Genomic DNA, 115,343 nt, shown 5'->3' with positions numbered 1-115,343 from the left:
CGCTGGTTGCGACAAGTATCCTGCTGGCAATAATCGCGGCGCCACTGCCCGCTTCTACATCATACTGATAGATCTTATTCTGCGGTGTCGAGTAAACGCTGACATAGAACTTGCTGTTGTCAGGTGAAAAAGAGCAGCCATAAGCGCCATCGGAAAGGAAGCCTCCTCCCGCGGGAAAGACATCGATAACAGGGTTGCTGACGATACCCGTGGTACCATCAAAATCGAATAGTTCTACCGAGTTTTGAGGTGAATAGGTAGCCATACCAAGCCGCCTGCCATTGGCTGAGAACTTCATGTAGCCGATGCTCTCGGAGGTCTGAGCGGAGGCGCCCAGGGCCGGTACCGAACCTGATCTACTTTTTACAGGCGGATCAAAACCTGCGCTGGTCAGCTTAAAGGCATAGAAGCTATCGCAGTTCCAGCGATGCCCAAGCACCCAGTAGCCTGTACCGTCGCAATTGCCTGTTACAGCAATCTTCTCGGTGGAAGAATCCATTAAGATATTGTTGACCGAAACGAGATCACCGTTGCCTCCGTTCAGGCTAAGGTCAACCACACTATAGCACATGGCCGCGGTGAGCGAGTAAAAGCCGGCTTCGGCGGGTGTGGTTACGATATAGTAAATAGAGCTACTTCCGGGTACCGGTACGATCACACCACTCTGCGTGCTGGAGGGGTCTCCGTTCAAGGGCGTAGTGAGGCTGCCGGGCATAGGCGTATTGGTACGGTCCCAAACCGTGATCCCATCGGTATAGAACAAAGGCTGCCCGGTAGCGGGATCGGCAATGCTGGCACAACCTTCAGCAGTGGTCAACATACCGGTAAGCGGCGTAGGCGGTGTTGTATTAAAATCAAGCCCGGCCCTTTGGCCAAAATACCAGATGTTTCCCTGTTTTTGAGCAAAGGCGTGTTGTAAAAGGCAGCAAATGCCCAGGATGAGTAGTATTCTTTTCATGGTTATGGTTTAGGATAGGGCCCATAAATATAGGGGAAATTTTGCTATTTTTATTTAGAAAGCGGGCTTGAATAATGAAAGCAAGAACCTGTTCAACAGTTTAAAGTCCGGAGATCTCCGGGATAAGAGACGGCCATCCGGCGACGTATGGCAGGGTACGGCATCAAAAAAGACCGTCCGGGTTTGTCCGGACGGCCTTTTACAGAAATATTTTATACAACTGGTATTACAGCGAAGAGCGCTTTAATCTCCGCTGAACACAGAACGGATGTATTCGGCGTTCAGGCGGCGGATGTTCTGCACAGAGATGCCCTTGGGACATTCCGCCTCACAAGCCTGCGTATTGGTACAGCTACCAAAGCCTTCTTTATCCATTTGGTCCACCATATTTACCACGCGGGTCTTGCGTTCTACCTCACCCTGCGGCAATAAGGCCAGGTGCGCTACTTTGGCGGAAAGGAACAGCATAGCCGAAGAATTCTTACAGGCAGCCACACAGGCGCCACAGCCGATGCAGGCCGCAGCAGCAAAAGATTCATCTGCTTTATGTTTGTCGATGGGCAGGTTATTGGCATCCTGGGCATTGCCGGTATCAACCGAGATATAACCACCGGATTGGATAATACGATCGAATGCACGACGGTCGACCATCAGGTCTTTGATCACGGGGAAAGCCTTGGCGCGCCAGGGTTCCACTACGATAGTATCCCCATCCTTGTAAGCGCGCATATGCAGCTGGCAGGTCGTAGTCTGTTGCCAGGGGCCGTGCGGCTGGCCGTTGATGTGCATAGAGCAGGCGCCGCAGATACCTTCGCGGCAATCGTGATCGAAAGTGATCGGCTCCTTGCCCTCGTTGATCAGCTGCTCGTTCAACACATCAAACATCTCTAGGAAAGACATTTCGGAGGAAATATCCTTCACCTGGTACGTTTCAAAACCACCTTGAGCCTGTGCATTCTGCTGACGCCATACTTTAAGGGTCAGGTTCATATTGTAATGTTCCATCGCTGAAAATTAAATTGATCTTATTATAACAACGGCCACAGCCGCAGGTTTTCCTTTTGCTTATTTTTCCTCCTCGCTGAACGTGACATAGGATTTGATCCCCATACCGATAATCGGCAGCTTGATAAACCGGTCGTGCAGCGACGCGATACGCATATACATCGCCGCTCCAAACATCTTTCCACACACGGTAAATTTACCTGGTCCCAGGTCTTTCACCTTTTCAAGACTCACAATAAAGTTGTGGTTGACCACAATATTCTTATCAGTGAGGTTCACCCGGATCACATGACCCACCTGCTCTTTTTTCAACCGGATGTAGATCGGCTCCGTCAGTATATTCTTAAACTCGTCATTTAGCTCTTCATATATGTTCAGCCGGTACAGGATCTCAGCATGTGTACAGCTACCCACATTGACCTGTATGCTGTCGATAAAGGTCTTCCGCTTTTTCACTTTCATCAGCGTGCCGATCTCCGTCAAGGTATCTACTTTCACCACAACACCCTTTTTCTTCTTTTCATAGATGAACGGAAAAGGGAGACCATCCTTTTCTTTTCCCGCACAAGCCACATCGTTACCCAACTCGGCGACGGTCAGCTTTGCCGGTCGTACCACAACTTCAGAGAGCTCATTCGCCTTCTTCTTAAGATAAAGCTTATTACCGTTGCTCTTTAATTCAGCTTCCAGGACGGAGACTTTTACGGAATAATCTTCGTAACCGATTAATGTAATCAACACCGCCTTGTCGGTATTACCACTAGCATCAATGCGGAAATAGCCCTGATCATCTGAATTGGTGCCCAATTCCGTTCCCGGCAGACCAATATTGGCATAAGCCACTGGTTGTTTATCCTCGCTATCCAGCAACTGACCCTCCAGCTGCTGTGCCATCATGTTGCTCAGGGGCAGCAAGAGCAGGGTCAAAAGCAGCACTATCCGGGATCTGATCATTTGGGCGGTTTGATCCTATTTATAAGAACGTTGTGTCGGGTGCATGATCTCGTAGTCCAAAGCTTCTTTATGCAGCTCCCATTGGTTGTTGCCTTTGAATTCCCAGGCAGCTACATACATGAATTGCTCATCGTTACGCTTGGCTTCGCCGTCTTCGGTCTGCGACTCCTCACGGAAGTGACCGCCGCAGCTTTCTTCCCTTTCGAGGGCATCCATACACATCAGCTCGCCCAGCTCCATGAAGTCAGCCACACGATTGGCTTTATCCAGCTCGGTATTCATGCTGTCGGCGCTTCCCGGTATCCTTACATTCTTCCAGAACTCTTCGCGCAGGGCCCTGATCTCGGTAATGGCTTCTTTCAGTCCCGTTGCGTTACGGGCCATACCACATTTGTCCCACATGATCTTACCCAAGCGCTTGTGCATGCTCTCTACCGACTCGGTACCTTTAATGCTCATCAGCTTTTCGATACGGTCGGCGACTTCTTTTTCAGCCTTCACGAATTCGGGGTGATCGGTAGGTATAGCCTTCGTCCTGATCTCATCGGCCAGGTAGTTGCCTATGGTGTAAGGGATAACGAAATAGCCATCGGCCAGTCCCTGCATCAGGGCCGAAGCACCGAGGCGGTTGGCGCCGTGATCGCTGAAATTGGCCTCGCCCAGGGCATACAGGCCAGGAACGCTGGTCATCAACTCGTAGTCGACCCATATGCCGCCCATGGTATAGTGTACCGCAGGATAAATACGCATCGGGGTCTCATAGGGATTCTCACCGGTGATCTTTTCGTACATGTCGAAAAGGTTACCGTATTTTTCTTTGACCACTTCCTTACCCAGCTTGATCACCAGGTCCATCGGCGGATTATGATTGCCTTGTTTGTTGCATTCGATCTTGCCATAGCGCTCGATCGCAGCTGCATAGTCGAGGTATACGGCCTGACGGCTGGAACCTACGCCATAGCCGGCATCGCAGCGCTCTTTGGCTGCACGGCTGGCCACGTCGCGGGGTACCAGGTTACCGAATGCGGGATACCTTCTCTCGAGGTAATAGTCTCTTTCTTCTTCGGGAATATCGGTTGCCTTGCGGGTATCGTTCTGCTTCTTGGGCACCCAGATACGGCCATCATTACGCAGCGATTCCGACATCAGGGTGAGCTTGCTCTGGTGATCGCCCGATACCGGTATACAGGTGGGGTGAATTTGTGTAAAGCAGGGATTTCCGAAATAAGCGCCTTTCTTATGCGCTTTCCAGGCGGCAGTCACATTGCTACCCATAGCGTTTGTAGACAGGTAGAATACGTTGCCGTAGCCACCGCTGCACAGCAGGACGGCATGACCGAAATGGCGCTCCAGCTTACCGGATACCAGGTCGCGGGCGATAACGCCGCGGGCCTTGCCCTCTATCACAACCACATCAAGCATTTCGTGACGGTCGTACATCGTTACATTGCCCAGGGCGATCTGGCGCTCCAGGGCCTGGTAAGCGCCTATGAGCAATTGCTGGCCGGTCTGGCCTGCGGCGTAAAAGGTACGTTGTACCTGCGTACCGCCGAAAGAGCGGTTGCTGAGCAGGCCACCGTACTCACGGGCGAAAGGCACACCCTGCGCCACGCATTGGTCGATAATGTTGGCGCTTACTTCGGCCAGGCGGTAGACGTTGGCCTCACGGGCACGATAGTCGCCACCTTTGATCGTATCGTAAAAAAGACGGAACGTAGAGTCGCCGTCGTTCTGGTAGTTTTTAGCTGCGTTAATACCACCCTGTGCCGCGATAGAGTGCGCACGGCGGGCCGAATCCTGGAAGCAGAATGCTTTCACCTTGTAGCCCATCTCCCCCAGCGAAGCAGCCGCTGAGGCGCCGGCCAGGCCGGTACCGATCACGATCACCTCGATGCTGCGCTTATTGGCAGGGTTCACGAGCTTGCAGGTATTCTTATAGTTGATCCATTTTTGGGCCATTTCGCCCGCAGGTATTTTTGAATTAAGTGGCATTGTTGCTACGGTATATTTTTTAATTCAGAACTATAATGCTATTCGGGGACGGAAACCCTTGCTCCGTCGACTATTTGTGGCTTAAGCCAGCCAACCCAGGTAGAAGGACAGCGGCATGAGGATAAAGATGAGCGGAACAATAATAGCAAACGCCATACCCATACCATTAATAATGCTTTTATATTTCCGGGTGCTGAGGCCTACGGTCTGGAAAGCGCTCCAGAAGCCGTGCATCAGGTGGAAGGACAGCGATACACAGCCCAGGATATAGACGATCACGACCCAGGCTTGGCTGAATACGAGCTTCATTTTGGCATAAGCATCGATCTCACCGTTGCCCATAAATTGCGAAGCGCGGTTGGGTATCCAGAAATGATACCAGTGCAGGACAAAGAACAGGAGGATGAGGGTACCCAGTAGGCCCATAGAGCGGCTATACCATTTGCTGCTCTTGTTACCAGGCGTCTTAGCGTAACCGACCGGGCGCTTGGCGCGGTTCTCGAAGGTCAGCAGCAAGCCCTGGATAATGTGGGCAAAGATACCCACTGTGAGGCCGATCTCCATAATGCGGATGACCGGATTGGTGCCCATAAAGTGGGCGGCCTCGGTAAATTTCACACCACCATCGTTGAAAAAGATCAACGCATTGACATAACAATGCACCACCAAAAAGGAAATGAGGAACAGACCGGTAAAGCCCATAACAAGTTTTTTACCGATCGACGAAGTAAAAGCGTGTTTCCAATTCATAATGTAAGTGGAGAAAAATTGAATTGTAATTTTTTTGTCATTTTTTCGGGTGCAAAGTTAATACCCAAAAACAAGAAATACTAACTATTTTTTTAAATCGTATATCACTAATTGTGGGAAAAACGGCAGCTGGCGGCGACTTCCACGCGCTTAGTCGGCAACCGGTGGCGACGCTCCGTAATTGCTATTATACTGACTGCTGTTATAAAAATGATTGCCTGAGTTGCTCCTGCTAATTGTCAGTTTTCTGAACTGCGCTTCAATCTGCCGGTCGATCGCCGGCGCCGTCGCCGCCAGCTTCTTATCCGACAGTTGCATCAGGTATGCATAACCTTCAACAGGCTTACCCTTAGACTGTCGCACACTGCTGATCGCCAGCTTCCAGTCGTCGGAACGTTTTTGCTTATATTTATAAAAATAGCTGGTGATCGCTTTCTCTTTTTGTACTATGGGTGCGTGATCCAGCGGTTGCAGGCTGTCCAGCATACTGCCGTAGGAAGCATATAGCAGGCCAGCTGCCACGGCTTCGGGACGACGGTACTTTTGCGGGAAGAATTGTTCCTGCCCGGCCGCTTTGAGCTGTGACCACAGATAGTTGCGATAGCCTTTTTCTTCTGCCAGGGCGGTCCATATACTATCGGCAACAGGCTGTCCCTGCCGGAGCAAGGCCAGGGCGGTATTGAGCCTTATCTGCCGGTTGCCCAGCTGTAGTAGCTTATCGAAGAATTTGGGCAGATTGGGATTTTTGCGATAAAAGGGCGCCAGCAGCTTCACATAGGTGAGCATATCCGTAGCGCCATAGGCGTCCGACCGGCCTTCTGTACCATATACCCGCTCCCGGCTATAAGTCTCGGCTACATCATCGTCTCCCTTGCCCTGCATACTCTCGGAGGAATACTGCAGTTTTTTCAGCGCGATCTTGGCATCGAAGTAAATGTTACCGGCAAAGTCGTCATAGTCGGAGGGCTGTACATAGCCGCTGTCGAGCAACGACACCAGCAGCTCTCTTACCGGCGCCTTAAAATCCTCAACTGCTGTAAGACTCATGATCCCGGGAAAAAGCCTCGCGGCCAGCTTCAGGCTATCACTATAAACGCCAAATAGTCCCGCATACTCATAAGATTCGTCAAAGGCCGGTGGATCCTGCAGTATCAGGTTCCTGAATGAATCGGTTGCCGCCGGCGTAGCCAGGGCGGCCAGGGCCTTCAGCACGCTGTTCTGGAAAAGTGTCGTATCACCCGCTGCCAGGTAAATCTGCTTCAGTTGGGTGGTAATTGCCGGCTTTATGGTGCTGTCGCCAATCGCACCTATTTCTGCGATGATGCCGGTCTTCATATCATAATAATCCTTTTCCCGGTGATTGAGCTTTGCCAGAGCCGCCAGCAGCTGCGGATAGCCCTCCTTGCCGAAGTATACCGAAGACAACGCTGCCCTGGCCTTTTTACTGCGTAAGGTATCGCTGCTGTAATAGTCTTGAAAATACTGCTCCTGTTTGCCATGATACAGGCTACCCGGCGTACCATTGCTGCCCAAGGCCAGCGTACCGTAGAAGCTATCGAGAAAGCTGCTTAGGGGAAGCGTGCTGTCCCGCATAGTCGTTGCGGTCACCATATCCATATCCTTCTGGAGGATCAGCTTGCGGATGAGCCGGGTACTTCCGGTATCGGCCCATTCGAGCAACCAGGCCTGCACACCCTGGCCCCGGCTAAGTTGCTGCTTATGGCGTAACATAAGGCTGCTGTCGGGGGAAAACTGGTTGTTCCAGAAAGCAGCGCTGTCCTTAATATAGAAATACGATGGGAACTCATAATGATTGACCACGATCACTTCTCCCGTCTCCTCTGAAACAAAATTGGCGTAATGATTCTCAGGCTCATTGTTATAGGTCACTTCTTTCCTGAGCAAAGGCTCCTTCTGCTTTACGTAGGACATCATGTCGGCAATATCGGGATCGATTACAGGCCTTACGCAACTGTTTACAGAAAAGCGAAGAGTGGTATCGCTAAAAACCTGTGGCCCGGGATAACGGAAGGGAACAAAGCGGAAAGAATTGAAAAAAGCCCCGGCTTTACTACTCTTATGCTGACTCCGGTGCACCAGCAAGTAGTATTGTGGTCCGAACAGCACCACCCTGGCTTCTATATAATCGCCGTCCTTGGCCCTGAAAGCCAGGTCTCTCACGGCGCGTCCGCCATGCTTGGCCATCCGGCCCGCTTTCGGGCCTTCTTCCCATTGATCGCTGCTGCCGAAGCTCTCGGCCATCAGCATAAGATCGAAGGTATCGGGCTCGATGAAATCGAAGCTATAAATGCTCTTCCGGATGACGCCGTATTTTTCCCCGGTAGCGGGGTCTGTCGCTTCATATTTCCATTCGGGAAGACGATCGCTGCCATCGGCGTTGAAAAAGGTGCGGGGCGTTTCCGGCATATCGACGCTAAAGCCGCCTGAGGCCGGCGTAAAGGTCTGCCATCCGCCGGCGGCCGTTCTCAGGCTGATCGAACCGAAGAACTCCCCGGCTTCCTTGCCATCCACATAATTGCCTTTGCCGCCCATTTTGAAAACGAAAAGTTCGGAAGGGGTGATCATCAGCTGGTAGTGCTGCAGGTCGCCTTTGCGGGTACGGTTAATAATATCAATACCGGGATAACCACTATTGGTAATGGACTTGCTCGACAATATGGTGCCCGGTACATTCTCATACAGCAGGCTGTCGACCATTTTCAGCATACGCTGCGGACTATAGCTATTGAAAAGCATATTGGTCTTGATGCGTGTCACCAGGTAATAGGAGCCGTTGCCCATATCGGCGTAATGCTTCAACGACATATTGCCCCTGCTTTCGATATCATTCAGCCTTCCCGGTACCGATACGCTGTACATGCTGTCGGCGGCATATTGCCGTACAAATTGTACCGGCACCGTAAGCGAATCGATATAACGCTTTTGTGAAGCGTCTCTGTCCAGCATAGGCAGCGGCCTCAGGGTATAGCCTTTTTTCCGCAAGAGCTCAATTACGCCTCTCCTACCCGGCAGATGCGCTGCACCCACGCCTACAAAAAGACTTTTTTGCTTCATAATGCTGTCCATGGAAGCGGCCTGCATCTCGTTGCGACGGTACAGGAACTTCTCAGTAAAACTCTGCGTGTATTCGGTAACCTTGTTCAGTGAATCAAGCATATCGAGATCGCCCCTACGATAGGCATCCTGCAGGCTTTGCCCCAGTTCATAAGCGTCGGCGTCCTCATTGCTCCTCTGTGGTTTCGTCTCGGCTGCGGCATCTATCATAGCCTCCATCAGCATACGCTGTGAGCCCATGAAGGTCTCCACGCCCGCAGTTTGCTTTCCCAGCTTCTTCCCGGTCTGATAAATGTAGAGGTCCAGGTAGGTATCTTCCTGGAAATTGTCCATACGGCTCTCATTACGGTACAGCAGTGCATCGTTAATGGCCGGTTCAAACCTGAGGGAGGCCAACAGGGGCTCCAGGAAATTGTCTTCGGTAAAGGACTGTTCCTTCAGGTAATCGGTATAGTAAGTAGCGTTGTAGTATTTGTACAGTTCTCCCTGCTTGTTCATCCGGGGCATCTCGCTTTGCCATTGCTCGGGGTTGAGCTCTATAGCTACCACATCGGCGCTGCGGATAGCAGCATAAAAGCTATCGCTCAGGTGAAACACCATTTTATTGCTGATATGCATCGTACCGAAAAGGTAAGATGGCTTTTTGAGCCCGTTGCCGGTAATTTCCCAAAGCAGGCTTTTATAAGACTGCGCCGGCACTGTAAAAGCGGAACAACAAAAAAGTAACCCTGCACAAATCCTACGAACAAACAAAGAGGTGAAACGCATAGATGATAAAGCTGCAAGCAGCAAGGAGTTTATGCGAAATTAACACATAAATATTCATTTTGCGGATGAGGCGGGCCGTTAAAACGTCATTTTCGCCAACTTATGCCATTCTATTCACTTTTAATATTTCCTTATCATCTTCTGCGGCTGGTACCCTGTTACTTTACAGAAGCATTACGCTTTCGCAATTATGAACTGTGCTAAGATCGCCCTGTAACTGCCCGCTCCGGAGACCCCCTTTCTGAACCTTTTCTCTTTGTAACCAAACACTATTTTCTATGTTAGCCAAACATCTACAACAGTATTGCCTGCCCGCATCCCTCCTTTTCTGCAGCTTATTGCCCACCACACATGCCCAGCAGCCCGTGCTGCAATATACCTCCGCCATTACCGGGCTGACCACGCCCATGGACATCGTAAATGCCGGCGATGGCAGTAACCGACTGTTCGTGGTCCAGCGCGGCGGTACGATACGGGTGCATAATGCTGCATTGGGTTATGTCCGCGATTTCCTTACGGTGACCGGCATCGGTACCGCAGGAGAAGGCGGCCTGCTCAGCCTGGCCTTTCACCCTTCTTACGCGACCAACGGCTACCTGTTTGTGTACTATACCCTGCCCAATCTTGACCTGCAGCTGGCCCGGTACCAGGTGAGCGCCAATGCCGACAGCGTTGATGCCGCTTCCAAACAAGTCGTGTTGACCATTCCCCACCCTACTAATAGCAACCACAATGGCGGCCGCCTGCTCTTCGGGACCGACGGCTACCTTTACCTGGGTACGGGCGATGGCGGCGGTGGCGGCGATGTGCCCAATAATGCTCAGAACGGCAATGTGCTATTGGGAAAAATGCTACGGTTGAATGTTACCACCACGGCTACCGCTCCGTTCTACACCATTCCGCCGGGTAATCCGTATACGAGTGATCCCAATATAAGCGACGAAATATGGAACCTGGGACTGCGTAACCCTTTCCGGTGGAGCTTTGACCGCGGCACCGGCGATATGTGGATCGCCGATGTAGGCCAGGATGCTTATGAGGAAGTTGATTTTCTGCCGGCAGCATCGACCGGCGGCCACAACCTGGGCTGGCGCTGCTACGAAGGCAATACCGCTTACAAGACGGCTGGCTGCCAGGCTGCGACAGCCTATACCGCACCTATCTTTGTCTACGGGCACAATAGCGTTACAGGCGGCTCCTCGATCACCGGCGGTCATGTATACCGTGGCACCGAATATCCCGCCCTGGCCGGCACTTATATTTGCGCCGACTATGTATCGGGCAATCAATGGACCATAAGGCCCAATGGCAGCGGCGGCTGGAGCACCTACCAACAGGACGCCTCTGCTTTCCCTGGCGGCATTGTCGCCTTCGGTGAGGCAGAGGACGGGACGCTGTATGCCGTCTCCCTCAACAACAATACGATCTATAAAGTCGTTCTGTCGGCCGTGCTGCCGCTGAGCCTGCGCTCCTTTACAGGCACCTACCGCAACAATACGGCCAGGCTTAGCTGGGAAACCGCCATGGAGCAGTCGCTGGACCGATTTGAAATCGAATATAGCCAGGACGGACAGCAGTACCGCTTCACAGCAACAGTAGCCGCCCACAATATGCCCTCAACTTATGGTTTCGATCATTTTGTACCGGCCGAAGGCAAATTGTTTTACCGGCTGAAAATGATTGACCAGGACGGCCGTTACCGGTACTCCGATATCCTTACCTTAAACGCTTCAGGCACCTCGGCAGCCCTTGTCTATCCTACGCTGATCAAGGACGGCTGGCTGTACCTCTCGCTGCCACAGGACATGAGCCATATGCGCCTTACAGCAATGAACGGCGTTACCGTATGGCAACAAAACCTGGCCGGCCTGCAGGGACCACAACGCTTTTCCCTTGGTGCATTGGCCCGCGGCATGTACATCGTACACCTGCAAGGAGCCGGCAACACGACACAGCAAAAGATCATCCTGGAATAGCTACCAGAAGAAATAGCGCTGTATACCCACCTGGAACACCGGATACAGGCGCGCGTAAGAGATACCCATGGAACTGAAGGTAGCGGAAAGGTCGATACGGAGATTGGATTTGAGAATGACCTGCACCCCGGGACTTACATCGACGTAATAGCCTTTCTGTAAGGCGGTAGGATAACGCGAGGGATCGAGGAAATATTCATTGGCCTGGCCGGCGAATATATCTACTTTGGCTGTCTGGAATGCCTTGCCGTGAAACTCCAGGTAAAGATTAACATTCACCTGGTCGTAATTGGCATATTTCCGGGGCAGCAGCAGGTAGCCGAAGGACAGGCTGTAGGTGAGCGCCTTGCCGTATTGTACCCTTACCGGCACATCGGGCAGGGACTCTATAGGATCGGGAGAACCGCCTTCGTATACCGCAGGAAGAATGCCACCGGCGGTGAGCGAAACGGCAAACCGGCCCTTGAGATAAGTGGTGATGAGGCCGACGCCCAGGCCTTTGTTATCGCCCATTTCAAGATCCGGCTCGGTTTCATGGTGGGTCGTATTCACATAGGTGCCTTCGCCATAGGCAGCCATACGGAAGTGCCTGCGCTCTGCGTCCAGCGAGAGAAAGCGGTATTTGGCATAAAGATGCACGCCGTTGAATTTATAAGGATAATGCGCACCTCTTTCCGGTGTATTGTGGAAAGGAAACTCGATGGGCATCTTTCTGCCGTGGTGATTGGAAGCAATGCCGGTAAGGTATACCGATAAACGTGGTGTAAGGCCATACATGAGCCGCAGAGAGCTCATCATGCGCAACTGACCGACCTCGTTGTACGCTTCGGAGTAAAGACGGACGCCCAGGGCGCCTTTGGGGATATTGCTGGCCGGCTCGCTGAGCGGGAATAATTCCTGCGCCCGCCCGGTAAGAGCACACAACACCAGCGATATGGTCAGGAAGGATTTCACGGCAGCAACAAAGATTTCAGCACAAAGGTAGCAAAAGCCGGCTGCACCACAGCTACCGGCTGCTATTGGGGTTTAGGGGCATTGGCGACGGTATAATATACCTGCTTTCCCCGGCAGGAGCCAGCCTCCGGCAATCGATGGCCTTTCTGCGCACCTTTGCCGCCGTAGTCCTTTCCCACAAACTGCAATCGTAATACTTTGCCCGCAACCAGGGTCTCAGGCCCCGATACGTAGTAGGCATCGCCATTGAGCTGGAAGCAGCCCTTGCCCGACAACTGTACCATAGCTGGATCGAGGTCCGCCTCCAGGTATCGTAAAGAGAAGCCTGCATCTTTCACGGCCCGGGCGATCGCATTGATGCGCACCGGCTGCTTGTCGCGAAAGCGGATAAGGCCCTCGGTACGTCCCAGGTCCATGGTAACATCGGCTACAAAGGGTAACTTCCGCAACTGCATTTCCACGCTGCGGCTGCACTGCGAGCAGGTAAGCCCGTTCACACCCAGGCTCACTTGTGTAAACTGTGCCCGGGCCGCCGGCGCCGTACCAATTAATAACAAACAAGAAACAAAGATTTTAAAACCCCGGCTCGTCATAATTAAGTAAAGTTAACTAATTTACAGGCTGGCATCATCATCCTGCGCGGCTTTACCATCTGCCTAACATTTCTCCCCTGCTTACCACAGGGTGTTTGCTATGAAACGAAGAAACTACCTGCGTATCGGTGCTATAGTGGTCCTGCTTGTACTGATCCTTATCTTTCAATATACGCTGAGCAACAGCGAATCTTTTCTTGGCTTTTATATACGGGATATTTTCCTGCCCTTGCAAAAAGGCCGCAGCAATCTGCTTAACGGCATTTCGGTGAGCCTGGGCGATATCCTGTACCTGCTGCTTGCATTGTTGCTGCTACTGGTACTGATACGGACGCTTTATTTTTTGTTCACCTTCCGGAAGAATAAGGGCGATCTGCTCACCGAATCGCTACGCCTGGTCATGCTCCCGCTCTTCATCTATTTCATATTTCTGCTATTTTGGGGCGGCAACTACGCCCGCAAGCCGCTTTCTGCCAGTTGGGACCTGGAGATGCTGCAATGGGATACCCCTGCGCTCATCGACCTTAACGAGCAGCTGGTGAAGGGCATGAATGCAGAACAGCAGCAACCGATTGTCTACAGCAACCTGGAGCGCACCAATGTATTGGCCAATAACCTCTACCACCAACGCTTCGGCGACAGGCTGCCCCGCCTTAAAGTGAAGCCCACCTCGCTGGGGTACATGCTCAATTATCTGGGCATCCAGGGCTATTACAACCCCCTTTCAGGCGAAGGGCAGTTCAACCGGTTTATCCCACTGTTTATGCATCCTTTTGTGGTGAGCCACGAAATGGCCCATCAGGCGGGCATTGCCGCCGAAGACGACGCCAACCTGCTGGCTTATGTGCTGGGTGCAGAAAGCAGTATACCTGCCTTCCGTTATTCTGCCTATTTCAACCTGTTCCTGTATGCGTATTCCGACCTGCAGGTCAGGGATTCCATTGCCGCCCGCCAGATCTTTGCCCACCTCAACCAGCAGAGCCGGAACGATATGGATACCCTTCGCGCCATGAACAGGCGTTATCGCAGCAAGTTCCGCCGTATCAGCACTTCGCTTTACGACGAGTACCTGCGGTTCCATGGACAGACCGAAGGTATCAATACCTATAGCGACGTCACCCGATGGGTGTACTTTCGTGAGCATGCGCAAAAAAAAGAGGCAGACCTGAATGTCTGCCCCTGAACAAATGCCGTATAGCTCCTAGAAGCCTGCTTCGCTTTGCAGTTTCCTGATCTCGGCCACTTTATCTGCCTGATCGTTACGGTTGTAAATTTCTTTCAAAGCACCCAGCGCATTGTGATAGAAACGCTGCTCGTCGGATTTAAGCTTCGCTTTTTTTGCGCTGAAGATATCCTTGCTTTTCTCCAGGTTGGGCAGGGATTGCTTGAATAAAGCATCGCGCTGCGCCAGAAGCGTGTTGTACTTTTTCTGATCTTCCTTGCTGGTGCCCAGGTTGTTCATCTCGGTATTGATATCGGCAGCCTGATTGAAGTAGAAGGCGCCCATCTGGTAGTTGTAAGAGCCATTGTCGGGAGCCAGCTCTACTGCCTTTTTATAAGCAGCCTCGGCTTTGGCGCGGTAGTCGGCGGCATTGGCAGCCGGAGCAGCACCATTGGTCGGTCTGGCCATTTCGGCATACACAATACCCAGGTTCAGCTGCAGCTCGGGATTGGTGGGGTCTTTGGCCGCAGACTCTTCGAGCTTACCGACCATTTCGCCCTGCTTACCCGAGGTAAGGTAATAGTTCAGCTCGGAGTTCTCCAGGTTCTTATCGCCGGGGAATTTCTTTTTACCTTCCTGCAAGGTAGCCAGTTGCTTGTCCTTTTCCCCTTTTTGCTCATATGCCTGTGCGAGCACCAGGTAAATATTGGCTTCTTTTTCGAGATAGGGACTGCCTTTTATAGCCAGCAGATCGTTAATGGCGACATCGTAGTGTTTATCATAAAACGCTGTATAACCCTGGAACATTTTGGATTGCGCACGCACGGTATCCATTACCGGCACCAGTACAAAACGCTTGTCCTTGTCGGGACCGAGGATATCCAGGCCTTTCTGGAAAATATCGTAGGCCTCTTTATACTTATTATTGTTGTAAGTGCTGATACCATCATTATAAGCAAAAAAGCCGCCATTGGCCGTCAGGTTAATCGCATCTGGCTCGTTGACGAGTTTTTTATCCAGCTCAAAAGCCTTTTTCAGCGACTCTATTCCCTCGCGGTAAGGCATGGTTTCCCTCAGCTGCTCATTGTCCTGCATACCAATGTAAACACCGGCGCGGGTCATCCATACCTGGGCATTGCCTTTGGTAGCCTCGTTGGCAGAAGCGGCATCGATAGCGTCTTTCGCCTTGCGGAAAGCGTCTGCCGCTTCGGCAGGCTTCTCCTTATTTTTTTCAAGCGCGGTCTTCAGCTCCTTCTGGGCCTCTTTGAACTTGTCCTTCTGGGCATAAGTGAGGGACGCGGCCATTATTCCGGTAGCAAGGAATAATATCTTTTTGCTCATGTTAGCTATTCTTTTATATGAAGGCGTAAAAATACAGTATTTCTTTAAAAATGACTGTTAAGAATTTATAGTTAGCCACTTACAACATCCTTCTACATACGGCAGCCTGCAAGCGAAACAGTATAACTGAGGCAAACGCATGAAATCAAAGTGAGTGCTTTTGCGTACCTTTGCAAGCCAAAAAGCATTTTAACGAATCATTAAATATACAATACGAATCAATGTAGGCATTTTCCCGCAGAGTATTCCTCATTGAGGAAAAACTTTTTTTGCATTGGAAAATTTTTCCTACTTTTGCAGTCCTTTTGTAAAATATGGCGAAACAGTCCCTGATCAAACAAGACGGAAATATAGTTGAAGCGTTGTCCAATGCTATGTTTCGTGTCCGCTTGGAAAATGGCCACGAAATATTGGCTACCATCTCCGGAAAAATGCGTATGCACTACATCCGTATCCTACCGGGCGATAAAGTGGGCGTGGAAATGAGTCCTTACGACCTTTCCCGCGGCAGAATAATATACAGATACAAGTAGCAACCCATTTTAACTATCAAATTATAACACAGTATGAAAGTTCGTGCAGCCATTAAAAAGCGTAGCGCCGATTGTAAGATCGTTCGTCGCAAAGGCGTTTTATTCGTAATCAACAAAAAGAACCCCCGCTTCAAGCAACGCCAGGGTTAATCCAATCGTTTCTAAATCGTAAATAGTAAATACACAACATGGCTCGTATAGCTGGTATTGATCTTCCCAAAAACAAGCGTGGCGAAATTGGTCTCACGTACATCTTTGGTATCGGACGTAGCACCGCCCGCTACATCTTGGAAAAGTCGAACATCGACCTGGACAAGAAAGTAAGCGAGTGGGACGACGACGACCAGGCTGCTATCCGTAATATCATCAATGGCGAATTCAAAGTTGAGGGTCAGCTGCGCTCTGAAGTGCAGATGAACATCAAACGCCTGATGGATATTGCATGCTACCGTGGTCTCCGTCACCGTAAGGGTCTTCCCCTTCGCGGTCAGCGTACCCGTACCAACAGCCGTACCCGTAAGGGCAAGCGCAAAACTGTTGCTGGTAAGAAAAAAGCACCAAAGAAGTAAACCGGATTTATCTTGCCTGTTCGCCGGAGCCTCTTTTTTACTTCTTTGCGGGTTAGGGAACAGCGCAGCTTAGCGCGATGGCGCGCAGCCCTCAGGGCCTGAATGCCGGATCACTAAGTCATTTATTAACAGACTACCTTTTTTTACGAAAAAATGGCAAAAGCAAAAGCAGGCTCAGCAAAAGTAGCCGCCAAAAAACGTGTAGCGAAAGTGGACACCCATGGTGATGTACACATAAGCGCTACCTTCAACAACATCATTATCAGCTTTACCAACAAGCAGGGACAGGTGATCTCCTGGTCTTCTGCCGGTAAAATGGGATTCCGTGGTTCCAAAAAGAACACCCCATATGCCGCCCAGCAGGCAGCAGCAGATGCTGCTAAAGTAGCCCTGGACGCTGGTATGAAAAAAGCGGATGTATACGTTAAAGGACCCGGTTCGGGCCGTGAAGGTGCCATCCGTTCCGTATCCAACAGCGGTATCGAGGTTGTGACGATCAAAGATATCACGCCTATGCCGCACAACGGTTGCCGTCCTCCCAAGAAGAGAAGAGTTTAAGCTCCATATATAAGCTGGAAATCGGAAATTGCCTCGGTAATTTCCCATTTCCGGTTTATGCCAGGCATAGCCGGCATTAAAAATATAAGACACAAAGCCCTCCGTATCCGGTTTTCGATTTTTAATGAGACGGACGGGTTATTCTAAATCAAAAATCGAATCAATTTTACAAAGTACAACATGGCACGTTACACTGGTCCAAAAAACAAAATCTGCCGCATCTTCGGCGAGCCTATTCTGGGTTCTGGTAAAAATCTGGGAAAGAACAGCAATCCTCCCGGTATGCACGGCGCAAACCGTAAGCGCAAGCAAGCAAGCGAATACGCTATTCAGCTGAAAGAAAAGCAAAAAGCGAAATATACTTACCTGGTGCTTGAGCGCCAGTTTAGCAATACTTATGTTGAAGCCGCCCGTCAGAAAGGCGCTACCGGCGAAAACCTGATCAAATTGCTGGAAGCACGCCTGGACAACACTGTATACCGCCTGGGTATTGCGCCTACACGCAACGCCGCCCGCCAGCTGGTATCGCATAAGCACGTCCTGGTTAACGGTCATACCGTCAATATCCCTTCTTACACGCTGAAACCCGGCGACGTGATTGAGCTGAAGCCCAAGTCTAAAGCCAACGCTGCTGTAACCGGTAATGTACGCGGTAAGAGCCCTGCTATCAACTGGCTGGATTTCAACGAAAAGGAAGTGAAAGGTGTTTTCATGGCCTATCCTGAAAGGGAAAGCGTTCCGGAGAACATCAAAGAGCAACTGATCGTTGAGTTGTACTCCAAGTAATCCAACCCTATGGCCCATTGGGCCTTTCGGGTTTTGTTGATACATTTACAAAAAAAACTAATTTAAACTTCAAAATTTCCAAATGGCAATATTGAATTTTCAAAAACCGGATAAAATTGTGTTGCAAAAAGCAACCGACTTTGAAGCACAATTCGAGTTTCGTCCCTTGGAACCGGGCTATGGTGTTACCATCGGTAACGCATTGCGCAGGGTATTGCTGAGCTCCCTTGAGGGCTATGCGATCACCGGTATCAAGATTACCGGCGCGGACCACGAATTTGCTACTATCAAAGGCGTGATCGAAGATGTGACCGAGATTATCCTGAACTTAAAGCAAGTTCGTTTGAAGAAGAATGGCGATGGTGACCTCAACCATGACAGAGTGGAACTTGTGATCAAAGGAAAAGAGCAGTTCACCGCCGGCATGATCGGCGACGCTACTCCCAACTTTGAAGTGATGAATCCGGAGCTTGTGATCTGCAACCTGGATTCAGCCGCTACGCTGGAAATTGAATTGCATATCGGAAAAGGCCGTGGCTATGTGCCGTCGGAAGAGAACCAGCCTAAAGATGCGCCGGTTAACTTCATCGCGATCGACTCTATCTACACGCCTATTAAGAATGTAAGGTATACCATTGAGAATACCCGTGTGGAGCAACGTACCGACTACGAAAAGCTGATCATGGAAGTGGTGACAGATGGTACCATTCATCCCGAAGAAGCCGTAAAAGAAGCTTCCCGGATCCTGATCCAGCACCTGATGATCATCACCGATGAAAACATCTCGCTGGATATAAAACGCGAAGAAAAGGAAGAGACCGTAGACGAAGGTATGCTGCAGCTGCGTAAGGTGCTGAACACACCGCTGGAAGACCTCGAGCTTTCCGTACGTGCCTTCAACTGCCTTAAAGCGGCTAAGATCAACTCCCTGAGCGAACTGGTACAGTACACCCAGGACGAGCTGATGAAGTTCCGCAACTTCGGCCAGAAATCCCTTACCGAGATCGACCAGGTGCTGCAAGAGCGTGGTCTGCACTTCGGTATGGACATCAGCCGTGTTAAGATGAGCGAAGACTAATTGCAATCCCCCTTCCTGCCCCTTTAAGGCAGGAAGGTTTTTTTATTTTTATTACTAACAGGCTTTTCGTTAAAGCCAGCCGGTGTAGCCCTTGACACGGTACAGCGGTATTAAAACAACAAATGTCATGCGTCACGGAGACAAAATCAACAACCTCGGCCGTACTACGGCACACAGGAGAGCCTTAATGTCCAATCTGGCCTGCCAGCTGATCGAGCACAAGCGTATTACCACTACCCTGGCCAAAGCCAAGGCGTTGCGTACTTATGTAGAGCCTATGATTACCAAATCCAAGACCGACAACGTGAATAACCGTCGTCTTGTTTTTGCCAAGCTGCAGGATAAAGAAGCGATCAAGGAACTGTTCAGCGCTGTAAGCGACAAGGTAGCCAGCCGTCCCGGCGGTTATACCCGCATTATCAAGCTGGCTCCCCGTATGGGCGATGCTTCCGAAATGGCAATGATCGAGCTGGTTGACTTCAACACAGTATACGTGAAAGAAGCCAAAGCCGGTACAGCCAAGAAGACCCGTCGTAGCCGCGGTGGCGGTAAGACGACTAAGCCTGCTGAATCTGCCGCTCCCACTGCCGAAGTAGCAGAAGAGGTAAAGCCGGTTGCTGAAGAGACCATCGAAGCGCCTGCAAAAGAAACCCCTGAAGCGCCGCAACAGGAAGAAGGTAAAACAGAAGAATAATTTTTTCTACATTACCAATAAAAAGAGACGATGCCTGCAAGGACATCGTCTCTTTTGCATTAGCCCCTCCTACCCTTTCAGCGTAAATTGTGCCTCTTAAACCGGTGCGCGTCTTTAGAGCTTACTGGCTTCCCCGGGCAAAAGAAGGGCTATCCCTTCCGGAATAGCCCCGATAAAAAGAAGACAGAGACCTCGCTTACTGCTTGCTGATCTTCATCGTTTCTTTATGGCTGTCGTCGGTATAACGCAGCAGGTAAATCCCTTGCGACAAGCCGCTCATATCAATGCCGATCTCTTTGCCACTTACCGTGTAGGTACGGAGCGCCTTGCCCGTAACATCGCTTAAAACAAGTGTTGCATTGCCGGCGCGGTCACCTTTCAGGCTCACGGTCACGGTATGCTGCACGGGATTGGGCGAAGCCACAAAGCGGAATGCACCCTTACCGTTCATGATGGCCTGAACCACTTTGGAATAACTGATCTTACCATCATTATTAATCATCTTCAGCCGGTAATAATTGGTTCCGCCCAGCGGTGACCGGTCGGTATAGCTATATTCCGAAGCAGCGCCTTTGCCGTTTATCCTTGCCAGGAAGGCGAAGCGTTTGCTGTCGGTGCTACGCTCCAGCTCGAAATACTCACCCTTATCTTCTTTTGCCGTGCTCCAGTCGACACGGTTGCTGCTGCCGGTATTGACGGCGACAATAGACCTCAGGTCTATGGGCAGAGGCGTGGTACCGTTCATGAGGAAGAAATTGGAGAAGCCCGGCGTAGTGATATCGATCCAGCTCACATTTCCCGATGTGCCGCTTCCCGAAGCCAGCAAAGCCGTTTGGCTGCCATCGCCGGCAGCATCTTCCGAGCAGGAAGATCCGGGAATATGGGTTACATTCAGATTGGAAAGCGATGAACCCAATGCGCCAAGCTCCGTTTGCGTAAAGAACAGCTGCAGGTCCATATCGGCAGTGGGCAGATCGATGCCGCCGGCATCTTCCATAGATCCATCATAAAAACTGTTACGATCGAGATAGACAAGCCCATTGGCATCTTGCCGGGGCGCGCCCTGGTGAATGCTAAGCGAGGGCTCCAGGTTATATTGATCTACCCCGGATGTAGCCGCGGGTCTTACATTGGCGATCAGCTTGCCCTCTTCGTCCACCAGCGACATCCAGCCGGCGTACCCGTCGTAGCCCGAAATATCCTGCCCTGTATTGCAAGAGGCCGCTACAGGCAACATGGCATCGGTAAGTGTACTGACTTCCAGGCAGAAAGTACCTTGAGTAGTACCCGAACCGTATTGATCTACTACGATATAATATTCCGTATTGGCGGTAAGGCCGGTAGCGTATAGGATCGAATTAAAGCCGCTGCCTATTATGCCGTTGTCTTCGTCACAGGCGAGGGACTCAAACGTTGCAAAATTAGTGGCGCTGCCTACCGAGAAAAGCGCAACACGGGTATCGGTAAGGGTATAGCCGCTGAAGTCGGTAGTGATCCGGACAGCGCCGGCGGCCGGAGCGGCAAATTTGAACCATACCGTTCCATAATTCTCTGCTACCCCCGAACAAGCCGCGCCGGGCTCTCCTGTTGCGGCAGTCGCGCCATTATTGAAATAAGGAGCCGTGCAGGGCTGGTCCACCACAACGGTAATGGCATCGGCAGGCAGGTCGTTGGTTACAGTCGCCGGCGGCGGTATGGCAATGCAAAGACTGAAATCGATACCGGTGATCACAGGATCTGAATTATCATCATAAGAATCGTCTCCGAATACCTGCAGGTAATACGTCCCACCGCTGGTAAGGCCAGTAAGGTTCATCTGGATATCGCTTCCGCCATCACCGGTGCCGCAATCAAGCGGTATCAGAGCGCCGCAGGTCCCGCCGTATACAGCAGCGCCATAGGAAAAGGTGGTCGCGGCAGCATCGGATGGTGTGATACCGGTGAAGGAAATATTCTGGCTCGTATCCGAAGCTATGAAACTATACCATACGTCGCTGGTAGGTGTGCTACCACACGAGGGGACATCGGTCGACATGGTCGCATTGAGGCCAGTACCAACGAAGGGTGCTGCGCAGAAATAAGTAGTGCTGGGTGTAACCGCGATAGCAGAGGAGCATTCGTCATTGGCGGGCGGAGTAGGTGGTATGGCCACACAAACAGTAAAATCGCCGGCTTCGGAAGAATCGAAGGTATACACCCTCATATAATAAGTAGTGCCCGGCGACACCGCCAGGTAGCTGAATCCGGGCATGAGACCTGGCCCGTCATCATCGCTGCAGGCAAAGCGCGAGAAAATTCCTGCGCAGCTGTTATCATCTGAGGTATAGATCTGCGCCGCCATATCATCATTACCACTCACAGAAGTAAAGGCAATGTTGACTGAGGCTTGTCCTGCCTGCGGGGTAAAGGTAAACCACACATCATCGTCCCAGCCTGTGCCGGCGGCTCCGCAATCGGGATCCGGCATACCTGTCGAGCCCGTAGCATCGGTCGTTGTCGCGTTTACCGGTGTGCAGGTAGTGCCTATAGCGAGACCAAGCGCTCCCGAACAGTCATCATTGGCCGGCGCCTGGGCAAAAGCACCGGAGCCCGCACCCAGCAGGCCTAATGCCAGCAAGCAGGCATACTTTGTAAAGTTATTCTTCATGCATACGTTTTTTACTGCTGCCTACTCTGAACAGGTTTTCGGCTTACCCCTTATTATCAAAAAGCCGGCTATCCTGACCGGTATTCCTGATTTATGCATTTATTCTTGTCTTAAACTTAACAAATGATTGGCAGCACGTATATTTATTTAACTTAAAGGAAATCACAAAAAAATCAGCTCTTTGTTTAAAGAGCTGATTAAAAATATAAAACAAGTTATTACATTTTATTTTTTCAGGATCGCCTACCGGGTTTCAGGAAGGTAAAAGAACTGGTGCATACTGGCACACATAGAACTCGCATAATGCGATAACCTGTCCAAAACAGGTACAATAAAAAAGCCCCGGCCTGGATGGGCCGGGGACTTTGGATACAATTTATGTTTTTATTTATGCTTTTTTAGCAGCAGATTTACGGGGAGCAGCCTTTACTTCTTCAGCGACTACAGTCTCTTCCGAATCGATATCCAGCATCTTTTCCAGCTGACGCACTTCTTTTTTCAGATCGTAGATCACCTTGTACAGCTCGTCCATTTCGCTACGCGTAGCTACCGGATAACCACCCAGCATTTTCTCAGCCTGCAGGTCTACTTCTTTACGCAGCTTCAGCTGGAGCGCGCTCACTTCAGCCATCAGTTTGCTGTAATCGTCGCTTTCAAAAAGCTCTACATATACCTTATCGCTAATGTTGAGCCACTCCTGGTACAGGGCAGTCATGCTGTTGATCTCGGTACCGTTCTCAACTTTATGGGTCATGTTCTCAACCAGCTTGTCCATTACTTTATTGCCCTGCTGGTACACCATATATTGCATTTCTGCATTCTTGATGTTGAAGATAGCCATGCGGTCGGCGATCTCGGCCCATTCTGCGGTATTCTTGGTGAACTGGCTGGGTGTAACCATCTTGGCGATAGGAGATACAGCGTGCTGGAAATTCTGCTGCAGTGTCTGGTAACCGTTCAGCATTTGCTCAAACACGTTTACCTGGCCAAAAGGATTCATGTTATTCATGAACTCACGGCCATTGTTATAGCCACCTTTGCCCATTTCGGCAAAACCTTTCATGCCGTTGTTCCACCATTCGGTAGCCTGCTGCATATATTCGCGGCCGTTGTCGGGCATAAAGCCAAAGAACTTGTCCAGCATTTCTTTATAGGCTTCAGCATTGAATGCCTTTTTGAATTGCTCACCGTTGAAATTGTTTTCCTGCAGGGATTTCCAGAAGGGCGCCCAGATCTCGGCAAATTTACCGAAGCTGCCGGCAACATTCACCATATTGCTGTATACATCCTGAGTAGTAGCATTCTGCATGTTCTTCTGCATATCGGCAAAAGAATTGTTCAGCACCTCATTATATTGGTTGAACAGGCTGGAGAAGCTCTCCGTAGCCTTCTTAAACGCTTCTGCGGCATTGCCGGGAGCAAATTGCTGCATCATATTGCTCCATTGGTTCTGGAACTGGCTGGCTTGATTGGCCTGCTTCATCCAGCTAAACATATTGTTCCAGTTATTGGACATATTGTTCCAACCGTTGGTCATGTTGTTGAACATGTCGGCGGGATTGGCATTGGCCTTGAAGGTGTCGGCGTTGGGCAGGTTGTTCTTAATGAAGTTCTGGTTCATTTCCCAGGCCTGCTTAGCCCAGTTGATCTGGTTGTTCAGCCAGTTCTGGTTGAATTCGTTAGCCTTATTGATATTTTCCTTTGCTGTTTCTTTTGCTTCTTCTGCTTTTTCAGTTACACCGCTGAAGGCATTCTTCTGCTGCTCGATCCATTTTTTATAGGACTCCGTTCCTTTATCGATGGCCTCATTGATAAAGTTGTTGCCATTGGTAACTTTTTTGGTGTTTTCAACCATGTTGTCTACCAGATTCTTTTGTGCTTCCAGTACGGATTCCACAAAATTTTTGCCGTTTGTAGCCATGTTAATGTATTTAAGTTTTTGAGAAACCTGATTTGATGATTTGCCTTTAATACAAGGCAAAATTAGATTTGTAATCCTTAATGGTCTGTTACCATTATATCACTAAATCATTAAAGAAAAAACACCTGTAACAACGCCTTCAAAATCAAGCTGAATAATCTATCGTTTTCTTTTCAGGGCGCAAAGGTAAGGATAATCCAAAATAAAAAATAAAAAATTTTTACGATCCGTATTTTTTTTACAATTGACTGACTTGTAAAAGAAAAGCTAAGCCATAAAAAAAGCGCTCACGGGAAGAGAGCGCTTTATTCTTTTATGTAAAGTTGTCATCAGATCTTCCAGGCATCCATACCGGAATCATCGCTCTCTACCGGCGCGACATCGGCTACAGGAGCAGCAGCTTCCACGGCTATGGTTGCCACCTCGCTGCTATACTCACGACCTTCTTCGCTATCTTCATGATTGAAGGCATCGAAATCAAAATCGGGCATCAGCTCGGTTTTCACATAGTCGACGGTCTCTGTGAGCGCCACCAGGAATTTATTGAAGTCTTCTTTGTAAATGAACATTTTGTGCCGGTCGTACCCATCATCATTAAAGCGCTTCTTACTCTCAGTAATGGTGATGAAATAGTCACTACCACGGGTCTCGCGAACGTCAAAGAAGTAAGTCCTTCTTTTGCCGGCTTTGATCCGCTTACTGAAAATGCTTTCAGTATTCCGTTTGTCATCAAATGATTTGTTGTTGTCGTACGCCACAGTTCAAATTTTTAATAGTTAGTAAATTTTAGAGTGGCAAAAATAATGAACTTCAGTATGTAATCAAATTAATTTGTTGTAAAAGTTTCGTCAGAATTCAGACAAGGCAAACATTTGGTAATCAGCAGGTAAAAACCTGGTTTTTTCTTTCACATTATAGCATTTTCCTCCCCCCAAAGGGGGTATTTTTACATAAAAAAGCAGCGCATATAGCACTGCTTTTTCATATAAAAATTCAATTATTTCTAATTGGCGCTTACTGCTTTTTGTACCAGGTCGGCCGCCTCGCTCAGCAGGATGGCAGATTGTACCTGCAGTCCGCTTTCTTCGATCAACTTCTTGGCTTCTTCGGCATTGGTGCCTTGTAGCCGCACAATGATAGGAATAGTGATCGTACCCATGTTCTTATAAGCTTCGATAACGCCGGCCGCTACACGGTCGCAACGCACAATACCACCAAAGATATTGATCAGGATCGCCTTCACATTAGGGTCCTTCATAATGATACGGAAACCAGCTTCTACGGTTTGCGCATTGGCTGTACCGCCTACGTCCAGGAAGTTGGCAGGCTCACCGCCGGCCAGCTTGATCATGTCCATGGTAGCCATGGCCAGGCCGGCGCCGTTTACCATACAACCTACGTTACCATCAAGCTTCACATAGTTAAGGTTGTGCTCACCGGCTTCTACTTCTGTAGGATCTTCTTCAGATTTATCGCGCAGGTCAACCAGGTTCTTGTGACGGATCAGCGCATTTTCATCCAGGCCCATCTTACAATCCACGGCAATGATCTTGTCGTCGGCAGATTTAAACAGGGGATTGATCTCCAGCATCGCGCAATCGAGACCGATGTAAGCGTTGTACAGGTTGGTCACAAACTTCACCATGTTCTTGTGCGCTTCTCCGCTCAGTCCCAGGTTAAAGGCGATGTTACGCGCCTGGAAGCCCTGCAGGCTATAGCCCGGCTTAACCCATTCTTTGTATATTTTCTCGGGAGTGCTATGTGCTACTTCTTCAATGTCCATACCACCCTCGGTGCTGTACATGATCACGTTTTGCTTTTTGGCGCGATCGAGCAGGATGGATAAATAAAATTCTTTACGTTCGCTGGGCCCGTCGTAGTACATGTCCTGTGCGATCAGGATCTTGCTCACCTTTTTGCCCGCTTCACCGGTTTGGATGGTCACCAGAGTGTTGCCCAGGATATTCTTGGCTACGGTTTCCACATCATCAGCACTTTTCACAACCTGTACACCATGCTGGGAAGGCACTTCCTTCATCGTACCTTTACCACGGCCGCCGGCATGTATCTGTGCCTTAACTACGGCAAACTTGCTGCCGGTATCCACGGCGATCTGCTTATAAGCATTAATCGCTTCGTCTACGTTGTGTACAGCGATACCTTCCTGCGTGGGAACATTATATTGCTTTAAAAGTTCTTTTGCCTGATATTCGTGAAGATTCATTTTTGAAAAAATTTTGGCGAAGATAGTGTTTAATTCAAAAAAAGTTGAGTTTTTTCGCCGCTAAAACCCCTGTCTGGCAGACAACCATACGGCCTCCGGCAATTCTAATGACATTAATCATCATATCCTTATCGCTCTTCCTCGCTTATGCCCTGCTGATGATGGTATATGCCCGTGGCTGGCGCCGTGTACGGTCTGTTCACGACGCGGTAGCTACCGGTACATTGCCCCGGATTTCTATTATTATTCCTGCCCGCAACGAAGCAGCCCATATAGGCTCTTGTCTTCAATCCATACTGGCGCAGCCCTACCCTGCCGGTATGCTGGAGCTGCTGGTGATCGACGACTTCTCAACCGATGGTACCGAGTCGATCGCCGAATCGCTGCTTACCGGTGGAAAGGGTCGCGTACTGCAGCTCAAACAATACTTGTCTGAAACCGAACGCCTCAACGCCTATAAGAAAAAGGCCCTTGAGATAGCTATCCATGAAGCCCGCGGTGAATGGATCGTAACCACCGATGCAGATTGTCTGGCGCCGCAAGGCTGGTTGAAAGCCCTTGGCAATGCTATGCAAAATGAGCAGCTGCAATTTGTGGTAGCGCCCGTGTCTTTTGTGCCGGCAGACCGGCGCACTATGCTCTATTACTTTCAGTCGCTCGACTTCATGACCATGCAGGGTATTACGGCTGCATCTGCAGTGCTGAGGCTGGGCAATATGTGCAACGGCGCCAACCTCGCTTTCCGTAAATCGGCCTACATAGCAGTAGACGGTTACAGGGGGATAGACCATATTGCCTCGGGCGACGACATGATGCTGATGTACAAGATCCAACAGCAGTTTCCTCAAGGGATCGGCTATCTCAAAGCACCTGAAGCAGTGATGAGCACTCCGGCACAGCCCGACTGGCACAGCTTTCTGAACCAGCGTATCCGCTGGTCGTCGAAGGCCGACAAATACGATGATAAAAAGCTGACGCTGATCCTGGCGCTGGTCTACTTTTTTAATTGCAGCTTTATCGCGCTGGCCGTCGCAGGTTTTGTTCACTGGCGTTATTGGCTTTGGCTGCTGGGCCTGCTGCTGGTCAAAACTGTGGTAGAGCTGCTGTTCCTGGCGCCGGTAGCGGCATTCTACGGCAAAAGGAAAGAGCTGTTATGGTTTCCCCTGCTCCAGCCATTGCATATTCTTTATATTATACTGGCAGGCTTTCTTGGCAAGTTTGGCAGCTACCAGTGGAAAGGAAGAAGAGTGAAGTAAGCAATAGCATTCCGCTATTTGATCTTGATCATAATGCCATTCCCGTTCAGGTTATGGACAATGGTACGGTCAGGCGCCTGGTAATATTCGTTAACGAGGTGCGTAATACCCCGAGTAATGGGAAAGCCGTAATCGCTGAAGACAACCATTCCGCCTACCTGCAAACGGGGCCAAACCCACTCCAGCACAGACCGCGCAGACTGATAAGCATCTACATCGATATGACATAGGGCAAACTGCTTTCCGGCGATTTCGTCGCCGGTATCATCCGGGAAAATGCCGCGAAGCAGGCAGATATTGTCCAGGCCGGCATCCCGGATAAGGCCGGATACCATTCCCATAGAAGTATCTTTGTGCTCCCCGCCTTTGTAAAAGTTGTCCTGGGGACCAGAGGCTTTCACAACGCCTTCAAAAGTATCGCAGGCATAGATCTTCTTCGAAGAACCAATGATCCGAAGCCGTGTACCCATAATAATGCTGGTGCTGCCCCGCCATACACCTACTTCCAGGATATCGCCGGGGATCATTTCCATGTTTCCGGCCAGTAGCCACAGCTCCCATGCCTGGTATTGATTGATCAGTGAATTGGGTTTCACTTTCCGGAACATACGGGAAAAAGACTTGTCCTTGAGCCAGGGCGCATAAGTGCTGGCGGGTATCACAACCTGGTAGGTGCTCCCGCTTACTTTGGCCCAACCTTTGAAGGGCATGTTGAACAGTCTGATGCCGGCAAAGCCAATAGCACTCCGTACCTGCTTCCACCGGTAAGATCCGATATATTTATTCATAGTATCCCTGTCTTTACAATCTGTTATGTTTAGCCACAACAAAAACAATCGCTGCTGCGATCGATTACCTGTTCCTGCCTTTGAACCGGCTTTTGCTAAGACACATGCTTTTATCCAATACCCTTAAACGACAACGGCTTTTGTACAGATTTATTTGTTTCCTATATTCACAATGCCATGAGCAGTAAAGCTTGTCTATCTGTCCTGGCAAGTCTTGATTCCCGCCTCTGTGAAAAGCAGCAGGACGGCAACAATAAAAAAACATATGTCATCCATAGCCCGGTTTATTTTTTAATCTTAGCTTTATGGCGCAAGAGAAGGAAGGCCGGAAAGCTACCTGGTGGCCCGAAAACGGCGAAACGGACATGAAGCATTCATTATCCTGTAACTATTTAAAACGATAGGCTTATGCGCAAGATCATCCTGTTTGCTGTACTGTTCCTGCTGCTGATCATTGCAGGCTACGTATACTGGAACTATTATAATGTATATGAAGAAGGCCGCAAAGAAGGCATCCTGTACAGCTTTTCCATTAAAGGGAGTGTATTCAAGACGCATGAAGGCGTGATCCTGCAGCCTGGCCTGCGCCCGGCCCGTACCGGGGGGCTTAACACCAACGAATTTCATTTTTCGGTCTCCGATCAGGGCCTTGCCGATTCGCTGGAAAAGCTCTCCGGCATGCAGATCGAGGTACACTATAAGCGCTACCGGAAATCCTTACCCTGGCGGGGCGATAACTACAATAACGACAATAAGGAAAGGGGCCAGTATGTGGTCGACAAGATCGAATCGTCCCGCAAGCCCGATAATGCCTACAACAATTTCTGATCACAGTTAGGCTTTGCGGCGTAAGCCTTATGTTCTTAAAACGCCACCCGGGCCCGGTCTTTTGGCCGCGCGGAGCGTCAATAGACTGCCAGATCGTATATTTGTGCGCACATTCGGCCCAGGGCCGTCAACGACACAAGTATTCAATGGAAACATTATTCAAGGAATTCCATCCCGCTACAGCAGCTGAATGGAAAACCAGACTGGAAAAGGATCTCAAAGGCATTACTTTCGATCAATTGTCACGGACCGATCGCAACGGCCTTACCATTCACCCTTTTTATACCGGGGAAGACCTCACCTCCGTACCGCAGGCGCTGAATACCCTGCCGGGGTGGAGCATTTGCGCGCGGGTAATGGTAACCGATGCGGTAACGGCCAACCGGCAAGCGCTTGATGAATTGAATAAAGGCGCCTCTGGTATCTGCTTCGTGCTGGAAAAGAATGTGGACGCGGCAGTACTGCTTCACGAGATAGGCTTACCCTATATCTATACCTGCTTCTACCTGAACCAGGAGTCCCTTCCTTTCGCCACTGCGCTGCAAGCCTACCTGGACCGGCAAGGCTGGACAGGCAATACGCCCGACTGCTTCATTTCATTTGATGTATTGCATCATTATCTCCGGGAAGGCGCCTGGTACAAGGGCCGGGAAGAAGATATGCTGGCCTTTAACCAATTGCGGCGAACCTTACCGTATAAGCAAACACTGTGCGTGGATGCCACGCTGTATCAAAACGCCGGCGCCAATACGACTTACGAGCTGGCCTGTGCCCTGGCCCAGGTAAATGAATACCTGGACCGGCTGGATGCACAGCAAGACCTGGGTAATTTAGATAGGATACATATAGTACTGGCCACAGATACCGCTTTCTTTGAACAGATCGCCAAGCTGCGGGCTTTCCGCAAGCTGTTGGGCTTGCTTCTCGGCCAATATAATGTCTCGCCGCAGGTGCACCTGCATGCCGAAACCAGCAACATATACCGGTCGCCATTTGACAGTCACAGCAATCTGCTGCGGGACAGCATTGCCGGTATGGCTGCCGTATTGGGCGGCTGCAATAGCTTATACATCCATTCTTTCGATGAAACAAAGGGCAGCGCCGGGACGCTGGGTCTTAGGATGAGCCGCAACCAGCAGCTGATCTTTAAAGAGGAAAGCTACCTTGACAAGGTTGCCGACATTGCGGCCGGCTCCTATTACCTGGAAACGCTTACTGATGAAATCGCGGCCCAGGCCTGGGAGCAATTCAAAGAGATTGAAGCGCAGGGCGGGCTGATCGCGGCTTTCGAAACGGGATCGGTGGGAACAAAGATCGCAGAGCAGTGTGAAGCCCTGATCCGGTCTTACCGGGAAGGTACAAATGTATTGATTGGTGTGAACAAATTTCCCAACCCAAATGATATGCCCCGGCCCGTATCCCCGACGGCTACCGGCGGCAAGGGTCTGAAGCCGCTGATCCTTTCGGAGCATATTCTTTAACCGGGCAAGGCAAACATGGAAACGATAGAAACCGCAAGACTCCTGCTGAGAAAATCGACAATAGCCGATTACCGCGAGCTATATGAGCATCGCTCTCCTGCCGAGGCCATGACCTATCTGGGCTTCGACACGGAGGTGCAATACCTGGAAGATAAAGCCAAATATAACGGCGGCCTGACCACCTTCCGTACTGATTTTGTTTACTTTCATCTGATTGAAAAAGCCAGTGGTCTGATCATTGGCGACTGCGGTTTTCATACCTGGTATATACTGCATGCCCGGGCTGAGATCGGCTACGGTATACGCAGGGAAGAGGACAAGAACAAAGGTTATATGAAAGAAGCGATATTACCGGTAGTCCGTTATGGCTTTGAGGTTATGGACCTCAACCGGATCGAAGCCTTTATCGCACCAGATAACGTGCCATCGCAAAAGCTGGTGGCCAGCCTGGGATTTAAGCCGGAAGGGCTTTTGCGGGGACATTACCGTAAAAACGGCGTGATCGAGGACTCCCGGGTCTTTGGTTTGCTGCGTGAAGAATTTGTACTTTAATTTTTGAAGAAAGATACATGCGTAAAGATTTTTCCGGGATAGCCTATACAAATGGCGCTCCCGTCAATGACAAGAGTCCGGACCAGGGCTTGCAAGCGGAACCGGAGGTTTGGCATACCGCCGAAGGCATTGCCGTTAAGCCCCGCTATAACGCCAAAGACATTGAAGACGCCGCACACCTGGGGTTCGCTGCGGGCATTGCACCCTTCCTGCGTGGCCCCTATAGCAGTATGTATGTTAAGAATCCCTGGACCATAAGGCAGTATGCTGGGTTCAGCACAGCCGAGGAAAGCAATGCCTTTTACAGGCGCAACCTGGCAGCCGGCCAGAAAGGCTTGTCGGTAGCCTTTGACCTGGCTACGCACCGCGGCTACGACAGCGATCACGAACGGGTGGTAGGCGATGTGGGCAAGGCCGGTGTCGCTATTGATTCGATCCTGGACATGAAGATACTCTTCGACCAGATCCCTCTCGATGAAATGAGCGTATCGATGACCATGAACGGTGCAGTGCTGCCGGTGCTGGCCTTCTATATAGTGGCAGCAGAAGAGCAGGGCGTGAGCATGGACAAGCTTAGCGGCACCATACAGAACGATATTCTTAAGGAATTCATGGTACGCAATACCTATGTTTATCCACCGGAAGCTTCGATGAAGATCATCGCCGACATTTTCGAGTTTACCTCGAAGCATATGCCCAAGTTTAATTCCATATCGATCAGCGGCTACCATATGCAGGAGGCCGGCGCCACGGCCGATATCGAGCTGGCTTATACCTTGGCCGATGGCCTCGAATATATCAGAACAGGGATCAAAGCCGGCCTGCTTATCGACGACTTTGCACCCCGGCTGTCGTTCTTCTGGGCTATAGGCATGAACCACTTTATGGAGATTGCCAAAATGCGGGCGGCACGCATGCTCTGGGCCAAGCTGGTCAAGCAGTTCAACCCGCAAAAGGAGAAGAGCATGGCCCTACGCACACACTGCCAAACCAGCGGCTGGAGCCTTACAGAACAAGATCCTTTCAACAACGTGACCCGCACCGCAATAGAAGCCCTGGCTGCCGCTATGGGACATACGCAGAGCCTTCACACCAATGCCCTGGACGAAGCAATTGCCCTGCCTACGGACTTCAGCGCACGCATAGCCCGCAATACACAGATCATTTTGCAACAAGAAACAGATATCTGCCGTACCGTCGATCCCTGGGGCGGCTCCTATTATGTAGAATCCCTGACCAAAGACATTGCAGAGAAAGCATGGACCTTGATCGAAGAAGTGGAGCGCCTGGGCGGCATGGCAAAAGCGATCGAAACGGGCGTACCCAAAATGCGCATCGAGGAAGCAGCGGCCCGGAAGCAGGCAAGGATCGACAGCGGTAAGGATGTGATCGTAGGTGTAAACAATTATCTTACCGATGAGCCCAGCAATATCGAGATATTGGATGTCGATAATGCCAGGGTAAGGGAACAGCAGCTGGCCCGTTTGCGTCAGTTGAAAGAAAGCCGGGACAACGGCGCCGTACAACAGGCGCTCGAAGCGCTTACCGCCGCTGCAACGAGCGGGGAAGGAAATCTGCTGGCGCTAGCCATCGATGCGGCCAGGCTGAGGGCAACCCTGGGAGAGATTTCTTTTGCGCTGGAAAAAGTATTCGGCCGCTACCAGGCCCGCATACGGTCCATCGCCGGGGTATATTCCAAAGAGATTGCTATGGACAAACATTTTGAAGAAGCCCGTAAGCTGGCTGATGCTTTTGCTGAGCTCGAAGGCCGCCGGCCGAGGATCATGATCGCGAAAATGGGCCAGGATGGGCACGATCGCGGCGCTAAGGTGATCGCCACCAGCTTCGCCGACCTTGGTTTTGACGTAGACATCGGGCCTTTGTTCCAGACACCGGCGGAAGCGGCAAAACAGGCCGTGGAAAATGATGTCCATATCCTGGGTGTGTCAAGCCTGGCTGCCGGACACAAGACATTGGTGCCACAGGTGATCGGGGAGCTGAAAAAATATGGCCGCGATGATATTATGGTCGTAGCAGGCGGCGTTATCCCGCAGCAGGATTATGACTTCCTGTTTAAAGCCGGCGTGTCCTTTGTTTTTGGCCCTGGGACGATCATAGCCAGGAGCGCCATCGAGGTGTTGAAGAAATTGATCGAGACGATAAAAGGTTAATGGGTACAGCCATTTGACCCCTACGGGGCCATGTTGAATGCATTCAAATATATCTACAGACGTTTAGGCCCCTACGGGGCCGGAACAACAACAATGACAACAATCTTGCTCCGTAGGAGCAAAACGGCTGTAGAAAAACAATAGCAATGATCTCGCTCCGTAGGAGCAAAATGTATGTAGAACAAACAAAGCAACCATGGTCTTGCTCCGTAGGAGCAAAATGTCTGTAGAATAAACAAAGCAGCTATGGTCTTGCTCCGTAGGAGCAAAATGTCTGTAGAATAAACAAAGCAGCTATGGTCTTGCTCCGTAGGAGCAAAAATGTTTATATCATCCAAAATTATCAGGATAATGTCCAATACCTATACCCAGTTGTACGTCCAATTTGTTTTTGCGGTGAAATACAGGAGAGCGATGATCCACAACGTATGGGAAGAACAATTACGCCGCTATATCACTGGTATTGTACAAAATCATAAACACAAAATGCTCGCTATAAATAATATGCCAGACCATCTCCATTTGTTTGTAGGTCTGAATCCATCCCAATCGATTTCCGATCTGATGCGCATTGTCAAGAGCGACTCTTCCGAATGGATCAATGCGAATCAATTTACAGCAACAGGCTTCAACTGGCAGGAAGGTTACGGTGCATTTAGCTATTCCCAATCGCACATCGTTAATGTTATTGATTATATAGACCAGCAAAAGGAACATCACCAGAAAGTGAGTTTCAAAGACGAATACAAGAGCTTACTCGAGAAATTCGGGATCGAATATGATGAACGGTATATTTTCAAGGACCTTGTTTAATGACTAATCCTGCTAAGCTGTGAAATATTTTCTGCTTCTTACGCTGTTATGGATAGCCGGCTATAACAAAACATCCGGACAGCGAAAGCTATCCGGCACGTTCTACACCTATTGCCAGATGGGAGGCCTGTGCTCCACGGTACTACACTTTATGAACGATAGCTTGTTCAGCAGCAATCAAGGCTGCGAGGGCCCGGGGCATACACATTACGGACGTTATAAAATAAGGGCCGACTCGCTTCTTCTGGAACATGGCCTTATTGACACTTCGTTGCGTATAGTAACAATAGATTCTCTACGTAAAATTGGTAGTAACCAGATTGTACTTAGATTTATAGACCAGAACGGTCAAAATATAAGCCGGCGCTTTAAGGCGCATTTTTTCAGAGATAAGGGGAGGCGCTACGGTTTTAGCTACGACAGCACGCTTAACGCTTTGACAGCAACTAATCTTGAAGTGCAAAAGATCAGTATAACGAGCTTAAAGCTTATGGGAATTGAAGCGGACCTGCAATCTGATTTTAAAACAGGCATTGAGCTTACCTATCACCTCCATATCCCACCTTTGATCTTTGACTATATAAATAAAGACATTGCACAAAGGGGACTTGAGGTCTTACTCATCAGGCCTGACCGGCTGATACCGGTAAATGACGAAGTAACATACGTTTCAGAAGAACCAAGAATATTTTATAAAGACACGATATACAGCAAACAGAATTGAGCTGACAAAAAAGTACCAATTTAGCTTAAAACAGATAGCTATGAACTTCTATACCCGTAAGCTGATCAAGCCCGAAGACCTGAACGCGAATAATACTTTGTTCGGTGGCAGCCTGTTGCGCTGGCTCGACGAGGAAGCGGCTATATACACCATCGTACAATTGGGCACCAACCGTTGCGTGACCAAATTCATGTCGGAGATCAACTTTATCAGCTCTGCCCGGCAAGGCGATATCGTAGAGCTGGGCATTAAGGCAATACAGTTTGGCCGCACCTCGCTTACGCTGACCTGCCAGGTACGGAACAAGATCACGCAAAAGATGATCCTTACTATTGATAAAATGGTTTTTGTAAGCGTGGATGAAGACGGTGCACCCACACCACACGGCAGGACCGAGATTACTTATACCGACGAACGGCTAAGGGAAGACTGATATACGCCCATCATTGGCCTTTACTTTTTCAATTGCTCCATTTGGCTTCTACTATCAGCATAGAACAATACCGGGAAGGCCTGCAGCAGGGCAATATCGCTCTGCTCAGCCGTGCCATTACCCTCATTGAGTCGCGCCGGCCCGATCACCAGCGACAAGCAGCACGATTGATCGATGCCATTTTGCCCGATACCGGCAAATCGGTACGGATAGGCATTACCGGTGTGCCCGGAGTAGGAAAAAGCACCTTTATCGAAGCGTTTGGCATGCAGCTGATCGAAAGCGGGAAAAAGGTAGCCGTGCTGGCCATCGACCCTTCCAGCAGTATCAGCAAGGGCAGCATCCTGGGCGACAAGACGCGCATGGGGCAGCTTTCGGTGCATCCGCATGCTTTTATACGACCTTCGGCAGCCAGCGGCAGTCTCGGCGGCCTTACTTACAAAACCCGGGAGGCGACCCTGCTATGTGAAGCAGCCGGCTTTGATACCATCATTATTGAAACGGTAGGTGTAGGACAAAGTGAGACTGAAGTAAGCCATATCACCGACTTCTTCCTGCTGCTGATGCTGGCTGGCGCCGGCGACGAGCTGCAAGGGATCAAAAGAGGCATTATGGAGATGGCCGATGGCCTGGTAATCACCAAAGCCGATGGAGAGAATAAAGAAAAAGCCAAAGCAGCGCGCAGCGAGTATGCCCGAGCCCTGCATTTTCTTCCACCCCACCCTTCCGGCTGGATACCGGAAGTAAAAGTATGTTCGGCATATGACCAAACCGGCATCGCGGAGGTACAGGCGATGATCGAACGATATATGGCGCATCAGCAGGCCAACGGTTACCTGGAACAGAATCGAAGTGAGCAGAACCGGTTTGCCTTCCGGCGGCTGCTGGGCGAGCAGCTGCAACAAATATTGTATTCAAAGCCAGGACTTAAAGAGGAAGTGCAGCTGCTGGAACAGGAGATACGCAACGGCAGGCTAAGCCCTTATTCGGCTGTCGACAGGATCATACAACAACTATAGCCTACTTAAATAAGGTTACACCGACATCATAAAGGAAGACAGGTTATGCGAAAGAAGTAGCTTTCCACTTTGCCGCTAGGCTTGTTTGCGCAGCCGGGCTACAGGAATATCCAGTTGCTCCCTGTATTTGGCTACCGTACGACGGGCCACGTTGTAGCCTTTTTCGGCCAGCAGCTCCATCAGGCGTTCATCTGAAATAGGTTTCTGCTTGTCCTCTTCTTCGATCAGTTCAGACAGTATGCGTTTTACCTCGCGGGTCGATACCTCTTCGCCGCTATCATTCACGATCGCTTCAGAGAAAAAGAACTTCAGCACGAAAGTCCCATATTCCGTCTGGACATATTTACTGTTCGCCACACGCGATACCGTCGAGATGTCCATATTGATCTGATCGGCGATATCTTTAAGAATCATGGGCCGTAACGATCCTTCGTCGCCCGAAAGGAAGAATTCCTTTTGATATTCCATGATCGCATTCATGGTTACCAGCAGGGTGTGTTGTCTTTGCTTGATGGCATCGATGAACCATTTTGCCGCATCGATCTTTTGCTTGATGAAGACCAAGGCCTCTCTTTGACTTTTGTTCTTTTTTTGCCCGGCGTCGTAGGTCTTCAGCATTTCCCGGTAACCCTCTGAAATGCGCAGCTCTGGCGCATTCCGGGCATTCAGCGTGAGCTCAAGCGTTCCATTATTATTGAAGACAAAAAAATCGGGAATGATATAGCCGCCCACTTTATCAGAAGACGAGAAAGCGCTTCCGGGCTTGGGTGTCAGCTTCAGGACAACACTGATAGCATCTCTGAATTGTTCCTCGTTGATCTTAAGCCGTTGTTTGATCTTCTCATAATGCTTACGCGTAAATTCATCAAAGAAATCGGAAAGCACTACCGTAGCCGTTTTTACGGCAGCGGTCTGTTCCTTCAATCGTTGAAGCTGCAACAGAAGACATTCTCTAAGATCCTGGGCAGCAATACCCGGCGGATCGAAATCCTGGATCAGCTTAACAAGGCCGCTTACCTCGTCTTCATCGGTGGCAATATTCCGGTTGAAAGCAAGATCGTCGGCAATAGACATCGCATCACGCCGCAAATAGCCGTCGTCGTCGATGCTGCCTATGATCTGTTCGGCGATCTCCTGCCGGCGCTCGTCGAGCTCCAGCATGCCCAGTTGGTTATTGAGATAATCGGTAAACGTTGTTTCAACTCTTATCGGCATAGACTTGGGCTCGTCGTCGTCTTCATGCCCCTCGTTAAGGTGATAGTCGCCCTGCACATCATTTTCATCGCGGAGATAATCGCTTACATCAATGCTTTCAAATTCTTCGCTGCTTTCGGAGTCATGCTCATCATCACCTTTTGTCTCCTGGCCATTTTCCTGCTCGTTAAGTCCGTAGGGATCATGCTCATTGTCGGAGCCCACATCCAGTGCAGGATTACTCTCCAGCTCATCCTTGATACGCTCTTCCAGGTTAGCCGTAGGAACCTGTAATAGCTTCATCAATTGGATCTGCTGAGGAGAAAGTTTCTGCGCTAGTTTTTGTTGCTGGGTCTGTCTGAGCATGTGGCTAAATTCCATACGAAGGTAATTCATAGAAAGCAGAAGACAGCTATTTTGCCGCCTTCTGTTCGCTTATACCTTCAGCTTTTCTTCAATGAGGTAGTGGTTGCGTTCCGGGGCATTTCTTACAATAAGCTCTCCAAGGAATCCAACAAGAAAGAACATCGTTCCCAGCACGATACTGATCAACGCGATGAAAAAAGGGGGTCTACTGGTAAGCCAATAATTATCAAAGATCAGCCGTGCAATGATCATGTATCCAGCTGATGTAAAGCCAATGAAAAAAAGCAGCAAGCCCATGAGACCAAAAAACTGCATGGGCTTCTTCCCATAACGGCCTACAAACATGATGCTGGCCAAATCCAGTGGGCCATTTACGAACCGTATCATCCCAAATTTAGATACGCCAAATTTGCGGGCGCGATGCTCTACTACCTTTTCACCAATCTTCCGGTAACCGGCCCACTTGGCCAGCACAGGAATATACCGGTGCATCTCGCTATACACTTCTATACTCTTGATCACGTTTTTCCGATAGGCCTTCAGGCCGCAGTTCATATCGTGCAGCTTAATGCCGCTCATGCGGCGGGTCACTGAGTTGTAAAGCTTAGAGGGCAAGTTCTTAGTAAAAGTATTGTCGTAGCGTTTCTTTTTCCAGCCGCTCACCAGATCATATCCATCTTCGATAATCATACGATACAGCTCCGGTATCTCGTCAGGGCTATCCTGCAGATCCGCATCCATTGTAATCACTACACTTCCTTTTGCTGCTTTGAAAGCTTCATTTAAGGCAGCGCTCTTGCCATAGTTACGTTGAAATTTAATGCCCTTAATATTGGGATTGGTACTGGCCAGCGCTCTAATCACGTTCCAGCTGCCGTCGGTACTGCCATCGTCGACGAAGATGACCTCATAGCTTAGCTGATGCTCCCGGGTCACCCTCACGATCCATTCCGTAAGCTCGGGCAAAGACTCCTCTTCGTTCAATAATGGAATAACCACCGACAGGCAAGGCGTGTCGGGGCGGTGGCTCCCGGCAGCGGGCGCCGTCAGCGCATCGGTTACAGGCATATGTTCAGGATTCAAGGCAATTCTCTTTTCGTCCATCAGGACTTTTTTTATAATCAAACGGCACGCGTACCGTCTTTCCTTTTTAACGCATAAGCAATGATAAGTCCAACAAGGCTGTCGAAAACAACCGACCGCGCAAAGCCGAACAATATAGCGCCAAAATTGGTGTCTTTTTGCGCAGCCATGGTCAATTCAAATTCCTTCAGCTTAGCTTCCGGAACATGGGCGCCTCGCATCTGATTCAGGGTAGACTGCGCAAACCGGTCCAGGAAACCCGGATCGATATACCACAGATAGATATAGTTAAATACCGTAAAACAAAGCTCGGTGATCAGAATGACAATAAATAACGTCCCGAAGATATCTCTCAGCTCGGCAACACCGCCCAACTGCTTCCTGCGATACATACCTGCTGCGCCAAACAAGACCACAATGATCAGGTATCCTATTACAGAGCTCATGGTAAACTCCGTAGTTGTATGACCAAAGAAAAGATACCTTGCGGCAATGATCAGCATGTAAACAATGCCGGTCAACAGGCCGAAAACCAGACCTGTTTTCGATTTTGAGGATTGGTCCATGCTTATGCCTTTTCTATGCTGTAAATTTTTCCGGTTAATGTCTTTCCGATCCAGGGCGAATTAATGCCCAGGGAATGTTTACCGGCAACCTCATAAACCCAGGTCGCTTCAGGATCAAAAAGCGTTAGCGTAGCCGCCGCACCTTCTGCGATAGTAGCCTGGGGCAGTCCGAATATTTTCCGGGGATTGACAGAAAGCAACTCCACCCAGCGCGACACCGGCAGATCGGGGGCGGCAGCACGCAACATGGCAAAGCAGGTTTCCTGGCCTATCATTCCCGGCTGCGCATATTCAAATTCCTTTACCTTGCCATCCCAATCCTGTGGGCGATGGTGTGTGGCGATACAATCTATAGTACCATCAGACAAGGCCGCTACCAGGGCCAGGCGGTCTGCCTCCGTCCTCAGCGGCGGCTCAACCTTGTATACACTGTCATATTGCTGCAAGGCCTCTTCGGTAAAATAAAGATGGTAAGGCGTTACCGAGCAGGTTACATCCAGCCCCTCCTGCTTAGCGGCCCGGATGAGCGATAGGGATTCCGGCGTGCTGATACCGGAAAAATGGATACGGGAGCCTGTGTAACGCAACAGTTCAATATCCCGCTGCACCAGCAGGCTCTCTGCAATGTTGGGGATACCACTCATCCCCAGCCGCAAAGAGGTCTCGCCCTCGTTCATCAATCCGCCCTGGGCCAGAGAAGCATAAATCGGCAGCTGAACCAGTATCCCGTCAAATGCCTTTACATATTCCATCGCCTTAAGCATAAGGCCGGCATGCTGCAATGCCTGCCAGCCGTCGCTGAAAGCCACTGCCCCGGAATGATGCATATCCATCATTTCGGCCAGATCTTTACCCTCCAGGTTACGCGATATTGCCCCTATAACATGGAGCTTTGTCGCGTGACCGGCGCCTTTGCCTTGCACATATTCCAATACGGATTTGGTTGCGATCGCCGGCTGGGTATTGGGTACTACCATCACATCGGTAAAACCGCCGGCAGCAGCAGCCCTCAAGCCGCTATCGACCGACTCCCTGTGCTCATAGCCGGGATCGCAATAGTCGGCCAGCACATCTACCCATCCCGGGCTGGCATGCAGTTGTGCGCCTTCCAGCACCGTATCTGCTTTTTCTTCAAGCCCTTCTCCTATGGAAACAATAGATCCGTTACGGATCAGGATATCAGTCTTCCGGCCGTTATGCTCCGAGAGCGGGTCGGATATATAAACATTTCTAATTAAAAGAGACATATGAAGCGCAAAAATAGAAAAAAAGCAGCCGCCAGAAAGCGCTATTTATTTTTTTCGGCGGGCGCCAACCTTTTGCAGGCCCTGTTCCGTCTTTTATGCTACCAATAACCGCTCCCTGTTGGGAAGGTGTACTGTTTTGACCGCAACTGTAGACCCATCACCATGATTTTTAACCGTTCCTGACCCGGATAACGGAATTACTTGTTTACAGGATTGCCCTTATGCTCATTCGCCCGGTATGCACTACCGGGTTGTCTCCGGGTTTACGCCCTTCATATTCCAGCGACAGCTCGATCCCCTTGCTTAACCTGCGCTCCCAATTCAGATACCAAAGCCAATTGCTGCCATTCTGCAGGGCATCGAGCATCACAAACGATAAAGAGGTATTGGGTGCGCCGGTATAGCTGATATTGGCATAGGTGCCCCTCGCCTGTAACGTTCCCAGGGTCTTGCTCGTCAGGCGGGCGTCGAGGTTAGCCGATTGTATCAGGGCCTGTTCGCCGCCATAGACCGGCCGGTTGCGGCGTTCGTCGTACTTGTAGCCCCCGGTAAGCCTGAAGCTCGACTTCATGATCCAGGTAAGCGAAGGCTCAATACTATTTTGTGGTACCAGGTAGCTGCGGCCATCGTCCAGTGAAGACCGGTAGCTCTTCTCACCCGTTTGTGCGGCAAGGTTACCGGTAAGCGATCGTAAAAAAGTCCACCGCAGCTTTGCAGCGTGCCGTAACAGGTTGTTGCCTTCCAAGCCATAGGTCAGCAGGGTTTTGCCGGCGTTGTAGGTCGTCGTGTATTCGCCTCCCCATACGGCACTGCTTCGGTTGTAGAAGAATGTATTGCTGATGGAAGTGAGGTTGGCAATGATATTGGTGTCCTGTACGTTTCCGGCAAAAGGATTGAAAGCGGAAAAACCCGCCGACGCCAGCACCCGGTTGTTGATCTGCACCGATAGCTGATCCGAAAAGCGGCTGATCAGGCGTTGCCAGCCTTTCTTTTTATCCTTACCCGCCCATATATTCTCGGGGTTTAGCTGCAGCGAATGATTCAGCAGCACATAGTTCACCTTGGCATATTCGTTGGTAGGCGTGATTAGCCGTATGTATTTTTTCTGATCGGGATAAAGCGCCAGCTCAAATTCATTGGTTTGCTGTACACCATCTTTGTTGTAATCGTTCCACATATAGACACCCTGTCCGGCCGGCACTTCCACATAAGTATAGATACGTTTCTGCTCCTGGCCGGAACCCACTTCGTACAAAAGGGAAGGCACCAGGAAGCCTTTGCCGATATTGCCATTGTATTCGACACGGCCCAGCACATTTTCGCCCTGCTCCTGGGCGGTGGGCGACGGGATACGAATAAACAGCTTACGATAGGCGCCGGTAAAGGTGATCTGGTGATTGGCCCAATGGTACAGCCCCAGCTTCGCATCCACTGTATGGCCCTCATTCTGCTCGGCAAATCCGTTATTCACTACTGCTTTATCCTTTCGAAGGGTATAATTGAGCTCCAGCCGGGTTTTGCGTTCTTCTTTACTCCTCAGGTAAACATTGAATATATCAAAAGCAAAAGCAGAAGGCATTAAGGTATCTGTGGGCGTATAGCGTATCTCGTCATGCTCCTTCTGGTAGCGCGCCCCCAGGGTAATGCCGCCGAGGCTATTAAAGGTACGCTCCAGGTAACCCGACGGTCTGAAGTATAACGTCTTCTGCAGTGGGCTGCTCGATTGCATCAGGTTGATGGTGATATTACCCCTCACCTGCTTGCGATCATAATTGAGGGTAATAACATTGCGATTAGCTTTGTAATCGGTCCCACGCTGATACCAGGTTAGGTTATACAGGATACCCCCCAGCGCATTCTTCTTCAATTCAGTATTGTATCCTATGAGATGCTCATCCTCAGGCTCGGCATCCAGCGGGATGTTCCAGTCCCTCGAGAATTCCACATTCCGGTAGGGTGCGATAGCGCGGAAACGGCTCTGGACAAATTCGTAGCTCAGCTGGTTCTTCCAGCTCACAGGTTTACGACCCAGGCTGTCTTTTTTACCCATAAACCGCACCTCATCGTAGATACCCCGTCCTGAAAATCCCCAATGCTCATCTTTATCACGCGAGGAGAACAGGTTGGGCGCATAGTTGCTGGCCCCCAGCTCCACGCTGATCCGCTTGAACGAATCGATCTGGTAAGTAGAACCCAGCGTAAACAATTGCTGTTTTTTGGGCGTGATCAGCAGCACCACCGGCTCATAATTGCCCTGAGGCTGTCCGTTTGCCGGTGCGATCCAGCTATAGGAACGGCCATTGGTGTTGGTCCCCGCAATAATATAATTGCCTTTGTTTTCCCCCACGTACGAAAACCCCAGCGAATACCGCGCGCTATCCTTATTGGTAGAGTATACGAATACACTGTCAAATGTGATACCATTCACTACGGTATCCACCATTTTATAAAGGATCTTATTAGCGGCAAATGTATCGGTATTGATCACCCGGAAAAAAGCCTGGTCTATATCGTCGCCGATCCCTTCGAGAAATCGCTTCTGCTCCCCGGTGAGGTTCTGAGTGTAGGGCTGGTTCTTGGCGTCCTGGTTGGAATAGGCATTTAATCGGAAGTTCCATTTTTTCCCCACCTGCAGTTCATCATAGGCATAAATCAATGTATTGAGATAATTCCGGTCCTGGTATTCAAATTCAAACTGTATCCTTTTGTCTTTGGTAATGAGCTGCCGTGGCATGAAGGTGATCTCGCCGGTATTGTAATTGATCACATAGTCACGGTCCTCTCCCCGCTCCATCAGTATACCGTCGATATAGACCTTTTCGGTACCGGCCAGCACAATGAAGAACTGTTCGCCATTGTTTCCCGTAAGCTTGTAAGGTCCCTGGTTACCTTCGATACCTTGAAAAATATTGCGTGCAAATTGCCCTTTGGCAATAGAGCCGCTGATACCCACTTTATTTTTCACCTTGCTGTTGGAGGGCAGCTCTGCCTGGTACATAAGTCCCTGCACTCTTTTGGTAAAATTGATAAAATAGCTATTGGGACGTTCCAGGTTGTAGTCGCCGGCGGTAAGCTTGTGTTTTCCTTTTTCAAAGGTGATATAGAGCCTGTCAAATTCCTGTAGTTGCTGGGTATTGCCGTCGGGCTGGACTGGTATGTTATTATCCGTTATTGCAGCTTCAATGCGGACACTATCGAGGATGTAGCCGTTGAGCTGCAGGTTAAAGCTGGAATTGAGCGACACATCCTGACTATTGCCTATAGTGAGGCTACGTCCATAAGTACCATTATATTCGATGCTGTTGAAGTCGACGAAGCCATTCATCGCCGTATCGCTCAGTGAATAGCTAAAGGGCGAGAAGGGAACATTGGTTTCAATGATGCCCGCATTTTTATGGGTCCTTTTGCTGGTAAACAGGAAGGGCAGCGTACGGTAGCGCAACCTCAGCGAATTTCCCGCCGGTTTATGTTTCCACACCAAGAAAGCATGTTCGGGATAGAGTATAAATGCAGAATCGGGAACGCCCTCAATGCGAAAGCTGCTGCGATCTATCGAAAAGCTGTCGATATGCAGCGTATCCCGTGATACGAGTATTACTGTTTTACTGCGCCAGTTGGAACGCAGCGCCATGGTATCCCGCACCTGGGCCCGTAATGTGCAGGGCAGGCAAAAGATGAGAAACACAGCCAGGATCCGATATATAGACTTTAAGTACAAATGCGCCGCAAATACAACGCGAAAAGTAGGAAAATATTTCGGTACAGGGCAAGGGAAAAGCGCTGCCCATGGGATAAGGACAGCGCTTTAACATGTTTTCGGTATACCCGGGATTATTTCCCAAGCGTAAAAGCGTAGCCCAGAGTAATGGACAGAACATTATTCTTATAGCTGGTACCGGAGGCATTATACAGGTTAGTAAGGCCAAAGCCGTACTGGATGCGGGCATACAAGCCGATAGGCAGCTGGTAGCCGGCGCTGAAATTAAGACCGAAGTCCAGCGCCTTCATTTCGGTGTCTTTAGAGCCAAAATCAATGTCCTCCTCTCTGTCGACACCCGAACCAGCTACATTGCCTTCAACTTTACTTTTACCCGAAAGCGCATAACCCAGGTAAGGTCCTGCCGTGACAAAAAGGCTGCCGGCATTGCCCGCATAATAACGATAACCCAGGTTTAGGGGCACCTCGATATAATTCAGCGCTATTTTTTGCTTGATTGCTACCGGAAAACCGATCACGCTACCCGAGGCCTCGCTTTTGAGACCTTTCATAGCATAAAAAATACCCGGTTGAATAAAAAAACCCTTGATCACGGGTATTTCTACTACGGCGCCGGCCTTCAGACCGGGTCGCATGCTGGTACCGGGGCTACCTACCGGGCTGGAAATGGAAGCATTGGCCAGGTTAAGGCCGGCTTCGGGTGCAATGGTGATTTGGGCATGTGCCTGACTCAAGGCTACAGCCGCTGCAAGCGTGAGCATCAGTTTCTTCATATAGGCAAAATTGGTTAGTGGTATATGGCCGCGAAAGTAAGTCAAAAAATGGCAACGGACCGGACTGCAATAAAAAACGAAGACCGCTGCGACGCGGTCTTCGTTGTTACACATAACGGAAGGAAATTATCTTTCGTTCAGCTGGAAGGTATAGCCAAGAGAGAAGCCCCATACCTTGTTTTTAATTTTGACGTTGTCCACATTGGACAGGTTGGCCAGGCCCATGCCGTATTGTGCCCGTACATAGATCCCGATGGGAGAAATATAGCCGACACTGAAATTGGCACCATAATCGATCTTTTTCAGCTGGTCGGCATCGCCTCCGAATTTGATATCGGTTTCACCGGCAAGTGGACCACCTTCGACCTTGTCTTTCCCGTTCAGACCGATACCGATATAAGGGCCTACTGCAGCAAATACGGCACCGGCCTTATCAAAGTCGTAACGGTAAGCAAAATTCAGGGGTACTTCCAGGTAGTTGAGCGAGGTTTTGCTCTTTATGGTTGTTCCCAATACCGTTTCCGAGTTTTGGAATCCCTTTACGGAATAAAGCACACCAGGTTGAATATAAAACCCTTTTACCACGCCTATATCTACCATGGCGCCTACTTTGAAGCCTATCCTGGAGTCGTTAGTGATCTTATTGCCGGCCACTTTCTGACTCATATTGGCGATATTAATACCCGCTTCGGGGTTAATGCTTAACTGCGCATGCGCAAATTGTGTGGCTGCTACGGCCATAGCGGCGAGAATGATTCCTTTTTTCATAATCGTGTTGTTTTAGTTGTTTGCAGGTTTAACAATACATTTTACGTTACTGGTTGCTCTGCCTGCTCTTGGAAGACCAAAAACCATGCCAAAGCAGCAAAAGCAGGCCAACATTAGCATCCCGGCAACTTATTCGCTAGCAAGACAAGCCATTTTTCGCTTACCCCTACGACGATTTCTTAATAGATTCAGAAAAAGATGCTATAACTCCAAAATTAATTTTTGGTTGGGTATATGCTACCAATTGTAGTAACTTTGGTGGCTTTTATGGCAGGAATAACCGTTTTTGCCTGGAAAGAATGATATTCATTGCATTCATTAATCATAATAAGTTCTCTTTTTAAACGAAATGGAAGACTTTTCGTACATTACCAATTCCCATCCGGCTTATATCGAGTCGATCTACAACGACTATCTCCAAAATCCCCAGACCGTTGATCCCGAGCTGAAGAAGTTCTTCGAAGGTTTCGATTTTGCGATTACCAAAGCGAATGGGAACGGCCATGCCAAGGCCACGGTAAGCAGCGCCGGGAGCGAGGCTACCGCTGCCAATGTTGCCTTCGGATCGACCATAGCCGCGCCAGCCGATCTGCGCAAGGAATTTGGGGTGTTTGAACTGATCCGCGCTTATCGCAAAAGAGCCCACCTGATTGCCACTACCAATCCTATTCGTCCCCGTGTTGACCGCCAGCCGCATCTCGAGCTTGACGAGTTTGGCCTTGGCGATGCTGATATGGAAACCGAATTCTATGCCGGTGATTTCATTGGACTGGGTAAGGCTAAGCTGAAAGATATTTATGCCAAGCTGAGGAAGATATATGCCGGCAATATCGGCATCCAGTACACCTATATGAACCGTATGGAGGCACATATATGGGTGCAGAACCGCTTCGAAGAGCTGATGCAGCAGAAATTCACGCTGCCTGAGCAAAAACGGATACTGGAAAAGCTGAACTACGGCGTCATTTTTGAAAAATTCCTCAACACCAAATTCATCGGCCAGAAGCGATTTGGCCTCGAAGGCGGCGAAAGCATGATACCGGCGCTTGACGCTATGATCAATACTGCTGCCGATGGCGGCGTACAGGAAGTGGTGATCGGCATGGCGCATCGTGGCCGCCTCAATGTGCTCACCAATATCATGCGGAAGACCTACGACCAGATCTTCTCCGAATTTGAAGGCAATATGCCCACGGATATGACCATGGGCAGTGGTGATGTGAAGTATCACCTGGGTTTCCGCAGCAATATACAAACGCCTTCGGCCAAGACGGTGAACGTGCAACTGTTGCCCAATCCTTCACATCTGGAAGTAGTCGATCCCATAGTGGCCGGCTTCTCCCGTGCCAAAGCCGATGCCTTGTATGGCAGCGACTACGATAAGATATTGCCTATCCTGATCCATGGCGATGCAGCCGTTGCCGGACAGGGCGTTATTTATGAGCTGCTGCAGATGAGCAAGCTGAAAGGCTACGAAGTAGGCGGCACTGTTCACTTCGTGATCAATAACCAGATCGGCTTTACTACCGACTTCGACGATGCCCGCTCGGCCGACTACTGTACCAGCCTGGCTGCTATGGTGCATGCGCCAGTATTGCATGTCAATGGCGACGATCCTGAAGCCGTGGTTAAGGCGGCTATTTTTGCGATCAACTACCGCCAGGAATTCAACGAAGATATTTTTATCGATATGGTGTGCTACCGCAAGTATGGCCACAACGAAGGCGATGAGCCTAAGTTTACCCAACCAGGCTTGTATGCATTAATCGAAAAGCATCCCAATCCGCGCGAAGTATATACCCAGTACCTGCTGGACAACGGCGAGCCCGAAGCCAAGGAAATGGCCAAGGAAATGGAGCAGAAGTTTTGGAATGAGCTGCAGGCACGCCTCGACGAGATCAAGCAAAAACCGATCCCTTATACTTACCAGGAGCCGGAAAAGAAATGGCAGGAGCTGCGCAAATCCAAAAACGAGGATTTTGTAAAATCGCCTGATACCGGTATTTCCGAAGCAGAAGTACGGGAGCTGTTTGCCAAGCTGATGGCCTTCCCAGAGAACTTCAAGCCGTTGCGTAAGGTAGAAAAGCTACTGACCGATAAGGGTAAGCTGCTGGAAACGGAAAACAAGATCGACTGGGCTACCGGCGAATTGCTTGCTTACGCCAGCTTGCTGGTGAAAGGACATGACGTGCGCCTGAGCGGCGAAGACGTGAAACGGGGTACCTTCTCCCACCGTCACGCCTGCATCATGGACGAAAATACCAATAAGGAATACAGCAGGCTGAACCATTTTACCGAAGACCAGGGCCGGTTCTACATCTACAATTCCCTGCTGAGCGAATATGCGGTGCTTGGCTTCGAATACGGCTACGGCATGGCCAATCCCAACAACCTCGTGCTGTGGGAAGCCCAGTACGGCGACTTCATGAACGGCGCACAGATCGTGATCGACCAATACGTGACCAGCGCCGAGCAGAAATGGACCACACAGAACGGCCTGGTAATGCTGCTGCCCCATGGTTACGAAGGTGGCGGCCCCGATCACTCCAGCGCCCGCCTGGAACGCTTCCTGCAGCAGGCGGCGGAGAACAATGTGTTCATTACAAACATCACCACTGCGGCCAATTTCTTCCACGCCTTGCGCCGCCAGCTCACGCTGCCGTTCCGTATACCGATGATCAACTTTGCGCCCAAAGCCAACCTGCGCCATGTACGCTCCTACTCCGAAGTGTCTGAGTTTACGCAAGGCGGCTTCCGCGAGGTGATCGACGATCCCAATGTAAAAGATGTTTCCAAAGTGAAACGTGTGTTATTGTGTAGTGGTAAGATCTATTTTGATCTGAGTGAAAAGCAGTTGAACGATAACCGCGAAGATATTGCCATCATCAGGCTGGAACAGCTGTTCCCCCTGCCCCAGCAGCAATTGAATGCGCTCTATGAAAAATACAAGACAGCACAATGGCTGTGGGTGCAGGAAGAGCCCCGCAATATGGGCGCCGCTTCTTTCCTGAAGATGAACCTGGAAAATATCAATATCGGCTACCTTACCCGTCAGGCCAGCGCCGCCACCGCTACCGGCTTTGCCCGCAAGCATGTACAGGAGCAGGCTATGCTGGTGAACGAGGCGTTTTCTATTTAAGCAGGAATATCATTTGATGTATAAGACGGGCCGTTGACAAACAACGGCCCGTTTCTATACCCGTTCCAGTCTATGCATAAAACGAATAACTTTGAGGTGCAGCGAAAAACGAACCTATGTTATTCAAGCAAAAGCACCTCGAAGGCATTAAAGCAGGAACCATTACGCTGGCTTTTCGCAATTGGGTAAAGCCAGCAGTCAACGCCGGCAGCCTGGTCCACACGGCGGTAGGCCAGGTAGCCATCACCAGCGTGGAAACCATGGCGTCACAGCAGCTTAGCGAAGCAGATGCCCGCCAGGCAGGCTTTGATGACCTCGAGGCCTTGAGAGCAACGCTGGATCAATATGGCAAAGGCAAGCTGTACCGGATTGGCGTCCGGTACCAGGGTGAAGATCCCCGCATTGCCTTACGGGAACAGACAGGCCTGGATACTACAGCCTACGACGACATAGCGGAGCGCCTGGAGCGTCTGGATCGCTATAGTAAAGAAGGCGACTGGACCCAAACAGTACTGGAAGTCATCAGGGATAATCCCCGCCTTAGGGCCGGCGACCTGGCATTAAAAACCGGTAAGACTAAAGAATGGCTGAAGTTGAACATACGCAAGCTGAAAAACCTGGGCCTCACCATCAGCCACGAAACCGGGTATGAGCTCTCTCCCCTGGGAAAAGAGCTCCTGGAGCGGATGGGCAAATAATTAATCGCGGCAGCACCACGCAAACCATGAACAAAGATTATCTGGAACAGCTGGGTATACTGAGAGCAGAAGTGCCGGTGGGTCTTACCCGGGGCCTGCAACTGCTGGCGCAAACCGGCGGTGATCTGCAACAGGTAGCCGCTTTGCTGAAAGAAGAATACGTGGAACAAGCCGTTGCTCTAACAGGTCTTTCCGAAGCCGAAGTGCTACCCTATCTGCAGCGTTTCCGGTTCGATGTCAGCAAAGCCATTCCATTTCTTGAAGAAGATTTCCTGCTGATCGGAAAAGTACGGCATTCCCGGTCGGCATACCAGCTGAAACGCCTGCAACACCACAAAGAGCAGGCGATACAATGGATAGCCGGTATGGTGGAAAAGGAGGCAGGCATCATAAGGCCGCAACATTATTGGCTTACCGGTAGCGAGGTGGGTAGCCTGCCGCCGGTGCAGCGCTCTGTGGTGGTCGTGGCAGATTGGCTGGAGTATTACGATTCGGAAGCATTTGCATCCGCCATCCATCACGTCACGACATTGTTTGCAGCGGCACTGCGTGTGCTGGGGATGGCGTCCAGCGCTGCAGCGCTGCTCCTGGCTACAGCTATAGCAGAAGAAATGGCAAGGCAGTATCCGGACGACAATATTGATGCTCACATGGCACGCAGCCGCGCACAAGAGGCAGACGAATGGTTCCGGCATGCCGAATCACATTTCGAAGAGCACCGTTCGGTTATCATTACCACTTTATATCACTATATTGAGCAGCACATAGACCAATTCCCCTAGAAAAACAGAGGAGTTTATGGAACGAGGAAAGAAGAAGGAATATTTACAGAAAGTAAAACGGCTGCGGGAACAGCTGTGCATGAGCACCCAGGAAGGACTGGACCTGCTGAGCCAGACAGAAGGCGATATGGAACGGGCAGCCGCAGTATTCAAGGAACGCATGCTGCACATCACAACTAATTTTGTAAAGCTACCGTCTGAAAAGGTTTTGCCCTACCTGGAAGAATATAAATACGATGCTGGCAGGGCCATAGACCAGATGCTGGACGATTTTCAGCTGGTCGACGGCGTGCGGCAACCAAAGCCCGTCTATATTCTTCATAAGTACCGCAACAATAAGAAAGAAGCCCTGGAGCAGATCGGCCGCCTTGTCGAAACAACAGCACACCTGGAGCGTGACTGGAAATCCGTAGGCCTTTATGAGCATCCCTGGCTCACCACGGAAGCTCTGCAGTCGTTGGATGGGCCATCACAGTGCGTGCTGGCACTCACCGAATGGCTGACCTTTGAAGACTCCGAAGGATTGGAACAGGCGCTGCTGTATAACCTGGATATGGCCGCGGCGCAGATACAATTGCTCAAAATGCCCGACCTGGCCGCCGCGCTGCGCATGGCCCGCGATATCTACAGGGAACATGAAGCGATCCATCACGGGCCTGCTTTCTACAAAGCGCTGAATAAAGACAAGGACTACCAGGCTGCCCGCCGCTTTTTCCAGGCCAGCAGGGAAATGCTGATGGATAAGCTGTATGCATTTGTGCAAGCGCACCTGGATCAGCTGCGATTACCCGATTGATCGCCGGTGTGGCAAAGACATTGATCCCGGGTACCGGCGACCTCTTTACCTTCTGCACTCGTCCATTCACCTATTTTTTACCGAAGAACACCGTTAACACAGGCCAATCCCTGGCAGCGGACGTTAATTTTAGGCCCGATACATTATCAACCTAAAATTTTCCCTGCTATGGAATGGAGTCAATTTTCCCTGGGTATCGTTTTTATCCTTATCGCCTTCGTGCTGCCGGTGATCGGTCTGTACAAGATGTTTCAAAAGGCCGGCATACCGGCCTGGCTGGCCCTTATCCCGGTGCTCAACACCTGGCATATCCTGCGGCTTACCCGTAGACCCAAGTGGTGGATGGCCGCCCAGCTCATCCCTTTCCTGGGCTATATATTTACTATAGGCATCTACCTGGAGTTTGTCCGTAGCTTCGGCAAGACCAAATTCTACCAGCAAGCCATTACTGCAGTAGCCCCCTTCGTGTACTTCATCTATATCGGCTTTAACCGCAAGGACCAATACAAGGCGCCCTCGCGCATGATCCCTGTACAGGGCCCACGTAAGCTCATCCGCGAATGGGTCGATGCTGCTGCCTTTGCCGTAGTAGCGGCTACCATTATCCGCACCTTCTTCATCGAGGGCTATACCATTCCTTCCGGTTCTATGGAAGGCACCTTACTTACCAACGATTACCTCTTTGTGAGCAAGTCGGCCTACGGCGCCCGTCTGCCCATGACCCCGGTAGCCGTGCCCTTGGTACACAATACCCTGCCCATTACCGGTGGCCGGTCGTATACCGACCTGGTGCAGTGGGACTATCATCGCCTGCCCGGTCTGGGTAAGGTAAAACGTTACGATATCGTAGTGTTCAACGTACCGCACAACGATACTGCTATGGCCGATGCGCCTGGCCGCGACTACTATGCTGCCGTCCGCAACGAAGGCAGGGAAGCCGTTTGGGCCCGTACAAAGATCCTCACCCGGCCTGTGGATAAGAAGGAAAACTTTATCAAGCGCTGCGTAGGCCTCCCCGGCGACCGGGTAGAGATCAGGGATGGCGCGCTGTATGTAAACGGGACCAAGGGAAATACTTTTCCGCATCAGCGCATCGACTATAAAATACAAGTGCAAAGCGGCTTTTACCTGTCGCCCGACTATACCGAAGACAACCATATCCTGTATAAAGGCACCGATGCCGCCGGCAATATGGTGCTGGAAATGGAACAGGAAACGGCTGCGGCTATTGCCGAGCTGCCGAAGGTGACCGCCATTAGCGTCTTCACCGAGCCGCGCGGCTATATCGATGGGAGCGGACGGGCCACCTTCCCGCAGCACAGCGATCGTTACCCCTGGAACCAGGACAACTACGGACCGCTTACCATTCCCGCTAAAGGCATGACCATCGACCTCAATGCCGCTACCCTGGCCCTGTATGAGCGCGCCATACGCACTTACGAAAAGAACCGCTTCGAAGTGCGCGACGGTCGCTATTACCTCAATGGGAAGCCGGCGACGCAATACACCTTCAAGATGAATTACTACTGGATGATGGGCGACAACCGGCACAACTCGGAAGACTCCCGATTCTGGGGTTTTGTACCCGAAGATCATATCGTGGGCAAAGCCTCCTTCGTATGGCTCAGCTACGGCGGCGATGGCGAAGATGGTCCCAGCCCTTACACCACGAAGAAGGGCATCCGCTGGGAGCGCCTGTTCCGCGGTGTGGGCGCGCTGCAGCAATAACCAAATTTCCTTGTGACAACGCTGTAAGGGTTTTGAACACCCTTACAGCGTTGGCGTAATAGCGAGAAAGAAAAACAGCCACGCTGGCGCACGCGCCCTCGCGTGTGCCTGTGGTTTAAAAATCTTGTCTTGCTGAGTGGAGTCGAAGCAGGACAAAAATTTTAGTCACAGCTTGCCTTTTAGCCTTCGAAACGCTCAAGGTGACAATGCGTTATAAGGCATTTGTCGCTGAGCCGCTCAAATGCTATACCATCGCGAGAAATGAATACATTACACCGTCATCCCGATCGAAGCTTGCGAAGAGAAGGATCTTGGGTGTTTTATCGTAGGTCACGGAGGCACAAATATATTCGTTGCTGCTTTGCGCCGTTGCGCCTCAGTGAAAAAAATCACTGTACACCACTGTGACAGAGCTTAACGGGCACACGCGAGGCGCGTGCGCCAGCTTATAAAGAAACGCTCCCCCGCCGCACCGCTGCGAGAAAACTTAATAGCGAGGCACGTGCGCCAGCAATTAAACAATACAGCGAAAAAATTAAGCTATCTTTGCGCCGCTACAAACCCGTGCTGCCGCTGCTCCGCAAGGAGTAGAGGAAAGTCCGGACAGCACAGAGCGACGCACCACCTAACGGATGGGGTTTCCGGCAAGGGAAATACAGACAGCGCCACAGAAAATAACCGCCCGGCGCCGCAAGACGAAGGGTAAGGGTGAAAATGTGCGGTAAGAGCGCACGATAGCTGCAGGTAACTGCAATTATGGGCAAGCCTTGCGTGATGAAATGCCCAATAGGCAGGCGATTGAGGGCTGCTCGTCCGATGCCTGCGGGTAGGCAGATAGAGTGTTGCCGCAAGGTAACACCCAGATAAATGGCAGCACCGCCGCTTGCGGCGGACAAAATCCGGCTTACAGGGTTTGTAGTTTTTTTTCTATCAAAATCAATCCATGCCAGGCGGCATATGGTCGGCAAGAAAATCAAAAGAGGATTGCGGGTATCCCGCTATGTTATCTATAAGGAAACGCTGGTAGACTACCGCGAGCATTTCTGGTCGTTCGTCGGGGCCTTTGCCGGTATAGGCATTATCGCCTTCCTGCAAAGCCTGCAATTGAGCCGCCTCGAGAATATTTTTCTTATCGGCTCTTTCGGCGCCTCCAGCGTACTGGTCTACGGCGCCATACAAAGCCCGCTGGCCCAGCCGCGCAACCTCATTGGCGGCCATCTGGTATCGGCACTGGCCGGCGTTACCGTGGCCCAGTTGCTACCGGATATCATCTGGCTGACGGCGCCGCTTGCTGTGGCTATTTCGATCGTATTGATGCAGGTGACCAAGACGCTACATCCGCCCGGCGGCGCTACGGCACTGATCGCGGTATCCAGCGGTGCGAAAATAAAGGCTATGGGCTATCTCTTTGTACTATCGCCGGTGCTCAGCGGGGCCTGCATTCTGCTGCTTACGGCATTGGTGTTTAACAATATGACGCCACACCGCCGCTATCCTACTACCAACCGTTTTACCTCCTACATCAGGGGTGTCCTCAGCCGTAACAGGAGTTAAAAAATAATCCTGCTCCGTAGAGACGTTGCATGCAACGTCTTAATAACTATGGATTACAACGTTTAGTTGCATGCAACGTCTTAACAAGTATGGGTTACAACGTTCCGTTGCATGCAACGGTGTACAATTGTGGTTGTAACGTTACGTAGCCGTTGTCTGTAGAGCCGTTGCATGCGACGTCTCTACAGGCAGAGGCCCACAAACAACCGTTCTATTCCCAATGCCCGTTGATCTTTAATACTTTTTCGATGACGTCGCGCGCACAGCCGGCGCCACCTTTCAGGGGTGAGATATAATGTGCGATCTGCTTGATATCGCTCACGGCGTCGGCCGGGCAGGTGCGCAGCCCGCACAGCAGCATCGAAGCTTTGTCGGGCATATCATCGCCCATATACAGGAGCTCGGCCGCCTGGTATCCGCCGGCTTCGATCAGCCGGCGCAGCAGGCTTGTCTTATCGTCTATGGCCACATGCACCTCGGTCACACCCAACTTGTCGAGCCGGTTCCGTACGGCCTGGGTCTTTCCCCCCGAGATCACCCATACTTTATATCCCTTCTTAATGGCCAGCTGCAGCGCGTAGCCATCCTTAATGTTCATGCGACGCAGCAGCTCCCCGTCTTCCTGCACATGCAGCATACCATCGGTAAGCACGCCATCGATATCAAATACAAACACTTTTATCGGTTCAAATAATTCCAGCACATTCATAGGATAAAAAAGAGCTTCTGGTTAGGTGTGAAGGGGATTCATTTGTTGTATCGAGGCCGTAATACCGGCATATACCTGCTGCCACCCAGGCTGCTCAGCCAGCAGGGAAAGGTGCTTGGCTATAGTGGCGCTATCGTGCCGTACGGCTGGCCCTGTCTGGCTTTCGGCCGGGAGCACATGAGCGGTTTGCTCCAGGGTTTGCCGTATGATCGGCTGCAAGATGGCAAAGGGCAATTGATGCGCTTCGCCAATCTTCTGCGCAATGGCCATCAGGTGGTTGGTAAAATTGTTGACGAACACGGCGCTCAGGTGCAGCATTTGCCGTTGGGCGTAGTCGGTTTCCAGCACCGTGCCGGATATATCGCGGGCCAGGCTGAGGGCCAGTTCCAGGGCCCTGCCGGTATTGGCCTCAACGATCAAAGGCACGTCGTCGCTTTGCGGCAGGTTGCTTTTTTTAATGGAATACAACGACCAGATCACAGCCAGATCACCGGCGGTGCCGGCGATGGTATCGAGCGGTACCGCACCTGCACAGTGGATCACCACTTTTCCGTCGAAGCGAAGCTGCTGTGCTACTTCGGGCAAGGCATCGTCTTTAATCGCCAGGATATAGACGTCGGCATCGGGAACAATGCCGGAAAGCTCGGTAGTTACAGAGGGTATGGCGCAAAGCCGGGCCAGGGCCGCAGCATGATCTGCATTGCGGCTGTAGACCTGGACAATGTCGTGCCCTTTTTTTTGCAAGCGGGTGGCAAAGAAATGGGCAACATTGCCGGAACCGATAAAGACGATACGCATGGGGAAATAATAAGCTTAAGAATGTTGTATGATATAGCTTTCCATGATGTGGTACACCTTTTCTTTAAGCTCGTGCCTGTCGCTCATGGAGAGACCCTGGGTAGGTACCGGCTCCAGGAAGTGATAGCGGATCGCTTTGGGCCTTGCCCATAGCTTCGGCTTGTTGGGCAATATCTCCCTTGTACCGAAGATCACAGCAGGCACGATGGGCTTCTGTGCCCGGATGGCGGCAATAAAGGCGCCGTCGTAAAAAGGCTGCAGTGGTGCCTCCGTTTTGTTGCGGGTACCTTCGGGATACAGGCAAAGGTGAATGCCCTGCTTCAAGGTCTCCTGCATGCGGGTAAAGCTTTGCTTACGGCTGGCTTCGGCCTTACGATCGACCAGGATAGAGCCTGCGCGGTAAATGACGCCGAATAAAGGAATGCGGGCCATTTCCACTTTGGCCAGCGTTTTATTGGGCCCGGGGATCCAGGGGGTGGATACCGGTATATCGACCAGAGAACTGTGATTGACCACCACCACGTAATTCTCTCCTTTTTTGAAATGGTGCTTTCCTTTACGCCGTACCGGACAGCCGACCAGCGGTAGAAACAGGCTCATCCATATTTTATAGGTAGGATGAATAATACGGGCTCTACGGGGTTCTGGAAAAAGCAGGGCGATACCTGCCGGCAGTATCGCGATCAACATCGTCGCTACAAACAGGATCATGCCGGCAAAGAAATAAAGGTGTCCGGCAATTCTTTTGAAAATGTTCATTCTCTTTTGAATAGCGCGGCAAAGGTAGCAAGGTCCGGCGACTATCCCTTGCTCTTTTTCGTAACCGGAATACCACTGGAAAAAGACCTTTTTCAGGCCTCTTTTCACCACATATAGATGTAGGAACCTTATTTATAGTCGTTTTTTACCCAACCTTTACCGAAGGGCTTCCCCTCTTAATAGTAAGTAAATCAGATATTTAGCCAGGCATTTTTTGTAGTAGATCCCTTGAGGGCTTTGTAGTAGACCCCGGAAGAATGAACCCTGCTACCACCCTGCTAGAGAATCTTACCTATTCTATTATTTTTGTTGCAAACCATTGAATCGATATGAACAAGAACCGCTACTCTTCTCTGGTCTTACTGGGACTTTCTCTTTTTGCCACTTCGGAGAATATCCAGGCCCAGGCGCCGGGTGGTGTACGCACGGATAACACGGTTTGGCTGAAAGCCAATGCCGGGACTACTCTGAATGCTACCAATAATGTGACTACCTGGGCCGAACAATCCGGGGCAGCCATTACCGGCGATTTCTCCACGCACAATCCCGGCGCCAGCGGAACGACACAGAACCCTCCGCTGCTGGTCCAGGGTGCCATCAACTTTAATCCTAACCTGAAGTTTGTGTATACCGCACCTAATTGCATTTCCAGCAATAACCTGATCAGCGGTACCCAGATCATCGGTGCACAGGAAATGACGATGTTCCAGGTGATCAACCTGCACGCTATCCCGCCGGGTAAGCCCGCAGCAGTATGGTGCAAATGGCAAACCATCAATACCAGCCCTGCCCGCCTGGGCGACGAGACCAACACCGGCACCGGTCTGGGCAAGATCAGGCTCGATTTCCGCAACAGCGGCAACCCGCTGGTGAGCAATGCCGTAGTTACCGACCTTCAAAAGTTATATACGAGTACGGCGACAGCCACCAACCTGAGCATGCGCCTGGACGGCAGCGGCGATAATTCAATGACCATATCCGGTACTTTTTCACCAAGTGGAACAGCCCGCTTGTCGCTGGGCAATGAGAATGAAGCCGGATTCGACGCCTACCCTACTTCGATCGACATCGCTGAATTCATTCTCTATAAAAGGTCGCTTACCGCTATTGAAAGAAACAAGATAGAATCTTACCTGGCGGTAAAATATGGCTTCACCCTGGCGCAAACCGGCACCGATGCCAACGACTATATCGCTACAGACGCTACGGTCATATGGGATCATGTGGCCAATGCACCTTACCTGAACAATATTACCGGCGTGGGCCGGGACGATTCTTCGGCCCTCGATCAACGCCAGTCGCTGTCGATACATCCCGGCGCCATGGTAACTATGTACAACGGCAATATACCCGGTACTTTCCCGGCAATCAATACTGCCAATACCAATGCCTTTGCGGGTAACCGCAGTTTTCTGCTCTTCGGCGACAACCATGCCGATACCCTGGTTACGCTCTGTAGCACCGATGGCAAATATGCCCGTATGCGCAGGGTTTGGAAAGTACAAACAACCAACACACCCGGTCCGGTAACCCTTACGTTGAAGAAAGCCAATGTTCCCCCGCAAATCACCCAACTGATCATTGCCAACGATCCCGGCTTTACGACAGGGCTGACGTTTGTGCCCATCCAGGACAACGGCACAGAATTGTATGCTTCGGCCAACTTTACCAACAACCAGCCTTACTATTTTACCTTCGGTACTACGCCCATGGCGCTTAACGGCGTGGTAGGCCCTGTAGTATGCCAGGGCAACAACGGCAGTGTAACCCTAAGCCCTACAGGCGGCACCACACCCATAAGCTATAGCTGGAGCTCTACGCCGCCGCAAACAAGCCAGGACCTGAACGGTGTAGCGCCCGGTACCTATACCGTAACCGTTACCCAGGGCAATGGCTGTACCTTCTCCGAAAACTATACCATTACCGGCAATGCTTCCCCTGTGTTCTTAAAGGTAAAGGATACTGCGAATACGCTTTGCACCAGCAGCAATGGTCTTATCGAGGTAAACGGTGTAGGCGGCACGCCTACCTACCAGTACAGCATCGACGGCGGCACTTTTGGTGGTTCGCCGCGGTTCAATAACCTTGCACCCGGCCCCCATACTATTACGATAAAAGACCAAAACAATTGCGAAAGCGATACTACCATTACGCTGACCAATACTAGCTATAAACTGACAGCCGAAGGCGAAGGCGAAAATGCCTGGTGCGATGCCGGCGGCCTTGGCGGTAAGGTAAGCATTGAAGCCGGTGGCGGTGCTTCTCCCTACAGCTACTTCTGGGATAATTTGCCCAATGGTAAAGGCCCGGTAATGAGCAACCTTCCTAAAGGCACCTATAAAGTGATTGTAACCGACTACTACGGCTGTACCGGTGAGACCAGCGTAAGCATTGACGAAGAGTCTTGCTGCAAGATCGGTATTCCGAATGCTTTCAGTCCGAATGCCGATGGCACCAATGATAAGTTCGTTGCGGTAAGCAACAGGCCTATTCCCAAGTATGAGATGGCTATCTTTAACCGCTGGGGCCAAAGGGTATTCTATACGACCAAATTTGACGAAGGCTGGGACGGCAGCCATTATAACGGTGGCAATATGCTGGATGCCGGCACCTATTTTTACCGCATACGCTATACCTGCGAAATGGGTAACAGGGAATTCACTTACCAGGGCGATCTGACCCTTATCCGGTAAGTAAACATATACCGATTCATACAAAGCGGCCGGGTCCAATGGATCCGGCCGCTTTATATATGGGAGATGGGAGCCCGTTGATCAGGACAGGAGCTCCCGGGTGCGCAGCTCATCTTTAGCGATCTGCTGCTTGAGCTCGTCCAGCGAGGCAAATTTCTCCTCTCCGCGAATGTAATGTTCGAAATAAATGGTGAGCACCTGGCCATAAAGATCTTCGTTAAAGTCCAGGATATTGACCTCACAGGTAATCTTTTTTTCTTCGGTTACCGTAGGCCGGTAGCCAATGCTCATCATGCCCTTATACCGGTTTCCTTTCCATGTCACCGTAACGGCATAAATGCCTATGCCCGGTACCAGTATATCGGGGTAGACCGGTTGCAGGTTGGCGGTGGGATAGCCGATAGTACGGCCTATTTTGTCGCCATGAACAACCATGGCGCCGAAGGAATGTTGCCGTTCCAGCATTTCCCCGGCTTCGGTCACATTGCCTTTCAGCAAGGCATTGCGGATCTTGGTCGAGCTTACAGCGGCGTCCTCGATCAGCTGCGCCGGAATCTCGATCACCCGCACCGTACCAGGCAGCATCTGTTTCAGGAGATCTATATTGCCTTCGCGGCTGTGTCCGAATCGGTGATCGTAACCAATGATGATGCTATGCGGCTGAAAATTCTTTAGCAGGAAATCGGCCACATATTCTGAGGCCGACATCATCGAAAAATCACGGGTAAAAGGCACCACCACCACATGATCGATACCTTCTTGCCTGATGAGCGCTATCTTTTGCTCGGGAGCCGTAAGCAGACCCAGCGGCTGTTCGGGATGAATGATCTTGCGGGGATGCGGCTCGAAAGTGATGAGGATGCTTTCGCCGTTCACGGCCTTAGCTGCCTTTACCACTTCGGAGAGGATCACTTTATGCCCGTGGTGCACACCATCGAAAGAGCCGATGGTGACTACGGGATTACGAAAAGAGGGAAACTGTTCTAATTGATGAAATACAGCCATGATATCATAATTGGCGCAATACGTCGCAGCGGGATCAATCGCCCACCCGGCGCAGCTTAATGTCGGAAGCCTTGGAAACCAGCAGGGGGAATTTTTCCACCGTTACATCGCTCTGGTCCAGGCCGAAGCTTCGTTCTTCCGAAAGACTTACCTTCTTGAGAAAGAAATAGCCGCGCATGATCAGCTTGTCCAGGAACGGCAGATCGTTATCGCGCGACAGGAATTTTTCCATAACAATAAAGCGGAAATCGCCCCGCACATTATTTTTACTGAGCGACTCGTAGCGGCTGGTCACATTCACTTCCTTATTGGCGACCATTTCCTCTACCACTTTCTTAAACATCATCTGTATGCGGTGCTCCACCCGGAAGCCCAGCCGGAACTCGATCCTGATGATCTCGTTGGGGATCACGGTCTGTACTACGTAGTCCATGGTATAAGGCTCATCCATCACATCAACGTGCACAAACCAATAGATGTCGGCCCGCTTCGGCTTTTTATAAAGAATGGAGAAAATGATCTTATGCTCGATCTCTTTCGAAAAGTTGGCGCTGGTCATGTATACCAGGTGCGTCGCATATTTGGGAATGCTGCGGTCGTTGCTCAGTTCCTGGATAATAGGCACATAATCTTCCAGACGCACAAACTCAACATAACGGTTCTTAATACGCCGGGCTTTGTACCACATGAACATGACGCCGAAAATGCCACCGGCAATGAATACCGTCACGAAACCGTTATGCGGGTAAGGGAATTTTTCCAGGTTGGCGATCAGGAAAGAAAACTCGATGGTAAGATAGACGGCCAGGTACACCGCGATCCAGGCGCGCGGCACCCTGCGCGTAAACAGGTAAAAGCTCAGCAGCAGCGAGGTCATGATCATGGTGATGGTGATCGATAAACCATAAGCGCCTTCCATGTTGGCCGAGGTCTGGAAGAACAGCACGACCACAGAGCAGCCCAGCCAGAGCACGAAATTAATACCTGGGATAAATAATTGCCCTCTTTCCGTTGTAGGGAAATTGACCTTCATCTTGGGCCAGAGGTTGAGCTTAATGGCTTCGTTCACCAGCGTGAAGGAACCGGAAATAAGGGCCTGTGAGGCAATAATCGCCGCCAGAGTAGCGACTACAATGGCCGCTACCCGGGCCGGTCCTTCGGGCGCCAGGGCAAAGAAAACGCTGGTATCGCCGGTATATTGACGGCCCAGGTAATTTTGCAGCAGGTAAGAGCCCTGCCCGATATAGTTCAGCAGCAGACAAATCTTTACAAAGGTCCAGGATGCCCGTATATTGGCGCGGCCCACGTGTCCCAAGTCGGAATACAGGGCTTCGGCCCCGGTGGTACACAGGAATACGGCGCCCAATAACCAGAAACCGTGAGGATACTCGATTAAAAGCTTGATGGCATAATAGGGATTGAAGGCCATAAAGATGCGCATGTTATCTCCCAGGTGCAACACACCCAGACAGGCCATGAGCAGGAACCATAAAACCATGATCGGCCCAAACAGCTTACCGATAGAATTGGTGCCGAACTGCTGCATAAAGAAAATGCCGCCAATAATGATCAGGACGGTGGTAATAGTAAGCTTGGGGCTAAGCTCGAGGCCCTCGATAGCAGAAGTAACGGTGATGGGAGGTGTAATGAGGCCATCGGCCAGTAAGGCGGCGCCGCCGATCATGGCAAAGAAAACGATCCACTTGGCATGTCGCCTGACCAGCGCAAAGAGCGAAAATATCCCCCCTTCTCCCTTATTATCGGCCCGGAGGGTAAGCATTACATATTTTACGGTTGTTTGCAGCGTGAGGGTCCATATGATGCAGGAAACCCCACCGATGACCAGTAATTCAGAAATCACTTTTCCCCTGACGATCGCACCCATTGTATAAAGCGGGGAAGTACCAATATCACCAAAAACAATGCCCAGTGCAATAATAATTCCGGCAAAAGTCGCCTTCTTAACATGTGTTCCCACAACGAGGTGAAATTTAATTAGGGGGCAAAGGTAGCAGTTTAGCTGAAATTGCCATTATTGTTATTTTGGCATAGATTTTGTATTTTACTATTTGAATACAGATTTTTGCAGTCCCGATCCATGATCTGTCATTGCTCACGAATACACATTTACATGACGAAAAACTACTTGTTACTCCTGGCAGCATTGCCTTTCCTCCTCATTTCCTGCCAGCAAAAGATGTATTTCCCCGAAAGGGCCAATACGCCGGGCCTTACCGAAGCCCTGGAAGGCAAGGCTACCCTATCGTTCAAGCCGCAGACCAACGATATCGACAGCGGCAACTCCAAAGGCGGCATCATCAGCCCGGCCTTCGATATAGCCTTTGCGCCGGCCAATCATTTCGGCATTATTGCATCGTACCGTTCCACGCTGAACCGGTATATCAAGGAAGAATCCGGCACGTTCCTTACAGAAAAGAATGTAGGTGGTAAATTCAACGGACACCGCTTCGAATTCGGTGTGGGCTACTTCAACACCTTCGGCAGCCGCGGCAAGGCGGAGGTTTATGTTGGCTATGGCAATGGCACACTGGAAAGGAGGGGTATCCGACGGCTCAACTACGACTACAATACCCGCTACCACCGCTACTTTATCCAGCCGGCAATAGGCTTTGGCAGCGATAAAATATCCTTCACGGCCGGCCTCCGCTTCTCCGTGCACAAATACTACGATTTTAAGCCCCTTAACGACCCTGAGCTCGTTAACTACATCGCCGGTGATGGCGCCAACGTAGAAAATAACCTGTTTCCCTTTGTCGAGCCCTTCGTGAATTTTGAGTTTGGATCACCTTATGTCAAATTCAATATTCAGGCCGGTTTCGGCACGCAAATGACCCAGGACAACCGGGTCAGCGGTACTGCTCCGATGTTTATTTCCTTCGGTGTAGTGGGCCACTATGCCCCGCGCTTTTTCAAGCAGAGCAAGAGCAGCGAACGGGAATGATATGGGGCAAAATCCCACACAAATATGCGGGCTGCTTAGGCCCGCATATTTGCTTTAAACCGGTTGAAAAATATCGGTTCGTAACAGCATTAAGGTATTTAGCTGCTCTTTCAGCGCTTCTTCGTCGCCCGCAATGGCCGAAATATCCAATATGGAAATGCCCTTCTCCCTCCACCAGGAACCTGATGCAAGTGCCTGCAGCGATAGCCTGCCGGTAAAGTACTGGTACCGGCTATCGGCGGCATAATATTCCAATTGCTGCTGTAGCTGCGGCGGCACATAAGCGCCATTGGGCAAAGAAAAATGCAGGGTCAGCTCCTTGTCATAGCTTAAGGTCAGGAGCTCTTTTTCCGGGTACTGGTACCGGTAGCCTCTGCGCCAGGCCTGCAGATCGGCCCATAGTCCCTGAGCCGTAGGTGCGGCTCCCGAGCCTTTGCCGTACAGCAATTGCTCGTCGCCATAGATATCTTCGAGCACAATGCCGTTATATTCTTGCAACACTTGGTACAGCGGCGTTCCCTTGAGCACCAGCCGGGGCAATATGAAAGCCGTAACCTTACCTGTATCCAGCTTTTGCGTTTGTGCCACCAGCTTAACCACCCCACCCAGCTGCTCAGCCAGGCGCAGATCCTGCGGCAGTACATGCTGTATGCCCGTATGCAGTATCCGCTCCGGAGGCACATATAGTCCCCATAGATGACGCACAATAATGCTCAGCTTACAGGCAGCATCTGTTCCCTCAACATCAAGCGCAGCATCGCTTTCTGCGAAACCGGCTTCCTGAGCCAGCTGCAGCGCATGATCGAATCGGAAACGAAAGCGCTCCATTGCGGTCAATATATAATTAGTAGAGCCGTTGATGATCCCGGTGAGGCCACCCACCAGCTCAGGCCTGAAATAATCCTCCAGGGTGCGTATGACCGGAATACCGGCACAGCAGGCCGCCTCATACAATACCGGCGTACGGAAACGCCGCTGCAGCCTGATGATCTCGGGCAAATGATTTGCGACCATCCGCTTATTGGCGGTGATCACCGGCTTACCCTGCTCCAGTGCCAGCCTTAAGATCGTAAAAGCGGCGTCGGCATCGTCGATCGCTTCTACAATCACGTCGATATCTTTATCGTACAACACTTCGTGCAGATGGCCGGCCAGCAGCTCGGGTCCCAGCTCCTGGTGCAGAAAGGGATGCTTGACTACGATCCTGCTGATCTCCGCTCCCGGAATTTGCGCCACCAGGCGGGCAAAACCGGCACCCACGACGCCATAGCCAAACAGTCCGATACGGATCGGTTTTATCATCTTCTTATATATAAAGGGTAGAAACAATTCTTGATCTTATCCAGGCACTTGCCTACTCTGGCTGCGGCGTATAACGCAGGTAGGGCTTAACGATCCGCAAACCGGCAGGGAAGCGCTTTTCGGCTTCCTCGGTACTTACAGCCGGCACCACGATCACATCTTCTCCCTGCTGCCAGTCGGCCGGCGTGGCCACGCTGTGCGCGGCTGTCAGTTGCAGCGAGTCGATCACGCGCAGCACTTCGTTGAAGTTGCGGCCGGTAGATGCCGGGTAAGTCAGTGTAAGCTTGACCTTTTTATCCGGCCCTATCACGAAAAGTGAGCGCACGGTAGCGGTAGCTGAGGCATTGGGATGAATCATATCGTACAGCTCCGATACCTTACGGTCTTCGTCGGCGATCACCGGGAATTCCACTTTGGTATGCTGCGTTTCGTCGATATCTCCTATCCAGCCCTGGTGCTGCTCCAGCGAGTCTACGCTTAGCGCCAGCACCTTTACGTTGCGACGGGCAAATTCGTCCTTCAGCTGCGCCGTACGCCCCAGCTCGGTAGTACATACCGGTGTATAATCGGCCGGATGGCTGAACAGCACGCCCCAGCTATTGCCCAGGAATTCGTGGAAGCGAATATCGCCTATCGTTGATTTAGCCTTGAAATCGGGGGCTTCGTCGCCTAGTCTTAATGACATACAATGCTTATTTTGATTGATAAGAAATTTGCTTTTTATGCCAGGAGCGTTTCGAGCGTTTCCTGGTTCCTGGCCGGACGCAGCGCTTCCAGTGCGGCAGGTTCGATAATAGCCTCCGGCGCCAGGATCAGCGACACGCCATCCTGCTTCCACCAGTCGCTATCCTTAAGACGGCGGTAATGGATCACGCCACCGAGATAGCTGCGCTGCGGACCGCTATGCCATTCGTCGATCCATTCCAGCTCTTCCTTGGGCAGCTGTGCCCAGTCGGCAGCGCTGATATATACCCTCAGGTAAAAATCAGTCGAAAGCTCTGAAGGTTGGTGATGATACAGCTTCTTGTATTCATATTTATAGTCGTATCGTAATGCCGAAATATCGCTCAGCACCGCTGAGGCTGTGGGAAAGCTTCCCGCGCCTTTTCCATAGAAGAACTGCTCGTCGGCAAAGCCGCTTTCGATCACGACACCATTGTATTCCTGCCGCACAAAAGCAAGGGCATCGTGCTGCGGCACAAACTGGGGCAGCACCAGCGCGGCTACTTTACCGTCCTGCAGCTTTTTGGCCTGCGCCACCAGCTTGATCTCGCACTCTCTTTCGCGGGCCACCCGGGCATCGTTCAGCTGGATGTTCTGTATCCCGTTGAAAAGGATACTCGCCGTAGGCGCTACGATACCGTAAGCATGCGTAAGCAGGAAGGTCCATTTGTTGGCGGCATCGTAGCCTTCCACATCGAGCCTGGGGTCACTTTCGGCAAAACCCAGCTCCTGCGCCAGCTTCAGCGCTTCGGCAAAGCTCAGCTTATCTTCCAGTATCTTGGTAAGGATAAAGTTGGTAGAGCCGTTCACGATCGCCCTGATCGAATGCAGCAGGTCGTTGTCGTAATATTCTTCCAGGTTGCGGATCACGGGGATTGAAGCGCAGGCAGCGCTTTCATAGAGAAAAGGCAGACCGGTCTCCTGTTGCAGGGCGAGTATCTCCGGCAGGTGCTCGGCGATCATTTTCTTGCTGGCGCTCACCACGGCCTTACCCTTGCGTAAAGCGGCCTGCACAATATCGAATGCCGCGCCGGCATCGTCGATCACTTCCACGATCACATTGATGTCCTCATCGTTCAGCAAAGCTTCTTTTTCTGTAGTAAAAAGCGCGTCGGGGGCATTGCGCTTTTTTTCCGGGTGCTTGATGCACACTTTTTTAATGGTACCGTTCAGCGAGGTCGTTTGCTGCAGGACTCTATACAGCCCTTCACCGACAACGCCAAAGCCGAAGAGGCCGATCACTAATTTCTTTTTATCAGACATGTCTTTTATTGAGTTAATTCAGATGAATAATGGTATTAAGGGAAAAGCGGTACTGCACTTTATCAGAAAGGGCATCTTCTGCCGGGCTGAGGGCCATGGCCAACCGGAAAATATCTTCCAGCAGGGCTTCCGGCGCATCGGCTGCAATGGCGAGGGATACGTCGATCCTGTTGAAACGGCGGTCGCCGTTGTCGTATGTGGGCTTACTGTCGCTATCCAGACAACCTGTAATGTTGAGCGCGAGGTGCTCAACCGCTACGCCCGCCTCGCCCGCAGCCAGGTGGAAAGCTTCGCTCAGGTTCTCTGCATATTGATTGATCGTAAAAAGATACTCTACAGTAAACTGCGCGCCGTTTACTTCGGTATAAACGGGATTGCTGAATTCCAATTCGAATTTACGGGTCTTTGATTGCAGCTTTGCCGCATGAATGCTTTCTCCGGCAAACGAAAAATTTAATGTAGCCATGATCGGAAAAATAAAAAGATGATAAATGGTTAGCAGCTACAACCCTTTACAGGCAAGCAACAGAACATTCAAAAGAAAAGGGAAAAGAAAAAAGGATACAGGATATCAGCAGCAATAACAACAGCTACACATGACGCAGGGCTGCGTCATTCGAATTCGTGTAGTATAATTTATTGTGCGATCCATTGTGTATTTGCAAAGGCTTGCAAGTGTTCTTACAAAGCTAAAGTTTTCCGTTCTTATTTTCCAAATTAAATTTAAAGCTACCATTGACGATCTCTATAACCCTTACCGGTGGCCATTTTCAGCGCCCGGGACGGGGTATTGATCAGGCGGTTGCCAGCAAATGTTCCGGTATACCTGCTTCAATGCCGTTACCGGCCAACCTTTCAAAGGCCTGTTCCAGGTCGGCGATCAGGTCTTCTGTTTCCTCTATGCCTACCGATAAACGAATGAAACCATCGGTAACGCCCGTCAGCAAACGTTTTTCGCGAGGCACAGACTTATGGGTCATTTCACAGGGCAGACAGCACAGGCTTTTGACGCCGCCCAGGCTTTCGGCCAGGTGGAACAAGTGCAGTGTTTTCAGGAAAGCGGTGGCCGATTGCTGGTCGTCCTGTTTCAGTCGGAAACTGATTACACCGCCGAAGCCTTTCTGTTGCCGGCTTGCCAGCTCATGATTAGGATGTGAAGTCAACCCCGGATAATATACAGCAGCTACGGCTTCATGCGTCTCCAAGTACTGCGCTATAGCCCATGCCGATTGCGATTGCTGGCGTACCCGCAGCGGCAGGGTTTCCAGGCCGCGCAATACCAACCAGCTGTCGAAAGGTCCGAGCACATTGCCTGCAGCATTCTGCAGGAACTTCAGGCGGGCGCCCAGCTCGGGGTCTTTGGCTACTATGGCGCCGGCGATCAGATCGCTGTGGCCGCCCAGGTATTTGGTAGCGCTATGCACCACGATGTCGGCACCCAGCGCCAGGGGCTTTTGCAGCACCGGGGAGGTAAAGGTATTGTCGACGCAAAGCCAGGCGCCATGCGCTTTGGCAAGGCTGGCTATAGCCTTGATGTCGGATACCTTCAATGTAGGGTTGGTAGGCGATTCCAGCCATATGAGACGGGTAGCCGGTGTTATGGAACGCTGCACCAGCACCACATCGCTGGTGTCGATATAGCGGATATGGATACCGAATTTTTCATAAACATGGGTAAACAGGCGATAGGCGCCACCGTAGATATCGTCGACGGCCAGTATCTCATCACCGCTTTTCAGCAGCTTCAATACGGTATCGATAGCCGCCAGGCCGCTGGCAAATGCAAGGCCGGTGGCGCCGCCTTCCAGACCGGCCAACACCTCCTCCAGGGCTGCACGGGTAGGATTGCCGCTGCGGGAATAGTCGTAGCCCTTGTTGACGCCGGGCGCCTCTTGTACAAAAGTTGCGGTTTGGTAAATGGGGACGCTGATCGCGCCGGTGAGCGCATCTACAGGGATGCTGCTCAGGATTTGCGTGGTTGTGCTCATCGCTTTCTTTGATTAAACAGGTGGACAAAAATGATTAAACAGTTTTGCATACCTTCCGGAAAGGACTTTACCAGATGAGCATAAAAAAGCTCACCTGATAAATCAGATGAGCTTGTATCAAGAGGTTGAATTGATCTTGCAAAAGCTATGACCTGACTTATCTGCCCTGCTTGCGCAAGTTGGAATTAGCACCTTATATCTGGTATAGGTTGCTAAGGTATCGTCGGGCCATTTCCCTCCACCTTTCTGGATAAGTAGCAATAGTAAAAAAGAACTTCGGGTGCAAAGATAACGACGGCTTTTTCAAATCACCAAATTTTTTTCTTTACTGTTGTACTGTCCTTAGGTCTATGTACCCAATGATAACACAAGGTCCCGCCGGCTTTGCTGTCTTTGCACGATGATTTTCCGGAGCAGCATGGTAATACCCTAACCCCTTACGGGGGATCACCCATCGGATAAGTGCTATTGCACATGACAACCGGAAGGCTACATTCCGGTTTCGTCGAAGAATTGGGCATGTTTGTCTAATTCCGGCTATAGCCACTACAGGTCGTTCTACTTTTGCCTGACACAGCAATCAATCAAAAACAAATAGCATGCAGAAAAAATCATTATTAGTGGCTCCGCTTGTACTTTTGGGTATGGTACAGTCATTCGCACAAATCGGTGGCGCCTGGAAAGGCACGCTGGACGCCGGCGCTGCAAAGATCGGCCTGGTGTTTCACCTTAAGGAAGAAAACGGCAGCCTTACGGCAACGCTCGACATTCCCGACCAGGGCGCCATGGGTATTCCTGTGGACAAAGCTCAGTTCACCTCCCCCAACCTTACGCTGGGCGTATCACAGGCCGGCATGACCTATGAAGGGGTATTGAGTGGCGACGAGATCAAAGGAACCTTGAAGCAAGGAGGCCAGCAACTCCCGCTGAACCTGGTAAAAACAGAGATCAAGAAGCCCGGCGATCCTGCCCTGCCCTCTTCGGAGGCCGAGCTGAAGAAGCTGATGGACCTGGGCAACGGCAATTATAAATATGCTGTTGAAGACTATTTCAAAAAGCCCGCCTCTTCCGGCTTCCAGCTATCGCCCAACGGCAAATACCTCTCGTACCAGGAAAAGGATGCCCAGGGAAAAAACCATGTTTATGTAAAAGAAACCGCTACCGGCAAGGTTACCCGCGCCATCGAAGAGAAAGAAGAGCTGATAAGAGGTTATGGATGGATCAACGACGGACGGCTTGCTTATGTGATGGACAAAGGCGGTGATGAGAACTACCATGTATACGCGACCAACCTGGACGGCAGCAACACCAAGGACCTCACACCCTTCGATGGCGTTCAGGCCAGCATCCTCAAGACCCTTAAAGAGCAGAAAGATTTCATCATCGTTTCGATGAATAAGGAGAATAAGCAGGTGCACGAGCCTTATAAGGTAAACGTGGTTACCGGCGCCATGGAGAAACTGTTCAGCAACGACGACCCGGCCAATCCCATCGCCGGTTACGACTTTGATAAGGATGGCAACTTAAGGGCCTATTCCAAAATGAAAAATGGTACCATGACACAGCTTTATTTTAAGAACAGCGGTGACAAGGATTTCCATCTGGCGCAGGAAAGCAAATGGGACGAAGGCTTCAATATCGTCGCTTTCAACTATGCTTCTCCCAATCCTGACGATGCATATGTCACTACGAATATAGATGGTGATAAGACCCGCATCGTGCTATACGATTTCAAAGCCAAAAAGATATTGAAAGAAGTGTTTTCCAATAAAGACTATGACGCCTCTATCATAGGCCTTTCCAGAAAACGGAACTGGGAGCTCGATTACCTGGGCTACGAAGGAGAAAAAGTGGAGATCGTTCCGGTAAGCAAAACGTTTAAAGCGATCTACAGCAACCTGGAAAAGCAATTCAAAGGTTATGAGTTCAATATCGTCAGCCAAACCGATAACGAAGATAAGTACCTGGTGATTATTCAGAGCGATAAGCTTTATGGGAAATATTACCTGTACGATACCAAAACCGGAAAAGCCACCCTGCTGTACGATCTGATGCCGCAGCTGAAGGAAGAAGATATGGCCGTGATGAAGCCCATTACCTTCAAAAGCCGCGACGGACTTACCATACATGGCTATATCACGCTGCCTAAAGCGGCCCTGGAAGGCAAAAGAGTACCCCTGGTCGTTAACCCGCATGGCGGTCCGCAGGGTATACGCGACAGCTGGGGCTTTAATCCCGAAACGCAGCTGTTTGCCAGCCGCGGCTATGCAACGCTGCAGGTGAACTTCAGGATCTCCGGCGGCTATGGTAAAGCGTTTCTTCGCGCCGGCTTTAAGCAGATAGGCCGTAAGCTGATGGATGATGTGGAAGACGGCGTAAAATATGTGATCGCACAAGGCTGGGTAGACAAGGATAAGGTTGCTATTTACGGTGGTAGCCATGGCGGCTATGCTACCCTGATGGGCCTGGTGAAAACACCTGAGCTGTACATATGCGGCGTCGACTATGTAGGCGTGTCCAATATCGAGACGTTCTTTGCTTCCTTCCCCGAATACTGGAAGCCTTACAAAGAAATGGTTAAGGAGATCTGGTATGACCTGGACAATCCCGCAGAAGCGAAGATCGCCAAAGAGGTTTCCCCCTTCTACCAGCTCGACAAGATCAACAAACCGCTGTTTGTGGCGCAGGGCGCCAATGATCCCCGTGTAAACATCAATGAATCGGACCAGATCGTAAAAGCCATGCGCGCCAAGGGTTTTGATGTACCATATATGGTGAAGTATAACGAAGGCCACGGCTATCACCACGAAGAAAACACCATCGATTTCTACAAAGCCATGATGGGTTTCTTCGGTCAGCATCTGAAATAAAAACATGCACTTCGCAATAAAAAAGATACCGGAGCACTTCCGGTATCTTTTTTATTGTTGCTTGGTCAATGCTGAACCAACTGAAGAGAAATGGCTCCTGTCAGGTTGCGACGTTTTTTTTCAAAGCATATACCCTACGCTACTCTTTGACAAAACGATGAACATAGATCCCTTTCGCTGTTTCAATCCGGCAAAAATAAAGCCCGCGTCGCAAGGACTGCACTGGAAGCCGGTATTCCTTTACATTTAGCCCGTAGGCCGAAAGCACCAATTGACCTGCAACATTGCATACCTCTATATTCTGCAGGGTTACCGGCGAAGTGAATGAAAGCAGGTCCCGTACCGGGTTGGGGGCCAGCGTTACGGGCGATGCCTGCTGTTTTTCCCCGATCCCTGTTGTGCTGCCCTGGAGGGTAATGTCAAACAAGGCCGTGTCTTCCCCACCGGCTACAGCTATCGGCACGATCCGCTTTTCGGCAGCAGGATCGGAGGCCCAGGGATCATTAGCAATGTAAGGATCGCCGACAAAATACAGCTGGGTGATCAATTCGGTATATCCCTCCTTGGTGACCCTGAAATGGATATGCGCCGGGCGGTACTGCCCGCCGTTGAGGTACCAGCCCGGCTTTACGGAACGGAAGGAATAGGTCCCATCTGCTCCGGTCTGAAACTTACCTCTATATTTATAATCGGCAGAAGTTCCGTCGTAGGCCGCATCACTATTGGCCTGCCATACATCGACGATGGCATCTGCCAGCGGCCGGCAATTTTCATCCGTTATTTTCCCTTTATAATTCAGTATTGTACCCGGATCGCCGGCAATCGTAAGATCGCTGCGGAACGGCGCTCCGGGACGGTAGTACGGCCCCAGGATATCGGTAGTGGTCGGAATGCAGGCGCCCGCCGTCTGATCATCGGGGCCAAAAGCATAGGTATTCTTTAGCGGCAGCACGAATGCCAGCATCGCGGCGCCCGTTTGGAGCATAAAATCTTTCCTGTTCATATCCCTTCATTTTAAAGTACAAAACAAATTTCCTCTTTTATTATTTGTTATTGCGGTACGATCCTTTCCTTTTAAGGTATTTAATGGCAGCCATTTTCAAAGCTATTTTACGCAACTGACTTTCCTTAGCAACCATTTCGGGTCTGTGCTGCCTTCCTGTGCTGCATTATTAAAGAAAAGAGCAAATGCCGTAGCATTGCTCTTTTTGAATAACGATTAGTGACTATCCGGATATAGGAAGCAGGATACAATTTGCTTTTAAATAACGGTTGCTGAGCTTGTCGAAGCATCATCTTTGTCCTTTCGACGAGCTCAAGGACCGGCTTTGTTTCCTATATCCGGATACTCGTATCACTACTTACTTCCGGCGCCTGAGCTTAGCGTATAACCAGCTTCAGCTGCTCACACAAATCTTCGCCCTGTACCCGTATTACATATATGCCTGTTGTAAGCGAAGACAGATCCAGCTTACAAGCCCGGCCGGCATGGCTGATATCTCGCGACAGGACTATTTTTCCATCCAGGGTCAGGATTTTCACCGTGAGCCTGCCGTGTTGTTCATCATTAAACATCAGCGAAGCTTCATTTGTAGCAGGATTGGGAACAAGGAGCACACTTCCGGCGCCGCCATCGAATTCGAGCATCCTTACCGGGCTCAATTGTGTGCTGCCATCCCTGTCCACCATATGCAGGCGATAGTAATTGACGCCCGTCACCGGCGATACGTCTTTAAAACGATAAGCCGCTTTTCCGTAACTGTTACCTGAAGCCTTTACAGTGCCTATCGTAAGCCATTGCCCCGACCCGGCTTTTCTTTCGACAACAAAATGGTTACTGTTTCGCTCAAAGGATGTTTCCCAGTGTAACCAAGCAGCATTGTTTTCTTTAAAAGCTTCGAAAGATGAAAGGGTTACCGGCAACGGCGTAGTGAAAGCAATAAAATAGTCCTCTATCTCCCCATCGTTTACCATACCGGTGGGCAATTTATTCTTTATAGTATCGGTGCTGATGCGGAAGCGGGCATAGGTGCCCGTTCGGCCATCGCCGCCACCAAGGGTGGCATTGGGCCAGGAGAGCGTTACCGAAGTGGCGCCATCGGGCACGATGGCGGTAGCCAATTCACTGGTGTCGAATTGACCATTGCCATCCCAGTCTATCCAGCCGCTGAGACCGGCGGGGCGACCGGAAGCATTATGTACGGCGACCGTCACCGCATAGCCGGCAACACTGGTAGCTGTTCCACCCGCCAGTGCAGGGAACGCTGCCACACCGTCTTCATCATCGGTCCCCACATTATTATCCCTGAGCGCATTCATAGAATACAAGCCGCTGGTATCCATATCAGGCGGCAGCGCACCTAAGTAAACAACGCTTCCGGTATGATGCCCCGTGCCGCTGGTACCATAGCTTTCGGGCGCATCGCCAAAATCGCTGGGGTATAGTACCTGGCCAAAAAACCGGAAATCCGTCAAGCCGACAAGCTTGGTGCCGCCGGTTGTGGTAGCGCCATAAGGATACAAGCGGAAGGTAACCGGCGTATTGACATAGGTAAGCGCGGCAGCATCGAAGGTTATAGGCGTATTGGCGGTACCGGTAATCGTGACCGGGGCGGCAATATCGGTGGCAAAATTGTCCAGGCTTGAACGTAGCGCAAATGTAGTAGCTGAGCTGGCGCCACGGTACACCGTAAAATTTATGTCCTTAAAATTGATGTAGTAACCATCTTTCGGCTCCAGTTGAAAGGCGTAATATTCGGTAGTATCTAAAGCGGATGGCGTGGTTGGCGTAGACGCATTGATCCAGCCGGTCAGATAATAACGACCACCAGGGCCGGGAACGCCGTTGGCGCTGCCACCGGGAATCAACGTTGCTCTTGAGAAATCGGCCCAGGGCGTACCCACCACATTATCGGCAGGATTGGGAGGCGGATTGGTGCTGTTGGAATACACAATATTTTGTGATGCCCGGTATTTGACATAGGGATGTATATACACAGAACCTGCATTGTCAAAAATAGCGGGATTGGTTATAGTAGTGGCTTTGGTATAAGGCCCGTCAAGATAGCCGGGATTGGCATCAAGAATGCCATCACCCCAGATCAGTCCCGGTGCTACCGGTGGCTCATTCAGATTAATGATCCTGATATCGTCGTGATAAGCAATACGGGTGAGGTTGGGCGGAGTGACATACAAGCCCCATTTGACATAGCCGTGCGTGCTGGTATTACCCAGGTCGGAAAAAGTAAGGTAGTCTGACTGATCGTCTACCAGCACGAAATCGCTTTGCCCTGGCAGCTTCATATAGGTTTTCATATAACCGGTAGCGGTATTGGCCCACAACACATCAACCCTGAAATGGATCCATTGATTGACATACGACGTAAAATCAGGAACTATGATTTTGTAAGGAGCAATAGCGTACCGGAGCGCTATGGCATTTCTTTGCGTGCGTATTTGAAGCGGTACCCCAGTAGGGCCTACCAGCTTGAGTTGGAAAATATTGGTCTCGCCGGCATTATCTCCCGGGTTCCAGAGTGTCCAGTCCTTCAGCAATACGCTGAATTCATAGCGACGCTCGTCGCCGGGAAGGAAGCGGCCCTGGGGAACATAGTCCGCATCGCTTTCACTCCGGTAGGCGCCGTTGGACATGTAAGCCGTATCGCCGTGGACGATCTTATGGGCGATGGCATAGTTACCCGTAGCACCGGGAGAGACCATATAAGCCGCATCGGCGGCCGATGCATTGGTAGGATTCACACCGGTTATGCCTGAACTCATCGTACCACTTTCATAGGTGATATTCAGGAGCGTATCACCAATAAACTGTGCTCCTGCTTTACCGCAAGAGCACATCAAACAAAGAAATACCATGCTGCTGATGAGCGCCGGGTATATTTTTTGCTGCATAACGGGAAATTTTAATAAGGTATCGGAAAAGGTGCGCCAATAGAAAAACAATGCAAATATACTATAAATAGTTATTTACAAATTAAAAAATTAAAGTTTCATTGTTTTAAACAACAGCCTAATATACGATTACCTCGACCTCGCGGGAATGCACGCTAACATCAGTCTTCTTCATAAGCTTTAATCTCCCCCCATTCTTTATACCGCCATGCACCCGGCCCTGCTATTTCTTCTTCCACCTTAAACCGATAGGATAAATGCAATGAAAAAATTGAATAAATTCGGCAGGTATAAGCTATTTTTGCAGGCAAAATTTCCGGGCTAAACTATTCTGCGTGAAATATAAACACCTCCTGTTGATCGTATTCCTGATCCTGGTGCTCGACCAGATCATCAAAATATATGTCAAGACCCACTTTCTTATCGGCGATCCCGGTGCCGTGCATGTCGCCGGAAAATGGTTCCAGCTCTGCTTTATCGAAAACGAGGGCATGGCTTTCGGTATGACCATCATGGATTCGCCGCTGGGTAAAGTGATCCTCACACTATTCCGTCTTATTGCCGTAGGTTTCGGCTTCTTCTGGGTGAAAAACCTGGTTAAAAAAGGATACAGCAAAGGCCTGCTCATTTGCGCCGCGCTTATACTGGCGGGTGCTGCGGGCAACCTGATTGACAGCATGTTCTATGGCCTCATTTTCACGGAAAGCGATTTTATGCAAATGGGCAGGCTGGTAGCGCCAGGCAAAGGCTATGGTTCCTTTCTGCACGGGAAAGTGGTCGATATGTTCTATTTCCCACTTATCGACACCTTCTGGCCCAAATGGGTACCGGTATTCGGTGGCAGGCCGCTTCGTTTCTTTGAGCCGATCTTTAACCTTGCCGATGCGGCCATATCCGTAGGCGTTATTACCTTGCTGCTGTTCCAGAAGAAATTCCTGGCGCAAAGCCGGAAAACAGTCACCACCGGACCATCACAGCAGCCGCAGCCCCTCACCGGGGATAAAACCGATCAATAATCCTTATTCGTACGTTTCAACCTCACAATCTTTTTCGTGACCAACTTCGAACCTACTCTGGAATACGCCCGTTCCCTGGACGATGTCGATATTTTGTTCTCTTTCAGAGAGCGCTTCCATTTTCCCCAGCATGATGATGCGGATGCCATCTATTTCTGCGGCAACTCCCTGGGCTTGCAGCCCAAAAGCACCCGCTATCTCTTCGACAAAGAATTGAACGACTGGGCCAAATGGGGCGTAGAAGGTCATTTTCAGGCCGAAAACCCCTGGTTCAGTTACCAGAAACCATTTTCCATCTCCCTGGCCCGCATCGTAGGCGCTAGCCCCGAGGAAGTGGTGGCCATGAATACCCTTACCGTCAATCTGCACCTGCTGCTGCTCTCGTTCTACCGCCCCAAAGGCGGCCGGTACAAGATCATTATGGAAGCCGGCGCCTTTCCTTCGGATCAATACGCCATCGAGACGCAGGTACGCATGCACGGCTACGATCCTGCCGAGGCGATCATCGAGCTGACGCCAAGAGCGGGAGAACATACACTGCGCGACGAAGATATCCTGGAAACGATCGCTGCAACCGGCGATCAGCTGGCTTGTGTCATGATCGGCGCCGTTAACTACTATACCGGTCAGCTATACGATCTTAAAGCCATTACCGAAGCCACACACCGTACCGGAGCTTATGCCGGCTTCGACCTGGCTCATGCCATGGGCAATGTACCACTGCAGTTGCACGACTGGAACGTGGATTTTGCCTGCTGGTGCTCTTACAAATACCTGAATTCGGGTCCGGGCGGCGTAGGCGGTGTTTTTGTTCATGAAAAGCATGGCAACAATCCCGATACCTTCCGGCTGGCCGGCTGGTGGGGCAACGAGGAAAGCACCCGCTTCCAGATGAAAAAGGGCTTTGTGCCGTCGAAGGGCGCTGCCAGCTGGCAAATGAGCAATGCCCCTGTATTCAATATGGTGGCACATAAAGCCGCTCTCGATATTTTCGACAAGATCACCATGCAGGTGCTGCGCGAAAAAAGCCTTAAGCTGACCGCTTACCTGGAATACCTGCTGAAGCAGCTTAGCCATCTTTCATTCGAGATCATTACGCCTCCGGAACCTGAGCGCCGCGGAGCGCAGCTATCCCTGCTGTTTAACAAGGATGGCCGCAAGGTATTTGAAACACTTACTAGCCAGGGTGTGATCGCCGACTGGCGCGAGCCCAATGTGATTCGCATAGCACCGGTACCGCTGTACAATTCCTTCGAAGATGTGTACCGCTTTTACGAGATACTGAGAGAACTGAACCTGTAATCCAAGCGGGCCATGCGTCTAATTTTCCTGAAAACAGGCTCGTGAAAATTTGCACATCACGCTTTTGAATCGTACCTTTGCAGCCAAATAAAGAAATTAAAAATAATTTTATTATATGTCCGGGCAACTTAAAGAAGTTCGTTTACGCATAGTATCAGTTACCTCCACCCAGCAGATCACCAAGGCTATGAAAATGGTGAGCGCCGCCAAGTTGCGCCGTGCACAGGATGCCATTCTGCAAATGCGTCCCTATACCCAGAAGATGCAGGAAATGCTGACCAATATCGTAAGCAGCCTCAGCGGTGATATGGAGCTGCCCCTGGCCGCCGAAAGAGTAACAGAGCGTGTGCTCATCATTCCCATTACCAGTGACCGCGGTACCTGCGGGGCTTATAACTCCAATGTGATCAAGGCTGCCCGCCAGACGATCGAAAGCAAATACGCTGCCCAATATGCTAAAGGCAATGTGACCATATTGCCTGTCGGCAAAAAGGGCTATGAATATTTTCAGCGTCACGGCTACAAGCTGGTAGACGATTACTGGAACCTCTTCGCCGATCTTAGCTTTGAGAATGTGCGCCGTGCAGCGATCTACGCCCAGGAAGCCTTCCTGCGGAAAGAATATGACCGCGTGGAGCTGGTATACAGCCAGTTTAAGAACGCGGCTACCCAGGTCTTCGTGAGCGAACCCTACCTGCCGATCCCTAAGGTAGAAGCTACCGAAAGCAAAAAACAGACCGACTTCATCTTTGAACCTTCCAAAGAAGTGCTCATCCAGGAGCTGATGCCCAAGATCCTGAATACACAAGTATATAAAGCTATACTGGATGCGCATGCTTCTGAGCATGGCGCCCGTATGACGGCTATGGATAAGGCAACCGAAAATGCCGCCGATATCCTGCGCAGTCTGAAGATCTCCTACAACCGCGCCCGCCAGGCAGCGATCACCACCGAGCTGACCGAGATCGTGAGTGGTGCAGCAGCCCTGCAAGGTTAATCTTAAGCATACCGCAAAACATATACGAATGCCTCCTGTAGATTTGTAACGTCAAATCCATACAGGAGGCAATTTCTATATTAGGATCAGGCAAAAGATAGCTTAATTGCTCGCCGTATTGCTTTATTGCCAGTCCATGCGCCCCCCATGTGTATAGGCTTTCTCCGTTTTCTTGCAACGCCGCGGCGGCGCTGCGACTTTTTGTGTATACTACGCGCTGCGTATGCCCTTTAAACTGTCCCCACAGTGGAAGCACAGCAATTTTCTCACAAAGACACAAAGGCGCTAAGAAGGGCGTATTAAACATGATGCCTAAGCCTCTCTAAGTATAATAAAACGCGCGGAAACCTTCTCTTTGAGTACAACACTCTGTATCAGGGTGAACATGCGGCTGCCTTCAATTAGCGCGCAGCGTAACAGCGTCTCTCGTACGCTAGCGCACGCGCCCCGTGTGTGCCTGTTAAGCTGTCCCACAGCGGCAGTTCACTGATTTTTCTCATAAAGACAACAGCGCAAAGAAGGAACCATTAAACATAATCTCTTTGTTCCTCCCTGAGCGATCATAAAAAGCCCAGATGCTTCTCCTCGCATGCTATGCGCGTTTCTATCAGAGCAAAGCGCGTACGATTTTCCGGTAATTGCAATAATTTATGCATAATAAATGTATATTGCGTGCCATTCCTGATTCCATTCATTCAAAAAGTGCCGATTAAACGCATAAACTATACCAAAAATACTTCCGCTACTAAACATACGCATTGTGAAAAACATTCATTCTTCCGGCATTCCGGTATCGTTTCTCCTGGCTATGCCAGCTATGAGTATTTCTAAAAGACAAACATCAACAACAATAAATAACAAATAACATGCGCATACCTACTACTAAAAAGCCATTGGGGCTTGTGATTGGCCTGTTGCTGTTACAGGGATACGATACCCTGGGGCAGAATCTTTTTGTGAATGGCAGCATGAGCGGCACTATCGGCCCCAACAGAACGCCTTCGGGCTGGTCGATCAATGCTTTTTCTCCGGATATCAACAGTACGGCATCCGGCGCCAATATCCCCATTTCACCTTCAACGGCGCCTTATCCATGGGTTGGCAATGAAGCGGCCTCACCCGATGGTGGTACTTTTGAAAGCACGGTTTCCAGTCTGGCAATAGGTTCCACGAACGGTGGTTCCGAGGGATTTCAGCAGGTGGTAACGGGGCTCATTATTGGTAAGCAATATCGCTTTCGCTACTACTGGACCAGGACAGCTTGTGTTCGCACGGGGGGACAACTTTACAATGCGCCATGCCGTCCCAATGCCGTAGTAACCGGCATGACGGGATATAGCAATCCCGGTAACAGTAATACCACGCATTGGCAATGGCAAACTGTGGACCAGGTATTAACAGCAACCGCTACCACAGCAACCTTCAATATGCGTGCAAGCCCTGTAAATGCGCCTACCGGCGACAACCACTACGCCGGCTATATCAGCTGGGATGGTTTTAAGCTGGAAGCCATAAACGGTGTCCCCATTGCCGCCAACGATATCGTGACCGGGCAAACGCCCGGCAGCCCGGCGACGGTACCCAATGTGCTGACTAATGATACAGACCCTGATGGCACTTTATCGCCCGGCAATATCCGTCTGATGGCCCCGGCCGGCGCTACAGGCCTGACTACCGACGCCCAGGGCGACATTACCGGCTTTACTATACCGGGCCAGGGTGCCTGGTCGTTGAACAGCAGTTCCGGCGCCGTTACGTTTACGCCGCAAAGTGGCTTTACAGGCGATCCCACGCCGATCAGTTATAAGGTAAAAGATGCAGCAGGCGCATTCAGCAATGCCGCTACGATCACCATAGATTTTAATGCCGGCGTGATGATCAGCGGCCGGGTCTACAATGACAATACAGGCATGAGCGATGGCCTTACCGGCCCCCTTATGCCCGGGCTTACGATCGTTCTTTATGCTGCGGATGGCATTACCGTAATTACGACAACGACCACCAATGCCAATGGCAGTTATAGCTTTTCCAACCAGTTGCCCGGTAGTTATGTCGTAGGCCTGACCCTTCCCGCCGGCTACCAGCACGTGGGTTCGTCTGATGCCACGCCTGCCGATGGCCGGATAACGGTAACTGTGGGCAGCGGGAATGTGCCCGATATACACTTTGCCATTAACCAGCCACCTGTCGCTGCCCATGATAGCCTAAGCAACCAGGCTCCGGGCAACGCCGCTACGATATCCGGCTTGCTGGCCAATGATATGGATCCCAATAGCGGCGTGCTGTCGCCGGAGAACATCAGTCTGATCGTTCCCACCGGCGCTACAGGCGTGACTACCGACGCCCAGGGCGACATTACCGGCTTTACCGTACCCGGCCAGGGCGCCTGGTCGCTGAACAGCAGTTCAAGCGCCGTTACGTTTACACCGCAAAACAGCTTTACAGGCAATCCCACACCCATCAGCTACAGGGTTAAAGACGCCGCCGGTCTCGTAAGTGCTCCGGCGAGCATAAGTATCCGCTTCACAGTGCCGTCGGAGAATGCCGCCGTTACACTCATCAAAGACGCGGCTCCGCACACCGGGATACCTTTTGGTTTCAGCACTTCGGGTGGTCCTGTGTCCCTGATCGATACCTTCTCCGGTATTGTCGCCTCGGATATTGCTTTTACGGAAAATGGCAAGCTGCTGATCACTACCGGAAACGGAGCTGTATACACACTGGCCAACGGGGCCAATAGCTGGGCAGAGCCGGCCCCGGGTCCCGGCCGGCTTGTCTTTGTTGATGGCGGCCCGGGCGCAGACCGGTTTATCGGATCGATGGCATCGGGAGGACCAGTCAAGATCACCGGCAACGGTGGCGCCGGCTATATGGGCGTAAGCGGATTGAATACCTTTCTGAGCCCGGCGAATATCGACGACACCCGGTTCTTTGCCCTTTCAGACCAGGGGATGCTGTATTATTACGATGGCGCCGCTTATTCCCCGAAGGCTTACGACGCCGCCCGCATTGACTATTTCAACCATACGGTGGCGGGCATCCATTTTTTCAGGGATGTCTTCATTTCACAAAACACCAGCTTGAGCAATGCCAACGACGGCACACAAACATTTATTTCCAATACGGCTAATGCCAATGACATTGTCATAGGACCAGGAGTAAGCCCGGCCAATCCTGGCCTGGGCCTTATTTACATCACTACTTTCCCCGATGGCGGCGTACAGTATTATAGCGGCATTGGTGATGCCCCAGCTTCCTGGACTGCCCTTCCCCCACCCCCTGCCCCGGCATCCGCCATTACTACGGATCCCGGCGGCAGCCCCTGGATCGTAATGACCGACGGCCGGATCGCCGCCTGGACCGGGGGACCGGCCAGTGTAAACGGAACCTGGAAGGTGTTGCAGGTAAGCAGTAGCGGACCCGGTAATTTCGTCAACTATTTCCAACTGCCTCCCGGCCGGTTCACCATCACGGAAGACGCGCCTTCCGGCAATTACATGCTGCAAAGCATCCTGCACGAAGGCGCCGGCAGCGCCGTTACGCATATAGCCAACCGGACCGACAGCCTTACCCTCGGGGACCGGGACCATGCATTCGAGACCTTTACCAACCAAAGCATATCATCTCCCCAGCATGCCATGGCCCCGATAGGTTTCTTCGGAAACAACGCCGGGCAAGGCCTGGTGCTGTATCCCAATCCAGCCAGAACGCTATTGGTTATTGAAAGTAAAGAGGAGCAGATGCAGCATATTATCATTTACAACACCTTCGGGCAAACAATATACCAGGCGCCCGTTACGGAAGCACACCGGACCCGGTTATCTACGGCTGCCTATGCGCCAGGCATCTATATGATAAGGATCAAAACGGATAAGGGCGAAGTCACGCGCAATTTCGAGGTCCTGAAATAACAGCTGAAAAAAGCACACACTTAAAAAACACAGAGGCTATCCTTCCGGGATAGCCTCTGTATCGTTTAAATGCCTTTCCTATCCTGCAGACGAAGACAGTGTACAGCCGGTATGACGCGAGCAGCTTCCTACACTATCTTTGCGACATGCGAAAAGAAGTCTTAGGCGGTATCATAAGCATAGCAGCGACCCTAATCCTTATAGCTATCCGGCAGGACATCGATACGCTTGCCGTCGGGTTCTCTCTGTTGGCCGATATTGTAGCGGCAGCCATATTTGCCCCTGAAAGACGCACCGGAGCCGTACTACGCCAGTTCCTTATTTATTGTGCCATAACGATCATTACGCTGATCCTTGCTGCCCTCCTGTTTTTTGTTTACTTCATCATTGCCTTTAAAAAGCCGGGAGGATAAAACAGATCAAGTAGCTCCGGTCATTTTTGCTGCTTTACGTATTGCTGCGCCAACGTAGCGGTATGCTGCAAGGCGCCCAGGTCTCTGAAGCTACCATGTCCGGGGATCATATACTTAGGATGGGGAAATGCCCGTTGCACGCGCTTTACGGAGGCCGGCCAAGATGCCGGATCGGCATCTTCCAGGTTACCCAGGTTCTCCGTCTCGATGCTCTTGATAAAGCAGCCGCCATAAAGCACCCGTTCCCGTGGGAACCAGACTACAATATTATCGGAAGTATGTCCGGGACCGGGATAAAAGGTCTTCAGTTCCAGGTCTCCGAAACGGAAGGTTGTATCTTTACCCATGATGAATGCTGCCCGCTCCTCTCCTTTCAGCGCACACAAGCTGTCGGTCTGCCGGGTGGCATAAGTGCGGATCCCCCGCGCCTTCAGCTTGTTGAGTCCGGCCGTGCGGTCTTTGTGAAAATGGGTGGCGATACAGGCGATCACCTTTGTTTTATGCAACCTTTCAATACTGTCGATCAGCGGTAGGGTCTGCGTGGTATCCCAGGGCACATCGATCATAACAATACCCTGCGTCGTAACGGCATACAAGCTGTTGGATGGATAAGTGCTGCCGTCGTCAAGAGTGCCGTAAGTAGTGTAAATGAAAAAATGCTTGTGGTCCAGTGGCGCGATCTGCAGCCGGGGATGTTGCTGCGCCCCGGCTTGCCCTGCAATAAGCCAAAGTATCAGTATCAGGCTTAAGTGCCGTAAATGTCTCATGCGGCAAAATAACTGCAAAAAAAGCGCATCCGGTGGATGCGCTTTCTGAAAAAAGGCTTAAATTAATTTAGTTTACCGCTACACCCACAGCCTCCATTTCGTAGACTTGCTTGGGTTCTGTTATTTTGGCAATGGCTTCGCGGGAAGCGCCTGCATCCTCCAGGTAATGTTTTTGCTCAGCTACGCTCAGCGTTTTTTGGGTTACCACTCCGCTCACTACTACCTGTCTGCCCGTAATATCTTTGGGTAAAACGAAGGCATGATCCTTCACTTTCACCAGCACGTCGTAACCATCACGCTTGTCCATACCGACCGTCATCCAGCAACCTTCCTTTTGGCACACTTCCTTAGCCATACCTACCAGTTGCAGCGTCGCGCTTTGTTGTCCCTGCATGATTGTAGCCAGGCGGTGCGTAGAATAAGGTTTTACCGGTGGCGCTACTGTACCGTAAACTTTGGCCTGGGAAACGGCTGTTGCTGTTTGCGCCATTGCCGGCACCACGCCGAAAGACGCCGAAAGCAAAGAGCAGAGTATGATTTTTTTCATCATATAATGTTTGATTTTGAGTTGGGGCCGTCACCGGCATAATGCTTCTTTCCATAAGACATAACGGCAGGCACAAACGTTGGGCCTAGTCGTCGTCGTTTTTCCGTTTGAAATCACCGCGTTTCCAGGCATTGAAAAATTCGCCCCATTTGAAGGGATTAAAGATACCGATGGGTCTTTGCTGGCCATAGTAATATCCCTGCCGGGCCTGCTCGGCCTGGTAATAAGCCTGGTTTTCGCGGCCATCCTTGGGTGTGAATTGTCTTAGGTAAGCCATGGCTCGCTTGCTGGTGTTTTTCTGCGCTACAGCATATTTATCGTCTGGTATTTCCCAGTATTTGAAAGCATAGTCGAATTCATCTCCGTAAGGCAAGGGCCTGATGATGGTCTCCGCCAGGTAAAAAGTATCCTGGACCATCAGCTGCACCATGTTAAAATACTGACCGTCAATGTCGCGGGGAATCGCATATTCCTTAGAGCGGAAGCCGACGGCCGAAAACTTAAGGGTATCGCCTTTGGAGCAAACCAGGGAGAAAACACCATATTTGCTGGAATAAGCACCCCTGTCCTTGTTCTTTACCTCCACAGTCACGTCAGGCACGGCACGAAGGCTGTCGGCCGTCATAGTCACACCGGAGATCTGGATCACATTGTCCCAAAAAGGCTTTTGTGCTTTTGCCGGGAGGGTAAAAAGGCAGACCAGCAGGGTCGCAGCAAACAATCGATAATGGCTTCTCATCTGCAAACAAAAGTAAGATAAAGGTTGCAAATGCAACGTTTCCGTATCACTAATTCCAATATAATTATAGCAGTAGCGGTTCTTTAAACAGGAAGTTAAACCGTAACTTTGCCCCGCTGCACCGGAGTTGCGGCCTGTGACGGGCGCAACTGTTATTCCGGGCTAATATTTATACACATGATCACTGAAGAAGCTGTACTGAAAGCGCTGACCAATGTAGACGACCCCGATCTGGGAAAGGACCTCGTGACCCTCAACATGATAAAGGACATCAAAATAGAGGACAAACAGGTTTCCTTTACTGTAGAACTGACCACGCCGGCTTGTCCTATGAAGGATATGATCCGCTCGGCCTGTGTGAACGCCGTAAAAATATTTGTCGATAAAGAAGCCCAGGTAACCGTAAACATGACCGCCCGGGTAAACTCCAACCGTAAGGATGGCGGTACCGTATTGCCCGGAGTGAAAAATATTATCGCTGTAGCCTCGGGTAAAGGCGGTGTAGGCAAATCTACCGTATCGACCAACCTGGCGCTGGCGCTGGCCCGGGAAGGGGCAAAGGTGGGCATACTGGACGCCGATATTTATGGCCCCTCTACGCCAATGATGTTTGGCCTGCAGGGCGAACGGCCTATGATGCGAGATGTTGACGGCAAGGGTATGATCGAACCGGTGGAACGCTTCGGCGTCAAAGTAATGTCGATAGGCCTGCTGGTCGACGAAAAGCAGGCCGTGATCTGGCGGGGCCCTATGGCTACATCGGCCCTGCGCCAGTTCATCAGCGATGTGTACTGGGGCGAGCTGGATTACCTTATCCTGGACCTGCCGCCCGGCACCGGCGATATACACCTGACCATGGTGCAGACCATACCGGTTACCGGCGCCGTAATCGTGACCACACCACAGGCTGTGGCCATGGCCGATGCCAAGAAAGCGATGATGATGTTCAAACAGGGCCAGATCAATGTACCCATCCTGGGCGTGGTGGAGAACATGTCTTACTTTACCCCGGCCGAACTACCGGAGAACAAGTATTATATTTTTGGAAAAAATGGGGGCAGGCACCTGGCCGAGCAGTTTGAAGTGCCTTTCCTGGGAGAGATACCCATTGTACAAAGCATCAGAGAAGGCGGCGATAAAGGCTTCCCTGCGGTGCTGAACGATGAGCCCGTAAGCAGGCAGGCATTCCTGGATATAGCAGCCAATGTGGCCCGCAATATAGCCATGCGTAATGCCAACCTCGATCCGACAAAAGTATCCGTGATCAACGTGAATTAAATACACAAGCTACCCATACAAATAACAGGCGCGGGAACGATCGTTCCCGCGCCTGTTTGCTTTTTTATCTCCGGCGGCACATTTGCCGGCAGCGCTACAGTTATTCTTCAATGCCGAAATGCGCCTTGGCAGTAGCATCCAGCGCCTCGTAGAATTCCTCGCCATATTTACGGATGAGCGGCTCCTTCAGGAATTGGTACACCGGCACCTTCAGCGACTTGCCCAGCTTGCAGGCCGGCTTGCAGAGGGTTTCCCTGGGTTCGTAATTGAGGGCTTCAAAGGTATCATATTCGGTAATGCGTATCGGGAACAGGTGACAGCTGATCGGCTTTTTAAACCCTATCTTGCCTTCCTTATACACATGCTCGATGGCGCACTTGACGATCCCCTTTTCATCGTAATAGCCATACACACAAATTCCGCCATTAAGCGTGGGTGTAACCAACCCATACTCATCGTCGAAGGTATGGGTGCCTTCTTCCTCAATATGCGCAATGGCCTTGGGGCTCAGCAGGTGGCGGATCTGCGGGTAGATATCTTCAATGATACCGGCTTCTTCCTGCGTAATGGGCGCACCGGTATCACCATCGACGCAGCAGCCGCCCTTGCATTTATCGAGGTTACAAACGAATTGCTTTTCCACCACTTCGTCGCTAACCAATATATTATCTATCGCAATCACGTCTTCTTTTTTTATCAACAAAAAAATATTTCATCTGGCTATGCCCACACCCTGTTGCTGAGCGTGTCGTAGCACCTGCTTACCTATGGTCCTTTCGATAAACTCAAGGACCGAAGTTCTTTGCACTCAGAACTCGTAACCGATATCTCTCCGGTATTGCTTTCCTTCAAAGTTAATCTTTTCGGCATTAAGATACGACTGGGCCAATGCTTCTTTCAGACCGGCGCCGTACGAAGTGATTGCCAGCACGCGACCGCCGCTGGTAAGCACTTCCTCTTCCTTCAGCGTAGTACCGGCATGAAACAGCAAGCTACCTTCGGTTGTCTCCAGACCGCTCATTACCTTTCCTTTGGCATAATCGTCGGGATAGCCCTGCGATACCAGCATTACGGTACAGGCCGCTTTATCGCTATGCTGCACGGTTACCTCATGCAACCTTCCGGCATCCATATCGCGGATAAGGGCTACGAGGTCGTTTTCCAGCCGGGGCATCACCACCTCCGTTTCCGGATCGCCCATACGGCAGTTGTATTCGATCACAAAGGGTTCGCCGTCTACATTGATCAATCCAAAGAAAATAAAGCCCTGGTAAACGATCCCTTCGGCCGCCAGGCCCGCTACGGTTGGCTTTACGATACGTTCTTCTACTTTTTCCATAAAAGCACCTTGAGCAAAAGGTACCGGTGACACGGCGCCCATGCCGCCGGTATTGGGCCCTGTATCACCCTCTCCTACCCGCTTATAGTCTTTGGCTTCGGGCAACAATACATAATTACGGCCGTCGCTGAGCGCAAAAACGGACACTTCCACACCCGTGAGGAATTGCTCCACCACCACTTTTTTACCGGCATCGCCAAAGCGCGATTCCTTGATCATAGCGGCAAATACGGATTTGGCCTCTTCTATATCGCTGGTGATCACCACGCCTTTGCCCGCGGCCAGGCCGTCGGCTTTCAGTACGATAGGTGTGGTATGTTGCTCCAGGTACACCAATCCCTCTTCAAAATTGCTTTCATCAAATTCGTGGTAGGCAGCCGTAGGAATGTCATGGCGCTGCATGAATTTTTTGGAAAAAGCCTTGCTGCCTTCCAGCTGCGCCCCGTCTTTAGAAGGACCGGCGACAATAATGTGCTGTAACTCAGGATCATTTTTGAAAAAATCCCAGATGCCAGCCACCAGCGTGTCTTCACCACCCGGGAACAACAACCCTATTTCTTCTGCAAGGCAAAATGCTTTGATCGCCCCGAAATCGGTAAGCGGAAGACTCACATTGGTACCATAAGCGCGCGAACCGGCATTTCCCGGTGCTATGAAAAGGCGGGAACATTCAGGGCTCTGCGCCAGTTTCCAGGCAATGGCACATTCCCGGCCGCCTGAGCCTAAAAGCAATATATTCATTTTTGAAACAGGTAAATTTAAAGAGGCACAAAGGTAAATAATATCGCGGGCCTTAGCGCCACAAAAGGCCAAAACCCCGAAAAATCGGACATGAAGCAAAGCGGGCTGTCCCTATAAAGGAGCAGCCCGCCTAATTTCTCATCAAAAGATACTTCTGGTTAATTATTAAAATGTTGATCCATGGCATTATGCCCGGCAATGCTGCATTAAAGTCGAATATTTGTTTTAAGCCCGGGTGCGTTGGCCACAAAAAAACAGTGGAGCATTGTTTTTTTGCCGCCTTTTTTCTTTCTTTTTTGGCGGAGCAACTTTTCTCATGAGCACCACAACAAGCAATAAATATAGATGCGAATAAAAAAGAAAAGATATTGACACCAAATGAAAAAACGGGTACGCAAGCGTGCTAACTAGTATTTATAGACACACAAAACTTTGTCTAGTCAGAAAAAACTATTTACTCCAACCAGTCGACCTGCAGGTAGTCGGCATCACCCTCGGTATTTTTGATGTCCACAAAGCCTGCATTGGTACCTTTCAGGTCCTGGGCAGGAATGTTGAACACCTGAACATCGTTGACAAAGCCGATCCAGCGGTTGCCCCGCTGCTCGAGACGCAGCTCGTTCCAGTTGCCGTTGCGGGCTACATTGGGATTGGTTTGCGGTTCCACCAGGGTCTGCACATCGGAACCATAGCCATTGCCGCCTTCGTCGTACAAGGCATAGTAGCCGTCGTAGTCGATGGTAAAGCTGTAGCCGTAGCTGCCCACGCTGCTGTTGTCGCCAAACAGCAGGCCCATATTGTTGTTGGAGCGTATACGGGTGTAAATGGTAAAATCGTTGTAGCGGTTAAACCCGATGAACTTGGACACATAATAGGCCTCTGTCGCATCATCGTTGTAGTCAAACATATAGATCCCGCTGTTGATGCTGCCATAAGCGTTATTGGCCGGATCGGCAAAATTCCAGCCCATGCGGTTATCGGTAAACTCATCTACAAAGCTACGCTGCGTGGGGTAAGGATAAGGATCGTGGCGTCCCCGCTCACAGGAGGAAAAAAACAAAACCAGGCCTGTTATCGCCAATAAAGAAGCTATCTTTCTCATTGTTCATCTGATTGTTAGTGCAAAGCTATGACAAGGGTCAAGTAAAAAGGTTTAAGCGGTTAAACTTAAACCTTTTTTTATCGTTTACCGGCAGGGGTGCTTTATGCAGCAATGGCCAGGCCAGGTGGCGCTTAGTGTAATGCGTCCAATGCCTCTTTGAGGCGACGGACACCCTCCTGAAGGGTTTCCATCGAGGCGGCAAAAGAGAAGCGGATACAATGCTCGTCGCCGAAGGCAGCGCCGCTGACGCCGATGACATGTGCGGTATTCAGCAGGTACATGGCCATATCGTCGGCATTGTTGACCACAGCTGCGCCATTGGATTTGCCGTAAAAAGAAGAAATATCGGGAAAAGCATAAAAAGCCCCCTCGGGATCGCTGATGCGCACGCCATCGATAGCCTGCAATGCCGGTATAATAAATTCCTTTCTTTCCTTGAAGGCTTTCACCATATCGAAGGAGGGCGTAAGATCGGCCAGCAATGCGGTAATCGCCGCTCTTTCCGCGATCGAGTTGGCGCCGGAGGTAAACTGGCTCTGCAGCTTGTCGCAGGCCTTCACCAGCTCAACGGGGCCGGCCATATAGCCGAGACGCCAGCCTGTCATCGCAAATCCTTTGGAGAAGCCATTGACCAGGACTACACGGTCTTTTATCGCTTCAAATTGTGCGATGCTTTCGTGCTTACCTACGTAATTGATGTACTCGTAGATCTCGTCGCTGATGATCACGATATCGGGATATTTTTCGAAGACTCCGGCCAGGGCTTTCAGCTCCTCTTTGGAATAGACCGCGCCGCTGGGATTGCAGGGCGAGGAGAAGATGAAAAGCCGCGTACGCTTTGTGATGGCGGCTTCCAGCTTCGCGGGCGTGATCTTGAAATGATCTTCAATGCCGCAGGGAACAAATACATTCTTTCCTTCGGCCAGGCTTACCAGCGAAGCATAGGTAACCCAGAACGGCGTGGGAATAATAGCTTCGTCGCCGGGGTTCACGATGCTTAATATCGCATTGGCCAGCACCTGCTTGGCTCCCGTACTTACGATGATCTGCTCGGGTGTATACTCCAGGTGATTGTCGCGCTGCAGCTTGGTTACGATGGCCTGCCTCAGCTCGGGGAAACCGGCTATAGGCGGGTATTTGGTATAGCCCTCTTCCATGGCCCTGTCTGCAGCGTCTATAATATGCTGTGGTGTTTTAAAATCGGGCTCGCCCAGGCTCAGATCGATGACTTGTACGCCCTTTGCCTTTAATTCGCGGCCCAGCTTGGCCATAAGTATCGTTTGCGGTTCGGAAATACGGTCAAGTCGTTTCGCTAGTTGCATGTAAGATTGTTTATGTTCAAAATATCCCCCTCCCCCTAAAAAAACGGATGAACGAAGGTAAGGAGTTTTGACTATGCAACAGCATTATAAAACCATTGTAATCAATGCGGGGCACCCTTTGGATAAGCCCGTTGCAGCGACCTGCAAAACGGCACCCAGGTGTTAACTCTTTTTTAGGAAAAAACACACCGGCGTACCGGCCAACCCCGGGATATCGGGATATAATAAAAAGGCGCCACGGTTTGCGACGCCTTCTTCTCTGGCATAATAACAGGGCCTAATCTTTTTTCTTCGGTGGGCTATGATGCTCTTTCTTGTTATGGGTAACATCACTGCCTTTATCCTCCTGCTCTTCGCCCGTTCTATTGTCGAGGTTATCGCGCACCTCGGGCCGGCTCTTCCTGTTGTCGGGATTCATCTGCTTTTCCGGTACCTGTGGTTTGGTATTTTTCATAATCGCTCTTGTTTAAATGTTGAACGAAACGCGTTGTTTCCGGCATAGCGTATTCTTGTGCTACGGCGGCAGCTATAAGTACAACCACGACGGGGAAAAGTTGATATGGTTTTCATAAAGACGGACCGGAAAAAGTGCGCTGTCTTTTAGCATTTCCTTCGCTGAAATTCCCATGAAACAGGTATAGTTCCCATCGCAAATGGTTCCTAGCTTAGCCGTTAAAATATAAGACATGAAGAAAAAGCCCGTAAAGTCAAAACTGATGCTTGGCAAAAAGACCATTATCGCATTGAACGACAAGAAAACACAGTCGGTCGTAGGCGGCGTTAATTCGCTGGAATACGCAACCCGCTGCTGCTGCGACCAGCAAGCTATTGCTGAGTAATAACAGGATTGCAGGAGCTGTCCAAAAAAGTTTCAAGCCTGCAACATTGCGCGTAGTCAATATAAGCAGGCTTGAAACTTGATTTTTGCCGTATTCCGGATCGCTCTTTTAAGCCAGTCGATCAATATTTTCCATAGCCGAATATTTCGCTATCGTCTGCCTGCACTATAAAAGGCTCTGCTATGAATTGCTTGCGGTATTCGTTGGTCTTTACCCAATGAATGATCCAGCAGATGAGCGCTACCAACCGCGCTACCGTACCTGCCAAGGGAATAACAGAACAGCAGTTAAGGATGCAATAAGCCTTGCCCGGGCCCCGCGTAGTTTCGGCAGCCTCTATACCCCGTGCCCGCAACTCCCGCTGGATCGAATCGGCCAGCCGGTTGACGACGATGAACTGCCATACGATATTGAAAAAGGGAATGAACAGCAGCCATACCTGGCCGGGCGGCATACGCCGGTTTTCGGGCTGTAGGGCCTTGAAGGTGTTTTGTAAGGTGATCAGGTAGAAGACGAAAGGGACGACCAGGAGGGCCAATATGACCAGGGCGACCAGAAGGGCTTCAAGCCCGGATGGGAAAAGGTTGTAAGGTATATCCATGGTGAGGAAGGTTACATTAAAAATCGACCGGTCCCGCATTGAGCGGATTAATTATAGTTCTTATCCAGCTCCGAAAGCAGCTCGGCCAAACCCATATATTCTTTGGCGGCTTTGCGCCATTTCTTTTTCCGGGACTTATACTCCGGGTTGTCGGCAAAATTCTTAACGCCTGCTTTGATCAGGTTGATCATGGTGTTGTCGAAATCGGCCAGAGCCTCCACCGTTTTCTGGTGGTATTTTTTCAGTAATTCGAGCGATTCTGCTGTCATGGGTTTTGATGTTACGTTAAATACGGTGATCGGGTATGCGAATATAGCATAACAGGTTTATAATAAATAACTTTATCCCGCTACGCAGGCGGCTGAATTTGCTATAATTATTCCCTGCTTAATTTACAATATTTATCACCCATTTTTTTCTTTAACAACACGCGAGAGGATCGTGTGCCCAACCCTACATGGTATTTAGGCTTGTTTGTACACCAGCAGGGGCACAAACCCTTTATGCACTATCATCAATAATCCGCTCCTTTATTTACGTTGTCGCCTATATTCATAAACTATAAAGACAGAACTGGTTATCTTAGCGTTTTTTATAAAAACCAATAACGGAAGATGGAAAAAATAGAGCATATCAACTACATCAAATCGCCTGCTGCAAAAGTCTACGAAGCATTAACTACGCGAGAAGGTCTCGCGGCTGTCTGGACAACGGAACTCATTGTTAAGCCAGAATTGGAATTTGTCAATGAATTTGATTTTGGAGATAACTATGGTACAAAAATGAAAATAACGGAATTGTCTGCGAATAAAAGAATTGTGTGGGCATGTATCGAATCTGACCCTGAGTGGGTTGGAACAGGCATTTCTTTTGACCTGACAGAGAAAGACGGAACAACGGCCGTGGTTCTCAAACATTTCGACTGGCGCAAGCTTACCGAATTTTACCAATGGTGTAATTATAACTGGGCAATGTTTCTATTAAGCCTTAAAAGCTATTGCGAAGATGGTGAAGGGACACCCTATCAGAAACGAAAATTCTAGCGACTGGACTGCCATGACCAACGTTCAAACACTTACTGACGCATGAATCCTCAACCAGTCGTAGCGAGACGCTAGGACTGGTTGAGGATAGCTGTTTCTTTAGCGGCACATACGAAGGCGCGTGCGCCAGCACGGGGAATAAACGTCCTTTAAAAAATGAAATAACGTCAAAATAAATGCAAAAATTAGCTACCCTATCGCTTTTGTTTATATTCATTTTTGCCATACCGGTTTGTGGTCAACACCCCGAATTGGGAAAAAAAATAATAGACTTAAAAACTTTTTCCGTAAAATTCAATGTATATGAATTTTATAAAAATCAAATCGAAACGCACCAAAAATCATTAGCGTTATATTCTCAAAGAAAAACAAAAGAAGCATTCTCCGAAGAATTACTGAAAGACTATAAATTTCTTGAAAACATAGATACTTTATTTGTTGATAACAATATATATCTTCTGCTTTACGAAATGAAGGGAATGAACACAAAAGACACTTTGGCAACATTCGAAGGTATAAGATTTCAAAAATTGGATATGGCAGCTAATGATAAAAATGAATTTCAATCTTTGAGAGCTACTTCGGAAACTTATAAAGACGACAAGAAAAACTTCTACGCGTTAAAACACAAATTAGAAAACGTTTATGGTAAACCTCAAATAATAGAAGAAACACTTCAACACGGAGAATATTATGAATGGGTTACTGATGACTTTATCATCAATTTGACGTTGGGCAAAGATGAAGGAGAAAATGGCGTTATGAGTTTTCCGGCCAAATTGTACTTAACCAAGAAGAGTGAATATGAAAATTTGAAGGCTAATTTTATTGGTAAATCCAAGTATTATTGGATTTATTAACCCAATGTCGTTTCGTTAAAAAATAAGGTATCCATAGCATTTCAAAATTTCTTCCTGCGAGGGCAATATCTTGAGCTAAGGGAACAGCTTTCTCTTAACCTGTACAAATATCCTTTTTCAACAGGACGAAATCCTTCATTCGCAAGCTGCGCAAGCGATTCGGGATGACAACGGCGCGTTTACCGTTATGTTAGCCCAAACCTAAACATACCATTTATGCTGACAGCTGCGGGCGCCACCGAAGCATCTCAATACCTTTGAACAATTGAAGACACTGATCCGAAAGATGCAGACGATCAAGGTCCGCTGTCAGCTACCGGCATATGCCTTTAGCGGGAGAGACGATTCTAATGTGCGCCGGCAAGGGATTCACTTTATAGCACATCGGGATTCAAAAAAATTTTGAAAATCAAATAACCGGCGTATCTTTGTACTGTAATAATAATAATTACAGTATGAATAACGGACGATTCGCAACGGCTTTACACATCCTTACGCTTTTGGAATTTAATAAAGGTGAGCTGCTTTCTTCCGAGTTCATTGCCGGCAGCATTAATGTGAACCCTGCTATCGTGCGTAAAGAGATCGGCAACCTGCGGGCATTGGGCTTTATCGAAAGTAAGGAAGGTAAAGGCGGCGGCTATATGCTGGGTAAGGCTTCGTCAAAAATTACCCTGTCTGAGGTGTACAAAGCCGTAAACGACACACCCCTACTAGGCAGGTCGAACGACCCCAATCCCGACTGCCCCGTAGGCAAACAGATAAACGGCCATCTGAAAGACCTGTTCCGCACCGCAGATAACCTGTTTTTGAAACAACTCGGAAAGATAACCGTGAAAGATTTTGCAAAGAAGTTTCAATAATTGATATAGCAAACAGGATACCATTTGCTTCTAAAATAACAGCTGCCGGGCTTGTCGAAGCATCACTGTCCTTTACCTTCGGTGAGAAAAGTTCGGCAAGCTCAAAGACCGGCTTTATTTCCTATATCCGGATAGTCAAAATTTTTTTTATCTAAAACTGTAACAAAAACTATAACAGTATTAATAACCACTTAAAATCAAAACATGAAAGTAGCCTTGATTGGAGCCACAGGCTTCGTAGGAACCGCCATTTTAAATGAGCTTATTGAAAGAGGTCACCAGGTAACGGCCATCGCACGCCATCCAGAGCAAATACCGCAGCATAGCCTCATCGTTCGCAAACCAACAAATGTATTGGATGCAGCAGCAGTAGCCGAGGCCGTAAAGGCCAATGACATTGTGATCAGCGCTTACAACCCTGGATGGACCCACCCGGATCTGTATCATGAATTCCTGCGGGGCTCCGCTGCCATTCAGGAAGGTGTAAAAAGATCTGGCGTGCAGCGCCTGCTGGTGGTTGGCGGCGCCGGAAGCCTTTTTGTTGCGGAAGGCCTGCAAAAAGTAGATACCCCCGACTTCCCGGCTGAATGGAAGCCCGGCGCCCTGGCAGCAAGGGATTATTTGAATATCCTGAAAGAGGAAAAGGAATTGGATTGGACCTTTTTAAGCCCTGCCCTTGAAATGCACCAGGGCACTTCCGGCGAAAGAAAAGGGACTTACCGTACCGGGCTGGACACACCCGTCTATAATGAAGAAAAAAGAAGCATCATTTCTGTGGAAGACGTCGCTGTAGCCATTGTAGACGAAATAGAAAGTCCGGAATATAGCCGCAAACGCTTTACTGTCGCTTATTAATGCCTTGGAAGAATAAAACTGCTGCAACGCTAAGGCCATCAAAGCCAATATTCCACCCTGGGATTTGAAACAGCCCTCCAGCTAAGCACCAGAGTAGCGGCGGGCGCTATGGAATGGCATTAACCACTGAAGCAATAACATTACCATTCAGACAGGGCAGAGCTTGCCTTTGCCCTGTTTTTCATCCAAGCCTGGTATTGCCGTTTTCATCGTGGTAAGCAGCCTGGGCATATTCACCAAAAGGAATATTTTCAAAAGTGACCGTACTTGTACCGTTGGTGATCCTGGCGCTTAATCGTTTAAATGCCTTCGCCTGCTCTTTCGGGAAACCTTCAGCCTTGTTGTATAGATTGAAATTAATTGCTCCCTTTGAATTTTTAATTCCGGTAACCGTTATTTTAAGATGGGTTACCGTTGCCGTTTGAAACGCGGTAACGAAAAGAAAAGTCGAAAGAAAAAGTGCTGTCGCCAAAAGGTGTTTGTAAGTGAAACGCTTCATGATAAAGGCTTTTGAAATGTCTTTAGAAGTGCTGATGAAAAAAGTCCAAAACTCATAATAGATACAAATGCGCGGGTGGTGTGATAGACTTCCCAACGATTTCGGATGGCTTCCCAATTGGCCGGCGCTGTATCGGCTGTCCATTGTTTTATTTGGTTGTCAATAGGAACTTCAATACCGACAGTTATTATCAGCACAACAATAAGCAGCGCCAATGAAAAAACAAGCAGATAAAAACCAAGCGATTTTTTTTGCTCATACTTCCACGCGGAAATTGTCATGGATAAAATGCATGCGGGCATGATCACCTTCATTGGGTTTGCCACATTGCCGATTATTGTTTTACCTATGTGAATGAATTCCGCCACTGAAAAAGTTTCCATTGTTCTGCTCATCGAGAACCATGTTCCCCAAAACAGACCCGTAATAAGCATTAGCAGCACGAGTGCGATAAAATGAGAGAGTTTCCTTATCATAAAATTCGATTTTAAAGGAAGTTTTTTTAAAAGCTGCGATGACGATGTCTTCTTGTTTTTTTACTTAATGAAATGCAGGTAGGCCATTGTTGCAAAAACAGCAGAAAAGACTTGTAAAACGTTTCTCAGTGTAGTCCACTTAAGCCAGGTTTTTGTTCTCGTTAAAAGTGCTGGTGTTTGGGGCGCATCGGCCGGCATCCTGGCAAAAATCAATATCTCCTTAACGAAGTACAGCCCGGTGGATACGCCATTAAGAACAAAACATGCCAATGCTATAAGCATATAAGTTCTGATATCCGGATATCCCCAATTCATGATTAAGCTTGCAATGGAGGATATGAGCGATAATGCCATAATGGGCAGCCAAAATATCCGGGATGCTTTACTTTGCCGGCGTATGCGTTCAAATGAAGCCGGCGGGTTTTCAAACCATCGGGGCATTGCATAAAGGCGCTGGAGCCAAGAGGCGGCAACGACTATCCACAAAACCACCGTCGTGATCAATAATACTATCATGTTCATAATTTCAATTTATGGGTTATCGTTATTTAAATCAAGTGACTATCCGGATATAGGAAACAGGATACAATTTGCTTCTACATAACGGTTGCTGAGCTCGTCGAAGCACCATCTTGTCCTTTTGACAAGCTCAAGGACCGGCTCTGTTTCCTATATCCGGATACTCAGATTAAATCATTACTGCGCCACCAGCAATATCCAGTACCGTACCGGTAATCCACGAGGCGTTTTCCGATGCCAGGAAAATAGCAGCGTTTGCAACATCTTCAGGCGTGCCCAGGCGCTTGATGGGATGGTAATCAACCATTGCTTTTTGCTGTCCTTCGGGTATGCGACTGATATTGCGTTCTGTCAGGATTGTTCCGGGAGCAATGCAATTCACATGAATCCCATACGGCCCTACCTGCGCCGCAACATCCTGGGTAAGCATTGTAATGGCGGCTTTTGCGGCGCCGTAAGGTATGGGCGCCATAGCGTGTGGCCTGCGTCCTGCTGAGGACGACATCGTAATGATGTGCCCGCTTTTGCGTTTCTTCATGGCGGACAAAAAGCTTTTAAGCGTTAAAAAAGTAACCGTTAAGTTACCATCTACTGAAGCCCGCCAACCCTCTTCGGGAATTTCTTCAAGTGGCGCCGGTGGCGTAAAACTTCCACCTGCATTAGCTACAAGAATATCTACTTCGCCTAAGTCCTTTTGAATCTGTTCGCGCATGGCTTCTATTTCATCAAACTTATTTAAGTCGGCTATTGCTATAGTGGCATCGCCACCCAATGCAGCAATAACATCTTGTACCTTTTTAAGCGCAAGCCCATCTCTTCCGTGCAAAACCACTTTGGCGCCGTGTTTCGCAAACGCTATTGCAGTGGCTGCTCCTATTCCTCTCGAGCTGCCTGTTACCAATACTACTTTATCTTTAAAATGACTTTCCGTTATTAGATTTTCCATTGTTCTATTATTTATTGTTGTATGATTTATTTAACTGTTTTGGTTCCCATTTAGTTTGCGATGCAAACCAAATTGTCAAAAAAAATATCTTGTTATAAGTGCAGGTATTTTTTTATGGCTTCAATATAACTTTCGAAGGCTTCTTTGCCTTTTATTGTTAGTCTGCAAATCGTTTGCGGATAGTTGCCTTTGGAGGTCTTTTCGACTTCAATATATCCGGCTTCATTCAACTTTTTTATCTGGTGACTTAAATTACCCTGTGTTGTACTGGTGTTTTCCATCAGATACTTAAAATCGGCTTGCTTAACTTTTATAAGAATTGAAACAATTGCCAAACGTACAGGTACATTGAGCACCGGATCAAGTTCGCTATACATTTTCGAAGTTATTTGGATGAAAATTTCAATAAATAACCGGGAATGATATAGCCTAAAATGAAGGCAATGCCATGAACCAATACCTTATACTCATCGGCCAGGTATACCGTAATAATTGCAGCAATGAACAACACAAAGCCACCTAGGATCAGGGGACTAAACCTCATTACAAGTCCCGATGCTGCCGTTCCGATCGCTGCAATGATTAACGTGTAAGTGAATGGCACATGATGTTGCGATACATTAATGAATACAACCGCAAAAAATGAAAAGCCCAGCACCAGCCACATTTTGTACAGAAAATCTGTTAAGTAAGAAATTGTAGCAACGGAAACCTTTTGCCTGTAGTAAATGATGGTGATAACGATTCCGCAAAATGCAAAAATGGGAAACGGCAAAAAATAGAATTGCGTTAATGTATAGTGCTGCAGAATGAAGAAAAGGAAACTGGCTATTGCAACCAGCCAGCCCCAAAGTAAAAAAGAAAAGCTGTTCTGCCTGATGTTCCCTTTAGTCATTGCAATTGCATCTGCAATCAATTGCAAACCTTCTTGTGGCGAAAGGGATTTTTCTTCCATTTCCATAAAAAATTCAGCTTTTGATGTACAAAACTAATTCAGTCTGCAATACAAACCAAATTTCAGGAACACTTTTATTTTAAGTGCCTATCGCACTATAGGGAACAAAAGAATCGCCGGTCTTAAAGCCTATCCAAAAAAGACCGCTCAAGGAGCCTGGCAGTATACTGTAAGCTACTGCGGGCCGGCAGGGCAAAAGACATACGTAAAACCAGCGTCTATTTGCTATTTTTGCAAGTTCAAAAACCATTGAAGTACGCAAGCTCATTAGTCTTTCTGCGTGTTATTCGCTTTACTTTTCAGGCACTTAAGAGATGAATAGATTCCTGTTTATAATTGCAATGCTGGTATTCTCGATAAAGTTATCGGCGCAGGTGCAAACCGACATGTATCAATACAACATTGATTTATTGAATGTGCGCGAGGATAAAGTTCAGGTTACCTTATTGCCGCCCAAAAACCATTTGCGGGAGGGCAAATTTGTTATACCCAGAATGGTTCCGGGCTACTACGATGCATTGAATCTTGGTCAATATATTTCGGAATTTCAAGCCTTTAATAAAAAGGGAACGCCCATAGCTGTTAACAGATCAGATACCAATACCTGGGTAATACCTGATCTGGAGCATATTGCTGCTATAACCTATAAGGTATCTGGTGGCTGGCGCCACTTGCTGGAACATACGCCGGGTGCCAAATCGCCCGAAAGCATGTTTAAAAAAGACAGCGTCTCCATCATTAATTATAGTTCTGTGGCAGGGTATTTCGAAGAAATGCCCCCCAGGCCTTACCAGGTTACGATAAAAAAGAACCGGGGGTTTTATGCTTCATCTGCTTTGAACTACAGGCAGCAGAACGATACGACAGATATTGTTTCGGCAGCAGATTACCGTCGCCTGGTTGATGCTCCTGTACTGTATTGCGTACCGGATACGACCTGGACACAGGTAGGCAATACGAAAGTCCTGGTTTCTTTTTATTCAAAGGAACATTCATCTTATTCGAAAGTTTTAGCGGCTAAACTGAAAACCATTTTATTTCACCAACAGGCCTATCTTGGCGGCAGGCTGCCCGTCGATAGATATGCGTTTCTGATTTATCACGAAAAGATCCCGAAAGGATTATTAGCCGATGGCCTTGAACACAACAATTCTACCGTATGCCTGTATGGTTCGGCAACGCTCGATAAACTCCCGGAAGCCTTGATAGGTGTTGCTTCGCATGAATTTTTTCACATCCTCACGCCACTTAATATCCATGCTGAGGAGGTACAGCATTTTAATTTTCTCAATCCTGTATTGTCACGACATCTCTGGCTTTACGAAGGGATGACGGAGTATGCGACAATACACATGCCCGTAAAGCAGAAAATGATCAGTATTCAGGCCTTTCTCAAAACGGTTGAGGCGAAAATTAAAGGCATGGATGGATTCGACAATACACTATCGATGACTGAAATGAGTACCAATGCCATTAAGATGCAGGATCAGTACATGAATTTTTACCAGAAAGGCGCCTTAATTGGTTTATGCCTTGATATTCGCCTGCGGGAGCTATCCAATGGAAAGATGGGGACGCAGGAATTGATGCAAAAGCTGATTAAAAAATATGGTCCTGAAAAGGCCTTTAAAGATGCGGATCTGTTTCAAGTAATGACAGCATTGACCTTTCCTGAAATTCGCCGGTTTTTTAAAGATTATGTAGAAGAGGGGCAACCCATTCCCCTGAAAGAGAGCTTGCAAAAGGTAGGATTGGATTATGATGACGTACAAAAAACCGTTACCGAAATGAGCAATCCTTCCCCAGGTCAAATTTCATTGAGAAAAGCATGGATCAACCAATAAGACAGATCAGGCTTCCGAAAATAATGGTTGACCCACATTATGGTAATGGCTAATAAGGAATAATTCCCTTCTTTAACCTTAAAACCACCTTCCGGATCTGTGGTAAAAAAAGAAGAACAGCTATAATGAAAATTAAACCCACAAGCATCAGATCGTAATAATCCCGTGTGGCCCGAGCCAATATCTGTTGCCCTACAAGCTTATTAAAAAACGCTCCTGAAGCGCCTTTTGCCGTATAAATATCGCTGCCTGCATTGATATATTTGTTTTGAATGTCCAGTAGGGTAACAGGCAATTGCGGGTTCGTTTCCGTTAGTGTTTCCCGAAGCTTCTCTCTAACCGCGGATTTGGAAAATAATTGAATTTCGTTATTCAGCACCAGACTGGTTGTGAAACCGGTGAACCGTGCCAATATGCCGATAAGTGACGCGTTCAACGCAATCTTTGGCGGTGCCGCGGAGCTGGTAAAGGAAACAATGGGAACAAATAAAACGCCTGTTGCCACACCATAAATAAACATAGGCAGGATAAAATCACTTGTCTCTCCCTGTACGGAAACAAAAAGGATCATGTAGGCATAATACAAAGCCATAATGCCAAAACCTGCTATAATCATCCTTACCAGGTTAAAGCCCATCAAGACAAACCGGGAGGTAACAAACATACTCAGAACGGTTCCTGCAATTACTGCGATCCATATGGGAATAGTACTGAGCGGATCGTTGCCTAAAATGACTTCAAGATAGCCATAGGCAAGTCCGGTGCTTCCCTTGAATATGTAAAATGAAAAAAGCAATAGCAGACCAATGACAAAATTCTTAACCTTGAAAATGTGCAAGTCGATCAATGGCCGTTTAAGCTTCGTTGCCCTGCTAACGAATAACATAAGGATGGTTACATTGCTAAGACCGAGCAGAATAATTAACGGACTGTCAAACCAGCCCAGTTGCCGTCCATAGATCAGGATGTATCCTGATATCAAAATAAAAGATACATAAAACAGATACCCCACCCAATCCACCTGGTAAAGCGGTATCTTTTTTGTAAATCTTGCTTTGCTGTTCATCGTCAGCAATACCACGAATGCCAGGACGGTGAGCATGATCGTGAAACCATAAAATAGCCAATTGAAGTCATAAAAATGAAGCACCACACTGGAATAGATGGCATAAAACGGAACGGAGATTTGTATACTGCCATATAGGAGACTATAGGCAATCACCCGGGCACGTGTAGATTCCAATCTTGGAAAAGTGAGTTGCAAGACGATGCCCGACATTAATGCACAGGTGACCCCTTGCACAAACTGGCAAATGACAAATAGTGTCCAGTCTCTGGAATGAAAACAGAGCAGGGAACACACCGCATTGACCGCAAGCGCCATCATCAGGTATTTCCTCGGCGCAAAATACTTTACGATACGAAAGTCTAAAGCCAGGAAAGCAACGCATGATCCATAAATAACGATCATGGCATATTGAACATCGGTAGGCTGTACACCATAAAAGCCCATTACCGTAACCGGACTACTGAAAAAAGCAAAACTAAACAGGCAGGTCATCAGGATCGCAAATATCACAGACCTTGCCAGCCATTCGGATACCCATGGTTTGAAAACCGGAATTTTATGTGCTTGCATGATCAATCTTTTAAAACGTAAACATTGGCATTCATTCCTGCAGAGAGCCTGGCCAATTTTTCAGGCGTATCGGTAAGCTTGATCCGGACGGGAATACGTTGTATAATTTTTACAAAATTGCCCGTAGCGTTATCCGGTGGCAGTAAGGAATAACGGGAACCGGTGGTGGGCGAAAGCGATTCGATCACGCCGCTGAATTGATCGTTTGGACAGGCGTCTACTTCTATTGATACGGGTTGCCCTATCTTGAAATGGCCAATCTGTGTTTCTTTAAAGTTGGCCATCACCCATTTTTCTTCGGCCTTGTTCACCAGGAATGCCAGGGTTTGTCCCGGCTGTATCAATTGCCCTTCCTGAATGGTCTTTTTACCGATCTGTCCGTCAAAAGGTGCGGTGATTATGGTATACTTAATGTCCAGTTCCTGCCGTTCAAGTAACGCTTCCTTAATCTTTATTTCTGCGGCTATCGCATTACGCTGTGCGCTAAGGTCGTTTAGTCTTGATACGGCGACCTGCAGGGAAGCTTTTGTCTGATCATAATCAGCTTGGCTGATCGCCAGAGACATACTGACATTTTCGAATTTTTGCTGTGTGATCGATTCATCCGCCAACAGGTTTTTATACCGGTCGAATTCCCTTTGCTGCTGGTTCAGTTTCGCTTTTGTACCGGAGAGCTGTGCTTTTATAACTTCGATGCTTTTGGTTTGCGTTTCTTCGCCAGCGGCCAGAATAGGCAGCTTGGCCTGTGCACTCATCAGTTCTGCCGATGCGGCATTTCTTTTCAGCCCATACTCGTCGCGTTCAATCACCACAAGCGTATCTCCTTTATGGACCTGCTGATTTTCTTTGTAATAAATTTTGCTGATATAGCCGCCTACTTTGGCATTTACAGGCGATAAATAGGCGTCTATCTGCGCATCATTGGTCTGTTCGTAGCGGTATCCTTTTAAGAAATATACTGTTCCCCAAATGAGGACTGCAGTAAACAAGGAGATTCCCGACCACTTGGTTAGGGTTACCACTATTTTATCTGTTCTATTCTTGTTCATAATTTTTGTATTAAAGCATTCCTACGATTGCCAGTAACTGGATATGACTGAGTTTGAAATTTGTTTGTGCGGTTGTCAGGTTAAATTTTGCTTCCAGCAAAGCATTTTCTGCGTCCAAAAGATCGGTCAAAAGTGATTCCTGATTGAGATAGCTGCTTCTGATGACCCGAACGGCTTCGGCAGTCTTAACGATATTCTTTTCTGCCGTTTCTACACTTTCCAAAGCTTGTTGCCGCTGCAAATAAGCCTCTTTTACCTGCAAGGAAATCTCATCCCTTTTTATGTCGCCTTTTTCTTTAGCCTGGTTATTGACCACCTGGGCACGTGCAATGGCATGTTTGCTTTTATATAAATTGTCAACAGAAAACTGCACCTTGATTCCCGTTTGCCCAAATCCCCACAAATCATTAGAGTAAGGATAAAATGAGATCTGCGGATAAGTATAATTGTAATTGGCGTAGAAGGAAACTTTAGGCAGAAGTGTAGCCTTAATTTGCCTGATGCTCATCTCACTCAACCGGATGTCGCTATTGACTATCTTATATGCGGGCGATTGGCGGAGCGCGATAGCCAGGTAACCGGCGTAATCAGCATCTGTAATGGCATCCAATGTCAAGCCGCTTCCATCATCGATCTCTAATTCCTCATTTGTATCACGCCCCATCAGGATATTGAGCCGTTGTATGGCAATATCGATTTTCTTGTCAATATCCGAAAGGCTTAATGCCAGCTGCGACAATTTCACCGAGGTTCTCAGCACATCACTCTTCAGCACAATGCCGTTTTTATGTAAGCTCTCGATGAGCGATAGCTGTTTTTGCTCAGTAGCCATTTCAGCAGCAAGGAAATCGCGGAAGTGCAGGTATTTATACAAGTCGAAATAAGCCACAGCCACATTGAATTTTACGCTGTGCATTTGCAGATCGGCTTCATACTGCTTGTGTGTCTTTTCTTCCTGCTTTATCCTGATGGTTCGCCTGTCTTTACCGCCGTTGAAGAGGTTGACATTTAAGTTGTATCCGGCTCCGTAGCCATAGCCTTTTATGGGTATATCCTGTGGAGAGGAGAATAATCCATTATCGTAAAGGAGAAACCTGGTATTGAGCTTTGCGTCGCCACCTATGGAAAGTTCCGGTAGCAAACGGTCTTTGGCTTCAAGTACTTCCAAATTACTTTGCTGAAGATTTAAATCCGATAGCTTTAATTGGTGGTTATTCGTTTCGGCAACCTTCCATATCTCTTCCAGGCTCCATGTCTGGGTAGTTGCTGCATCCCGGGCATGGACCGATGGCGCCAATAGTAGCAGCATAGCTCCCAAAATTGGAATTGATTGATATCGTTTCATGGGGTTTTCTTTTTACAAATGGTTGTACGTTTTCTTTTATTTTGGAACCAGCTTTTTACCATCTTTCTCAATTCATCGAAGACAATGATTATATCCATCATGGGCATGAAAGGATAAGCAAGCCAATAGACATTAAGTGCATCCATTTCTGCTTTTAATTGAGATGCTGCATGATCGCGCGGTTTGTCCTGCGCTGCAGGTGCAACGCCTTTATCGGGGCTTATGATTTTCTGTTTCATAACGACGCTAGTATTATTTCAATAGCAAAATTATCTATGCCGGCAGACCATCATTTTATATAATTAGCCTAATATTTGTTATATTTGGCCACATGGATATATTGAAGCAACTTATCAAGAGCGTTGACCGGAATCCTGATGCTATCCTGGTGGTGCGACAGCAAACGGAACAACGTTTACCTTCGCACCAACACGATAAAGCGCAGTTACTACTGGTTTTTGGAGGGATTGCTTACCTGCAGACAGACGAAAAGGATTTCTATATTCCGTCCAATCACTATATCTGGATACCTAAAAATTATCCACACAACCTGATGTTCAACACGCAGGACCTGTATATCATCAACATTTATTTTCCCGAGAAGCGTCGAGATGGTTTTTACAACGAATTGGGGATTTATCCCGTAAGTAAGCTCTTATTTGAAATGTTGTCTTTTAGCGAAAAATGGCAGGGTGATTATTGCAAAGGATCGTGGGAATTTGAGTTTTTAACCACATTGAGAAACGTACTGTCCAAAGAAAACCTTAGAAAATTTTCCATCCAACTGCCTACCACCGACGATCAGCGGCTCCAGGCTATTGTGGGTCAGCTTAGGGCCCGCCTGAATGAAAGCCTTACCTTGGAACGCACAGCCTCGGAATGGGGTATGAGTGTAAGAAGCCTGACAAGACTATTTCAAACAAAACTGCACATCACCTTTATCCAGTATGTAAAAATGTTGCGGATCATCAGGGCTATGGAGTTGATTAAAGACAGCGATATGAACATGACTGAAATTGCCTACGAGATTGGCTATTCCAATATAGCTGCATTCAGCAATAATTTTCACCAATTGACGAACATGAGACCTACCGAATTTAAGACCATGTCGCGGGTGTAGGATGATTGTAAGTAAGTGTTTTCTTCGGAAGCAGACAGCTTTTGATTAAAGCCGCTCAAAATGTATCAGCCTGTTAGCTGCAAAACCCACAATACCCTACCCCGCCCAGCCTTCCCGGTCCAGGCTTCGGTATTGGATGGCCTCAGCCACATGCGATGATCTTTCTTCCAGGTCGGCAATGACCTTTTGTGTAGGGTTAGTTCCGGAGACTGCCCAAGGAACGGACATCAATAAACCATCGACAGGAAATGAGTAAATACAGAAGCAGCTACCAGGGTGGATAGCTGCTTCTGATGCTTCTACATGGTCAATGCAGCGGCAAATTACTTGAGGATTACCTTTTCAACGCTAGTACCCGAATCCGTAGTGATCTTAAGGAAATAAATACCCGCAGACAGATGACTTAGATCAAGATTAACGATAGCAGCGTCGAACTGGTAGCTGCCCGATGGCCTGCCGGTATTGTCGTACACCAGGATGCTGCGGACAATGCCGTTCCCGGCCGATACAGACAATTGCCCTTCTGTCGGATTGGGGTATATCTTTACCGCATTAGATAATGCCGGTAAAGTGGTCTTGCTACGGAATGTCGACATCAGGCCATCGCAACAGGAACCATTAAGGTTCATCAAAGCATTGACTTCGGCAGAGGATAGTGCCCGGTTGTATATAATAATATCGTCCAGATCCCCGGTATAGTCTACGCCCAGCATCATCTCTCCTATATTGGCCGACATATTACCACAGAGGCCACTTGGAGCAGCGTAAAGTATACCGTCTTTATATAAACTGTAGTTTACGCCATCGTATATAAAAACGAGATGGTGCCAGCGATTCGATATTAAGTTCAGCAGAGAGTCACAGTCCATGATGCTGCTCGTTTCCCAGTGACTGGTCTGATCGAGCCCGGCAACCGCTTTTCTGCAATCGTGCAAACCGATGGACCACTCTCCCCAGGTATCCGGACAATGTAAGGGTGTATTCCCTCTTCCGATCAACAATTCATAATTTCCGCCAGGCCTGGTACCGGTAGCCTGGTACCAAAGCGAAATAGAGAATGGGCTTGTGGTGATATTGTTCAAAAAACCGGAGCCACCGGTAGGGATCGTAAGGAAATCATGATTGACCATATCGAAGTGATAGGCGCAGTTTGCACTACCACCCCTGTCTGTTGTCGGATAGGCTGTAGTTGGATTAATCAGATGGTAGCCATTACCGGAAAGATCGTTGAGGGAACCATTTCCAAAGGGGTAAAAAGCAAGTACACCGCTGGCAAGTGTTCCGCTGAGCGTACTGCAGGGAAGCATGCAGGGGGTGGAGCAGTATACCCTTTCCACAGCGGTAACCTTGGATGCGAAAATCGTACCGGGTGTATTGGAATAATTTGTCGGGTTGAATACGGTTGGCTTAGCCGCCTGCGTATGGGTATAAATCGAATCATAAGCGCTCACCGGTTGGATATAGGGACAGCTAATGTCGGTCATACCCAGGGGATTCAATTTTAGGAAAAGGAGTGGCTTGTTAGGATTATAACTTTGCGACAATGCGGTAAGGTACAAATAGCTATTGCTTTCAACACCTGATACAACGGTGTTCTCACCACTGATGCCATAACGGTTAGCCCATTGTACGTGCCCGTTCTTGTCTGTTTTTACCAGGAAAAAGTAGTTGGTAAGCGTACCATTATAGGCATCTATCAACAAATAATAGCCCGAGGCCGTATTGATTATTTTTTTTGCATTTAATTGTGTGTAGCCAGGAATGAGGATTTGCCTGGTCCATGCCAATGTTCCATGCAAATCTGTTTTCAGTAGCCATACGCCTGTAGGCCCCGTCTGGTAGGTACCTATGCCAGCGTCGTCTCCGCTACTAAGCTGTACCAGGTTATTATGATCTACAATAGGGGCAACCGGATAAATAAGCGCGGAGGATCCCGGAGTATTCTGCACATAAGTATTGGTCCACACATTGCCTGTATTATTGAACCCGTATAAGGAGGGATTAAACAAGGTACCTGAACTATAATACCGGCAGGCGCCATAAATATCTGTGCCTTGATAGGTGGATAAAAACTCCCCTGTAAACCCGGTTCCCTGAACAGCAGTCATGGCGCCCGTAACGCGGTTCATACGGAAAATAACGATCGGGCCATTCATGAATTCTCCGGTGACCACATAGGCATTGGCGCCTAAATGATGGATATTTTCAAAAAGATAATTGGCCGGATATCGCTTGATCCAGTTAAAGGTGGCCGTAGCATAATCGTATTTAAATATAAAATTGTTGTTGGTGCCCGTTACGATACATGCCAGTGTACCGTCAATTTTGTCCACAACCAAATCAATGATCGTGCCGGCATCTCCGGGAAAATTTATAGTCCGCGTCGAAAGAATATTACCCACAGCATCAATACGCGAAATGAAAATAGTGTCATTACTACGCGTCGTCAGGAAATAGTTCGTCGCCGCAGAATCCCTGAAGATGCGGGGTGCTATTTTCCCAACGCGATCCAGTTGTTTTACAAAGGTATTGTTACAAGGGCCGCTTTGGGCACGACTGCACCAGCAGGCTGCCAGCAACAGCATTACGCCGAAAATTTTTTTCATAAAGATGATTTTAGGTTTGGAAAGGCTCCTGAACACAGGAGATTTGTTTTAGCAAAAATCCAATTCCGGCAAAGAAAAAAAATCCCTTATTCTAGGGAGGCAAGCAGTGCATGTGAATTGAAGGAAGAGGACCAAGGTAAACAACTGATAATAGCGCCCAATCTACTTCCTACAAAACGCCAAAGGAGAAAAAGGCCTGCGATCTATTGACCGGGCAACAGCAGTATCCATAAATAAAGGGAGGCCGGTCGCCCTTATGTGCTTGCTTCCAGCATTCCCCACTGCCAGCCATTCATTGCTTATGGATTATTTTATGATCTTTACGGCAAAATGGGATCACCTTGTTCAAGCTGGATATAACTTCCCTGCGGCTGTTGCTGATTTTATTGTTGTTGATCAGCGATCGGCATTTGTATGCCAGAACGCAGCAACAATATTTCAGCTACTCTATGAAAAGGCTTTCCCAGGACGACGGGCTATCGCAGGGCGCCAACTATTTCCGGTATGAAGACAGCAGGGGTTTTATATGGATCACGGGCAATGATGCGGTTAACCGGTACGATGGATCAACGGTAAAGGTGTATAATCTTGACCGGTACTTTAAGGGCTGTCCTCCCCTTCAGCAAGGGTATGGATTTGCCGAAGACGACGCAGGCAATATTTATGTAGGTAGTGTAAACGGGCTATACATTTACCATAGTTCAACAGACAAATTTACCCTACGGGAAATATATGATCGGCGCAATGATGGCCTGGCGATACCATTTGCTTTTAGAGATGGGAAAATGTGGTGCTTTAACCGGAAATACGAAATAGCTACCTACGATGTTGTAAATAGTAAGATAGACCATATTTTCCAGGCGCCCTTACCCGAAATCAACTCTGCTCACATCTATGATATGTTGGACCTGGACGGTTCCAGTTTCTATTATCGTCTGCCTTTTTTGGACAACAATGGTTCTATCTGGTGTCCGGGGACGAATAAACTGTACCGGTACAATATAAATGACAGATCGCTGTCCGCGGCTGAACCCGGGATAATAAAAAAGAACCACGCATTGATATTATGTACCTACTTTGACCGGTCCCGCAACCAATTATTGCTTGGCCTGGATAAGGGTGTGCTGCTGTACAATACGATCACTGGTCGGGAGCAGTTTCTTCAGCGTATAGGGAATGTAGACCTCCGTTCGGTGATCTCGGTAACCTGTAATGAGCATGCCATAGCGGTTCAGTGCCGTTCCGGAACGTTATTGACGGACCGCAATTTTAAGAACTGCCGGCGGGTGCGTAACGTGCCCGTCGAATTTGCACGCGGTATTTTCGACTTGGGCTTTGATAAGTCAGGGCGACTCTGGATGTGTGAAGACGGTATGGGCCAGATCATTTTCCGTTTTTCGGAATTCCTGCTGTCCAAGGTTCCCGGCAATGATAATGACTTTGAAAGATTAAGGCAAAAAGTTGTAACCGGGTTTGCAGAAATGCCCAATGGTGATATATTTTTTCAAGGCGATTTTTTACTGGAACCTGGTACTCAACAGCTAAAAATGGTGCACCATATAGCTGCGCTCATCGGGCGAAGGGCAGCATTCAGACCAGAAACAGACCTCAAACGTAGAGGTATGTGGCTCTATGAATCTGCCTACGACCGGCATCATCTGTTGAATATCTATTTTGCCGGGATGAAAGAGGCGCCGGTATTGAAGTATACAATTCATGCTTCAAGCGGTCTTGGTACCTGCCATGCTTTAAAGATATTACAGGATGGCAGAGTATTACTTTCCTTTTCCAACGGGCTTTTCTGGTTAAAAGAAAAAGCATTGGTTCCTGTAAAAAATATACCGTACAAGAGCTTTTTTACTATCAATCCACTCAGCAATAACCGGTATGCCGTCAGTTACCTGAATAAGGATATGTGGCTGATCGCTGCCGACAGTACCGACAACCTGAAATTGATTCAGACAATATTGCCCAGCGTTCAGTCTTTTTATGTGCAGGAAGACAGCATGCGCCATCGGTATTGGGTGGGCACCAATAAGGGCATTTACCTCCTGGATAGATATTTTAACCCGATCAGGCATTTTGACGCCAATAACGGACTTGCAGGAACTTATATTTATGGTCTTTTGCTTGATCGGGACGGGAACGTCTGGTGCAGTCACCAACATGGCTTGAGTAGCATCGAAACACACACTTTTCAAATAACAAATTACGACAAAGACGATGGCATCCAGGATTGGGACTTTAACAACAGAGCCTTTTACAAAGCCACCAATGGCACCTTGTATTTTGGAGGTGTTAGCGGGTTCAATTACTTCAACCCGCCATTAAAGCCAGTATCCTTTTATCAACCGGAAGTGTATGTGGATGAAATACTGGTCAACGACCTCATTGTACAGCCGGACAGCAATGCAAATGAGATCAAAGAACTTCATTTGCTGCACAGGGAAAATAATATCGTGGTGAAAGCGATTGTAAAGGATTTGGACAACAACAACGAATTGATCTATAAGCTTGGCGGAACAGGTACGCAATGGAAGCATATGCCCGGCAAAAGCTTACTTACCTTTAATAGCCTTGCCCCGGGAACTTACCTGCTTGAACTAGGTGTATTTGATAAATACAGGCACCGTAATCTGCATCAAAAAACGATCCGGATATTTATTGCATTTCCGTTTTATTTGAAACCCTGGTTTTGGGTTATCGTGGCTGTTATGATCACGACTATTATTGCCTGGTGGTACAACCGGGTTAGATTGCGTAAACAGAAAGTCGCTTTTCGCCAGCAACTTGCCCTGGAAAAACAACGCAATAAGATAACGGCCGATCTGCACGATGATATTGGTGCATCGCTCAGCAGCCTGCAGGTAAACAGCGTAGTGGCCAATGAATTGCTCTTGCAGCATCCTGATCGTGCCCGGAAAGTATTGGAAAAGATAGCGACCCAATCCAAACAGCTTTCTGAAAATATAGGGGATATTATCTGGAGTATGAAGCCGGGGAAAGATGAATTTATGACGATGAGTACCAGGATCAGAAATTTTGCCAACGATATCATGGGAGATGGCGATATTCAATATCAGATCACTATGGACGAGGATGCAAGTATGCGGATCACGGATATGACCATCCGTAAAAATATAGTTTTTATTACCAAAGAGGCGATCAATAATGCCGTAAAGTACAGCAAGGCGAAAAACCTGTCGGTTACGCTGACGCTGGAAGCAGACCTTGCAATGCTTACCATTAGTGACAATGGGATCGGCTTTGACCTGCAGTGCTGCAAGGGAAATGGCATTATCAATATGGAACGCAGAACGGAAGAAATGGGAGGAAGCTGGGCATTGGAAACGGGTTTGGAACTAGGCACAACAATAACAATACGAATACCCCTGAAAGAAGGAATATAATCTAACCATTATTACGAATGAGGACACTATGGGCATACGCGTTTTTATCTATGATGATCACCACAACAGGCGGGACAGCCTCAAAGCATTAATCGGTCTTAACGATGAGCTGGTATTTGCCGGCGATGCCGCCAATTGCGATAAAGTATTACAGGATATGGAACAATTCTATCCTGATGTGGTCCTGATGGACATTAATATGCCTGGTGTAGACGGGCTGGAAGGACTGCGTTTGATCAAAACAAAACACCCGGAGATCCAGGTACTGATGCAAACGGCGTTTGACGATAGCAATAAGATATTTACCAGTATAAAAAGCGGTGCGAGTGGTTATATTCTCAAAAGTGACAGCCCGCAGCGAATTTTACAGGCTATTGAAGAAGTGTACCGGGGCGGGGCGGTAATGAATCCTTTTATTGCCCAGAAAGTGCTGGAATACTTCAGGCCTCGCCAGGCCAAATCGCTGCTTAGTCCAAAAGAAGATGAAGTCCTGGCCCTTTTAGCGGAAGGGCTGAGCTATAAAATGATTGCGGAAAGACTGGGAGTCAGCTATAGTACCATCAATACCCATACCAAGCATATCTATGAGAAGCTTCATATTTCTTCCCTTGGAGAAGCCATAGCGTATTATTATAAAAACATAAAATGATAATACCTTTTCTCTGTTACCACCATCCGGATACTGGCTGAAAAATTGTCTCCGGAAGTACCTCCATTTGAGTTGATACTTTTCGCTATTCTATTATCCCAAACTGTTTCAAATGATGGGTAAAGTGCTTACCATGCCATATAAGCCATTCATGATGATCCATAGGACCAAAGCCGCCGTGGATGGCAGTGATGCCGGGTTGTTCAAAATAGCGATCAAAGACTTCCAGCTCATTCATTAACTGGTCAACAGCAGTTGGTATGTCGGGATATTGGTAGTGCTCCGGGAGCGAATTAAAAACCACGTTCCGACCGATCTCTGCATCGGAGTAAACCATTCTCATTTTACTTTGATAAGCCTCATCGGCAGGTCGTTCGCAGAAAGGTATTTTTTTGCCGTTTGTCCATTCTACCTGGTCAACCAGGTGTTCAATCATTTGCTGGGGTGTCATTTTGCCCCATACTGGTGTTGCTTGCGGATCAAGCGATAATAACAATTCACGTAGCTTCGTCCGGTTATTGATATCAAAAAACTGAGTCATAATTATTTATCGTTCTACAATTTTATAATTTCCATACTTCAACATGCCTACCGCTAGGTTGCGCTGGGCCCATATGGCGACCTGATCCCAAAAGTATTAGATTTTCTCTTCGCGATATCATTAAAATACATGCCTTAAGGCAGCAATTTGTAAATTGAAGCTTATAAGGCGGTTACTCATACATACGACACACTTACACAGAACATCATTACACTTAATAAACGGCGCTTTTTTGGTTAGGTGTGAGCCCTCAATTTGCGGGTATAAAGAAATATTAATAGAGGCTAAGAATTTCAGGACAAATATTGATTATGGCGGCGACCGGCACGGGAGTTTAAATAAATTTCAATATTGAGCGACTCGCAGCGCGTTTAATGAGGGAAATACCCAAAACTTGAATGCTTCCCGCCAGAAGAGTTATACAAGAATTGGCGGCCGGTCTGCTAACCCATTCTTATTATGACTGGTGATTAAACATTCTATAAAACAAATCCCGATGTTCCATCAGAATAATCTGATCCTCATACTCCTTTTTCTTATTTGTGCTTACAGCACATCTTACGGACAATCACATCAATGGCTAAGCGGAGGAGGAGGACCCTATGCAGCACCACCTGGCTATAACGCCAAAGACCTGACAAGGGAAATAGCCACCGATGACAACGGAAATGTTTATGTAATTACTGAGTTTATCGCTACAGGCAGCGTTACTTTTGATACCATGACATTTCCGATACAGACAGGCATCAACAGCATGTATCGGAGCAAAGCAGCATTACTGAGCTATAGTTGTAACGGGCATATACGCTGGGGTAAGATAATCGAAGGCACACAGGATTTCCGTTTCTCTACCATCGTATACAATGGCGGCAATGTTTATATAGCGGGCGTCGCAGATGGCATAGGTGCTAATGAAAGGTACTTCGGCACCGATTCGACTATGAGCGGTAATTATTATAGCTCCTGGCTGATCAAATATGATACTTCCGGTTCGTTGCTATGGATGCGCTCCCAGGCTGATAATTCTGTAGCCTCTTATGCACCAACGGGAAACTGGTTTTGCAAAGTACTGATGCAGGATACGTTGATCCACTGTATCAGATCCATATTCGGGAGCGGCGCTCATCTTTCACCTTCCGTTATAAGCCACAGAGGCATTTATGATTATACTTATACACCGCAGGGAGATCTCTTAAACGTTGTAAGACTTCCGC

Annotated in this window: 98 protein-coding genes, 1 other RNA gene and 1 riboswitch (2 of these 100 cut by a window edge); of the genes, 44 read left to right on the top strand and 55 right to left on the bottom strand. The window is 49.3% G+C overall.

The genetic code is table 11. The features are described 5' to 3' along the window. The 6 genes from DZK30_RS20995 to DZK30_RS20965 all read right to left on the bottom strand — a co-directional run. Positions 1-958, bottom strand: partial view of a gliding motility-associated C-terminal domain-containing protein gene (locus DZK30_RS20995; RefSeq protein ID WP_118976152.1) — the 5' portion only. Its footprint begins 962 nt before the window's first position; 958 of the gene's 1,920 nt are visible here — the first part of the coding sequence; the start codon lies at positions 956-958; its stop codon lies beyond the left edge, outside the window. Positions 959-1,201: 243 nt separating this feature from the next. Continuing rightward, positions 1,202-1,963 carry a succinate dehydrogenase/fumarate reductase iron-sulfur subunit gene (locus DZK30_RS20985; protein WP_118976150.1) on the bottom strand — a complete coding sequence of 254 codons (762 nt, stop codon included), beginning with the start codon at positions 1,961-1,963 and terminating at the stop codon, positions 1,202-1,204. 60 nt (positions 1,964-2,023) lie between these two features. Further along, a complete protein-coding gene (locus DZK30_RS20980; RefSeq protein WP_118976149.1) occupies positions 2,024-2,917 on the bottom strand; it encodes a carboxypeptidase-like regulatory domain-containing protein in 894 nt (297 codons plus the stop codon). Positions 2,918-2,932: 15 nt separating this feature from the next. After that, positions 2,933-4,909 (bottom strand): fumarate reductase/succinate dehydrogenase flavoprotein subunit, encoded by a 1,977-nt coding sequence (locus DZK30_RS20975; protein ID WP_118976148.1) that lies wholly within the window; start codon positions 4,907-4,909, stop codon positions 2,933-2,935. A gap of 81 nt (positions 4,910-4,990) precedes the next feature. Continuing rightward, positions 4,991-5,659, bottom strand: a complete 669-nt coding sequence (locus DZK30_RS20970; RefSeq protein WP_118976147.1) for a succinate dehydrogenase cytochrome b subunit — start codon at positions 5,657-5,659, stop codon at positions 4,991-4,993. Positions 5,660-5,809: 150 nt separating this feature from the next. Then, entirely contained in the window at positions 5,810-9,502 is a 3,693-nt protein-coding gene (locus tag DZK30_RS20965; protein WP_118976146.1) for a TraB/GumN family protein, read from the bottom strand. Positions 9,503-9,780: 278 nt separating this feature from the next. Here DZK30_RS20965 and DZK30_RS20960 point away from each other — a divergent pair, with 278 nt between their 5' ends. Further along, positions 9,781-11,478: a PQQ-dependent sugar dehydrogenase gene (locus DZK30_RS20960; protein ID WP_118976145.1), complete on the top strand. Its 1,698-nt coding sequence runs from the start codon at positions 9,781-9,783 to the stop codon at positions 11,476-11,478. Here DZK30_RS20960 and DZK30_RS20955 read toward each other — a convergent pair whose 3' ends face one another. After that, positions 11,479-12,432 carry a hypothetical protein gene (locus DZK30_RS20955; protein WP_118976144.1) on the bottom strand — a complete coding sequence of 318 codons (954 nt, stop codon included), beginning with the start codon at positions 12,430-12,432 and terminating at the stop codon, positions 11,479-11,481. It lies immediately after the preceding gene. Positions 12,433-12,494: 62 nt separating this feature from the next. Next, positions 12,495-12,989 carry a heavy-metal-associated domain-containing protein gene (locus DZK30_RS20950; RefSeq protein WP_162903302.1) on the bottom strand — a complete coding sequence of 165 codons (495 nt, stop codon included), beginning with the start codon at positions 12,987-12,989 and terminating at the stop codon, positions 12,495-12,497. Between the two features lie 136 nt (positions 12,990-13,125). On the opposite strand from DZK30_RS20950, the gene DZK30_RS20945 reads away from it, so the two are divergent. Beyond that, positions 13,126-14,208: a DUF3810 family protein gene (locus tag DZK30_RS20945; RefSeq protein ID WP_118976142.1), complete on the top strand. Its 1,083-nt coding sequence runs from the start codon at positions 13,126-13,128 to the stop codon at positions 14,206-14,208. An 18-nt stretch (positions 14,209-14,226) separates the two neighbouring features. Here DZK30_RS20945 and DZK30_RS20940 read toward each other — a convergent pair whose 3' ends face one another. Beyond that, complete coding sequence (locus tag DZK30_RS20940; protein ID WP_118976141.1) at positions 14,227-15,528, bottom strand: tetratricopeptide repeat protein; 1,302 nt, start codon at positions 15,526-15,528, stop codon at positions 14,227-14,229. Between the two features lie 314 nt (positions 15,529-15,842). Between DZK30_RS20940 and infA the strand changes: the two genes are divergently transcribed. From infA to rplQ, 7 genes are all read left to right on the top strand, one after another. Further along, positions 15,843-16,061: a translation initiation factor IF-1 gene (gene infA, locus DZK30_RS20935; RefSeq protein ID WP_106524340.1), complete on the top strand. Its 219-nt coding sequence runs from the start codon at positions 15,843-15,845 to the stop codon at positions 16,059-16,061. Positions 16,062-16,094: 33 nt separating this feature from the next. Then, positions 16,095-16,211 carry a 50S ribosomal protein L36 gene (rpmJ, locus tag DZK30_RS20930; protein WP_118950302.1) on the top strand — a complete coding sequence of 39 codons (117 nt, stop codon included), beginning with the start codon at positions 16,095-16,097 and terminating at the stop codon, positions 16,209-16,211. 38 nt (positions 16,212-16,249) lie between these two features. Beyond that, the gene (gene rpsM, locus DZK30_RS20925; RefSeq protein WP_118976140.1) at positions 16,250-16,630 is read left to right on the top strand and encodes a 30S ribosomal protein S13; all 381 of its coding nucleotides are present in this window, start codon (positions 16,250-16,252) and stop codon (positions 16,628-16,630) included. A gap of 153 nt (positions 16,631-16,783) precedes the next feature. Further along, positions 16,784-17,188 (top strand): 30S ribosomal protein S11, encoded by a 405-nt coding sequence (gene rpsK / locus DZK30_RS20920; RefSeq protein ID WP_118976139.1) that lies wholly within the window; start codon positions 16,784-16,786, stop codon positions 17,186-17,188. Positions 17,189-17,368: 180 nt separating this feature from the next. After that, positions 17,369-17,974 carry a 30S ribosomal protein S4 gene (rpsD, locus tag DZK30_RS20915; RefSeq protein ID WP_118976138.1) on the top strand — a complete coding sequence of 202 codons (606 nt, stop codon included), beginning with the start codon at positions 17,369-17,371 and terminating at the stop codon, positions 17,972-17,974. A gap of 82 nt (positions 17,975-18,056) precedes the next feature. Beyond that, complete coding sequence (locus DZK30_RS20910; RefSeq protein WP_118976137.1) at positions 18,057-19,052, top strand: DNA-directed RNA polymerase subunit alpha; 996 nt, start codon at positions 18,057-18,059, stop codon at positions 19,050-19,052. 127 nt (positions 19,053-19,179) lie between these two features. Next, positions 19,180-19,746 (top strand): 50S ribosomal protein L17, encoded by a 567-nt coding sequence (gene rplQ / locus DZK30_RS26640; RefSeq protein WP_118976371.1) that lies wholly within the window; start codon positions 19,180-19,182, stop codon positions 19,744-19,746. Between the two features lie 196 nt (positions 19,747-19,942). On the opposite strand, the gene DZK30_RS20900 is transcribed toward rplQ, so the two are convergent. From DZK30_RS20900 to sucC, 4 genes are all read right to left on the bottom strand, one after another. After that, on the bottom strand, positions 19,943-22,393 hold the full coding sequence (locus DZK30_RS20900) for a T9SS type A sorting domain-containing protein (protein WP_118976136.1): 2,451 nt from the start codon (positions 22,391-22,393) through the stop codon (positions 19,943-19,945). A gap of 388 nt (positions 22,394-22,781) precedes the next feature. Next, positions 22,782-24,314, bottom strand: coding sequence for a poly(R)-hydroxyalkanoic acid synthase subunit PhaE (locus DZK30_RS20895; protein WP_118976135.1), 1,533 nt, complete (start codon positions 24,312-24,314; stop codon positions 22,782-22,784). A gap of 329 nt (positions 24,315-24,643) precedes the next feature. After that, positions 24,644-25,072 (bottom strand): DUF3276 family protein, encoded by a 429-nt coding sequence (locus DZK30_RS20890; RefSeq protein ID WP_118976134.1) that lies wholly within the window; start codon positions 25,070-25,072, stop codon positions 24,644-24,646. Between the two features lie 245 nt (positions 25,073-25,317). Then, positions 25,318-26,538: an ADP-forming succinate--CoA ligase subunit beta gene (gene sucC, locus DZK30_RS20885; protein WP_118976133.1), complete on the bottom strand. Its 1,221-nt coding sequence runs from the start codon at positions 26,536-26,538 to the stop codon at positions 25,318-25,320. Positions 26,539-26,645: 107 nt separating this feature from the next. Here sucC and DZK30_RS20880 point away from each other — a divergent pair, with 107 nt between their 5' ends. Continuing rightward, the gene (locus DZK30_RS20880) at positions 26,646-27,794 is read left to right on the top strand and encodes a glycosyltransferase (RefSeq protein WP_118976132.1); all 1,149 of its coding nucleotides are present in this window, start codon (positions 26,646-26,648) and stop codon (positions 27,792-27,794) included. 14 nt (positions 27,795-27,808) lie between these two features. Here DZK30_RS20880 and DZK30_RS20875 read toward each other — a convergent pair whose 3' ends face one another. After that, positions 27,809-28,582: a TylF/MycF/NovP-related O-methyltransferase gene (locus DZK30_RS20875; protein WP_205529518.1), complete on the bottom strand. Its 774-nt coding sequence runs from the start codon at positions 28,580-28,582 to the stop codon at positions 27,809-27,811. Positions 28,583-28,990: 408 nt separating this feature from the next. Between DZK30_RS20875 and DZK30_RS20865 the strand changes: the two genes are divergently transcribed. The 8 genes from DZK30_RS20865 to meaB all read left to right on the top strand — a co-directional run bounded on the left by DZK30_RS20865 (position 28,991) and on the right by meaB (position 36,603). After that, positions 28,991-29,410, top strand: coding sequence for a hypothetical protein (locus tag DZK30_RS20865; protein ID WP_118976130.1), 420 nt, complete (start codon positions 28,991-28,993; stop codon positions 29,408-29,410). A gap of 146 nt (positions 29,411-29,556) precedes the next feature. Beyond that, the gene (locus DZK30_RS20860; protein ID WP_162903301.1) at positions 29,557-30,891 is read left to right on the top strand and encodes a methylmalonyl-CoA mutase family protein; all 1,335 of its coding nucleotides are present in this window, start codon (positions 29,557-29,559) and stop codon (positions 30,889-30,891) included. Between the two features lie 15 nt (positions 30,892-30,906). Next, positions 30,907-31,443, top strand: coding sequence for a GNAT family N-acetyltransferase (locus DZK30_RS20855; protein WP_118976128.1), 537 nt, complete (start codon positions 30,907-30,909; stop codon positions 31,441-31,443). Positions 31,444-31,460: 17 nt separating this feature from the next. After that, positions 31,461-33,614 carry a methylmalonyl-CoA mutase gene (scpA, locus tag DZK30_RS20850; protein ID WP_118976127.1) on the top strand — a complete coding sequence of 718 codons (2,154 nt, stop codon included), beginning with the start codon at positions 31,461-31,463 and terminating at the stop codon, positions 33,612-33,614. A 321-nt stretch (positions 33,615-33,935) separates the two neighbouring features. Further along, complete coding sequence (tnpA, locus tag DZK30_RS20845) at positions 33,936-34,427, top strand: IS200/IS605 family transposase (protein ID WP_317125502.1); 492 nt, start codon at positions 33,936-33,938, stop codon at positions 34,425-34,427. 19 nt (positions 34,428-34,446) lie between these two features. Beyond that, a complete protein-coding gene (locus tag DZK30_RS20840; protein WP_162903300.1) occupies positions 34,447-35,151 on the top strand; it encodes a hypothetical protein in 705 nt (234 codons plus the stop codon). Between the two features lie 40 nt (positions 35,152-35,191). Next, positions 35,192-35,584, top strand: coding sequence for an acyl-CoA thioesterase (locus DZK30_RS20835; RefSeq protein ID WP_118976125.1), 393 nt, complete (start codon positions 35,192-35,194; stop codon positions 35,582-35,584). 41 nt (positions 35,585-35,625) lie between these two features. Beyond that, positions 35,626-36,603 carry a methylmalonyl Co-A mutase-associated GTPase MeaB gene (gene meaB, locus DZK30_RS20830; protein WP_205529517.1) on the top strand — a complete coding sequence of 326 codons (978 nt, stop codon included), beginning with the start codon at positions 35,626-35,628 and terminating at the stop codon, positions 36,601-36,603. Positions 36,604-36,678: 75 nt separating this feature from the next. Here meaB and rpoN read toward each other — a convergent pair whose 3' ends face one another. The 7 genes from rpoN to DZK30_RS20790 form a co-directional block, all read right to left on the bottom strand. Then, positions 36,679-38,163 carry an RNA polymerase factor sigma-54 gene (rpoN, locus tag DZK30_RS20825; RefSeq protein ID WP_118976123.1) on the bottom strand — a complete coding sequence of 495 codons (1,485 nt, stop codon included), beginning with the start codon at positions 38,161-38,163 and terminating at the stop codon, positions 36,679-36,681. Between the two features lie 69 nt (positions 38,164-38,232). Then, the gene (locus tag DZK30_RS20820; RefSeq protein ID WP_240432962.1) at positions 38,233-39,267 is read right to left on the bottom strand and encodes a glycosyltransferase family 2 protein; all 1,035 of its coding nucleotides are present in this window, start codon (positions 39,265-39,267) and stop codon (positions 38,233-38,235) included. 17 nt (positions 39,268-39,284) lie between these two features. Further along, positions 39,285-39,812: a DUF4199 domain-containing protein gene (locus DZK30_RS20815; protein ID WP_118976122.1), complete on the bottom strand. Its 528-nt coding sequence runs from the start codon at positions 39,810-39,812 to the stop codon at positions 39,285-39,287. Positions 39,813-39,814: 2 nt separating this feature from the next. Beyond that, positions 39,815-41,059: a dihydroorotase gene (locus tag DZK30_RS20810; protein ID WP_118976121.1), complete on the bottom strand. Its 1,245-nt coding sequence runs from the start codon at positions 41,057-41,059 to the stop codon at positions 39,815-39,817. Positions 41,060-41,264: 205 nt separating this feature from the next. Further along, complete coding sequence (locus DZK30_RS20805; RefSeq protein WP_162903299.1) at positions 41,265-44,744, bottom strand: hypothetical protein; 3,480 nt, start codon at positions 44,742-44,744, stop codon at positions 41,265-41,267. Between the two features lie 146 nt (positions 44,745-44,890). Further along, the gene (locus DZK30_RS20795) at positions 44,891-45,550 is read right to left on the bottom strand and encodes a porin family protein (RefSeq protein WP_162903298.1); all 660 of its coding nucleotides are present in this window, start codon (positions 45,548-45,550) and stop codon (positions 44,891-44,893) included. Positions 45,551-45,676: 126 nt separating this feature from the next. Beyond that, positions 45,677-46,318, bottom strand: a complete 642-nt coding sequence (locus DZK30_RS20790; RefSeq protein ID WP_118976117.1) for a porin family protein — start codon at positions 46,316-46,318, stop codon at positions 45,677-45,679. Positions 46,319-46,667: 349 nt separating this feature from the next. Between DZK30_RS20790 and DZK30_RS20785 the strand changes: the two genes are divergently transcribed. From DZK30_RS20785 to DZK30_RS20755, 7 genes are all read left to right on the top strand, one after another. Then, the gene (locus DZK30_RS20785; RefSeq protein ID WP_118976116.1) at positions 46,668-49,457 is read left to right on the top strand and encodes a 2-oxoglutarate dehydrogenase E1 component; all 2,790 of its coding nucleotides are present in this window, start codon (positions 46,668-46,670) and stop codon (positions 49,455-49,457) included. Positions 49,458-49,573: 116 nt separating this feature from the next. Further along, positions 49,574-50,155: an ASCH domain-containing protein gene (locus DZK30_RS20780; RefSeq protein ID WP_118976115.1), complete on the top strand. Its 582-nt coding sequence runs from the start codon at positions 49,574-49,576 to the stop codon at positions 50,153-50,155. A 26-nt stretch (positions 50,156-50,181) separates the two neighbouring features. After that, positions 50,182-50,937: a hypothetical protein gene (locus DZK30_RS20775; protein WP_118976114.1), complete on the top strand. Its 756-nt coding sequence runs from the start codon at positions 50,182-50,184 to the stop codon at positions 50,935-50,937. Positions 50,938-50,953: 16 nt separating this feature from the next. After that, a complete protein-coding gene (locus DZK30_RS20770; protein WP_162903297.1) occupies positions 50,954-51,733 on the top strand; it encodes a hypothetical protein in 780 nt (259 codons plus the stop codon). A gap of 168 nt (positions 51,734-51,901) precedes the next feature. Then, entirely contained in the window at positions 51,902-53,461 is a 1,560-nt protein-coding gene (gene lepB / locus DZK30_RS20765) for a signal peptidase I (protein WP_118976112.1), read from the top strand. A 554-nt stretch (positions 53,462-54,015) separates the two neighbouring features. Beyond that, positions 54,016-54,384: RNase P RNA component class A (gene rnpB / locus DZK30_RS20760), an RNA gene on the top strand. Positions 54,385-54,418: 34 nt separating this feature from the next. Further along, a complete protein-coding gene (locus DZK30_RS20755) occupies positions 54,419-55,015 on the top strand; it encodes an HPP family protein (protein WP_118976111.1) in 597 nt (198 codons plus the stop codon). Positions 55,016-55,226: 211 nt separating this feature from the next. Here DZK30_RS20755 and DZK30_RS20750 read toward each other — a convergent pair whose 3' ends face one another. Genes DZK30_RS20750 through DZK30_RS20740 form a run of 3 tightly spaced genes read right to left on the bottom strand, consistent with a single transcriptional unit; the run spans position 55,227 to position 57,281 of the window. Next, positions 55,227-55,724: a KdsC family phosphatase gene (locus tag DZK30_RS20750; protein WP_118976110.1), complete on the bottom strand. Its 498-nt coding sequence runs from the start codon at positions 55,722-55,724 to the stop codon at positions 55,227-55,229. A gap of 21 nt (positions 55,725-55,745) precedes the next feature. Then, a complete protein-coding gene (locus DZK30_RS20745; RefSeq protein WP_118976109.1) occupies positions 55,746-56,522 on the bottom strand; it encodes a Rossmann-like and DUF2520 domain-containing protein in 777 nt (258 codons plus the stop codon). A 15-nt stretch (positions 56,523-56,537) separates the two neighbouring features. Further along, entirely contained in the window at positions 56,538-57,281 is a 744-nt protein-coding gene (locus DZK30_RS20740; RefSeq protein WP_118976108.1) for a lysophospholipid acyltransferase family protein, read from the bottom strand. 329 nt (positions 57,282-57,610) lie between these two features. On the opposite strand from DZK30_RS20740, the gene DZK30_RS20735 reads away from it, so the two are divergent. Continuing rightward, positions 57,611-59,974: a T9SS type B sorting domain-containing protein gene (locus DZK30_RS20735; protein ID WP_118976107.1), complete on the top strand. Its 2,364-nt coding sequence runs from the start codon at positions 57,611-57,613 to the stop codon at positions 59,972-59,974. 81 nt (positions 59,975-60,055) lie between these two features. Here the strand turns inward: DZK30_RS20735 and DZK30_RS20730 are convergent, their stop codons facing one another. Continuing rightward, positions 60,056-60,979, bottom strand: coding sequence for a bifunctional riboflavin kinase/FAD synthetase (locus DZK30_RS20730; protein ID WP_118976106.1), 924 nt, complete (start codon positions 60,977-60,979; stop codon positions 60,056-60,058). 34 nt (positions 60,980-61,013) lie between these two features. After that, entirely contained in the window at positions 61,014-62,957 is a 1,944-nt protein-coding gene (locus tag DZK30_RS20725; RefSeq protein WP_118976105.1) for a KUP/HAK/KT family potassium transporter, read from the bottom strand. 153 nt (positions 62,958-63,110) lie between these two features. Between DZK30_RS20725 and DZK30_RS20720 the strand changes: the two genes are divergently transcribed. After that, positions 63,111-63,941, top strand: a complete 831-nt coding sequence (locus DZK30_RS20720) for a hypothetical protein (protein WP_118976104.1) — start codon at positions 63,111-63,113, stop codon at positions 63,939-63,941. A 54-nt stretch (positions 63,942-63,995) separates the two neighbouring features. Here the strand turns inward: DZK30_RS20720 and DZK30_RS20715 are convergent, their stop codons facing one another. The 5 genes from DZK30_RS20715 to DZK30_RS20695 all read right to left on the bottom strand — a co-directional run bounded on the left by DZK30_RS20715 (position 63,996) and on the right by DZK30_RS20695 (position 69,217). Continuing rightward, on the bottom strand, positions 63,996-65,243 hold the full coding sequence (locus DZK30_RS20715; RefSeq protein WP_118976103.1) for a homoserine dehydrogenase: 1,248 nt from the start codon (positions 65,241-65,243) through the stop codon (positions 63,996-63,998). 52 nt (positions 65,244-65,295) lie between these two features. Next, positions 65,296-65,928 (bottom strand): peroxiredoxin, encoded by a 633-nt coding sequence (locus DZK30_RS20710; protein WP_118976102.1) that lies wholly within the window; start codon positions 65,926-65,928, stop codon positions 65,296-65,298. Between the two features lie 35 nt (positions 65,929-65,963). Continuing rightward, complete coding sequence (locus tag DZK30_RS20705; protein WP_118976101.1) at positions 65,964-67,229, bottom strand: homoserine dehydrogenase; 1,266 nt, start codon at positions 67,227-67,229, stop codon at positions 65,964-65,966. 13 nt (positions 67,230-67,242) lie between these two features. Next, a complete protein-coding gene (locus DZK30_RS20700) occupies positions 67,243-67,695 on the bottom strand; it encodes a hypothetical protein (RefSeq protein ID WP_118976100.1) in 453 nt (150 codons plus the stop codon). A gap of 328 nt (positions 67,696-68,023) precedes the next feature. Further along, positions 68,024-69,217 carry a trans-sulfuration enzyme family protein gene (locus tag DZK30_RS20695; protein ID WP_118976099.1) on the bottom strand — a complete coding sequence of 398 codons (1,194 nt, stop codon included), beginning with the start codon at positions 69,215-69,217 and terminating at the stop codon, positions 68,024-68,026. A 154-nt stretch (positions 69,218-69,371) separates the two neighbouring features. After that, a riboswitch (SAM riboswitch) is annotated at positions 69,372-69,474 on the bottom strand. A 342-nt stretch (positions 69,475-69,816) separates the two neighbouring features. Here DZK30_RS20695 and DZK30_RS20690 point away from each other — a divergent pair. Continuing rightward, positions 69,817-72,087, top strand: a complete 2,271-nt coding sequence (locus DZK30_RS20690; protein WP_240432961.1) for a S9 family peptidase — start codon at positions 69,817-69,819, stop codon at positions 72,085-72,087. 139 nt (positions 72,088-72,226) lie between these two features. Here DZK30_RS20690 and DZK30_RS20685 read toward each other — a convergent pair whose 3' ends face one another. Beyond that, positions 72,227-73,090, bottom strand: coding sequence for a dioxygenase family protein (locus tag DZK30_RS20685; protein WP_118976098.1), 864 nt, complete (start codon positions 73,088-73,090; stop codon positions 72,227-72,229). Between the two features lie 377 nt (positions 73,091-73,467). Continuing rightward, positions 73,468-75,996 (bottom strand): heparin lyase I family protein, encoded by a 2,529-nt coding sequence (locus DZK30_RS20680; protein ID WP_162903296.1) that lies wholly within the window; start codon positions 75,994-75,996, stop codon positions 73,468-73,470. A 335-nt stretch (positions 75,997-76,331) separates the two neighbouring features. On the opposite strand from DZK30_RS20680, the gene DZK30_RS20675 reads away from it, so the two are divergent. The 5 genes from DZK30_RS20675 (at position 76,332) to DZK30_RS20655 (ending at position 83,635) form a co-directional block, all read left to right on the top strand. Further along, a complete protein-coding gene (locus DZK30_RS20675) occupies positions 76,332-77,012 on the top strand; it encodes a lipoprotein signal peptidase (RefSeq protein ID WP_205529516.1) in 681 nt (226 codons plus the stop codon). A gap of 36 nt (positions 77,013-77,048) precedes the next feature. After that, on the top strand, positions 77,049-78,314 hold the full coding sequence (gene kynU / locus DZK30_RS20670) for a kynureninase (RefSeq protein WP_118976095.1): 1,266 nt from the start codon (positions 77,049-77,051) through the stop codon (positions 78,312-78,314). Between the two features lie 115 nt (positions 78,315-78,429). Further along, positions 78,430-79,311 (top strand): ATP synthase F1 subunit gamma, encoded by an 882-nt coding sequence (atpG, locus tag DZK30_RS20665; protein ID WP_118976094.1) that lies wholly within the window; start codon positions 78,430-78,432, stop codon positions 79,309-79,311. A gap of 866 nt (positions 79,312-80,177) precedes the next feature. Beyond that, positions 80,178-83,222: a T9SS type A sorting domain-containing protein gene (locus DZK30_RS20660; RefSeq protein WP_118976093.1), complete on the top strand. Its 3,045-nt coding sequence runs from the start codon at positions 80,178-80,180 to the stop codon at positions 83,220-83,222. Positions 83,223-83,368: 146 nt separating this feature from the next. Then, on the top strand, positions 83,369-83,635 hold the full coding sequence (locus DZK30_RS20655; RefSeq protein ID WP_118976092.1) for a hypothetical protein: 267 nt from the start codon (positions 83,369-83,371) through the stop codon (positions 83,633-83,635). A gap of 20 nt (positions 83,636-83,655) precedes the next feature. Here DZK30_RS20655 and bla read toward each other — a convergent pair whose 3' ends face one another. From bla to DZK30_RS20640, 3 genes are all read right to left on the bottom strand, one after another. After that, positions 83,656-84,402: a subclass B1 metallo-beta-lactamase gene (gene bla, locus DZK30_RS20650; protein WP_118976091.1), complete on the bottom strand. Its 747-nt coding sequence runs from the start codon at positions 84,400-84,402 to the stop codon at positions 83,656-83,658. A 67-nt stretch (positions 84,403-84,469) separates the two neighbouring features. Further along, complete coding sequence (locus tag DZK30_RS20645; protein WP_118976090.1) at positions 84,470-84,952, bottom strand: DUF4920 domain-containing protein; 483 nt, start codon at positions 84,950-84,952, stop codon at positions 84,470-84,472. 82 nt (positions 84,953-85,034) lie between these two features. Further along, positions 85,035-85,688 (bottom strand): carboxypeptidase-like regulatory domain-containing protein, encoded by a 654-nt coding sequence (locus tag DZK30_RS20640; protein WP_162903295.1) that lies wholly within the window; start codon positions 85,686-85,688, stop codon positions 85,035-85,037. Between the two features lie 177 nt (positions 85,689-85,865). Here DZK30_RS20640 and DZK30_RS20635 point away from each other — a divergent pair, with 177 nt between their 5' ends. Further along, complete coding sequence (locus DZK30_RS20635) at positions 85,866-86,966, top strand: Mrp/NBP35 family ATP-binding protein (protein ID WP_118976088.1); 1,101 nt, start codon at positions 85,866-85,868, stop codon at positions 86,964-86,966. A gap of 100 nt (positions 86,967-87,066) precedes the next feature. Here DZK30_RS20635 and DZK30_RS20630 read toward each other — a convergent pair whose 3' ends face one another. From DZK30_RS20630 to DZK30_RS26020, 5 genes are all read right to left on the bottom strand, one after another. Then, on the bottom strand, positions 87,067-87,648 hold the full coding sequence (locus DZK30_RS20630) for a DUF3109 family protein (protein ID WP_118976366.1): 582 nt from the start codon (positions 87,646-87,648) through the stop codon (positions 87,067-87,069). Between the two features lie 126 nt (positions 87,649-87,774). After that, positions 87,775-89,046 carry a phosphoribosylamine--glycine ligase gene (purD, locus tag DZK30_RS20625; protein WP_118976087.1) on the bottom strand — a complete coding sequence of 424 codons (1,272 nt, stop codon included), beginning with the start codon at positions 89,044-89,046 and terminating at the stop codon, positions 87,775-87,777. Positions 89,047-89,500: 454 nt separating this feature from the next. Further along, complete coding sequence (locus DZK30_RS20620; RefSeq protein WP_118976086.1) at positions 89,501-90,148, bottom strand: hypothetical protein; 648 nt, start codon at positions 90,146-90,148, stop codon at positions 89,501-89,503. A gap of 131 nt (positions 90,149-90,279) precedes the next feature. Further along, complete coding sequence (locus DZK30_RS20615; RefSeq protein ID WP_118976085.1) at positions 90,280-91,470, bottom strand: pyridoxal phosphate-dependent aminotransferase; 1,191 nt, start codon at positions 91,468-91,470, stop codon at positions 90,280-90,282. A gap of 277 nt (positions 91,471-91,747) precedes the next feature. Then, on the bottom strand, positions 91,748-91,924 hold the full coding sequence (locus DZK30_RS26020; RefSeq protein ID WP_162903282.1) for a hypothetical protein: 177 nt from the start codon (positions 91,922-91,924) through the stop codon (positions 91,748-91,750). 232 nt (positions 91,925-92,156) lie between these two features. Here DZK30_RS26020 and DZK30_RS26015 point away from each other — a divergent pair, with 232 nt between their 5' ends. Then, positions 92,157-92,309 carry a class I lanthipeptide gene (locus tag DZK30_RS26015; protein ID WP_162903294.1) on the top strand — a complete coding sequence of 51 codons (153 nt, stop codon included), beginning with the start codon at positions 92,157-92,159 and terminating at the stop codon, positions 92,307-92,309. 121 nt (positions 92,310-92,430) lie between these two features. Here the strand turns inward: DZK30_RS26015 and DZK30_RS20610 are convergent, their stop codons facing one another. Both DZK30_RS20610 and DZK30_RS20605 read right to left on the bottom strand, forming a co-directional pair. Further along, positions 92,431-92,910 carry a DUF4328 domain-containing protein gene (locus DZK30_RS20610; protein WP_162903293.1) on the bottom strand — a complete coding sequence of 160 codons (480 nt, stop codon included), beginning with the start codon at positions 92,908-92,910 and terminating at the stop codon, positions 92,431-92,433. A 47-nt stretch (positions 92,911-92,957) separates the two neighbouring features. Further along, on the bottom strand, positions 92,958-93,179 hold the full coding sequence (locus DZK30_RS20605; protein WP_118976083.1) for a hypothetical protein: 222 nt from the start codon (positions 93,177-93,179) through the stop codon (positions 92,958-92,960). Positions 93,180-93,524: 345 nt separating this feature from the next. Between DZK30_RS20605 and DZK30_RS20600 the strand changes: the two genes are divergently transcribed. The 4 genes from DZK30_RS20600 to DZK30_RS20585 all read left to right on the top strand — a co-directional run bounded on the left by DZK30_RS20600 (position 93,525) and on the right by DZK30_RS20585 (position 96,531). Further along, on the top strand, positions 93,525-93,953 hold the full coding sequence (locus DZK30_RS20600) for an SRPBCC family protein (protein ID WP_118976082.1): 429 nt from the start codon (positions 93,525-93,527) through the stop codon (positions 93,951-93,953). 176 nt (positions 93,954-94,129) lie between these two features. Next, a complete protein-coding gene (locus DZK30_RS20595) occupies positions 94,130-94,813 on the top strand; it encodes a hypothetical protein (RefSeq protein ID WP_118976081.1) in 684 nt (227 codons plus the stop codon). A 455-nt stretch (positions 94,814-95,268) separates the two neighbouring features. After that, entirely contained in the window at positions 95,269-95,676 is a 408-nt protein-coding gene (locus DZK30_RS20590) for an Rrf2 family transcriptional regulator (RefSeq protein ID WP_118976080.1), read from the top strand. A gap of 204 nt (positions 95,677-95,880) precedes the next feature. Continuing rightward, positions 95,881-96,531: an NAD(P)-dependent oxidoreductase gene (locus DZK30_RS20585; RefSeq protein WP_118976079.1), complete on the top strand. Its 651-nt coding sequence runs from the start codon at positions 95,881-95,883 to the stop codon at positions 96,529-96,531. A 181-nt stretch (positions 96,532-96,712) separates the two neighbouring features. On the opposite strand, the gene DZK30_RS20580 is transcribed toward DZK30_RS20585, so the two are convergent. From DZK30_RS20580 to DZK30_RS20555, 6 genes are all read right to left on the bottom strand, one after another. Continuing rightward, positions 96,713-97,030 carry a DUF2141 domain-containing protein gene (locus DZK30_RS20580; protein ID WP_162903292.1) on the bottom strand — a complete coding sequence of 106 codons (318 nt, stop codon included), beginning with the start codon at positions 97,028-97,030 and terminating at the stop codon, positions 96,713-96,715. Further along, entirely contained in the window at positions 97,027-97,506 is a 480-nt protein-coding gene (locus DZK30_RS20575; protein ID WP_118976077.1) for an anthrone oxygenase family protein, read from the bottom strand. Before DZK30_RS20575 ends, DZK30_RS20580 begins: the two co-directional genes overlap by 4 nt. 60 nt (positions 97,507-97,566) lie before the next feature. Continuing rightward, positions 97,567-98,028 carry a hypothetical protein gene (locus tag DZK30_RS20570; RefSeq protein ID WP_118976076.1) on the bottom strand — a complete coding sequence of 154 codons (462 nt, stop codon included), beginning with the start codon at positions 98,026-98,028 and terminating at the stop codon, positions 97,567-97,569. Positions 98,029-98,194: 166 nt separating this feature from the next. Continuing rightward, complete coding sequence (locus DZK30_RS20565; protein ID WP_118976075.1) at positions 98,195-98,971, bottom strand: SDR family NAD(P)-dependent oxidoreductase; 777 nt, start codon at positions 98,969-98,971, stop codon at positions 98,195-98,197. A 92-nt stretch (positions 98,972-99,063) separates the two neighbouring features. Further along, the gene (locus DZK30_RS20560) at positions 99,064-99,348 is read right to left on the bottom strand and encodes a winged helix-turn-helix domain-containing protein (protein WP_118976074.1); all 285 of its coding nucleotides are present in this window, start codon (positions 99,346-99,348) and stop codon (positions 99,064-99,066) included. 8 nt (positions 99,349-99,356) lie between these two features. Further along, complete coding sequence (locus tag DZK30_RS20555) at positions 99,357-99,932, bottom strand: hypothetical protein (RefSeq protein WP_205529515.1); 576 nt, start codon at positions 99,930-99,932, stop codon at positions 99,357-99,359. 308 nt (positions 99,933-100,240) lie between these two features. Here DZK30_RS20555 and DZK30_RS20550 point away from each other — a divergent pair, with 308 nt between their 5' ends. Then, positions 100,241-101,770, top strand: coding sequence for a M61 family metallopeptidase (locus DZK30_RS20550; protein WP_118976073.1), 1,530 nt, complete (start codon positions 100,241-100,243; stop codon positions 101,768-101,770). A 49-nt stretch (positions 101,771-101,819) separates the two neighbouring features. Here the strand turns inward: DZK30_RS20550 and DZK30_RS20545 are convergent, their stop codons facing one another. The 4 genes from DZK30_RS20545 to DZK30_RS20530 form a co-directional block, all read right to left on the bottom strand. Next, positions 101,820-103,331 carry an MFS transporter gene (locus DZK30_RS20545; RefSeq protein WP_262706928.1) on the bottom strand — a complete coding sequence of 504 codons (1,512 nt, stop codon included), beginning with the start codon at positions 103,329-103,331 and terminating at the stop codon, positions 101,820-101,822. Between the two features lie 80 nt (positions 103,332-103,411). Beyond that, positions 103,412-104,458, bottom strand: a complete 1,047-nt coding sequence (locus DZK30_RS20540) for an HlyD family secretion protein (protein WP_118976071.1) — start codon at positions 104,456-104,458, stop codon at positions 103,412-103,414. Between the two features lie 10 nt (positions 104,459-104,468). After that, a complete protein-coding gene (locus DZK30_RS20535; protein ID WP_205529514.1) occupies positions 104,469-105,767 on the bottom strand; it encodes a TolC family protein in 1,299 nt (432 codons plus the stop codon). 32 nt (positions 105,768-105,799) lie between these two features. After that, on the bottom strand, positions 105,800-106,042 hold the full coding sequence (locus DZK30_RS20530; protein ID WP_118976069.1) for a hypothetical protein: 243 nt from the start codon (positions 106,040-106,042) through the stop codon (positions 105,800-105,802). Between the two features lie 92 nt (positions 106,043-106,134). Here DZK30_RS20530 and DZK30_RS20525 point away from each other — a divergent pair, with 92 nt between their 5' ends. Continuing rightward, the gene (locus DZK30_RS20525) at positions 106,135-106,923 is read left to right on the top strand and encodes an AraC family transcriptional regulator (protein WP_118976068.1); all 789 of its coding nucleotides are present in this window, start codon (positions 106,135-106,137) and stop codon (positions 106,921-106,923) included. Between the two features lie 323 nt (positions 106,924-107,246). Here DZK30_RS20525 and DZK30_RS20520 read toward each other — a convergent pair whose 3' ends face one another. Continuing rightward, positions 107,247-109,529 (bottom strand): LamG-like jellyroll fold domain-containing protein, encoded by a 2,283-nt coding sequence (locus DZK30_RS20520; protein ID WP_162903291.1) that lies wholly within the window; start codon positions 109,527-109,529, stop codon positions 107,247-107,249. 449 nt (positions 109,530-109,978) lie between these two features. On the opposite strand from DZK30_RS20520, the gene DZK30_RS20515 reads away from it, so the two are divergent. Continuing rightward, the gene (locus tag DZK30_RS20515; RefSeq protein ID WP_162903290.1) at positions 109,979-112,939 is read left to right on the top strand and encodes a sensor histidine kinase; all 2,961 of its coding nucleotides are present in this window, start codon (positions 109,979-109,981) and stop codon (positions 112,937-112,939) included. A 28-nt stretch (positions 112,940-112,967) separates the two neighbouring features. Continuing rightward, on the top strand, positions 112,968-113,588 hold the full coding sequence (locus DZK30_RS20510) for a response regulator (RefSeq protein WP_118976065.1): 621 nt from the start codon (positions 112,968-112,970) through the stop codon (positions 113,586-113,588). An 85-nt stretch (positions 113,589-113,673) separates the two neighbouring features. Here DZK30_RS20510 and DZK30_RS20505 read toward each other — a convergent pair whose 3' ends face one another. Further along, positions 113,674-114,129, bottom strand: a complete 456-nt coding sequence (locus tag DZK30_RS20505) for a DinB family protein (protein WP_118976064.1) — start codon at positions 114,127-114,129, stop codon at positions 113,674-113,676. A 496-nt stretch (positions 114,130-114,625) separates the two neighbouring features. Between DZK30_RS20505 and DZK30_RS20500 the strand changes: the two genes are divergently transcribed. Then, on the top strand, positions 114,626-115,343 hold the start of the coding sequence (locus DZK30_RS20500) for a PKD domain-containing protein (protein WP_118976063.1). 1,673 nt of this gene lie beyond the right edge of the window; the window shows 718 of its 2,391 coding nt (coding positions 1-718); its start codon is at positions 114,626-114,628; its stop codon lies off the right edge, out of view.

The sequence above is a fragment of the Taibaiella koreensis genome (assembly GCF_003545715.1).
Classification (GTDB): domain Bacteria; phylum Bacteroidota; class Bacteroidia; order Chitinophagales; family Chitinophagaceae; genus Taibaiella; species Taibaiella koreensis.
Note: the sequence above shows the minus strand (reverse complement) of the source record. Positions and strands in the feature narration are given on the sequence as shown.

Bases quoted from the DNA above. Each gene is read 5' to 3' on its own strand.
- DZK30_RS20565 (WP_118976075.1), bottom strand. From the start codon at position 98,971: ATGGAAAATCTAATAACGGAAAGTCATTTTAAAGATAAAGTAGTATTG.
- DZK30_RS20750 (WP_118976110.1), bottom strand. From the start codon at position 55,724: ATGAATGTGCTGGAATTATTTGAACCGATAAAAGTGTTTGTATTTGAT.
- DZK30_RS20775 (WP_118976114.1), top strand. From the start codon at position 50,182: ATGAACAAAGATTATCTGGAACAGCTGGGTATACTGAGAGCAGAAGTG.
- DZK30_RS20965 (WP_118976146.1), bottom strand. From the start codon at position 9,502: ATGCGTTTCACCTCTTTGTTTGTTCGTAGGATTTGTGCAGGGTTACTT.
- DZK30_RS20575 (WP_118976077.1), bottom strand. From the start codon at position 97,506: ATGATAAGGAAACTCTCTCATTTTATCGCACTCGTGCTGCTAATGCTT.
- DZK30_RS20635 (WP_118976088.1), top strand. From the start codon at position 85,866: ATGATCACTGAAGAAGCTGTACTGAAAGCGCTGACCAATGTAGACGAC.
- scpA (WP_118976127.1), top strand. From the start codon at position 31,461: ATGCGTAAAGATTTTTCCGGGATAGCCTATACAAATGGCGCTCCCGTC.
- lepB (WP_118976112.1), top strand. From the start codon at position 51,902: ATGGAATGGAGTCAATTTTCCCTGGGTATCGTTTTTATCCTTATCGCC.
- DZK30_RS20585 (WP_118976079.1), top strand. From the start codon at position 95,881: ATGAAAGTAGCCTTGATTGGAGCCACAGGCTTCGTAGGAACCGCCATT.
- purD (WP_118976087.1), bottom strand. From the start codon at position 89,046: ATGAATATATTGCTTTTAGGCTCAGGCGGCCGGGAATGTGCCATTGCC.
- DZK30_RS20605 (WP_118976083.1), bottom strand. From the start codon at position 93,179: ATGACAGCAGAATCGCTCGAATTACTGAAAAAATACCACCAGAAAACG.
- DZK30_RS20705 (WP_118976101.1), bottom strand. From the start codon at position 67,229: ATGTCTGATAAAAAGAAATTAGTGATCGGCCTCTTCGGCTTTGGCGTT.
- DZK30_RS26015 (WP_162903294.1), top strand. From the start codon at position 92,157: ATGAAGAAAAAGCCCGTAAAGTCAAAACTGATGCTTGGCAAAAAGACC.
- DZK30_RS20655 (WP_118976092.1), top strand. From the start codon at position 83,369: ATGCGAAAAGAAGTCTTAGGCGGTATCATAAGCATAGCAGCGACCCTA.
- DZK30_RS20685 (WP_118976098.1), bottom strand. From the start codon at position 73,090: ATGAACAGGAAAGATTTTATGCTCCAAACGGGCGCCGCGATGCTGGCA.
- DZK30_RS20695 (WP_118976099.1), bottom strand. From the start codon at position 69,217: ATGAGCACAACCACGCAAATCCTGAGCAGCATCCCTGTAGATGCGCTC.
- tnpA (WP_317125502.1), top strand. From the start codon at position 33,936: ATGTTTATATCATCCAAAATTATCAGGATAATGTCCAATACCTATACC.
- DZK30_RS20620 (WP_118976086.1), bottom strand. From the start codon at position 90,148: ATGAGAAAGATAGCTTCTTTATTGGCGATAACAGGCCTGGTTTTGTTT.
- DZK30_RS20505 (WP_118976064.1), bottom strand. From the start codon at position 114,129: ATGACTCAGTTTTTTGATATCAATAACCGGACGAAGCTACGTGAATTG.
- DZK30_RS20530 (WP_118976069.1), bottom strand. From the start codon at position 106,042: ATGAAACAGAAAATCATAAGCCCCGATAAAGGCGTTGCACCTGCAGCG.
- DZK30_RS20595 (WP_118976081.1), top strand. From the start codon at position 94,130: ATGCAAAAATTAGCTACCCTATCGCTTTTGTTTATATTCATTTTTGCC.
- DZK30_RS20740 (WP_118976108.1), bottom strand. From the start codon at position 57,281: ATGAACATTTTCAAAAGAATTGCCGGACACCTTTATTTCTTTGCCGGC.
- DZK30_RS20680 (WP_162903296.1), bottom strand. From the start codon at position 75,996: ATGCAGCAAAAAATATACCCGGCGCTCATCAGCAGCATGGTATTTCTT.
- DZK30_RS20730 (WP_118976106.1), bottom strand. From the start codon at position 60,979: ATGGCTGTATTTCATCAATTAGAACAGTTTCCCTCTTTTCGTAATCCC.
- DZK30_RS20975 (WP_118976148.1), bottom strand. From the start codon at position 4,909: ATGCCACTTAATTCAAAAATACCTGCGGGCGAAATGGCCCAAAAATGG.
- bla (WP_118976091.1), bottom strand. From the start codon at position 84,402: ATGAGACATTTACGGCACTTAAGCCTGATACTGATACTTTGGCTTATT.
- DZK30_RS20745 (WP_118976109.1), bottom strand. From the start codon at position 56,522: ATGCGTATCGTCTTTATCGGTTCCGGCAATGTTGCCCATTTCTTTGCC.
- DZK30_RS20700 (WP_118976100.1), bottom strand. From the start codon at position 67,695: ATGGCTACATTAAATTTTTCGTTTGCCGGAGAAAGCATTCATGCGGCA.
- rpmJ (WP_118950302.1), top strand. From the start codon at position 16,095: ATGAAAGTTCGTGCAGCCATTAAAAAGCGTAGCGCCGATTGTAAGATC.
- DZK30_RS20880 (WP_118976132.1), top strand. From the start codon at position 26,646: ATGACATTAATCATCATATCCTTATCGCTCTTCCTCGCTTATGCCCTG.
- DZK30_RS20865 (WP_118976130.1), top strand. From the start codon at position 28,991: ATGCGCAAGATCATCCTGTTTGCTGTACTGTTCCTGCTGCTGATCATT.
- DZK30_RS20540 (WP_118976071.1), bottom strand. From the start codon at position 104,458: ATGAACAAGAATAGAACAGATAAAATAGTGGTAACCCTAACCAAGTGG.
- rplQ (WP_118976371.1), top strand. From the start codon at position 19,180: ATGCGTCACGGAGACAAAATCAACAACCTCGGCCGTACTACGGCACAC.
- DZK30_RS20555 (WP_205529515.1), bottom strand. From the start codon at position 99,932: ATGGAAATGGAAGAAAAATCCCTTTCGCCACAAGAAGGTTTGCAATTG.
- DZK30_RS20615 (WP_118976085.1), bottom strand. From the start codon at position 91,470: ATGCAACTAGCGAAACGACTTGACCGTATTTCCGAACCGCAAACGATA.
- DZK30_RS20945 (WP_118976142.1), top strand. From the start codon at position 13,126: ATGAAACGAAGAAACTACCTGCGTATCGGTGCTATAGTGGTCCTGCTT.
- DZK30_RS20715 (WP_118976103.1), bottom strand. From the start codon at position 65,243: ATGATAAAACCGATCCGTATCGGACTGTTTGGCTATGGCGTCGTGGGT.
- DZK30_RS20545 (WP_262706928.1), bottom strand. From the start codon at position 103,331: ATGACCTGCCTGTTTAGTTTTGCTTTTTTCAGTAGTCCGGTTACGGTA.
- DZK30_RS20835 (WP_118976125.1), top strand. From the start codon at position 35,192: ATGAACTTCTATACCCGTAAGCTGATCAAGCCCGAAGACCTGAACGCG.
- DZK30_RS20510 (WP_118976065.1), top strand. From the start codon at position 112,968: ATGGGCATACGCGTTTTTATCTATGATGATCACCACAACAGGCGGGAC.
- DZK30_RS20810 (WP_118976121.1), bottom strand. From the start codon at position 41,059: ATGTCTCTTTTAATTAGAAATGTTTATATATCCGACCCGCTCTCGGAG.
- DZK30_RS20535 (WP_205529514.1), bottom strand. From the start codon at position 105,767: ATGCTGCTACTATTGGCGCCATCGGTCCATGCCCGGGATGCAGCAACT.
- sucC (WP_118976133.1), bottom strand. From the start codon at position 26,538: ATGAATCTTCACGAATATCAGGCAAAAGAACTTTTAAAGCAATATAAT.
- DZK30_RS20780 (WP_118976115.1), top strand. From the start codon at position 49,574: ATGTTATTCAAGCAAAAGCACCTCGAAGGCATTAAAGCAGGAACCATT.
- rpsM (WP_118976140.1), top strand. From the start codon at position 16,250: ATGGCTCGTATAGCTGGTATTGATCTTCCCAAAAACAAGCGTGGCGAA.
- DZK30_RS20790 (WP_118976117.1), bottom strand. From the start codon at position 46,318: ATGAAAAAAGGAATCATTCTCGCCGCTATGGCCGTAGCAGCCACACAA.
- DZK30_RS20785 (WP_118976116.1), top strand. From the start codon at position 46,668: ATGGAAGACTTTTCGTACATTACCAATTCCCATCCGGCTTATATCGAG.
- DZK30_RS20795 (WP_162903298.1), bottom strand. From the start codon at position 45,550: ATGAAGAAACTGATGCTCACGCTTGCAGCGGCTGTAGCCTTGAGTCAG.
- DZK30_RS20860 (WP_162903301.1), top strand. From the start codon at position 29,557: ATGGAAACATTATTCAAGGAATTCCATCCCGCTACAGCAGCTGAATGG.
- rpoN (WP_118976123.1), bottom strand. From the start codon at position 38,163: ATGCTCAGACAGACCCAGCAACAAAAACTAGCGCAGAAACTTTCTCCT.
- DZK30_RS20875 (WP_205529518.1), bottom strand. From the start codon at position 28,582: ATGAATAAATATATCGGATCTTACCGGTGGAAGCAGGTACGGAGTGCT.
- DZK30_RS20895 (WP_118976135.1), bottom strand. From the start codon at position 24,314: ATGGCTACAAACGGCAAAAATTTTGTGGAATCCGTACTGGAAGCACAA.
- DZK30_RS20720 (WP_118976104.1), top strand. From the start codon at position 63,111: ATGACGAAAAACTACTTGTTACTCCTGGCAGCATTGCCTTTCCTCCTC.
- DZK30_RS20550 (WP_118976073.1), top strand. From the start codon at position 100,241: ATGAATAGATTCCTGTTTATAATTGCAATGCTGGTATTCTCGATAAAG.
- DZK30_RS20640 (WP_162903295.1), bottom strand. From the start codon at position 85,688: ATGAGAAGCCATTATCGATTGTTTGCTGCGACCCTGCTGGTCTGCCTT.
- DZK30_RS20815 (WP_118976122.1), bottom strand. From the start codon at position 39,812: ATGGACCAATCCTCAAAATCGAAAACAGGTCTGGTTTTCGGCCTGTTG.
- DZK30_RS20690 (WP_240432961.1), top strand. From the start codon at position 69,817: ATGCAGAAAAAATCATTATTAGTGGCTCCGCTTGTACTTTTGGGTATG.
- DZK30_RS20570 (WP_118976076.1), bottom strand. From the start codon at position 98,028: ATGAACATGATAGTATTATTGATCACGACGGTGGTTTTGTGGATAGTC.
- DZK30_RS20580 (WP_162903292.1), bottom strand. From the start codon at position 97,030: ATGAAGCGTTTCACTTACAAACACCTTTTGGCGACAGCACTTTTTCTT.
- DZK30_RS20900 (WP_118976136.1), bottom strand. From the start codon at position 22,393: ATGAAGAATAACTTTACAAAGTATGCCTGCTTGCTGGCATTAGGCCTG.
- DZK30_RS20980 (WP_118976149.1), bottom strand. From the start codon at position 2,917: ATGATCAGATCCCGGATAGTGCTGCTTTTGACCCTGCTCTTGCTGCCC.
- DZK30_RS20820 (WP_240432962.1), bottom strand. From the start codon at position 39,267: ATGGACGAAAAGAGAATTGCCTTGAATCCTGAACATATGCCTGTAACC.
- DZK30_RS20525 (WP_118976068.1), top strand. From the start codon at position 106,135: ATGGATATATTGAAGCAACTTATCAAGAGCGTTGACCGGAATCCTGAT.
- rpsD (WP_118976138.1), top strand. From the start codon at position 17,369: ATGGCACGTTACACTGGTCCAAAAAACAAAATCTGCCGCATCTTCGGC.
- DZK30_RS20600 (WP_118976082.1), top strand. From the start codon at position 93,525: ATGGAAAAAATAGAGCATATCAACTACATCAAATCGCCTGCTGCAAAA.
- DZK30_RS20770 (WP_162903297.1), top strand. From the start codon at position 50,954: ATGGAACGAGGAAAGAAGAAGGAATATTTACAGAAAGTAAAACGGCTG.
- DZK30_RS20590 (WP_118976080.1), top strand. From the start codon at position 95,269: ATGAATAACGGACGATTCGCAACGGCTTTACACATCCTTACGCTTTTG.
- DZK30_RS20755 (WP_118976111.1), top strand. From the start codon at position 54,419: ATGGTCGGCAAGAAAATCAAAAGAGGATTGCGGGTATCCCGCTATGTT.
- DZK30_RS20910 (WP_118976137.1), top strand. From the start codon at position 18,057: ATGGCAATATTGAATTTTCAAAAACCGGATAAAATTGTGTTGCAAAAA.
- DZK30_RS20735 (WP_118976107.1), top strand. From the start codon at position 57,611: ATGAACAAGAACCGCTACTCTTCTCTGGTCTTACTGGGACTTTCTCTT.
- infA (WP_106524340.1), top strand. From the start codon at position 15,843: ATGGCGAAACAGTCCCTGATCAAACAAGACGGAAATATAGTTGAAGCG.
- DZK30_RS20710 (WP_118976102.1), bottom strand. From the start codon at position 65,928: ATGTCATTAAGACTAGGCGACGAAGCCCCCGATTTCAAGGCTAAATCA.
- DZK30_RS20940 (WP_118976141.1), bottom strand. From the start codon at position 15,528: ATGAGCAAAAAGATATTATTCCTTGCTACCGGAATAATGGCCGCGTCC.
- DZK30_RS20855 (WP_118976128.1), top strand. From the start codon at position 30,907: ATGGAAACGATAGAAACCGCAAGACTCCTGCTGAGAAAATCGACAATA.
- atpG (WP_118976094.1), top strand. From the start codon at position 78,430: ATGTCCGGGCAACTTAAAGAAGTTCGTTTACGCATAGTATCAGTTACC.
- DZK30_RS20515 (WP_162903290.1), top strand. From the start codon at position 109,979: ATGAAAAGGCTTTCCCAGGACGACGGGCTATCGCAGGGCGCCAACTAT.
- DZK30_RS20660 (WP_118976093.1), top strand. From the start codon at position 80,178: ATGCGCATACCTACTACTAAAAAGCCATTGGGGCTTGTGATTGGCCTG.
- DZK30_RS20970 (WP_118976147.1), bottom strand. From the start codon at position 5,659: ATGAATTGGAAACACGCTTTTACTTCGTCGATCGGTAAAAAACTTGTT.
- DZK30_RS20645 (WP_118976090.1), bottom strand. From the start codon at position 84,952: ATGATGAAAAAAATCATACTCTGCTCTTTGCTTTCGGCGTCTTTCGGC.
- DZK30_RS20985 (WP_118976150.1), bottom strand. From the start codon at position 1,963: ATGGAACATTACAATATGAACCTGACCCTTAAAGTATGGCGTCAGCAG.
- DZK30_RS20520 (WP_162903291.1), bottom strand. From the start codon at position 109,529: ATGAAAAAAATTTTCGGCGTAATGCTGTTGCTGGCAGCCTGCTGGTGC.
- DZK30_RS20610 (WP_162903293.1), bottom strand. From the start codon at position 92,910: ATGGATATACCTTACAACCTTTTCCCATCCGGGCTTGAAGCCCTTCTG.
- DZK30_RS26020 (WP_162903282.1), bottom strand. From the start codon at position 91,924: ATGAAAAATACCAAACCACAGGTACCGGAAAAGCAGATGAATCCCGAC.
- rpsK (WP_118976139.1), top strand. From the start codon at position 16,784: ATGGCAAAAGCAAAAGCAGGCTCAGCAAAAGTAGCCGCCAAAAAACGT.
- DZK30_RS20560 (WP_118976074.1), bottom strand. From the start codon at position 99,348: ATGTATAGCGAACTTGATCCGGTGCTCAATGTACCTGTACGTTTGGCA.
- DZK30_RS20960 (WP_118976145.1), top strand. From the start codon at position 9,781: ATGTTAGCCAAACATCTACAACAGTATTGCCTGCCCGCATCCCTCCTT.